This is a genomic window from Arminella tubonensis, assembly GCF_003240585.1.
GTDB lineage: Bacteria > Pseudomonadota > Alphaproteobacteria > Rhizobiales > Rhizobiaceae > Rhizobium > Rhizobium tubonense.
The window spans coordinates 56,863-159,573 of the sequence record NZ_PCDP01000003.1 but is presented as its reverse complement, the minus strand read 5'-3'; the positions used below and the strand labels follow the sequence as shown (position 1 = coordinate 159,573).

General features: G+C 59.2%; 90 protein-coding genes and 2 pseudogenes. 59 read left to right on the top strand and 33 right to left on the bottom strand.

All coding sequences use genetic code 11. The annotated features are described in order from the left end of the window. Nucleotides 1-1,147 (bottom strand): cache domain-containing protein (locus CPY51_RS04820; RefSeq protein ID WP_146260070.1); only part of this gene is annotated, 1,147 nt, incomplete at its 3' end. 362 nt (nucleotides 1,148-1,509) lie between these two features. On the opposite strand from CPY51_RS04820, the gene CPY51_RS04815 reads away from it, so the two are divergent. From CPY51_RS04815 to CPY51_RS04790, 6 genes are all read left to right on the top strand, one after another. After that, entirely contained in the window at nucleotides 1,510-2,388 is an 879-nt protein-coding gene (locus tag CPY51_RS04815; RefSeq protein ID WP_111158903.1) for an AraC family transcriptional regulator, read from the top strand. 184 nt (nucleotides 2,389-2,572) lie between these two features. Further along, nucleotides 2,573-4,786 carry a TonB-dependent siderophore receptor gene (locus CPY51_RS04810; RefSeq protein ID WP_111158902.1) on the top strand — a complete coding sequence of 738 codons (2,214 nt, stop codon included), beginning with the start codon at nucleotides 2,573-2,575 and terminating at the stop codon, nucleotides 4,784-4,786. Between the two features lie 91 nt (nucleotides 4,787-4,877). Beyond that, a complete protein-coding gene (locus CPY51_RS04805; RefSeq protein WP_111158901.1) occupies nucleotides 4,878-5,657 on the top strand; it encodes an ABC transporter ATP-binding protein in 780 nt (259 codons plus the stop codon). Between the two features lie 77 nt (nucleotides 5,658-5,734). Further along, complete coding sequence (locus CPY51_RS04800; RefSeq protein ID WP_244598446.1) at nucleotides 5,735-6,547, top strand: ABC transporter substrate-binding protein; 813 nt, start codon at nucleotides 5,735-5,737, stop codon at nucleotides 6,545-6,547. Beyond that, nucleotides 6,531-8,534: a Fe(3+)-hydroxamate ABC transporter permease FhuB gene (fhuB, locus tag CPY51_RS04795; RefSeq protein WP_111158899.1), complete on the top strand. Its 2,004-nt coding sequence runs from the start codon at nucleotides 6,531-6,533 to the stop codon at nucleotides 8,532-8,534. The genes CPY51_RS04800 and fhuB overlap by 17 nt, the downstream gene beginning before the upstream one ends. Beyond that, nucleotides 8,531-9,583 carry a siderophore-interacting protein gene (locus tag CPY51_RS04790; RefSeq protein ID WP_111158898.1) on the top strand — a complete coding sequence of 351 codons (1,053 nt, stop codon included), beginning with the start codon at nucleotides 8,531-8,533 and terminating at the stop codon, nucleotides 9,581-9,583. The genes fhuB and CPY51_RS04790 overlap by 4 nt, the downstream gene beginning before the upstream one ends. 124 nt (nucleotides 9,584-9,707) lie before the next feature. On the opposite strand, the gene CPY51_RS04785 is transcribed toward CPY51_RS04790, so the two are convergent. From CPY51_RS04785 to CPY51_RS04775, 3 genes are all read right to left on the bottom strand, one after another. Next, the gene (locus CPY51_RS04785; RefSeq protein ID WP_111158897.1) at nucleotides 9,708-10,028 is read right to left on the bottom strand and encodes a cupredoxin domain-containing protein; all 321 of its coding nucleotides are present in this window, start codon (nucleotides 10,026-10,028) and stop codon (nucleotides 9,708-9,710) included. Between the two features lie 10 nt (nucleotides 10,029-10,038). Continuing rightward, nucleotides 10,039-10,560, bottom strand: a complete 522-nt coding sequence (locus tag CPY51_RS04780) for a DUF4142 domain-containing protein (protein ID WP_111158896.1) — start codon at nucleotides 10,558-10,560, stop codon at nucleotides 10,039-10,041. An 89-nt stretch (nucleotides 10,561-10,649) separates the two neighbouring features. After that, nucleotides 10,650-11,348: an RNA polymerase sigma factor gene (locus tag CPY51_RS04775; protein ID WP_111158895.1), complete on the bottom strand. Its 699-nt coding sequence runs from the start codon at nucleotides 11,346-11,348 to the stop codon at nucleotides 10,650-10,652. 214 nt (nucleotides 11,349-11,562) lie between these two features. Between CPY51_RS04775 and CPY51_RS04770 the strand changes: the two genes are divergently transcribed. Together CPY51_RS04770 and CPY51_RS04765 are read left to right on the top strand one after the other, a co-directional pair. Then, a complete protein-coding gene (locus tag CPY51_RS04770; RefSeq protein ID WP_111158894.1) occupies nucleotides 11,563-12,471 on the top strand; it encodes a LysR substrate-binding domain-containing protein in 909 nt (302 codons plus the stop codon). 72 nt (nucleotides 12,472-12,543) lie between these two features. Then, nucleotides 12,544-13,674 (top strand): HPP family protein, encoded by a 1,131-nt coding sequence (locus tag CPY51_RS04765; RefSeq protein ID WP_111158893.1) that lies wholly within the window; start codon nucleotides 12,544-12,546, stop codon nucleotides 13,672-13,674. 15 nt (nucleotides 13,675-13,689) lie between these two features. Here the strand turns inward: CPY51_RS04765 and CPY51_RS04760 are convergent, their stop codons facing one another. Beyond that, a complete protein-coding gene (locus tag CPY51_RS04760) occupies nucleotides 13,690-15,504 on the bottom strand; it encodes a chloride channel protein (protein ID WP_111158892.1) in 1,815 nt (604 codons plus the stop codon). A gap of 267 nt (nucleotides 15,505-15,771) precedes the next feature. Here CPY51_RS04760 and CPY51_RS04755 point away from each other — a divergent pair, with 267 nt between their 5' ends. Continuing rightward, a complete protein-coding gene (locus CPY51_RS04755) occupies nucleotides 15,772-16,083 on the top strand; it encodes a MarR family winged helix-turn-helix transcriptional regulator (RefSeq protein WP_338049400.1) in 312 nt (103 codons plus the stop codon). A gap of 121 nt (nucleotides 16,084-16,204) precedes the next feature. Further along, the gene (locus CPY51_RS04750) at nucleotides 16,205-16,555 is read left to right on the top strand and encodes a MarR family winged helix-turn-helix transcriptional regulator (protein ID WP_420820667.1); all 351 of its coding nucleotides are present in this window, start codon (nucleotides 16,205-16,207) and stop codon (nucleotides 16,553-16,555) included. A 41-nt stretch (nucleotides 16,556-16,596) separates the two neighbouring features. Here CPY51_RS04750 and CPY51_RS33140 read toward each other — a convergent pair whose 3' ends face one another. Next, entirely contained in the window at nucleotides 16,597-17,061 is a 465-nt protein-coding gene (locus CPY51_RS33140; protein WP_244598444.1) for an epoxide hydrolase N-terminal domain-containing protein, read from the bottom strand. Nucleotides 17,062-17,251: 190 nt separating this feature from the next. Between CPY51_RS33140 and CPY51_RS04740 the strand changes: the two genes are divergently transcribed. Further along, nucleotides 17,252-17,944: a VOC family protein gene (locus CPY51_RS04740; protein WP_111158890.1), complete on the top strand. Its 693-nt coding sequence runs from the start codon at nucleotides 17,252-17,254 to the stop codon at nucleotides 17,942-17,944. Between the two features lie 955 nt (nucleotides 17,945-18,899). Here the strand turns inward: CPY51_RS04740 and CPY51_RS04730 are convergent. Further along, nucleotides 18,900-19,031: pseudogene (locus CPY51_RS04730) on the bottom strand (tautomerase family protein); the annotation flags it as partial. A gap of 96 nt (nucleotides 19,032-19,127) precedes the next feature. After that, nucleotides 19,128-20,060, bottom strand: coding sequence for a LysR family transcriptional regulator (locus CPY51_RS04725; protein WP_111158888.1), 933 nt, complete (start codon nucleotides 20,058-20,060; stop codon nucleotides 19,128-19,130). Between the two features lie 426 nt (nucleotides 20,061-20,486). Between CPY51_RS04725 and CPY51_RS04720 the strand changes: the two genes are divergently transcribed. Next, nucleotides 20,487-22,388, top strand: coding sequence for a potassium transporter Kup (locus CPY51_RS04720; protein ID WP_111158887.1), 1,902 nt, complete (start codon nucleotides 20,487-20,489; stop codon nucleotides 22,386-22,388). Between the two features lie 47 nt (nucleotides 22,389-22,435). Here the strand turns inward: CPY51_RS04720 and CPY51_RS04715 are convergent, their stop codons facing one another. From CPY51_RS04715 to CPY51_RS04700, 4 genes are all read right to left on the bottom strand, one after another. Next, nucleotides 22,436-23,050: a J domain-containing protein gene (locus CPY51_RS04715; protein WP_111158886.1), complete on the bottom strand. Its 615-nt coding sequence runs from the start codon at nucleotides 23,048-23,050 to the stop codon at nucleotides 22,436-22,438. A gap of 102 nt (nucleotides 23,051-23,152) precedes the next feature. Further along, nucleotides 23,153-24,550: an LLM class flavin-dependent oxidoreductase gene (locus tag CPY51_RS04710; protein ID WP_111158885.1), complete on the bottom strand. Its 1,398-nt coding sequence runs from the start codon at nucleotides 24,548-24,550 to the stop codon at nucleotides 23,153-23,155. A 50-nt stretch (nucleotides 24,551-24,600) separates the two neighbouring features. Further along, complete coding sequence (locus CPY51_RS04705; protein WP_111158884.1) at nucleotides 24,601-25,668, bottom strand: ABC transporter permease; 1,068 nt, start codon at nucleotides 25,666-25,668, stop codon at nucleotides 24,601-24,603. Further along, nucleotides 25,665-27,146 (bottom strand): sugar ABC transporter ATP-binding protein, encoded by a 1,482-nt coding sequence (locus tag CPY51_RS04700; protein WP_111158883.1) that lies wholly within the window; start codon nucleotides 27,144-27,146, stop codon nucleotides 25,665-25,667. Before CPY51_RS04700 ends, CPY51_RS04705 begins: the two co-directional genes overlap by 4 nt. A gap of 381 nt (nucleotides 27,147-27,527) precedes the next feature. On the opposite strand from CPY51_RS04700, the gene CPY51_RS04695 reads away from it, so the two are divergent. Together CPY51_RS04695 and CPY51_RS04690 are read left to right on the top strand one after the other, a co-directional pair. After that, complete coding sequence (locus tag CPY51_RS04695) at nucleotides 27,528-28,574, top strand: substrate-binding domain-containing protein (RefSeq protein ID WP_111158882.1); 1,047 nt, start codon at nucleotides 27,528-27,530, stop codon at nucleotides 28,572-28,574. Nucleotides 28,575-28,654: 80 nt separating this feature from the next. Beyond that, complete coding sequence (locus CPY51_RS04690) at nucleotides 28,655-29,857, top strand: acyl-CoA dehydrogenase family protein (protein WP_111158920.1); 1,203 nt, start codon at nucleotides 28,655-28,657, stop codon at nucleotides 29,855-29,857. A 71-nt stretch (nucleotides 29,858-29,928) separates the two neighbouring features. Here the strand turns inward: CPY51_RS04690 and CPY51_RS04685 are convergent, their stop codons facing one another. The 9 genes from CPY51_RS04685 to CPY51_RS04645 all read right to left on the bottom strand — a co-directional run bounded on the left by CPY51_RS04685 (nucleotide 29,929) and on the right by CPY51_RS04645 (nucleotide 38,872). Next, entirely contained in the window at nucleotides 29,929-31,143 is a 1,215-nt protein-coding gene (locus CPY51_RS04685) for an SfnB family sulfur acquisition oxidoreductase (protein WP_111158881.1), read from the bottom strand. 44 nt (nucleotides 31,144-31,187) lie between these two features. After that, nucleotides 31,188-32,042, bottom strand: a complete 855-nt coding sequence (locus CPY51_RS04680; protein WP_111158880.1) for an ABC transporter permease subunit — start codon at nucleotides 32,040-32,042, stop codon at nucleotides 31,188-31,190. Further along, nucleotides 32,039-32,830 (bottom strand): taurine ABC transporter ATP-binding protein, encoded by a 792-nt coding sequence (locus CPY51_RS04675; protein WP_111158879.1) that lies wholly within the window; start codon nucleotides 32,828-32,830, stop codon nucleotides 32,039-32,041. Before CPY51_RS04675 ends, CPY51_RS04680 begins: the two co-directional genes overlap by 4 nt. 63 nt (nucleotides 32,831-32,893) lie before the next feature. Beyond that, nucleotides 32,894-33,907: a taurine ABC transporter substrate-binding protein gene (gene tauA / locus CPY51_RS04670; protein ID WP_111158878.1), complete on the bottom strand. Its 1,014-nt coding sequence runs from the start codon at nucleotides 33,905-33,907 to the stop codon at nucleotides 32,894-32,896. Nucleotides 33,908-34,171: 264 nt separating this feature from the next. Then, a complete protein-coding gene (locus CPY51_RS04665; RefSeq protein ID WP_111158877.1) occupies nucleotides 34,172-35,389 on the bottom strand; it encodes a YcaO-like family protein in 1,218 nt (405 codons plus the stop codon). A 4-nt stretch (nucleotides 35,390-35,393) separates the two neighbouring features. Beyond that, the gene (locus tag CPY51_RS04660) at nucleotides 35,394-35,612 is read right to left on the bottom strand and encodes a hypothetical protein (RefSeq protein ID WP_111158876.1); all 219 of its coding nucleotides are present in this window, start codon (nucleotides 35,610-35,612) and stop codon (nucleotides 35,394-35,396) included. A 29-nt stretch (nucleotides 35,613-35,641) separates the two neighbouring features. After that, nucleotides 35,642-37,597 (bottom strand): AfsR/SARP family transcriptional regulator, encoded by a 1,956-nt coding sequence (locus CPY51_RS04655; protein ID WP_111158875.1) that lies wholly within the window; start codon nucleotides 37,595-37,597, stop codon nucleotides 35,642-35,644. A gap of 117 nt (nucleotides 37,598-37,714) precedes the next feature. Beyond that, on the bottom strand, nucleotides 37,715-38,026 hold the full coding sequence (locus CPY51_RS04650) for a helix-turn-helix domain-containing protein (protein ID WP_111158874.1): 312 nt from the start codon (nucleotides 38,024-38,026) through the stop codon (nucleotides 37,715-37,717). Between the two features lie 135 nt (nucleotides 38,027-38,161). Further along, nucleotides 38,162-38,872 carry a TfuA-like protein gene (locus tag CPY51_RS04645; RefSeq protein WP_111158918.1) on the bottom strand — a complete coding sequence of 237 codons (711 nt, stop codon included), beginning with the start codon at nucleotides 38,870-38,872 and terminating at the stop codon, nucleotides 38,162-38,164. A gap of 382 nt (nucleotides 38,873-39,254) precedes the next feature. Between CPY51_RS04645 and CPY51_RS04640 the strand changes: the two genes are divergently transcribed. Together CPY51_RS04640 and CPY51_RS04635 are read left to right on the top strand one after the other, a co-directional pair. Further along, nucleotides 39,255-39,980 (top strand): phytanoyl-CoA dioxygenase family protein, encoded by a 726-nt coding sequence (locus CPY51_RS04640; RefSeq protein ID WP_244598443.1) that lies wholly within the window; start codon nucleotides 39,255-39,257, stop codon nucleotides 39,978-39,980. Between the two features lie 461 nt (nucleotides 39,981-40,441). Further along, nucleotides 40,442-40,648, top strand: a complete 207-nt coding sequence (locus CPY51_RS04635; protein WP_111158873.1) for a cold-shock protein — start codon at nucleotides 40,442-40,444, stop codon at nucleotides 40,646-40,648. 512 nt (nucleotides 40,649-41,160) lie between these two features. On the opposite strand, the gene rpsU is transcribed toward CPY51_RS04635, so the two are convergent. Further along, nucleotides 41,161-41,412 carry a 30S ribosomal protein S21 gene (rpsU, locus tag CPY51_RS04630; RefSeq protein WP_111158916.1) on the bottom strand — a complete coding sequence of 84 codons (252 nt, stop codon included), beginning with the start codon at nucleotides 41,410-41,412 and terminating at the stop codon, nucleotides 41,161-41,163. Nucleotides 41,413-42,029: 617 nt separating this feature from the next. On the opposite strand from rpsU, the gene CPY51_RS04625 reads away from it, so the two are divergent. Further along, nucleotides 42,030-42,707, top strand: coding sequence for a cysteine hydrolase family protein (locus CPY51_RS04625; protein WP_111158872.1), 678 nt, complete (start codon nucleotides 42,030-42,032; stop codon nucleotides 42,705-42,707). Between the two features lie 397 nt (nucleotides 42,708-43,104). Here the strand turns inward: CPY51_RS04625 and CPY51_RS04620 are convergent, their stop codons facing one another. Further along, a complete protein-coding gene (locus tag CPY51_RS04620) occupies nucleotides 43,105-43,620 on the bottom strand; it encodes a DUF992 domain-containing protein (RefSeq protein WP_111158871.1) in 516 nt (171 codons plus the stop codon). 202 nt (nucleotides 43,621-43,822) lie between these two features. Then, entirely contained in the window at nucleotides 43,823-44,077 is a 255-nt protein-coding gene (locus CPY51_RS04615) for an HD-GYP domain-containing protein (RefSeq protein ID WP_420820666.1), read from the bottom strand. A gap of 496 nt (nucleotides 44,078-44,573) precedes the next feature. Between CPY51_RS04615 and CPY51_RS04610 the strand changes: the two genes are divergently transcribed. The 15 genes and pseudogenes from CPY51_RS04610 (at nucleotide 44,574) to CPY51_RS33705 (ending at nucleotide 56,964) form a co-directional block, all read left to right on the top strand. Next, complete coding sequence (locus tag CPY51_RS04610; protein ID WP_111158869.1) at nucleotides 44,574-45,899, top strand: ABC transporter substrate-binding protein; 1,326 nt, start codon at nucleotides 44,574-44,576, stop codon at nucleotides 45,897-45,899. A 132-nt stretch (nucleotides 45,900-46,031) separates the two neighbouring features. Continuing rightward, nucleotides 46,032-47,000, top strand: a complete 969-nt coding sequence (locus CPY51_RS04605) for a carbohydrate ABC transporter permease (protein ID WP_111158914.1) — start codon at nucleotides 46,032-46,034, stop codon at nucleotides 46,998-47,000. Then, nucleotides 46,997-47,947 (top strand): carbohydrate ABC transporter permease, encoded by a 951-nt coding sequence (locus CPY51_RS04600; RefSeq protein ID WP_111158868.1) that lies wholly within the window; start codon nucleotides 46,997-46,999, stop codon nucleotides 47,945-47,947. Before CPY51_RS04605 ends, CPY51_RS04600 begins: the two co-directional genes overlap by 4 nt. Next, complete coding sequence (locus CPY51_RS04595) at nucleotides 47,944-48,150, top strand: hypothetical protein (RefSeq protein ID WP_111158867.1); 207 nt, start codon at nucleotides 47,944-47,946, stop codon at nucleotides 48,148-48,150. The genes CPY51_RS04600 and CPY51_RS04595 overlap by 4 nt, the downstream gene beginning before the upstream one ends. A gap of 3 nt (nucleotides 48,151-48,153) precedes the next feature. After that, a complete protein-coding gene (locus CPY51_RS04590; protein ID WP_111158866.1) occupies nucleotides 48,154-49,251 on the top strand; it encodes an ABC transporter ATP-binding protein in 1,098 nt (365 codons plus the stop codon). Further along, complete coding sequence (locus CPY51_RS04585) at nucleotides 49,244-50,251, top strand: ABC transporter ATP-binding protein (protein ID WP_111158865.1); 1,008 nt, start codon at nucleotides 49,244-49,246, stop codon at nucleotides 50,249-50,251. The genes CPY51_RS04590 and CPY51_RS04585 overlap by 8 nt, the downstream gene beginning before the upstream one ends. A gap of 49 nt (nucleotides 50,252-50,300) precedes the next feature. Further along, nucleotides 50,301-51,938: a dihydroxyacetone kinase subunit DhaK gene (locus tag CPY51_RS04580; protein ID WP_111158864.1), complete on the top strand. Its 1,638-nt coding sequence runs from the start codon at nucleotides 50,301-50,303 to the stop codon at nucleotides 51,936-51,938. A gap of 4 nt (nucleotides 51,939-51,942) precedes the next feature. Continuing rightward, complete coding sequence (gene dhaL, locus CPY51_RS04575) at nucleotides 51,943-52,569, top strand: dihydroxyacetone kinase subunit DhaL (RefSeq protein ID WP_111158863.1); 627 nt, start codon at nucleotides 51,943-51,945, stop codon at nucleotides 52,567-52,569. Further along, nucleotides 52,566-52,964: a dihydroxyacetone kinase phosphoryl donor subunit DhaM gene (gene dhaM / locus CPY51_RS04570; protein ID WP_111158862.1), complete on the top strand. Its 399-nt coding sequence runs from the start codon at nucleotides 52,566-52,568 to the stop codon at nucleotides 52,962-52,964. Before dhaL ends, dhaM begins: the two co-directional genes overlap by 4 nt. Continuing rightward, the gene (locus CPY51_RS04565) at nucleotides 52,964-53,308 is read left to right on the top strand and encodes an HPr family phosphocarrier protein (protein ID WP_111158861.1); all 345 of its coding nucleotides are present in this window, start codon (nucleotides 52,964-52,966) and stop codon (nucleotides 53,306-53,308) included. Before dhaM ends, CPY51_RS04565 begins: the two co-directional genes overlap by 1 nt. Beyond that, nucleotides 53,292-54,905 (top strand): putative PEP-binding protein, encoded by a 1,614-nt coding sequence (locus CPY51_RS04560; protein WP_111158860.1) that lies wholly within the window; start codon nucleotides 53,292-53,294, stop codon nucleotides 54,903-54,905. The genes CPY51_RS04565 and CPY51_RS04560 overlap by 17 nt, the downstream gene beginning before the upstream one ends. A 1-nt stretch (nucleotide 54,906) precedes the next feature. After that, nucleotides 54,907-55,317: a hypothetical protein gene (locus CPY51_RS04555; RefSeq protein WP_111158859.1), complete on the top strand. Its 411-nt coding sequence runs from the start codon at nucleotides 54,907-54,909 to the stop codon at nucleotides 55,315-55,317. A 43-nt stretch (nucleotides 55,318-55,360) separates the two neighbouring features. Further along, entirely contained in the window at nucleotides 55,361-56,365 is a 1,005-nt protein-coding gene (locus tag CPY51_RS04550; protein ID WP_111158858.1) for a dihydroxyacetone kinase subunit DhaK, read from the top strand. 195 nt (nucleotides 56,366-56,560) lie between these two features. Then, nucleotides 56,561-56,659 (top strand): annotated as a pseudogene (locus CPY51_RS33710) (glucose-6-phosphate isomerase family protein); the annotation flags it as partial. Between the two features lie 98 nt (nucleotides 56,660-56,757). Further along, complete coding sequence (locus CPY51_RS33705) at nucleotides 56,758-56,964, top strand: glucose-6-phosphate isomerase family protein (RefSeq protein WP_275540450.1); 207 nt, start codon at nucleotides 56,758-56,760, stop codon at nucleotides 56,962-56,964. A gap of 11 nt (nucleotides 56,965-56,975) precedes the next feature. On the opposite strand, the gene CPY51_RS04540 is transcribed toward CPY51_RS33705, so the two are convergent. Then, nucleotides 56,976-58,034, bottom strand: a complete 1,059-nt coding sequence (locus tag CPY51_RS04540) for a LacI family DNA-binding transcriptional regulator (protein WP_111158857.1) — start codon at nucleotides 58,032-58,034, stop codon at nucleotides 56,976-56,978. Between the two features lie 242 nt (nucleotides 58,035-58,276). Here CPY51_RS04540 and CPY51_RS04535 point away from each other — a divergent pair, with 242 nt between their 5' ends. The 8 genes from CPY51_RS04535 to queE all read left to right on the top strand — a co-directional run bounded on the left by CPY51_RS04535 (nucleotide 58,277) and on the right by queE (nucleotide 65,647). After that, a complete protein-coding gene (locus tag CPY51_RS04535; RefSeq protein ID WP_111158856.1) occupies nucleotides 58,277-59,266 on the top strand; it encodes an autoinducer 2 ABC transporter substrate-binding protein in 990 nt (329 codons plus the stop codon). Nucleotides 59,267-59,347: 81 nt separating this feature from the next. Beyond that, nucleotides 59,348-60,862, top strand: coding sequence for a sugar ABC transporter ATP-binding protein (locus CPY51_RS04530; protein ID WP_111158855.1), 1,515 nt, complete (start codon nucleotides 59,348-59,350; stop codon nucleotides 60,860-60,862). Continuing rightward, on the top strand, nucleotides 60,855-61,853 hold the full coding sequence (locus CPY51_RS04525; protein WP_111158854.1) for an ABC transporter permease: 999 nt from the start codon (nucleotides 60,855-60,857) through the stop codon (nucleotides 61,851-61,853). Before CPY51_RS04530 ends, CPY51_RS04525 begins: the two co-directional genes overlap by 8 nt. Then, on the top strand, nucleotides 61,850-62,845 hold the full coding sequence (locus CPY51_RS04520) for an ABC transporter permease (RefSeq protein WP_111158853.1): 996 nt from the start codon (nucleotides 61,850-61,852) through the stop codon (nucleotides 62,843-62,845). The genes CPY51_RS04525 and CPY51_RS04520 overlap by 4 nt, the downstream gene beginning before the upstream one ends. A 5-nt stretch (nucleotides 62,846-62,850) precedes the next feature. Continuing rightward, entirely contained in the window at nucleotides 62,851-63,699 is an 849-nt protein-coding gene (locus tag CPY51_RS04515; protein ID WP_111158852.1) for a sugar phosphate isomerase/epimerase family protein, read from the top strand. Between the two features lie 147 nt (nucleotides 63,700-63,846). After that, nucleotides 63,847-64,557: a 7-cyano-7-deazaguanine synthase QueC gene (queC, locus tag CPY51_RS04510; RefSeq protein WP_111158851.1), complete on the top strand. Its 711-nt coding sequence runs from the start codon at nucleotides 63,847-63,849 to the stop codon at nucleotides 64,555-64,557. Next, nucleotides 64,557-64,913 (top strand): 6-carboxytetrahydropterin synthase QueD, encoded by a 357-nt coding sequence (gene queD, locus CPY51_RS04505; RefSeq protein WP_111158850.1) that lies wholly within the window; start codon nucleotides 64,557-64,559, stop codon nucleotides 64,911-64,913. Before queC ends, queD begins: the two co-directional genes overlap by 1 nt. Beyond that, nucleotides 64,910-65,647 carry a 7-carboxy-7-deazaguanine synthase QueE gene (queE, locus tag CPY51_RS04500; protein WP_244598440.1) on the top strand — a complete coding sequence of 246 codons (738 nt, stop codon included), beginning with the start codon at nucleotides 64,910-64,912 and terminating at the stop codon, nucleotides 65,645-65,647. Before queD ends, queE begins: the two co-directional genes overlap by 4 nt. Before the next feature lie 235 nt (nucleotides 65,648-65,882). Here the strand turns inward: queE and CPY51_RS04495 are convergent, their stop codons facing one another. Continuing rightward, nucleotides 65,883-66,170, bottom strand: a complete 288-nt coding sequence (locus tag CPY51_RS04495) for a hypothetical protein (RefSeq protein ID WP_111158849.1) — start codon at nucleotides 66,168-66,170, stop codon at nucleotides 65,883-65,885. A 41-nt stretch (nucleotides 66,171-66,211) separates the two neighbouring features. Between CPY51_RS04495 and CPY51_RS04490 the strand changes: the two genes are divergently transcribed. The 8 genes from CPY51_RS04490 (at nucleotide 66,212) to CPY51_RS04455 (ending at nucleotide 76,975) form a co-directional block, all read left to right on the top strand. Further along, nucleotides 66,212-66,799 (top strand): ANTAR domain-containing response regulator, encoded by a 588-nt coding sequence (locus CPY51_RS04490; RefSeq protein ID WP_111158848.1) that lies wholly within the window; start codon nucleotides 66,212-66,214, stop codon nucleotides 66,797-66,799. 52 nt (nucleotides 66,800-66,851) lie between these two features. Then, nucleotides 66,852-68,135, top strand: coding sequence for a CmpA/NrtA family ABC transporter substrate-binding protein (locus CPY51_RS04485; protein ID WP_195909425.1), 1,284 nt, complete (start codon nucleotides 66,852-66,854; stop codon nucleotides 68,133-68,135). Nucleotides 68,136-68,482: 347 nt separating this feature from the next. After that, nucleotides 68,483-69,781: a CmpA/NrtA family ABC transporter substrate-binding protein gene (locus CPY51_RS04480; RefSeq protein ID WP_111158847.1), complete on the top strand. Its 1,299-nt coding sequence runs from the start codon at nucleotides 68,483-68,485 to the stop codon at nucleotides 69,779-69,781. 40 nt (nucleotides 69,782-69,821) lie between these two features. After that, on the top strand, nucleotides 69,822-70,715 hold the full coding sequence (gene ntrB / locus CPY51_RS04475) for a nitrate ABC transporter permease (RefSeq protein ID WP_111158846.1): 894 nt from the start codon (nucleotides 69,822-69,824) through the stop codon (nucleotides 70,713-70,715). An 11-nt stretch (nucleotides 70,716-70,726) separates the two neighbouring features. Further along, nucleotides 70,727-71,524 carry an ABC transporter ATP-binding protein gene (locus CPY51_RS04470; RefSeq protein ID WP_111158845.1) on the top strand — a complete coding sequence of 266 codons (798 nt, stop codon included), beginning with the start codon at nucleotides 70,727-70,729 and terminating at the stop codon, nucleotides 71,522-71,524. A 5-nt stretch (nucleotides 71,525-71,529) separates the two neighbouring features. Next, entirely contained in the window at nucleotides 71,530-73,980 is a 2,451-nt protein-coding gene (gene nirB / locus CPY51_RS04465; protein WP_111158844.1) for a nitrite reductase large subunit NirB, read from the top strand. After that, a complete protein-coding gene (gene nirD, locus CPY51_RS04460) occupies nucleotides 73,980-74,315 on the top strand; it encodes a nitrite reductase small subunit NirD (RefSeq protein WP_111158843.1) in 336 nt (111 codons plus the stop codon). The genes nirB and nirD overlap by 1 nt, the downstream gene beginning before the upstream one ends. A 2-nt stretch (nucleotides 74,316-74,317) precedes the next feature. Beyond that, nucleotides 74,318-76,975, top strand: a complete 2,658-nt coding sequence (locus CPY51_RS04455; protein WP_111158842.1) for a nitrate reductase — start codon at nucleotides 74,318-74,320, stop codon at nucleotides 76,973-76,975. A gap of 412 nt (nucleotides 76,976-77,387) precedes the next feature. Here CPY51_RS04455 and CPY51_RS04450 read toward each other — a convergent pair whose 3' ends face one another. The 4 genes from CPY51_RS04450 to CPY51_RS04435 form a co-directional block, all read right to left on the bottom strand. After that, a complete protein-coding gene (locus CPY51_RS04450; RefSeq protein WP_111158841.1) occupies nucleotides 77,388-78,077 on the bottom strand; it encodes a sugar transferase in 690 nt (229 codons plus the stop codon). A gap of 186 nt (nucleotides 78,078-78,263) precedes the next feature. Further along, on the bottom strand, nucleotides 78,264-79,541 hold the full coding sequence (locus CPY51_RS04445; RefSeq protein ID WP_111158840.1) for a glycosyltransferase family 4 protein: 1,278 nt from the start codon (nucleotides 79,539-79,541) through the stop codon (nucleotides 78,264-78,266). Between the two features lie 4 nt (nucleotides 79,542-79,545). Further along, on the bottom strand, nucleotides 79,546-82,806 hold the full coding sequence (locus CPY51_RS04440; protein WP_195909424.1) for a nucleotide-binding protein: 3,261 nt from the start codon (nucleotides 82,804-82,806) through the stop codon (nucleotides 79,546-79,548). 41 nt (nucleotides 82,807-82,847) lie between these two features. Continuing rightward, nucleotides 82,848-84,203: a polysaccharide biosynthesis/export family protein gene (locus CPY51_RS04435; RefSeq protein WP_111158838.1), complete on the bottom strand. Its 1,356-nt coding sequence runs from the start codon at nucleotides 84,201-84,203 to the stop codon at nucleotides 82,848-82,850. A 320-nt stretch (nucleotides 84,204-84,523) separates the two neighbouring features. On the opposite strand from CPY51_RS04435, the gene CPY51_RS04430 reads away from it, so the two are divergent. Then, on the top strand, nucleotides 84,524-85,753 hold the full coding sequence (locus tag CPY51_RS04430) for a glycosyltransferase (protein ID WP_111158837.1): 1,230 nt from the start codon (nucleotides 84,524-84,526) through the stop codon (nucleotides 85,751-85,753). Between the two features lie 366 nt (nucleotides 85,754-86,119). Here the strand turns inward: CPY51_RS04430 and CPY51_RS04425 are convergent, their stop codons facing one another. Next, a complete protein-coding gene (locus CPY51_RS04425) occupies nucleotides 86,120-86,335 on the bottom strand; it encodes a hypothetical protein (protein WP_111158836.1) in 216 nt (71 codons plus the stop codon). A 223-nt stretch (nucleotides 86,336-86,558) separates the two neighbouring features. Between CPY51_RS04425 and CPY51_RS04420 the strand changes: the two genes are divergently transcribed. Genes CPY51_RS04420 through CPY51_RS04400 form a run of 5 tightly spaced genes read left to right on the top strand, consistent with a single transcriptional unit; the run spans nucleotide 86,559 to nucleotide 91,753 of the window. Beyond that, a complete protein-coding gene (locus CPY51_RS04420) occupies nucleotides 86,559-87,692 on the top strand; it encodes an aminomethyl transferase family protein (protein ID WP_111158835.1) in 1,134 nt (377 codons plus the stop codon). 12 nt (nucleotides 87,693-87,704) lie between these two features. Next, nucleotides 87,705-88,310, top strand: a complete 606-nt coding sequence (locus CPY51_RS04415) for a dimethylamine monooxygenase subunit DmmA family protein (RefSeq protein WP_111158834.1) — start codon at nucleotides 87,705-87,707, stop codon at nucleotides 88,308-88,310. Continuing rightward, complete coding sequence (locus CPY51_RS04410) at nucleotides 88,307-89,272, top strand: PDR/VanB family oxidoreductase (protein WP_111158833.1); 966 nt, start codon at nucleotides 88,307-88,309, stop codon at nucleotides 89,270-89,272. Before CPY51_RS04415 ends, CPY51_RS04410 begins: the two co-directional genes overlap by 4 nt. Before the next feature lie 58 nt (nucleotides 89,273-89,330). Beyond that, nucleotides 89,331-90,371 (top strand): heme-dependent oxidative N-demethylase family protein, encoded by a 1,041-nt coding sequence (locus CPY51_RS04405; RefSeq protein WP_111158909.1) that lies wholly within the window; start codon nucleotides 89,331-89,333, stop codon nucleotides 90,369-90,371. 44 nt (nucleotides 90,372-90,415) lie between these two features. Beyond that, complete coding sequence (locus tag CPY51_RS04400; protein WP_111158832.1) at nucleotides 90,416-91,753, top strand: NAD(P)-binding domain-containing protein; 1,338 nt, start codon at nucleotides 90,416-90,418, stop codon at nucleotides 91,751-91,753. A 131-nt stretch (nucleotides 91,754-91,884) separates the two neighbouring features. On the opposite strand, the gene CPY51_RS04395 is transcribed toward CPY51_RS04400, so the two are convergent. Then, nucleotides 91,885-94,245, bottom strand: a complete 2,361-nt coding sequence (locus CPY51_RS04395) for a trimethylamine N-oxide demethylase (RefSeq protein WP_195909423.1) — start codon at nucleotides 94,243-94,245, stop codon at nucleotides 91,885-91,887. Nucleotides 94,246-94,511: 266 nt separating this feature from the next. Here CPY51_RS04395 and CPY51_RS04390 point away from each other — a divergent pair, with 266 nt between their 5' ends. The 5 genes from CPY51_RS04390 to CPY51_RS04370 all read left to right on the top strand — a co-directional run bounded on the left by CPY51_RS04390 (nucleotide 94,512) and on the right by CPY51_RS04370 (nucleotide 102,129). After that, nucleotides 94,512-96,299, top strand: coding sequence for a trimethylamine N-oxide permease (locus CPY51_RS04390; RefSeq protein WP_111158830.1), 1,788 nt, complete (start codon nucleotides 94,512-94,514; stop codon nucleotides 96,297-96,299). Nucleotides 96,300-96,426: 127 nt separating this feature from the next. Further along, entirely contained in the window at nucleotides 96,427-97,707 is a 1,281-nt protein-coding gene (locus CPY51_RS04385; protein WP_111158829.1) for a DUF763 domain-containing protein, read from the top strand. A gap of 97 nt (nucleotides 97,708-97,804) precedes the next feature. Then, entirely contained in the window at nucleotides 97,805-99,559 is a 1,755-nt protein-coding gene (locus CPY51_RS04380) for a cation:proton antiporter domain-containing protein (RefSeq protein WP_111158828.1), read from the top strand. 102 nt (nucleotides 99,560-99,661) lie between these two features. Next, complete coding sequence (locus CPY51_RS04375; protein ID WP_111158827.1) at nucleotides 99,662-99,961, top strand: DUF6074 family protein; 300 nt, start codon at nucleotides 99,662-99,664, stop codon at nucleotides 99,959-99,961. A gap of 227 nt (nucleotides 99,962-100,188) precedes the next feature. Continuing rightward, on the top strand, nucleotides 100,189-102,129 hold the full coding sequence (locus tag CPY51_RS04370) for a DEAD/DEAH box helicase (protein WP_111158826.1): 1,941 nt from the start codon (nucleotides 100,189-100,191) through the stop codon (nucleotides 102,127-102,129). Nucleotides 102,130-102,243: 114 nt separating this feature from the next. Here CPY51_RS04370 and CPY51_RS04365 read toward each other — a convergent pair whose 3' ends face one another. Further along, entirely contained in the window at nucleotides 102,244-102,453 is a 210-nt protein-coding gene (locus CPY51_RS04365; RefSeq protein WP_111158825.1) for a cold-shock protein, read from the bottom strand. Nucleotides 102,454-102,711 lie beyond the last annotated feature (258 nt).

Genomic DNA, 102,711 nt, shown 5'->3' with positions numbered 1-102,711 from the left:
GGGCGGCCGAGGTTTCCTCCAGGCTGGCGGCCTGGCGCTCGGTGCGCTGCGACAGTTCGCTGGAGGCGCGGCGGATCTCTTCCTTGGAGACGCCGATGTCGTTGCCCTTGGCGTTGACGCGGCCCATGGCGGCTTCGAGATGGGAGAGCGCCTCGTTGAAGTTATTGCGCAGCCCGGCATAGCTGGCGCCGATGTCGGCGCAGCGCACGGTGAGGTCGCCGCCGGCCAGCTGTTCCAGTGCATTGCCGATGGTGGCGACGACGCGGGCCTGGAGCTTGGCCTCGTCCTGCTGCTGCAGGACATTCTGCTGGCGCTCGGCGCTGATTTCCAGCTCCTGGGCTGCCTGGTGGGCGGCCAGTGCATGCCGTTCGCGGATCTTTTCCTGCAGCGACTGGGTGGCCTTGGCCATCATGCCGATCTCGTTGTGCATGCCGGTATGCGGGATGACGATCTTGACATCCTCGTCGGCCACCGCCTTCAGCGCCCCGTGAACGTCGGCAAGCGGCTTGGAGATGTTGCGGATGACGAGCAGCGAGGAGCCGATGGCGACCATGAAGAGAACCAGGGACTGCCAGATCGTGGTCCAGATCTTCGCATTCACCTGTGCCTCGAGATCGTCCATGTAGACACCGGTAATCACAACGATCTTCCAGGGTTCAAAGGCGCGTGCGAAAGCCGTCTTGCGAAACAACTCGTCGGCCGTATGGCCGGGCTTGCTGGCATAGAAATCGGTGAGGCCGCCGCCCTGCTGCCCAAGTTTCACCAGCTCTTCGCGGTAGTAGTGGCCCTTCGGATCCGGCTGTCCCTTGAGGTTCTTGCCGACTTTCGACTTGTCGTAGTGGAAGACCATGTTGACGTCGTAGTCATAGCCGAAGAGGTAGCCATCCGGCGTGTACTGCATGGCGTTGACAGTGGCATAGGCCTCAGCCTTGGCCTGTTCTTCTGTCAGCTTGCCGGCCTGTTCCTGGGCATAATACAATTTGAGGACCGAAATGCCGGACTCGACCTGCGTGCGCAGCATCTCGTAGCGCTCATTGTAGATCGAATCGGCGGCCGAGCGGATTTGCAGGAAAGTGGCGATCGAGAATGCCACCATCAGGCCGGTAACGAGCATTATAAGCTGTGTTGAAATTTTCAGGTTTTTCATGATGCCCCGCAACAGAATAGATCAATGGATCCCGGTGCGGTTTCCTACCGCCTGTGCGATTGCGCCAGTTGAAAAACGGACAAATCTACTGCTGCTGAAATGACATGCGGCTGCCGGTAACCTGATACTGGATGCATTGATCTAATAAAGATTTAACTAAACCAGATTGATGGCGAATTAGATTGGGATATCTGAGGCGCCCCAGGCGGGAAGCACTTTCGCGCGGGCCACGGCCATCAATGTCGTCGCTTACGACTATCAAACCTGTTGCCACCAAACCCGCAGCGCTGTAGTTAAACTTGACAAAAACATGAAGGTTTACTAACCGCCACCTTGGTTTCGGAACGGTCGGAAGATTGAAGATGACATTTCAACCACGCATGCAGAACAAGATCGAGGGCTTTTCCGTGGTTGGCGGCGTCCACCGAAGGGAATGGAACGGGATCGTCGCCGATGTCTGGGATGTCGATTGCTCGGCCTATGCCGGCGGATATTATCTCGCGCGCGATCCCCGGCTGTTCATTCTATTGCACTCGCGCGGACCGGGTCATTGCAACGTCAAGCTTTCTCCGCGAGCGCAAGGCGTGATGGAGGAGCGGCAGCGCATTTCCTATATCCCTGCGGGGCTGGAGGTGTGGGCCGATCTTGTCGACATGGAGTTTGTCCGGCATCTCGACATTCATTTCAATGCCGAGACGGTCGGCCGCAGGTTGATGGAGGATCTCGATCCGGCGCGTCTCGGCAACCCCCGTCTGCTGATCTCTGATCCCAGGCTTATGGCTCTGGCGGAATTGATTGCTGCCGAGTGCAAGAACCCCGAACCGCTGCACGATCTCTATGGCGACGGTCTTGCGCTCTCGCTCCTGATCGACGTGTTGCAATTGAGGCGCTCGGCAACGCGCAGGCGCAGCAAGCTAGCGGCTTGGCAATTGCACCGCGCTGTCGAGTACATTGAGGAAAATTGCCTGCGTAGTATTCGGTTGGAGGAGCTGGCACTGCTGACCAACCTGTCACAATCGCATTTCAGTCACGCCTTCAAGGCCGCGACAGGAATCCCGCCGCATCAGTGGCAGATCAATGCACGGCTGGAGCGCGCCAAGCAATTGCTGATTTCAAGCGACACCCCGCTTGCCGACGTCGCAGCCGAGACCGGGTTTTCCGATCAGGCGCACTTTACGCGGGTTTTCCGGAAGAACCTTGGAACCACACCTTCGAGCTGGAAGAAGAGCCAGCTCGTGTGAGCTTTCAGCCACAGGTGCGCGAACAATTGCCCCGGATACCGAGAATTGCCCAAAAACGTTCTATTTGCCGAAATCGAAACAATCAGCCCGATTAAATATGAGTTAAGTGCTCATATTATCGTCGAAGAATGGACCGCTGTCTCGGGTGAGAGCGGGCGCCGCGAATTGGGGTGACGTCAGGGATATGACTATTTTGAACAAGGGCAATTCTTTCCGGCTGTTTCTACGAGCTGGAGCGGCGATTGCGGCTATTGCAATGGCTTCGTCTGCGCTGGCGCAGGATCAGCCGACTGAGTTGAAGCCATTGGTGGTTCGGGGCGGCCAAGGCGGCCAGGCCGATGCAAACGGCGAAAAGAATGGTACCGCGCCGGTCAATGGCTATGTCGCCAAGCAGACCACGACGGGTTCGAAAACAGACATTCCAGTCAAGGACATTCCGCAGTCTGTTTCGATCATCGGGCGTCAGGAGCTGGACGATCGCGGGGTCACCAACAAGGTCGACGAGGCGTTGCGCTATACGCCGGGTGTCCTGACGCAGCCTTTCGGCAATGATGGCGACACCGACTGGTTCTATATCAGAGGCTTCGATGCAACGCAGAACGGTGTTTATCTCGATGGGTTGACGCTTCACAGCTACGCCTTCGGCGGCTTTCAGATTGATCCCTTCGCGCTTGAACGGGTCGAAGTGCTCAAGGGGCCGTCTTCCGTTCTCTACGGTGGCTCCAATCCCGGCGGCCTTGTGAACATGGTGCGCAAGGAGCCGACCGACCAGCCTTCATACTATACCGAAGTCGGCATCAACAATAACGGCAACGCGTTTAGCGGCCTCGATTTCTCCGACAAGCTGAGCGCCGACGGCGTCTACAGCTATCGCCTCACCGGCAGGGTGGCCGGCGGCGACACTGACAGCGATTTCACCCATGATTTCCGCGGCTTCATCATGCCGCAGCTGACGATATCGCCTGATGATTCAACCAAGCTCACCGTGTATGGCTATATCAGCGGCCTCGACGAAATCCATTCCGGCAACGGCTTCTTTCCCTATGTCGGCACGGTCGTCGATGCGCCCTTCGGCAAGATCGACCGCAAGGCCTTCTACGGCGAACCCGATGACGACAAGCTGAAATACACCCAGCAGTTATACGGCTATTCCTTCGACCACGACTTTGACAATGGCTGGAAGTTTTCGTCGAACACTCGCTATGGTCACCTGAACAAAAAGGAATACGGGCCTTATCTCTTCGGATACCTGAACGGCAATCCGAACGATCCGTCCTACAACGATCCGAACTTTGAGCTCTATCGCATCGGTTTCTACGAGCGTTCGAAGGTCGACACGCTGTCGACGGACAATCGCCTTCAGGGGGACTTCGATACGGGCCCGATCAGCCACAACTTCATGATCGGCTCGGACTATTCGCTCTACAGGCTCGACGAGATCCAGGCTGTTCCCGCATATCCCCTCGCTGCCACGCCGATCAGTGCGATCAATCCCGTCTATGGCCTGCCCCAACCACCGAACGTTCCGTATATCAACCACGTTTTGACCCAGCAGCAGCTTGGCGTTTACGTGCAGGACCAGATGAAATTCGGCGATGGCTGGCTGGTGACGCTCAACGGTCGCTATGATTTCGTCAACACCAAGTCGGATGCCATCGTCGGCTCCAACTATGACTACGACAACCACGCGGCCAGCGGTCGCGCGGGCCTTGCCTATGACTTCGGCAATGGGCTAAGGCCCTACATCAGCGTGGGCACCTTCTTCCTTCCTTCGGTCGGCACCACGGCGAGTGGCGGCGGCCTCATTCCCGAAAAGGGCGAGCAGTACGAAGCTGGCATCAAGTACGAACCGACCTTCGTTGACGGCCTATTCACTGCCTCGATCTTCCAGATAAATCGCTCGAATGTTTCCGTGAACGTTCCCGGCACATTCCTCCAGGAGCAGCTTGGCGAAGTCCGCTCGCGCGGTGTCGAATTCGAAGGCAAGATCAATCTCGACCAGAATTGGAGGCTGCTCGGCTCCTATTCCTACACCGATCTCGATGTCACCAAGGACCTCGATGCCAGTCTGATCGGCAACTCGCCCTACCTGGTGCCGAATTCGACCGCCTCGCTGTGGCTCGATTATGCGATGACGGACGGCAATCTCGAGGGGTTGAGCGTCGGCGGTGGCATGCGTTACCAGGGCCCGTCCTGGGCTGATGCAGCCAACACGCTACGCGTGCCTTCGGCAACCCTTTTCGACGCGGCGATCCGCTACGAGAAGAAGGGCTGGGGCGCTTCGCTCAACGTCTCCAACATCTTCGACAAGGAATATGTGTCGGGTTGCCAGGGAGCGAGCGGCTGCGGCTACGGCGAGGCGCGGAGCTTCACCCTGAAACTCAGCAAAAAGTGGTAGGCAGCTGACCAGGATTTCAGCATAGACAAAGCAAGGGGAGCGGCCTTCCGGGCCGTTCCCGAATGCGGTTTAACGGAAAGCAGACCAGTTGATGGTATCGAATCTTCTTGAACTCTCGGGTGTCGACTATTTCGCGGGATCAAAGCACATCCTCTCGGCTATCGACCTGACGGTCGATGCCGGTATGATCTACGGATTGGTCGGACCGAATGGTTCCGGCAAGAGCACGCTGCTGAAGCTCATTGCCCGGCAAATCGAGCCGATGTCGGGCACAATCAGGCTCGACAGCAAGCCGCTCGATGCCTGGGGCAATCGTGCCTTTGCCCGCAATGTCGCATACATGCCGCAATTCACGCCGGCAACGGACGGGATGAGTGTTCGCGAACTCGTCTCCCTTGGCCGCTTTCCCTGGCACGGCACGCTCGGTCGCTTTGGTGCGGAAGATCGTCGCATGGTCGACGAGGCGATTTCCCGCACCGATCTTGTCCATTTTTCAGATCGCAACGTCTCCAGCATGTCGGGCGGTGAGCGCCAGCGGGCCTGGATCGCGATGATGCTGGCCCAAAACGCCCGCTGCCTCCTGCTCGACGAGCCGACATCGGCGCTTGACCTCGCACACCAGGCCTCCATTCTCTCGCTCGTCCGATCGCTTACACACGAGCGCGGGCTGACGGTCATCGTCGTCCTTCACGACGTCAACCTCGCCGCGCGCTATTGCGACCGGATCATCGCTCTGAGCAAGGGAAGCATCACCGCTCAGGGAACGCCGCATGCGATCATGACCGCGGAAACTCTCCAGACGATCTTCGGCGTCGAAATGGGGGTCTTCTCGCATCCCGCCCGTCGTGAACCAGTCTGCTACCTGCTTTGATGCCGCTGCTTGATCGCCCTCTTTCTCGTCGGCTCCTGTTGGGGCTGGCCTCTTCTGCGATGCTTGGCGTGGTACGCATGGGCAACGCGGCCGAAAGCCCGCGGGTCGCGACGCTCGACTGGGCCATCCTCGAAACCCTGCTTGCCATCGGCGCCAATGTGGTCGCCGCGACGGAGCTTCGACAGTTCCGCGACGTCGCTGTAACGCCTGCGCTGCCGCCATCCGTCATCGACCTCGGTCTGCGTGGCACACCCAACCTCGAACTGCTGCGTGATGCGCGACCGGACTTGATCTTCAACTCGAACTTCTATTCCTGGGCCGACGATCGAATGCGACTGATCGCACCGGTCGAGAGCCATGCCGTATACCAGCAAGGACAAAGCCCCTATGCGCTTTCCGAGACGATGACGCTGGCGATCGGCGATCGGCTTGGACTTGCGTCCGGCAGCGGATTGGTCGAGACCTGCCGGCAGAAACTCGATGCATTTGGCGCTGTTCTAGCCAAGGGCGACCACCGCCCGATCCTTCCGGTCAATCTCGGCGATGCCAGGCATTTCCGCGTCTTCGGTTCAGACAGCATGTTCGGCGAGGTGATTGCCCGTACGGGCCTTGAAAACGCGTGGCGTGACGCGACGAGCTATTCGGCCACGGCACCGGTCGGCATCGAGGCCCTCGCCAATATGCCGGATGCCTGGATCGTGCTGATCCCGCCGCACCCCGCAGATGCCTATGCCGAGTTGCAACGCAGCGCCCTCTGGAACGCTCTTTCCCCGATCCGGGCAGGCCGTGTGCTGCTGCTTGGCTCGATCAATCCGTATGGCGCGCTGCCCGCTGCCATGCGCTTTGCCGATCTTCTGACGGAGGGTCTTTCCCATGCCTGGAACAAGTAGATCTGCGCCGTCGAACAAGACCGTCATATCGCCGGTCTTGGGCGCAGTTCTGCTGTTGCTGCTCTGCGGTCTGCTATTCATGGCCGTCATCGCCTTCCGGCCGCAACTACCCGGGAACGCTGAGGACACTGCGGTGCTCGACGGTATATTGCTGTGGCACAGCATGTTGCCGCGGGCTGCAATTGCGCTGGTAGCCGGTGCGGCGCTGGGGCTTTCCGGGGCGTTGCTGCAAAGGGTGTTGCGCAATCCGATTGCCGATGCTTCTACGCTCGGTATTGCCGCGGGCGCACAATTGGCGATGACGCTGGCAATCGGCTTCTTTCCGCTGCTTCTCGGTCTGTCGCGGGAACTTGTTGCTTTTGCCGGCGGGTTGGCGGCGGTGGCGCTGGTCCTGGCATTGAGCTGGCGGCGCGCCCTTGATCCGGTGACCGTCGCGCTCTGCGGCATGGTCGTGACGCTCATTGCCTCGGCACTTAGCGTTGCTATAGTCCTGGCGCGCGGCGAATATGCCATGTCGATCTATATCTGGGGGGCTGGCGCGCTGAACCAGCAGAGTTGGGACGGTGTTCTGGCGCTGACACCGCGGCTTGCAGTCGGATTTCTGGCCGCAGCCCTGCTGTTGCGACCCCTCGCGGTCATGGGCCTCGACGATGGCAGTGCGAGGAGCCTTGGGCTCTCGCTGCATGCGACCCGCTTTGCGATCCTTGCGCTGGCGGTCTGGCTGTCCGCCTCCGTGACGGCCGAAGTCGGGATCATCGGCTTCCTTGGTTTCGCCGCGCCGACGATTGCACGATTTACAGGCGCCCGTCGAACGGGGCAAGTGCTGCTGGCTGCCCCGTTTGTCGGCGCCGGGCTGCTCTTTCTGACCGATTGCGTCGTACAGCTACTATCGACCGGGTTTTCCGACCTGGCGCCGACAGGCGCTGCGACGGCCTTGCTTGGCGGGCCACTGCTCCTCCTGCTGGTGCCGAAGCTGCACTCCGTCAACGCCGCGCGCCTCCAAGCCATCCCCCGGCCGCGAAAATCTCTGCAGGCGCCTGATCGCGCATTGGCACTGCTTTTGATTGGCGTGACCATCGTGATAATTTTCGTGCTGTCGGTCGGTCGCGTCCATGATGGCTGGCAGTTGGCCGTTGGAGGAACGTTCGCCGATCTAATGCCCTTCCGCGCGCCAAGAACGGCAGTGGCGGCGACATCGGGCGCGATGCTTGCGGCAGCCGGATTCATCATGCAACGGTTGACAGGCAGTCCCCTTGCCAGCCCGGAGGTCCTCGGCATCAGTGCCGGCGGTGGCGCTGGGTTGACTGCGGCGCTCTTCATGTTCGCCTTCCCTTCGCCGGCGGTCATGCTGGCAGCGATTGCGTTTGGCGCCTTGTTGTCCTTGCTGGTCATCCTCTCGATCAGCGCCCGCAGCAACTTCGGTCCCGAGCGGTTGCTGCTTGCAGGTGTCGCCGTTGGCGCCCTGTCGATGGCGATTGTCACCGCCGTGATCGCCCGCGGGGACATGCGCGGCTACCTGCTGCTGAGCTGGCTGTCCGGCTCGACTGACCGCGCCGGCCCGTTCGAAGCCTGGATCGGGGTACTGTCGGCGCTGGTCCTGATTGCGCCGCTGCCGTTTCTCGCCCGTTGGTTCACGATTCTGCCGATGGGTATGGGGACAACCCGAAGTGTCGGGCTCTCGGCACCTGGCAGCCGGCTCGTTCTTGCGGTGCTTGCGGCATTGCTGACGGCCATTCCGTCTTTCCTCGTCGGGCCGCTTAGCCTGACGGGCCTCGTTGCGCCACATCTCGCCCGGCTTATCGGCTTTCACCGCGTCGGGCATCAGCTTGCTGCGACCCTGCTTCTTGGGGCGGGTACGCTCGTTGCTGCGGACTGGCTATCCCGGATGGTGATCTACCCTTATCAGGTTCCTGTCGGCCTCTTTGCCGCGCTCATCGGCGGCCCCTATCTCATCTGGCTTTTGACCCGCAGGGAGGTCCAGCAGTGACTGCTGCCACAACATTCACCGCTTCCGGCATAGCGGTCCACGCCAAGGTCGAAAGAATTCTCGGCCAGCTGTGCGCCCATCTCGGCGAACACCTGACAGTGACGAAGACAGACTGGGGCGCGAGACTGGAGACGGTAATCGGCAGCGTCGATCTCACCGTGTCTTCGCCCCGGCTGAAAATCGAGATAGCCTGTCCGACCGCATCCATGCTGTTCACGATCAGGAGCATGGTGGCGGAACACCTCTTTCTATTCGCGGCCGATGAACCTCTCGATCTTTCCTGGGCTGACGGGCCGCAGCCGTCGAGGATTCCGGATCTTCGCGAGATTTCCGTCGTCGGCGCACGCAATATCACGCCGCATATGCGCCGTGTCACCGTGGCCTCTCATGATGTCGCACATTTTTCCGATGGAGGTCTCCATGTTCGCCTGCTGATCCCACCAAAGGGTCGGATGCCGATCTGGCCGCAGACTGGCATCGATGGACGCATACATTGGCCAAGGGGCGAGGACGCGCTGGTGGTTCGTGCCTATACGATCCGCAATATCGACCTTGCCCTCGGTCAGATGGACATTGATTTCGTCGTCCACGACGGAGAAGACGTTCCGGGCGCCTCCTGGGCACTTGGCGCTCGCCCCGGCGACAGGGCAGGCCTGATTGGCCCGGGCGGTGGCGGCGTCCCGGAATCAAGGAACCTTGTGCTGGCCGGCGACGAAACGGCACTGCCGGCAATCGCAAGAATTGCCGCCGCGATGCCCGCCGACGCAAGATTGCAGATTCTGCTGGAAGTTGAAAACGCAGAAGAGGTGCAGCCGCTTTTCACAGCCGCAAAGCATGAAATCACATGGTTTCACAGAATGGGACGGCCTTCAGGCACCACCGGCACTTTGGAACGCGCCATTCGCGAGATCGTCGCGAGAAGCGATCCGTCAACATATATCTGGGCAGCCTGCGAACAATCCGAGGCGCGTGCGATCCGCAACTTCATGAGAACAGAAATACAATATGATCGGACGCGTTTCAGCGTCGCGGCCTACTGGCAAAGGTGAGCCACGGATTTGGACGAAACGGCAGTCTCTTTCGCGCATCGTCGAGATTTCCGAGCCAGGAGGTCAGATTTCGCGTCGACCGACATGGCCATAGAAGGTGCCCGTCCGTCGATCGCAATAGCCTCTATTTCGCCCGCACGTCGATACGGCCGCGCATATTGGGATGAAAGCGACAGTAGTAGTCGATCATACCTGCCGCTGTCACGATGGTGGAAGCGGCCTGGTGGGGTGGGATGACGACGTCAAATCCGCCGTCAACCGTTGCTGTGTGGATCATGGTGTCATGATTGGTCCATTCGATCTTGTCGCCCACCGTCGCAGAGATTTCAGCGGGCCTCAGGGCGAGCTTTTCGATTGAGACTTCGATGCTGGCAGCCTCGGCGGGTAGCCAGGACAACAACATCACGACCGCAGAGACGGCACCGGAATAGGAACGAATTCGCATCGGCAATTTCCTATTTCAGCATTGCCGCAACATGTTCCGCATGTTGCTCATGCCCCTGGAAAAGCTTGAGCCCCGTCTCCAGAAGATCCTTGAGCTCGGCGTTTTGGGCTGAAGGGATCAAAAGCGTTTCCAAGGCGTCGTTGACCTGCTTGTGGTAAGCGACCTCGTTGTCGACATAGGCCTTGTCGAACGCCGCACCGCTGAGTTTTGCCAGATGCTGGCGCTCCTCGGTTGCGGTTTTCGTCAAAGTACGACTGGTATCGTTGTCCTCAGGCGTCACCTTGAGCTTTTTGACGAGCGCAAGCGCCTCCTTATTGACGGCTTCATGATCGCGGACCATGTCCTTGGCAAATGCGACCAAGTCGCTATTCTTCGACATCCTGATCGCCTGCTTGCCGGCCTCAATATCTATGACGCCTGCAGTATAGGCAATGTGCGCAATCTGGGGATCTGTTGGAGCAGCACCGGCGGCATATGCGGCTGGGCTTAAAAGGCAGATGGCGGCGAAGGCCGCGCTCAATCGAATGAACATTTATGGGCTCCTCTACCCGGCGTCGATGTGGCGCCGGCGTTGTTGTTGACGCCCATTGGATGCTGGTCAGTAGCAAACGTTCCCGATTATTATTCCAGGCCGAGCCGCCAAAGGACACCTGCCGTCAGTCGCTCGCACCGCTGTCCGGCGAAGGGGAAGGCGTCGAGGCAGAGGGGTCCTATGGTGTTGTCTATTTGCTTTCGAAGCAGATATCTTGCCCGATGCAACCTGGACCTGACGGTTTCCGGTTTTATCTTGAGGAGAAGCGCCGTTTCCTCGACACTCATGCCCTCGATCACCCTTGCGAAAAAGACGAGACGGAAGGCGTCGGGTAGCGCATCCGCAGCCTGCTCTACCAGGCGCAATATCTGGCGTTGGGCCATGGTCTTCTCCGGATCGTCAATCGTGGTGCCGTTTGGAAACTGCAATATGTCGGCCCGGTGGCCATCCGGCGGGAGGTGGATTTCCGGCCTTCGAGAGGCTTTGCGAAGGCGATCCAATGCTTCGTTCAAGACAATCCGGTGTAGCCACGTTGCAAGGCAGGAATGGCCTTGAAAGCTTTCCAAATGCTGGAATGCTCTGACATAGGCTTCCTGTACGACATCTTCGGCAACGCTATCATTGCGCACGACGCCGCGGGCGATGCGAAAAAGGCGTTGATTGTAGGTTCGCATGATGGTTCGAAACGCATCAGGATCATTTTGAAGGGCGCGCTGGACGAGATCAGCGTCGACCCCATGGCCAGACGGCCGCTCAGCCTCGGTCGCCTGATGAGCCAATATCTTCATTTCCATCTCCAATCGTCGATTGGACGTCGGCAGCGCAAAAACGTTCCGGGAAAGAACGTCCTATGCAGATTGGCGATTGGCCTAATCGTTCCAAATTCGAGGTGTCGCGAGTTTGCGTTCGACGAAACCGCTCGCGGGAAGACAATCGCATCTTGATTGTCGTTTTTATATGAAGAATAATAGCGCAATGTAATTCTTAAATCGAGATCTTAAATTGGACCTATCATCTCTGGAAATCTTTCTCGCCGTTGCTGGCGAGAACAGCGTTACGCGCGCCGCCAAGCGGGTGGGCCGCGTCCCTTCCAACGTGACCATTCGGATCCAGCAGTTGGAGCAGGACCTGGGCGCGGCGCTGTTCAGCCGCGAAGGCAAGAAAATGACGCTTACCCGCGAAGGCAAGACATTCCTCTCCTATGCCAATCGCTTGACTGCGCTGGCGCTCGAGGCAAGGCATGCGGTCAAACCGTCGGGTCCGTCCGGCAGCCTTCGGGTAGGCACCATGGAGAGTACGGCGGCAAGCCGGCTTCCGGAGGTGCTCAGTCGGTTCAATGCGCTATGGCCCGCCGTCTCATTGCGCCTGACAATGGGCGCCACCCGCGATCTGACGCGTGCTGTCAGGGCTGAGGAGCTCGATTGCGCATTGATCGCTCGGCCGCCGAAGCGCTTGCTCCAGGAGGCGGGGATGTATGATCCGGACCTGGAAGATCTGGAAGCGGAGCAAGTCTATACCGAAGAATTGCTGATTGTCCTCCCCTCCCATCATCCAGCGATTCGCACGGCCGCCGATCTACGGATAGATGCGCTTGCGGCCCTCGAGCCCGGATGTACCTATCGCCGGATCGCAGAATATTGGGGACGTGCCTCAGCTTCCCTGCGAACGCTGGAACTCAGTTCCTATCATGCGATCCTCGCCAGTGTCACGACGGGGAATTCTGTCGGCGTCATGCCGAAATCGGTTCTCGATCTCATGCGATGGCCCACGAAAGTCAAAACGCATCATTTGGGTGCGGTCGACACTTTGCTCGTTTGCCGGAAAGACCAACGCTCGGCGGCATTCGACGCCTTTCGGGACGTTGTCCTCACATCTCGCGCTGCAAACACCGCTGCGCCTCCGGCTGGCTAGTCTTCAGAAGGCCAATTTGTCTCGCCCCTTTTTCGGGGCTGTTCAGCGTCACCAAAATCAGGCTCCTTTTCAATGTTGAATTCCAAGAATCGGCAAACAGGGCTGCGTCGCCACTGGAAATTCCGCCTGTTCGCTCCGATCCTGGCAGGCGCGACCCTTCGGGAGAGGCTGCTTGCCTGCCTCGGCGCGCTGATCGGGATCGCCTTGACCGGTTTGATCTGCGGAGCGATCTTTGGCAACGGTCCGCACCTGCCTTTGATCGTCGCGCCCATGGGGGCCTCGGCTGTGCTGCTGTTTGCTGTTCCGACCAGTCCGCTCGCGCAACCCTGGTCGATCATTGGCGGCAACACGATCTCTGCGCTGATGGGCGTCATTGCGGGATATCTGATTGACGATCCGATCATTGCGACCGGCGTCGGCGTATCGCTTTCGATCGGGGCAATGTCGTTTACGCGCTGTCTGCATCCTCCGGGCGGAGCTGCCGCCTTGACTGCGGTCCTCGGCGGGCCGGCCGTCGCCAGCTGGGGCCTGCTCTTTCCGCTCATCCCCGTGGCCTTGAACTCGTGCATCCTTGTCGGTCTGGGGCTGCTATTCCACAGGCTTTCGAAGAGAAACTATCCGCACATTGCGTCCGTCGCGCCAGCAAACTCCCATCAAACGGCCGATGTGCCGCCGTTGTTAAGAGTGGGTTTTCAAGACGGGGATGTCGAGGCTGCGCTTGTCGCCCTTAATGAGACATTCGACATCGACAGGGGCGACCTCGGCCGCCTGCTCCATCAGGTCGAGCTGCAAGCCACCATTCGTTCTCACGGTTCCATAAGCTGCGCAGATATCATGTCGCGCGACGTCATTTCGGTTGGCAATGGTGCCACGTCAAAAGAGGCGCGCGCCCTTCTCTTGAAGCACAATATCAGAACACTGCCGGTGTCGGACGAAAGCGGCCGGCTGGTTGGAACGATCGGTCTGCGTGAGCTCGCTGACGACGCGGAAGGAATTGCCGGCGCCATATCGCCGGCGGCGACCGCCTCGCTTGCGGCTCCGGCTTTGTCTTTGCTGCCAGTTCTGACGGACGGGCGAACCCATGCTGTGATCATCGTCGATGACGACCGTCGCGTCCTCGGGCTCATCTCACAGACCGACCTCTTGAGCGCCGTCGCCCAATCGTTGCCCAATGCTGCAGGTCGACAGATCGAGGCGGCTTGAACCCTCTCGACCTCGCTATTGCTCGGATGTAGCCCGGTTTCCGAAATAGGCGCTGCGTTGATCCTCAGACGAACGCATCGAACTACGCAGACGCAGGAGATCCTTGCGTGCGATCAATCCGACAATCGCCCCGGTGTCAGGATCGGTAATCGGTATGCGGCCGGTGTCACCGTTCAACATGAGATCAGCAATGAAACCTACAGTATCCTGTGGGTGCCCAACGGCAATAGAAGCGTCCGAAAGCTTGTCATGAAGCGTTTCTCCCTCGGTCTCGGCTTCCGTTTTCCAACGTAAGGTGTCCGCGCGAGAAGCGACCCCAACCAACCGGTGGCCTGGATCGACGACGGGATACATGCGATGCGTTTTCTGCCCCGAGGTGAAGAAATCATAGGCTTCGCTCACCGGCATGGAAGAAGGCAGGGTGTCCACCTTCGCTATCATGATCTCGCCGGCCCTGGTCAGCTCGAATGGGTCAATTCCGTATTCGCGGGTGATGTGCTGGCCGCGCCGCGCTATTTTCTCCGTCAGGATAGAACGTTTCAGAAGAAGTACGGTCACGGCATAAGCGACAACGGTCGCAGCAAGAAGCGGCACCAGCGTGCTGATGTCACCAGTGATTTCCACGGCAAAGAAGGTCCCGGTCAACGGCGCACGCATGGTGCCGCCCATCATCGCGGCCATTCCGAGCAATGCCCAAAAACCGGCGTCACCGCCCGGCATCACCAGACCGACAAGCCATCCAAGCGCGCCGCCGAAAATAAGCAGCGGCGCCAGAACGCCGCCCGATGTCCCGGATGACAAGGCAACGAGCCAGATGCCGGACTTGACCAGAAGGATGGCGAGCACTGCCTCGGCGGCAATATGGTTATGCAGAAGATCGGCGATGATGTCATATCCGACCCCGAGAGCTCGGGGCTCGACCAAGCCGCCAAGGCCGATAACGACGCCACCGATCGCCGGCCACCACATCCAATGGATCGGCAAGCGTTCAAAAATGTCTTCGATCTTGTAGAGCAATGTTGTGAGCAGGCCGGATTGCAGCCCGGAGACAACGCCCATCGCGGCGCAAAGGAAAATGCCCCACCACGGCAAATGAACGTGGAAGCTGGTCGGGAACAGCGGACCCGTTCCAAACAGCAGGGGTCGCCAACAGATTGAGACGCAGGCAGCGACGGCCACCGGAATGAAGCTGCGTGGCTTCCATTCGAACAGCAGAAGCTCGACGGCAAGCATGACCGCAGCGATGGGTGAGCCGAAGATCGCCGTCATGCCGGCTGCGGCGCCGGCCACAAGAAGGGTCTTTCGTTCCGCCGAACTCATGTGGAAGAACTGGGCGAACAGGGAGCCGATCGCCCCTCCGGTCATGATGATCGGACCTTCTGCGCCGAACGGGCCGCCCGTGCCGATGGAGATGGCCGACGACAGAGGCTTGAGAATCGCGACTTTCGGCGACATCCGGCTGCCACCGATCAGAATTGCCTCGATCGCTTCGGGAATGCCATGGCCACGAATTTTCTCCGACCCAAAGCGCGCCATCAGACCGATGATCAATCCGCCGATGACAGGGGCCAAAACCATCCAGAAAGACCGGGGAACGTGACCGAGCGAAGGCGCGACGACAGTGATGTGGCCGAACCATACGACATTGGTGACGAGAGCGATCAGGCTGACCAGAACCCAGGCCGCGAAGGCCCCGCCTGTTCCAACGACGACTGCCATGGCGATCAGGAGGAGTACGCGGCGATCGGTCGTGAAGTCTCCGGCCTCTCGCCGGGAGAGCCCGCCGGTGAAGTTGTGCGGACGTGACTGTGGGAGGGGATGGTCGCTCATGAGGGGCCCTCAGTTGGAACTGCAAAAACCCGCATGTGCGAGCTGCCTTCTAGATATCGGCCCGTTTTATATCGTGATACGATATAAAATCAATGGCGGTTTCGCATGTCCACATGACAAAAAATCTCACAGAAAAACCCGAGGTCGCGCTCTCGAGCGCCGACTACGAAGCGCTCGCGGCTTTGCGCGACAGTATTCGCAAATCACGAAGTTCAGCAGCTGCGCCGCGCTGCAGGCGGGGCTTCGACCTCAACACATCAGGCGTTGTTGGCAATCAAAGGTCAGTCTCAGGGCCAGGCGATGACAGTCGGATCTCTGGCCGATCAGCTGTTGATCGCGCCGCAAACAGCGACGGAACTTGTTGGCAGGCTTTGTGACGGAGGATATGTGGAATGTTGCCCCTGTCCGGACGACCGCAGGCGCCAAGTTGTCGTGCCGACGTTGAAGGCGGAACGGTTTTTGAAGGAGCTCACCGTGGCTCATGTTCACGAAATCAGGGAAATTGCGCCTGTGCTGATCGACGCACTGCGCATTTTGCCGGATCGACAACGGCAGGAGCAAAGCGCATGGATGCAGTGAAATGGTCCAAGGGCAATCGTGCCACGATGACGGATTGAGGCTCGTGCAAAACTCAGACAAGGCGCTCTCGCAAGCCGACTATGAAGCGCTTGCAACATTGCGGTATACGTTGCGACGATTTATGGATTTCAGCACGTCCGCTGCGCAGTCGGCGGGAGTGCCGCCACAGCAGCATCAAGCATTGTTGGCAATCAAGGGACATCCGGGTGGGGCGCCTATGACCATCGGCATGCTCGCGGAGCGGCTGATGATTGTGCCCCATGCAGCAACCGAATTGGTCGGACGACTGGTCGAAGCTGGATATGTCGCCCGTCAGATCGATCCAGGCGACAGGCGACGGCAGGTGTTGCATCTGACCGAAAAGTCCGAGGAGGTTCTCGTTCGCTTGAGTGCAATTCACCTGCGGGAAATCAGGGAATTGGCGCCGGACCTGATCGAGATTCTGGGCCGGCTGCAGAAAGACGTAGGCTGACCGCGATCGTGTTCGGGGTCAGCGGCAAACTCTTGTCCGAGTCACCATTTCTCCAGATGCGCGCCGCCATCAACGTGCAGCGCCTCCCCGGTTACACGGGGAGCATCGCATTTGCGCCAATCGTAATCTTTTGACCAATGGCTGGCGAGTTTCCGAACTGTATTGAACTGCACTCCTTGCGTCGGATCTGCGACCAACTCCTTTTCCGGCCAGCGGGTTGCGGCGATGCGTCGGCGAAGGTCGGTGAGCTCATGCTGCGGGTATTGACCTTGAAGGGGCGGATCTGATCGCCTTGAGCCGTCGCCAAGACATTTCACCGGAGGAAGCTCATGGCCCCACCTGCAACTGCGGCTGCAAGAAGTTCGCGCCGTATGGAGTCTCTGTCTGGCATGACGTCTTCCTGAGTTCACAATTTGATCCACCGTGAATTCACGTAGACGGTGCGCGCGCGCCAAATCTGTTGCACGATGGTATCGGCAATGCCCCCTGGAGCTGGTTTGCCTCATGTGCGGTCGATGCGAACCGATACCAGAGGACAATAGACGGGTGCATCGGCTTGACGCATGCTCTCACATGCGCGCGGAAGCGCGGCCATTTCAAAGCGGAGCAGGGGACGGGGACTGCCGTTCCGCGCGCATTCAAGATAAACGCAGGCTCACCACGTTGCAGCGATAGCCAGAACTCAAGGAGGTCCAGATGACCAGTACTCCGGAGCCCAGCAAAGCAGCGGTCCAGTCCGCGACACCGCGGCCGGCAGACATGAAGCTTGAGATTGTCGTCATCCCTGTTTCGGACGTCGAGCGCGCCAAGCGCTTTTACGGTGGCCTGGGGTGGAGGCTTGACGCCGACTTCGACAACAATAGTGACTTTCGGGTTATCCAATTTACGCCGCCTGGCTCCGGCTGCTCGATCATCTTCGGCAAGAACGTCACTGCGGAAGCGCCGGGCTCGGTCCAGGGACTGTACCTGATCGTCTCCGACATAGAGGCATCCCGCAAGGACTTGCTTGGCCGCGGCGTGAAGGTCAGCGAGCTGTTCCATGACGCCGGCGGTGTGTATGTCGGCCCTGATGAACCCTACCTGTTCGGGCGGCTCCGGGTTGGTGGTCGGGATCCGGAGCGCCGCAGCTACCGCTCCTTCGCCTCGTTCAGCGATCCGGACGGCAACGGCTGGTTTTTTCAGGAACTCACCGAGCGATTGCCCGGACGCGTCGACGCAGACGGTACGACATTCAACTCATCGACCGAGCTTGCCAAAGCGCTCCTACGTGCCGCGACAGCGCATGGCGAGCACGAGAAGCGCAACGGCGGCAAACATGATGAGGGCTGGCCGGACTGGTATGCCGAGTACATCGTAAACGAGCAGGCCGGGAAGCCGCTGCCGCTATGACCAGCTCCGATACGGATTGAGGCGGCGATTGTCGAAGGGACCTTCCAGTATCCAGCCAGGGCCCGGACGCCACTTCGCTTGGGTATTGGCACGGCACGATCCAGGCCTCAGCGCTGGGAACCGATACCAAGGCATAGTATACTTTGGGTTTAGGACGGCTACGGACGTGGATATCGGCCGTCTGTCAGGGGAGGCACTCGGCAAGGCACGCTCGATCTCGCATGCGCCGCCAAAGTGACAAGCCTCGGTGCGCTGACCGCCTTGATCGCGCATCGCGCCAGCCACTGCCGGGAATTGTCACCAACGCCGGCACCTGCCCGCGAGCAATGGTCAGCACGAACGCCTTCTCCGAATATTACAAGCACGAAGGGAGGCTCAGCGGCGTTGGGCGGGATCGGGTCAAAGGATATGGCCAGAATTCAGCGAGGCTCATGAACCTCGAGCAAGCCCTCGTGTCGGTTATCGACGATGACGTAGTCGGTGCGCGAATCTTTGCCGGACGTGCTGAGGGCGTTCGGCCACAACGTCGAAACCTTCGCCCGCGCCGAGAGTTCCTGGCATCAAAAAGCGTCCTCACATCCGAATGCCTGATTCTTGACATCGCTATGCCGGGGATGACCGGACCCGCTATGCAGCGCGAACTCGCGCGTCGCGGTCTACGGACGCTGATCATCTTCATCATGGCCCTAAAAGACGAGACCGTCCGCCTCCACCCCATGGGAACAGGGGGGCGGTCGAGTGCTGTTCAAGCCATTCAGCGGTGCCGCCCTGCAGCAGGCGCTTAATGCGGGGTGCTGCATGCCTCAGGCACCCTGAGGAGAATCGCCGAGATACATACGGATTTGGCGACGAGGCGAGGTCGGCTATGCTGCACGTTGTCCATCCTCGGCAATGTTGGCCGATGCTTACTTAAAAAGAAGTGGGGTGTCGGCGCGCTGGTACAGCGCGCCGATGGCTATTTGTTATGCAATTTGAACTGGCGATAGTCGGCTGTCGGCAATCCGCCCCAACCCCAGTTATCGAAATCGACTTCTTCGATCACGACGTAGGTCGATTCGAGGGGCTTGTGCAATACATCGAGAGCCACCCCACGCGACAGCATTGGCATGACTGACGTAGAGAGTTCAAGCTTTTCGCCTGAATGGCTATCAATCGGCAGACAGCCTCCCGAATCGCGGCATAATCACGGAAGGGTATTTGCACCGGCTGCCATACGGGCAAATTCGGCGCGCAGTCTGGGTGTGGCGAAGTCAACAAAGGCGCGCACCTTCGGAACGGAGATGCGGCCTTGCGGCGTCAAAAGGGAAACGGGAAGGGGAGAAGGCTCGGCATCCGCGAGGACGATTTTCAAACGACCGTCCTTCACATATTGGGCAACATGATAAGAGTACAGTCTCGTCACGCCCAAGCCGGCGAGCGTCGAGGCCACGGCCGCACGCACGCTGTTGACCACCAGCCTGGGTGAAAACTGGACGGTGCGCGGGATATGCGATCGGTTCGCAGGCGTAAAATTCCATGAGTCGAGGCCGAAATTGGTGAACGCCACGATCTTATGCTTTGCCAAGTCCGATGGTTCGGCAATCACGGGATGATCGGCAAGATAGCGTGGAGAGGCGACGACGACGCGCCGCACGTCGCCCCCAATTCGCGTGGATATTAGCGAGGAGTCCGGCAATTCTCCAATTCTGAGAGCTAGATCGACGCCTTCGTCGACCAGGTTGACAGCTCGATCCAGAAGGAGAAGCCGCGCAGACACGGTCGGGTGCAGCTCAAGAAAGTCATCCAAAATCGGGCGAAGGACCTCCTCCCCACTGATTGGAGGAGCCGACAACGTCAATGTTCCGGAAGGCGAAGACAGCTCACCGGCCGCAAGCATGTCTGCCTCGTCCAACTCGGCGAGCACCCGCCGGCAGGCGGTCGCATATCTATCGCCGGCCTCGCTTAGCCGAAGCGAACGGGTGGTGCGGTGGAGCAGTTCCACGCCGACGTGAGATTCCAAAAAGGCAATCGCGCGGCTCACGGCCGTCGGGGATCTTTTGAGCGTCCTGCTGGCGCCCGCCAGACTGCCTTCGTCAAGGGCTGCGATGAATACCTTCATTGCGTCGATACGATCCATTGCTTCACCGATTTTCGGGACAATTGACGGTTAGGTTAGCCTTTCACTACAAGATCAGCAACGATCGCCGGCTGTTTTCGGCTCAGAGGCCAAAGGATGGTCATGACACCATAGAGGAACGCGCCCGCCACGAGCGTCGAAGCTGCGATTTCCAGGGCGATATCAAAACCGCCTGCCAACCGAGATGCCGGGGCTAAACACCTGGACAAAATTTGACCTTCTACAAGCAGGTTACGCCTATCTTCCGGAGACGAAGCGCTGACATTCCTGTCACTTCGGCTCAAGGCGTCGAGGGCAAGCAAATCTTGCGGCTCTCTCGCGCGACGTTTGAGGGGGCGCAACTCTGTTTGTTGGCACCTTTCGTCCCCATATGCGTTGCAAAACCATCGTTGTCGGTGGATAAGGCTCGGACGAGCCGGAGATATCATGACTATTGCAGCCCATCAGACTTTGCAGCCGGCGAAAGGCATGCGGAGCCTTCTCGTACCCATCGTCGGATCGGTCGGCGTCGTCTATGGCGACATCGGGACCAGCCCGCTCTACGCTTTTCGCGAAGCGCTCCGTCCTTTCGCACATGATGGCGTCAGCCGTGGGGAAATCATCGGCCTGATTTCATTGATGCTTTGGACACTCACGATCATCGTGACGTTCAAATACGTGCTCTTTCTGCTCCGCGCCGATAACGACGGAGAGGGCGGAACGCTGGCGCTTTTGGCGTTGCTGATGAAGAAGACCAGCCGCTACACGGCGATCCTGTTCTTTGCCGGGATCATCGGCGCCGCACTCTTCATCGGCGATGCGATGATCACCCCGGCGCTTTCGGTATTGTCTGCGGTCGAGGGCCTCAGGCTGGTGACGCCGACCTTTTCGCCCTACGTCGTTCCAATAGCTGTGGCGATCATGATCCTTCTTTTCATCGTGCAGTCGAGGGGAACGGCGGCCGTTTCGAAGTTCTTCGGCCCGATAACACTTCTTTGGTTCGCCGTCATGGGCGTTGCGGGTGCGATCCACATCGGCGACGCGCCGTCGATTCTCCAGGCACTAAACCCTCTGCACGCCTTCAAGTTCATCATCCATGCGGGGTTTGCCGGCCTTGTCATCCTTGGCGCGGTCTTCCTGACGGTGACGGGAGCCGAGGCGCTTTACGCCGACCTCGGGCATTTCGGCCGGAAGCCCATTCAGGCCGCCTGGTTCTTCGTGGTCTTTCCGGCACTCGCGCTCAACTATCTCGGCCAAGGCGCTTTTGTTCTGCATAACCGGGATGGCGCATCAGATCCGTTCTTCCTGATGTTTCCCGACTGGGCGTTGCTTCCGGTCGTCATCCTTGCGACCGCGGCGACAATCATTGCCAGCCAGGCAGTCATAACGGGCGCCTTTTCGCTGGCGCGCCAGGCCATCCACCTTGGCCTGCTGCCGCGCCTCGAAATATGCTTCACCTCTGAAACCAATACCGGTCAGATCTATCTCCCGAGCGTCAACACCGTACTTTTCATCGGCGTGCTGGCTCTGATCTTCTTCTTCAAGAGCTCGGAGTCGCTTGCAACGGCATATGGTATCTCCGTGACCGGCGCGATGGTCGTCACGACGCTGCTCGCCTTTCAATTCGTCCGGATGGTCTGGCACTGGTCGCTGTTGACTGCGCTCGCCGCTCTGTTGCCGCTACTGCTGCTTGAATGCGTTTTCCTTGGCGCCAACATGCTGAAGATTCACGATGGCGGATATGTGCCTGTCATGATCGCCGGAACCCTGATGGTGCTGATGTGGACGTGGAAGAAGGGGACGCTTCTTTTGAAGCAGAAGGCGGCACGCAACGACATTCCGTTGGCCCAATTCGTCGGTTCGATCGAGCGCGTCAGCAACCATTCGCCGGTGGCTGTGCCCGGAACCGCTGTCTTCCTGACCAGCTTTCCCGATCTGACACCCAGTGTGCTGCTACATAATCTCAAGCACAACCACAATCTGCATGCCCAGAACGTCATCCTGACGATCAAGACCATGCCGCGGCCGACAGTGCCTGAAAGCGAGCGTTACGTCATCCAGTCGATCTCGAAGCGCTTCATCAAGCTGGAGCTGCGGTTCGGGTTCATGGACACTCAGAACGTCTCCAAGGCCCTCAGTCTCTGTCGCCGGGACGGGTTCAAGTTCGATATCATGTCCACGTCCTTCTATATCGGGCGGCGTAAGCTCGTAGCCGATCCGAACTCAGGAATGCCGCACTGGCAGGACAGGCTGTTCATCGGAATGTCAGCCTTCGCCATCGATCCGAGCGACCACTTCCACCTCCCAAGCAACCGGGTCGTGGAAATCGGCGAGCAGGTCGTCATCTAGCTCCCGGATATGATCCTCGACGTCGCGCGCGGACAACCGCGAGCGCGTCAACAGAAGCCGTTCAGCTTCAGCAATTTGTGGGCTTCGATCGCGGCGCGCAGCTGCTCTTCGGAGCCTCGGTCGCCATCGTTTGCATCCGGATGATGCATCTTCACCAGATCCTTGTAGCGGCTTTTGATTTCGTCAGGCGTCGCAGCGGCGGACAAACCCAGGGTTTCGAATGCCTTGGCTTCAAGGGTTTTCAGCTTTCGCGTCTGCGGAGCAAAGCGGGAACCGGCGCTTCGTCTCGCCGGTCGCCTCGGATCCTGTGGCTGCGCATGTGCGCCGGAGCGCACTTGCGACTGGCTCGGGCTATCGCGAGCGGCCTTGTTGACACCCATGCTCCAGGTCGGACGGTTGCCAGTCGCGGCTTCCTTCTGGTAACGCGCGATCTCGCCGTCCGAGAGTCCGGACAGGTAGTTGTAACCCTTGTTGTATTCCTTCACGTGCTCGAGGCAGAAGAGAAAGAACTCTCCTTCCGCATCGCGCCCCACCGGTGCGCGGTGCTGGCCCTTGTTGTCGCAGCCGTCCCATTGGCACCTGGGCCCCGAGTCGTCGGGCTGGTTGGCCGGCTTTTTGCGTTTCGTGCGAATACTGTCGAATATTTTTGAATCAAGTCCCATGCGGCTATTATGCAGGTGCGAAGCGATCACAACAAGAATTGACAAATGGAAAGGTTACAGGCTTTTGGTAGCCCGCTTTTTTGTGCTTCGGATTCTCGCTTCTCAACCGATCACCCGCAGCTTTTCCCATTCGCCGTTGAGATCGCGATAGCCGGCGCCTGGATGCGGCGCGGCAAGGCGCGGTCCTTGGCCGAATAGCTTTTCACGTAACGTTCCCTGCCGATAATCGGTTTTGTAGACGCCCCGCTTCTGCAACTCGGGCACCAAAAGGTCGACGGCGTCCTCGAAGCTGTCAGGCGTCACGGCATAGGCGAGGTTGAAGCCGTCGACGTCGGTATCCTCCACCCATTCCTGGAGAAGATCGGCGACCGTCTGCGGCGAACCGACGAAAACAGGGCCGAAGCCGCCGATACCGACCCAATCCGCCATTTCACGCACGGTCCAGACCTTGTCGGGGTCGATGGTCGTGAAGGTTTCGACGGCCGATTGCACCGCGTTGGTGTAGCGGTGACGGAGTGGCTCGTCGGGGGCGAACTGGCCAAAGTCGATGCCGGTCCAGCCGGAGATCAGCGTCAGGGCGCCTTCATAGGAAACATATTTGCGATATTCGTCGAACTTCTTCTTCGCCTCTGCGTCCGTTTCTCCGAGGATAACGGTCTGCAGGTTGAAGGCGAGGATTTCGCGCGGATTGCGGCCGACGCGCTCTGCAGCCTCGCGGACGTTGGCCACATAGCGCCTGAGAACCGGCTTCGAAGGGGCTGCCACGAAAATACATTCCGCATGGGCTCCGGCAAAGTCCTTGCCGCGGCTTGAGGCGCCTGCCTGATAAAGCACCGGTGTTCTTTGCGGCGACGGTTCGCTGAGATGAATGCCGGGGACGCTGAAATGCTTGCCGGAATGACCGATCGGGTGAACTTTTTCGGGATGCGTGAAGATGCCCGTCTCGCGGTCGCGAACGACGGCGCCGTCTTCCCAGCTTCCCTCCCAGAGCTTGTAGCAGACTTCGAGATATTCCTCGGCAAGATCATAACGATCGTCATGCTTGGACTGCGCCGACTGGCCGATATTGAGAGCGCCGCTGTTGAGGTAGGAGGTGACGATGTTCCAGCCCACGCGTCCCTTGGTCAGGTGATCGAGCGTCGAGATGCGGCGGGCAAAGGTGTAGGGGTGTTCGAAGGACAGGGAGGCGGTCAGCCCGAACCCCAGATGCTCGGTCACATATGACATCGTCGGAATGAGCTGCAGCGGATCGTTGACCGGAACCTGCGCCGAGTGGCGCAGTGCGGCGTCGACATTGCCGTTCAGCACGTCATAGACGCCGAGCACGTCAGCGATGAACAGGCCATCGAACTTGCCGCGCTCGAGCGTCTTTGCCAGATGAACCCAATAGTCGAGATCCTTGTATTTCCACGACTGGTCGCGCGGATGCGTCCATAGTCCGGGCGACTGGTGTCCAACGCAATTCATGTCGAATGCATTCAGCCTGATCTCACGGCTCATTTTTTCTTCCTTTTAATTGTGTTGTCCGGTGGTGCAGGGACAAGCCTTTGTCAGGCGTTACTGCGGCCAAGGCCGTAGGTGAGGGCAAGTGCTCCGACGAGTACGGCGCCCTTGACGAAATCCTGTGTGTAGTAAGGCGCATTCAGCATCGTCAGGCCGTTGAGCAGCACGCCGACGAAGACAGCGCCAACGATCGTGCCGAGCACGTTCGGGCGACGGAGGCCAAGAACCGCGTAGCCGATAAGCGAGGCTGCGACTGCGTCCATCAGCAACGAGCCGCCCGAAGACACATCGCCGCGGCCGACGCGTGCGGCAATGATGATCCCGCCGAGAGAGGCAAGCGTGCCCGAGATGACATAGGCGAGCGTCTTCAGCCTCACGGTCGAGGCGCCGGCCAGCCGTGTCGCAACCTCGTTGCCTCCGGTCGCAAAAAGCAGGCGACCGATGCGGGTCTTCTCGGTGAGAACGAACAGCGCCACGGCGACGAGCAGCATCAGCACCACGGAGACCGGAACGGTGCCGAAGAGACTGTAGCGGCCGATCAGCAGGAAATGCGGATCGTAGGCGCCCGTAGCCTTCGATCCATCCGGCAGGCTCAGGCCTGCCGAAATCGACCGGCCGGCGGTCGGGATCAACTGCAGCCCCGAGAGCAGGAACATCATCGACAGGGTCGCCAGAAGATCCGGCACCCTGAGGCGGACGATCAGGAATGCGTTGAGGAGGCCGACGACCGCGCCAAAAGCGAGGACCAGCGGCACGGTCTCATAGACGTCGAGCTTCCAGACGATCATGCTGTAACTCGCGGCCATGACGCTCGAAGCTGCGACTGCGCCGATCGACAGATCGAAGCCACCGACCGCCAGCGTTACCGTCACCCCGGCGCCGAGGATGGCCACCACCGACACCGCCTGCAGGATGCTCATCAGGTTGTTGAGGTTGATGAAGGCCGGCTGGGCGAGCGCGAAGATAACGGCGAGGACTGCAAGAAGAACGAAGACCGCGCCCGACCGCAGGATTGCCGTAGCACCGCCCAGCCAGCGCGCCGCGCGATCGTCGACGATCAAAATGCCGGGCTGCTTTTTCGCTACCGGGAAGTCTTCGGTGTCTGCGGTGGTCATGCTGTCAATTCCTCGAATACAGATGCGACGGCGCCACTTGCAGCATCCGCAATGCCGTGCCGGTCGATGACAATGATGCGGTCGGCGACTTCGATTGCCTCTTCAGGGTCGGATGTGGCAATCAGCGCGGCGCGGTCGGTGCGGCGACGGATTGCCTGGATGATGTCGTGCCTGGCGCCGACGTCGACGCCCTGGAACGGTTCGTCGAGCAGCAGAAGCCGGCTCGGTTCGGCTTCCCAGCGGGCGAGTACAACCTTCTGCTGGTTGCCGCCCGATAGCGTCCAGATCGATGCGAGCGGTCCAGGCGCCTTGATGTGCAGTCGTTCGATCGCCCTTTCGGCCTCGCGCCTTTCGCGATCACCGAACAGAAAGCCGTGGCGATACCACTTGGCGAGGTGAGGAAGGCTGATCGTCGCCGCCAGCGAGTTTCCGGGCCAGGAAGGCGGCATCAGGGACGAGCGGTGCCGATCTTCGGCGGCCATGGCTACTCCGGCAGCAATGGCATCGGCTGCACTTTTCGGGCGATGCGGTCTGCCGTCGAGAACCATTGTCCCCGCGAGCAGCGGAATAGTGCCGAAAATGGCCGAGAGCAGGCGGCTCTTGCCGGCTCCAAGCACACCGGTGATAGCGACCACCTCGCCTTCATGCACCGAGAGGTCGAAAAGTTCGCTGCTCGGCAGCAGGCGCGCGCCACGCATCTCGAAGATCGGCGCTCCCTGGGCCTGCCTTGCGCCAGGCCGCGCCGATTGCAGCTTGCGGCCGATCATCGTTTCGATCGCCTGGGAAAAATCGATGGGACGTGCAAAGGCACCGACAACCGCGCCGCCGCGCATGACCAGTGCCCGGTCGGCAATGGCTTCCAGATCGGCGGTGCGATGGGAAATATAGAGGATGGCGAGCCCATTCCGGCGCAGCCGCAACAGGACTTCGAACAGCCGACGGCTCTCGTCGGCGGATAGGCTCGCGGTTGGTTCGTCAAGAATGAGCAGGTCTGCCTTGTTGGCAAGCGCGCGGGCGATAGCGACCAGCTGCCTGTCAGCGGCCGGGATATCACCGAAGTCACGATCAAGCGGCAATTCGAAACCGACCGCATCCAGTATCGCCTGGGCTTGACGGCGAATTCCCCTGCGGGAAACGAAGAACGGTTGACCGCGATCGGCGAAGCGATTGAGCAACAGCGCATCGGCAACCGTCAAACCCGGCGCGCCAACCAGATCAGTGGATTGGTGCACGGTGACGACACCCGCCGCCGCCGCCTCGGCCGGGCTACCTGGGGCAAACGGATTGCCTTTCAGAGTGACAGTACCGCCGTCGGCGGAAAGCACGCCGGAGAGGATCTTCACCAATGTCGATTTGCCGGCACCATTTGCACCCATCAACGCCACGATCTCGCCGCGCTCGACCGTCAGCGATGCGGCATCGAGCGCACGGGTCTGCTCGAAGCTGCGGCTGAGATTGTCGACATGGAGCAATGGCATATTGGTAGGCGCCCGTTTAAACATTAATGTCTATATATTTTGTCAGATATGATTGCGGCACGATAGCTGGGGAGGGAGAACGGCTTTGCGAAGTCAGGGACGTGGGGACAATATCGTTGCGGCAGACGGCGCGATTGCAGAATTTCTGCGCCAGAGCCAAGGTGACAATGGGCGCGGATTTGGCCGGATCTGACCGTGTTCGGGCAAAGCTTTGCTGCCCGTTGCCTATCCACAGAATAAAGAATCCCGGCGGACGGCAAAAAACGAACCAAACAATCTACTAATTTGATGGATATTATATCTAATGGAGAAGGCGTCGCGAAGGCGATTATTCGGTCTGTCGGACGACGCGCTCGATAGACTTTAAGAAGGAACATGATCATGAAACATCTCGCCCGGCTTGCAGCGTCAGCAGCCTTCATTCCCTTTCTTTTCTCGCAGGTCGCCTTGGCTGACGGTATTGCTGGAGCTCCTGCACCCTTCGACAAGGGCGGCGTCAAGCTCGCATTGATCAGCTACATCTCGGCCGGCGACTTCTTCCAGGCCTACCAGGCCGGCGCAGAGGCCCAGGCAAAGGCGCTTGGCATTGATCTTCGCGTCTTTCCGGGCCGACAGGATGCCTCGGAGCAGCGTGAACAGATCCTCCAGGCCGTCAATCTCGGCGTCAGTGGCATCGTTATCGACCATGGCCTGCCGGAATCCCTGACCGACGTTGTCCAGCAGGCGCTGGACAAGGGCGTCAAAGTGGTGGCCTTCGACGTCAACCTCAACAATCCCAAGATACCGCAGGTCGAACAGAGCGACCACGAACTGGCGCAGCTCGCGCTCGATCAGGTCGTCAAGGAAAATGGCAAGAGCTTCAGTGCCGGCTATGTGTATGTAGCCGGCTTTGCGCCGTTGGATCGCAGAAACGAAATCTGGGACAAGTTCAAGGCTGACAATTCGGGTGTCGTCGAGAAGGCGCGCTTCGGTAACGTCAGCGACACCACCGCGGCCACGACCGCCGACCAGGCGAAGGCGGCGCTGACCGCCAATCCTGACATCAAGGTCGTCTTTGCGCCCTACGACGAATTCGCGCGCGGCGTGAAGTTGGCCGCCGGCGATCTCGGCATCGCGGACAAGATCAAGATCTATTCCGCCGATGTCTCGACGGCCGACATCCAGGAAATCACCGAGGATGGCAGCCCCTGGGTCGCAACAGTCGCCACCAACCCGGCCGTGGTCGGCGCGGTCTCCATCCGCGCTGCAGCGCTCGAGGTCGCGGGCCAGACGGTGCCGCACCAGATTACGGTGAAGCCGACGCTTCTCACCCAGGAGAGCCTGCGGGCCGCCGGCGTGAAAACGATCGAGGATCTTGCGGCCAAGGTTCCGGCCTTCAACACCAGCGACGCGGCAACCGCAAGCTGGATCCCGCAGAAGCTGTTCTGACGCGTAAGGCGGAGGCGATGGTCGACGCCGTCGCTCCGCCTGCCACTCGATACAATGCGAGAAATACACTGGAGTTTGATATGAGCATCTCGAATGTCATTTTTGCCGCCAGCCATGGCGTCGGGCGGGATGACCTGTTTCTAAGGGCGCACGAGATTTCGGCATCCTTCACGGAGCGCGCCGCCGAACTGGATCGGGACGGGCTGCCGCCCCTACCAGAGATCGTGCGGCTGAAAAATACCGGATTGCTGAACGCGCTGCATTCACCCGAGATCGGTGGCGGCGGGCTGGACTGGGTCGACGCCCTGCGTCTGGTGCGGATCATCGCGCGTGGTGAAAGCTCTCTCGGCCAGCTTCTCGGCTATCACTTCGTCAATAGCCAGTACATCTACTGGGCGCTGAAGGACCAGGCGCGGGCCCATGCGCTGGGTGTGGACACCGTATCGCGAAATCTCTATTGGGGCGCCGCCGTCAACCCGCGTGATCCAGGCTTGGAGCTCACCCCGCGTGGCAATGGCTTTGTATTGAACGGCCGCAAGTCCTTCTCAACAGCCGCGCGCGTATCCGATTACATCAATGCCAATGCATTGCTGGATGGCAAAATTGCCAGCTTCGCCGTGCCCACCGATCGGCCCGGCTACGTTGCCAACAACGACTGGGACAATATCGGCCAGCGGCTGTCCGACAGCGGCAGCGTCGAGTTTCGTGACTTCCCCGTCTATGAGGAGGATTTTTTCGCGGCTCCGGATGAAGCGCCGCCGGTGCTTGCGACATTCAACACGCCGTTGATCCAGCTCGTCTTCGTCAATTTCTATCTCGGCGCTGCTGAAGGTGCCCTTGCCGCGGCCGTCGACTATGTTCGCACCACAACGCGTCCCTGGATAACCTCCGGTGTCGAACGGGCATCCGACGATCCCTATATCCTCGAGCGCGTCGGCGAATTCACCGCGTCGCTGAAGGCATCCGCCGCACTTGCCGACAGCGCGGCTGCAACGGTGCAGGCGGCTCTTTCCCGCGGTCACAATGTTACGGCCCGCGAGCGCGGGGAAGCGGCTGCCGAGGCCTACGCCGCGAAAGTCAATGCCACGCATGTTTCGCTCGACATTACCTCTCGCGTCTTCGAACTGACCGGCGCGCGTTCAACGGCATCAAAGTATGGATTCGATCGCTTCTGGCGGAATGTCAGAACCCACACGCTGCACGACCCGGTCTTCTACAAGGCAAAGGAAGTCGGGGAGTTCGTGCTCAACGGCAAGATCCCCGAGGTCAGCCTCTACAGCTGACAAGCCAGGTAGGAGAAATCAAAACCCCCGTTCCTTGTCGAGGAACGGGGGTCTTCTTTTGGCAACGAAAGTCAGAGCGCGCCGTTTTTTGGCGGCCGGACATCGTTCAGATGATAGTTGCCGACCACATGATACTTCCAGCGAACGGGGTCGTGCAGCGTGTGCGTGCGTGCGTTGCGCCAGTGACGGTCAAGATTGAGCCCGATCCGCGTTGAGGACGTGCCGGCAAGTTCGAACAGCGTGCTTGAGGCCTCAAGAGCAATCTCCGTCGTCAATACCTTGGCCGCGGCGACGGCAAGCGTCGCGTCGACGACCTTGGCCTCCGTCGGATCGATCTGGGCGAGGTCCACTTTCCGTCCGGCGCGTTCGACCATCGCCGAGGCTGCCTCGAGACGGATGGCGATCTGCCCGATCTTGGTGATCGTCAATGGGTCATCCGATGCGCGCTCGACGCCGCTGTCCATCCATGGACGGGCTTGTGTCTTGACGAAGATCAGGGTCTCGCCAAAGGCGGCGCGGGCAATTCCGAGATCGACGCCCGCATGAATGATCTGGCCGACCGAGCCGATCGTTGATGGCCGTTCGAAGCCCTTGTGATGGTGGACGACCGCATCGGCATTGACGTAGACATTGTTGAGAATGGTCGTGCCGCTGCCGGTCGTGCGCTGCCCGAAGCCGTCCCAGTCGTCGACGATCTCGATGCCTTCGGCACCCTTTGCGACGAAGGACATGGTCAGACGGTCCTCTGCGTCGACGGCAAAGACCGTCACCCAGTCCGCAAAGAGCACACCGGTGGAATAGAACTTGCGGCCGTTGATCCGATAGCCGAGCCCCTCACGCGAAATGCGGGTGTTGTATTGGCCGACGGTCTTCGTTCCCTTCTCGGAAAGCGCATTGCCGAACCTGTCGCCCGCTAGCACCCGTTCGAAGAAGTATCGCTTCTGTTCTTCGCTGCCGTCGGTGCGCAGGGCCTCCAGGATATAAAAATGGTTCTGCGGAATCTGGCCGATCGACGCATCGCCTTCGGCAAGGATCGCCGTGATCTCGGCCAGCACCGCGTTGGAGACGTCGAGCCCGCCATATTCGGACGGCACGGTAATTGCCAGAAGGCCGGATTGCGACAGCGCGTCGAGCTCGTCGAAAGGCAGGGTCCGATCCAGATCGCGCGCGCTTGCCGTCTTTGCGAAATCTGCCGAAAGGCGCTTTGCTATATCGAGGGCCTCGTCGTCACTTTGAATGACGTGCACCTCGCGTTTCTCTTGTTTGAGCCTAACTATATTTTCCATGAAAAACTTTCCCGATCTTTTGGACCTATGAGACTACGACGGCGTCAGCTCTTGCCCTTCCACGGCACCAGCCAGGTCTCGAGCGATCGCATCACCAGCGTGAAAGCGAAGGCACAAAGCGCAATGATGCCAATGCCGACGAAAACGACATCGGTCGCCAAAAACTGCGATGCCGACATGATCATGAAACCGATGCCGCGCGTGGCAGCGATCAATTCGGCGGCCACCAGCGTTCCCCAACCGACTCCAAGCGCGATGCGGATTCCGGTGAGGATCTCAGGCAGGGCAGATGGAAGCACAATGTCGAAGAACAGGTTCCAGCGGCTTGCGCCAAGCGACAACGCAGCGTTGACACGCTCGATCGGCAATGCCCGCACACCGGACTGCGCCGAAAGGCAGATCGGCGCGAACATGGCGAGGACCAGAAGCGTAATCTTCGAAGTTTCGCCGATACCGAGCCAGATGATCATCAAGGGAAGGTAGGCAAGCGGCGGCAGCGGCCAGTAGAACTCAATGGGCGTATCGAGCACACCCTTGGCCCAGCGGTTGAGCCCCATGGCAAGGCCGACCGGAATCCCGAGCGAACAGGCAATCAGCGCCGCTGATAGAATCCGGAACAGACTGGCAGAGACATGTTCCCACAGCGAGGCGCCTGCATAGCCGTCATGATAGAAAGCGATTGCCTGGGTCAGCACTTCCTCGGGCGTCGGCAGAAAGAGGTGGGCGACGAAGCCGGATCTCGCCACTGCCCACCATGCCACCAAAAGCACGATGCCGGTGATGATGCTGATCGATGACGTCGATTTCTCGCCGATGCCGAAACCGCGCATCTTCACGAGGCGCTTGGCGACAGGTTGCGATATGCGAACGTCTACGTCGCCTCTTGCAAGATCGGTCATTCGGCCGCACTCCTGAAGTCCTCTGAGCTGTGAACGATGGCGCGGATTTCCTCGCGCAAGTTGGCGAACTCGGGTGACGCCTTGATTTCGCGGGCATCGCGGTTCTTTGCAAATCTCTTGACGAAATCGAGGTCGAAGCGGGCAACGATCCTGCCGGGTCGAGGCGACATGACAATCACCTGCGTGCCGAGAAACAGGGCTTCCTCGATTGAATGGGTGATGAAGAAGATGCGCTTGCCGGTCCTGTCCCAGACGGAAACCAGCAGTTCCTGCATCTGCTCGCGGGTGAGGCTGTCGAGCGCTCCGAACGGCTCGTCCATCAAAAGAATATCGGGATCGGTCGCAAGCGCACGGGCGATGCCGACCCGCTGCCGCATGCCGCCGGACAGCTCGAAAGGCATCGCATTGGAGAAATCTGCAAGGCCCACAAGCTGAAGCAGCGCCTGCGAACGGTCGCGCCGCTCGGACCGGCCGACGCCAGCAAACTTCAATCCAAGCGCCACGTTGTCCAGCACCGATTTCCAAGGGAGCAGCGTATCCTTCTGGAAGACGACGCCGCGGTCGGCACCCGGAGCAACGATCGGCCGACCGTCGAGGGTAATCGAGCCTTCCGAAAGCGGAAGGAAGCCAGCGATCGCGTTCAGAAGGGTAGATTTGCCACAGCCGGATGCGCCGAGGGCAACGACAAAACTTTGGTCGGGAATGTCGAGCGACACTCTATCCAAGGCATGCACCGTTCGTCCGTCGCGCGCGGCGAAATAGACACTTGCACGTTCGACTTTCAACATGTGTGGTCAATCCATAAATCGTCCCGCGCCGCAATTGTATGCGAACGCGGGACTGTTTTATCGTCAGTTGCTCGGCGCGACGACCGCGTCCGGGGTGACGAAGGCGGCATAGCTTGGGAGAACTTCGGAAACCTTGCCCTGCTCCTTTAGGAAGGTTGCCGTGTCCTTGAGGATCTTCGCAGCGCCCGATTTCTCGCCGCCGCCGAGCCAGGCGTCGGAGGCCTGCACCTCAGGCGTCAGGAGCGTGAGGTTCTTAAGGGCGGCGGACTGCTGCTCCGGCGTGCCGCCGAGCGTCTTGGCAAGCAGCTTGGCGTTGTCGCTATCCGGACCCCAGGCTGCCTTGTCGCTGTCGAACGAGGCGTAGTATTTGTTGATGACGCCAGCAAACTTCTTCAGGAACTCCGGATCCTTCGAAGCAAAGCTTGCGGCAGAGACCCAGGCAGAGAATGTCGGAGCACCCTTGTCGGCAACTTCCTTGGAGGTGATCAGTACCTTGCCGTTCTTCTTAAGTTCGGTCAGTGCCGGGTCCCAGACGAACCCGCCATCGATGTCGCCGCGGTTGAAACCGGCAACGATCTGCGGCTGCGGAATGGCGAAAACCTGAACATCCTTTTCTGTCAGGCCCAGGCTCTTGATCAGCGCCAGGAGCTGGTAGTGGTCCGTGGAGACGGGTGCCGCGGCCAGCTTCTTGCCCTTGAGGTCGGCAAGCGTCTCGATGCCGGACCCATTGCGGACCACCAAGGCTTCGTCGATCCCCGAAATCGAGGAGAGATAGAAGGCCTTCACGTCAAGCCCGCGCGACGTCGCCGCAGCGAAGGGGCTGGAGCCGACATATCCGATCTGCACGTCGCCCGAAGCGATTGCCGCGAAGATATCGGCGCCGGAATTGAACTTGCGGAAGTCGATGTCGTAGCCGGTGGCCTTTGCGAAATCGCCGTTGCCGATCGCGACCGAGGAGGGCAGGGCGTCGGTCTGGTACCCGACGACGACCTTCTTATCAGCAGCATCGGCTGTGAAAGCGGCAGCGAATGATAGCGCGCCGAACAGGCCCGCGAGCAGTGTCTTTTGGAGTTTCATGATCCGTCCCTATCGTTGATGCCGAGACTGGCTCTCGAGCCTTGTTCATCGTCCGCTCTGTAAAGCGTCAATGACGGCAACCTAAGGAGCGCAAAACTCTTTTGACAGTTAAAACCATCTATTTTATCGACTACTGGCGGAATTCCGTACTTTTGTGTTTGTGCGGATAAGACGAAACCGGCCGACGTCAGGTTCTCACGAGAATTGTGTTTGCAAAGGCTTTGGCGAACCTGGCCCTATCGATCGGGAAGACCTTTGCGCGATCTACAATAAGTCCAACGTCCGGGAAATTGCCCGCGCCCCAAACCGCCGCTTGCGATGGCCCTCCGGATTTTCAAGCTCCGGCGCTAGAATTTTGACGACGGAGAATGGTGTCGTCTTGTCCGTCAACGCAACAGACAGCACAGAGGCGATGCCGGCATTTCTAAGGTGATCAAGGGTGTGGGCCAGCAATGCCGGTGCGCCGCGAGCGCTGGGTTCTAACCCGGTGAAAGCCTTAGTGGGCGCGGATGAAAGCAGGTGTCTTGTTTCCCCCGATAAGGGGCGTTGAAAGGTGTCGGGATGAATGTCATCCCGAGCCCCGCTGATAAAGGTCAACCTCGCCTGCGCCGCCTCGGTTATGGCACGAATGACTGCCTGAACGGGATCGGGATGCGTTCCGCTGCCGTGCGTCACGTCGAGATAGCGCGGCTGCCTGATTTCCATGATATTGGCCGGCGCCAGCAGCGCCGAATAGCAAGGTATGCCGATGTCGCTGGTGATGTCGAACAACCGGAGGACCAGACCGGCGCGCGCCACACGTTCCGTAAGCTGTGCCACCACATCCTCATCAAGCGACAACGGGTCGATGCCGCAGGCGATGCGGCCGGCGTCCGACATCACCTGCCAAAGTATATAGGCGTCACGCTCGATCCGCTCGAGCACGGCGTGAAGATTGGCTTCGTCGATGGTATTGCCGGATGCCAGCCCGTCCGACGACTGCCAGAAACGCGCCTGAGAAGCGGTCGCATCCAGAACCACTGCATCGAAGGGAACAAGTGTCTCGCGGCCGGTGATGAGATTAAGCCCTGCCACCCATTCCAGCTGATCGTCGGGGCGGATATCGTCCTGCCCGTGAGCGACGAGACAATTCAACGTCTCAACCGTTCGGCCGGCATGCGCCAATTCCCGCCAGCTTGCCCTGTTGGTGGGTACTTCTGGACGCCCGGCAACCGCCCGCTCAAGTGCCTCCATGGCAGCGGACACCTTGGCGTCGATGTCGGTGATACCTTTGCCCTGGTTGATCACGATCGACTTCGCATTGGGCGCAACGGCATTCCATACCGGGATGCCGAGGCTATCCAGCGTCGTCAACCGAGACAGTCTTGTGATCCCGAAATTCTGCAGCAACGGTTCTATCCGCAGCAGAGTCTCCTCTGGCGAGCACGCGCGATCCGAATAGGCTGACGACGCACCTGCTGCGTCGTCAGATTGCATTTCCATCGATTCAACCGACGAACTGACCGGAAGCAACGGCCTCCTTCGAGCTCACAACAATTGCGAGATCGACGCCCTTGGTGATGGTTGCCCCGGCATGGCGCAGCTTGTGTGCCTCAGCGAGCGCGCCGCCTTTTGCGGGTGGTAGCTTTGTAACCGTCCCGGCGCCGAGGTCGGCAAGCCAGAGTTCGGTTTCGCCGGGAATGCCAATTACGACTACCTTTGCCATTACAATGCCCTTTCGTTTCAGATTGCGGTTTAAAATCCTGCCTTCAGCAAGCCTTCACGGTAGTGATCCTTCTGCCACTGCTCCTTGATCGGAACGATGGACAACCATTCGTCGACGTCGAATTCCGGATAGCTCTCACGAACTTTCCGGACGAATGAACGAGCCTTTTTTTGATTGCCCAGCATCGCCCAGCTAGCGGCCGACAGTCTGCCGGCAGGCTCGCCATTCTGCATCCTGGCGACCGAGGCCAGAGCCTGCTCGTAGCGCCCGAGATAGTAGTTCGCGCCCGCTGCGGTCCAGTGATAGAGGTCCGGGCAGAGAGGATTAAGGTCGATTGCCTGCTCGATCTTTTCCAATCCTTGCGCCGGCAGCGAAGCATGAACAAGCGTGTCGGCGTGGTCGGCGATGACGTCGGCATAGTGCGGGCTCAAGGTCTCGGCGAGTTGGAGGGCGGCGGCGCTTTCATCGAAATCGCCAAGAAAGAGCTTGGTAACTCCGAGCTCGCGGTAGCCGGCGGCCAAGTCCTGCCCCGCTGCAATGGCGTGATTGGCGTGGGTCTCCGAAAGCCTCAGATGCTCGATGTCCCCACGGGCCGTCAACAGCCATTCCCTGGAATGAGTTCGCGCCAGACCGCTGAGAGCCGGGGCGAAATACTGGCTCTCCTGCAGGGCTGCGCGAAATTCCCTACGGGCCCGTCGAATGTCTGGAAGCGTCAGGTTCTGCAGATAGTGCTGGCCGAGGAGATAGTGATGATATGCGGCGGGGTTCTGCTCGAAGTATTCCCGCGCCAGTTCGTTGCGTTGAACTTCATTTACGACGCCCGCCGCCACTCGACGGGCGATTTCGCGGCGCTGAATGGGAAGCTCGCTGCTCTTCAGGCTGAAGCGCTCGGCCCAGACAACCTCGTCATTTGCGATATGGATAAGCTGGGCGAACAGCGAGGTCTCATCGCCGCCGCTCAATCGGGTATCCAGGAAATACGAGATCGAATGCTGCTTGATAAGCGCCATCTTATCCGCATGCCGGCTGATCTGCGCGGAGGTGAAGGGCGCCACCACGCGTAGCGTGCGCGCCGCCGAAAGGCCGATCGTGATGTCCTGTATCAAAAGTTCCGCCATCGCCGACGGGCTTGAAATCCGCCCGATATCGGCAGGCGGCAACAGTGCGACACGTGGAATCAGCTGCTTTGCCAGCGGGTCGACCGCAGTGTCTGGGGGAATTGCCAACCGATTTGTCGCCACGCTCGGCCGAGCCTCGGGATATCGCTTCTCGTAAACCCGCCGGGCGACTTCAAGTGCATGAGCATCCGGGGTCAGAGAAAGAGTGCCCCAGATCGCGCTCTTCCTGCGCTCGAATATCTTGCGGAGCGCATCAACTTCACCATCGGCCTCATAGGCATCCACCAATAGCTGGTGGATGTTTTCGCCGTCGGGATTTATTCGCAGCAGGCACAGTACGGCCTCCTTGATCAAGGCCCTGTCGTCAACCGTTGCAGCAGGGGATAGGGACTCCTCCACCGACCGTAGCAGCAGGCCGGTATGCCGGGCCCTTTCCTGTTCTATCCATTCGCTGAAAGCCGCAGTCTGAAATTCAAGGCTCTCGAGGAACACGTGCCGCAGCAGCCGCACCAAGCTGTCGATCCGCTTTATCGGACTATCGGGCTCGATGCGGGCGAGCTCGGCCAGATCGCTATCGAGTGCGCTCCGATCGAGGCTAATGGCGGTTGGTGTGAATTTCAGGAATTCGACCCCAATCTCGGCCTGTCGGATCAACACTCTTGATATCGTCTTGCGCAGATTGACGAGCGAAATGCTGTGATCCTCGCTTTCCCACAGCATGCGCGCGGCGTTGCCTCGGGAGACGTCCTCGCGATTGGTCGCCAGCAGGTAGCAGATCAGAAGCAGACCCTTGACGGGAAAGCCGACCGGTTCCCCCCTAGTGTCAACGAGCCGCAGCTCACCGAATGTTGCCAGCCTGAAAGTCATCTACTCTCCGCCCCGTCTCACAGTCATTCTATGCAGAATATGAATCGAATAATTCAACGTACCGGCGTGTAGAGCTTTCGCCCACACCTGCCGTCGACAGGCGACGTGAAGGAAAAGCTAACGCCGCGTTTCGCGGTCTTTTGTTGCAAACAAAGCTTTGATCATAGGCGACATTATGCCGGTCATCGTTAGCGCTTGCGCCTTGTCCTGTTCGAAAAAGTAGCTCGGGGACACAGAAAGAACCTTTGAGGCGGCAAGCAGTTTACTAGGGCCGATCGGCTCTTCGCCGATTTCATACTTATGAAGCTGGCTGACTGAAGTGCCAATTTGTTCGGCAAACCACTCTGGCGTCAGATCCGCCAGCAATCGCCGCATTCGCACTCGCGACCCGATATGTACGTCGATAGGGCTGGGCGCGCAAATCGTCATGATCCTCTCCCAACTCGAAGCGATGCGATACTCTTAATTATGTAAATGAAATATGCAACCGAAAGCGATCCACCGCGGGGTTGGTGTAATATCCCGGTGCCAAGTCGAGTTCTAGCCGGTGGGGAGAGGGCGGTCTCAGTCGCGGAAATGCGTCGTCCACATCGTCGTCGCCTCGAAGATCCAGCCGGACGGGGGGTCGGCTCGCTTATCCGGCGCCTCGACCACGGCAGCGATGAGTTGCTGGGCATCCGCCAATTTCTGATTGACGCTGTTTGCCTTCAAAAGCGTAAGGAGTTCCGCGGCTCGGCCGGGTTCCATGTCTCCGGCAGCCGATAGAATGCTTTTGTAAGTTCGGTCTTTGAAAAATATTGAGTGGGCAGCGCCCAGCACCTGTCGATATTCTGCTTGCGTGATGCGGTTTGTTTCCAGGTTCAAGTCAAGCGTTGCCCTGACATTTGCCAATGGTTCGCTGAGCGGTAGAAAGCCGAGCCCGGCGGGTGCGTGTGATTGCGCGATTTCGGCGTCGTCTTCTACCACACCGCTGATGAGATCCTCATAGATCTTGCCAAGGCCGACCATACCGAAGGGCGCGCACTCGGCTGCTCTCAGCGCGCCCATGCTCGCCGCGCCGTAGACGTGGACACCTTTCGAAAGCGCGAACAATATTTCCTTGTGCCAGACGGCGGGGACCTGCTCGTAGACACCATCTATCAGCCCGATCACATTCGCGCCTTCCTGCACCGCCTGATAAACGTCCCCCTGCCGCGCCGGCGCGCGCAGGTAGAACACTACCTCCGCTGGTAGGTCGGTACCATGGAGCGTCGGCCCGCCGAAAATCACCTTCATCGCGAATTCAATGTCCTCTGCAAGGTCTACGTGCTCGAACAACTGCCTGCCTTTTCTACCGGGTTTTTATCTCGGAGTGCAAAGGTTGGTACGTGATCAACTTTCCCCGGCGGCCATTTCTGGTTCACCTTCGCAAGGTGGGTTGCCTTCCGTCGCCGCGGAAGTTGACTTTCCATTCTAAATTGCAGAGGCTTTAAGCCGAGGAGTGAGGAGCGCAGCAGAACTGTGCCGGGTACGCCTCGTCGTAGAAGAAGAGGAGAAGATGGTTCGCCGCTCGAAGCTATCCAGGACTACAACTATGACTTGAGTGAAAACCTCCACACTTTGAAAAGTGACGGGATCGTTGGGCTCAAAAAGGCGTTTTCTCGGGCTTGCTGAGCGCATGCGTGAAGACATGATGGCGGCATTCTGGTCTGCGATCCAGCGTCCGGGCGGCGCCGTTGGCCGAGGGCCTCGTCGCTGGTACGTCGAGATCCATCCGCAGGATTTTTCCGGCTTCGTTGAGCTTGTGACCCACCCATGGGTCGTGGCCATGTGTGAAGGCGTGCTGGGCAAGGACTACCAGATCGTCGAGATCGGTTTCGATGTTCCGTTTCAGGGCGCGAAATACCAACCCTGGCATCGCGACTTTCCGTCTCCCACGGATACCTATGTCGAGCGGCGGATAACCTCGCTTGCCTTCAATCTCAGCGGTGTGGACGTCACGGAAAACATCGGGCCGTTCGAGATCGCGCCGGGAACGCAGTGGGAGAACGGTCGCAAATGGAAGCAGGAGATGTTTCCTCCAAAGGAGATATGGCCCCAATTCCAGTCGCTCGCCACGCGCAAGTTCCCGCAGCTCGGGGACATATCCTGCCGCTCGGCCCTGACGATCCATCGCGGCACGGAGCACGGCTCGCCGATCGCCCGTCCGGTTATGGTGTTGGGCGTCGTTTCGCCCGGCGCCGGACATGCCGAACTGCACGATATGATGATCACTCAGGACTATTTCGATGCGCTTCCAGCGGCCGTCAAGGAGCATCTGGTGTGCAGTATTTCCGAGGTGTTGATACCGGTCACGCAGAAGCACGACATCGAAGGTCTGGTGATGGGTGCCGATCCGCAGTGAGCGACGTCGACGATCGTCGGAATGAGCGATGCATGGGGCTCGCCATGCTCTTGCGAACAGGGGGTCAGCGAGCCCCGCGCCATCATCATGATGGATATGCCGTCATGAGCTTCGACGAGACATCGGGAAAGCCTATGTCATGGCTGGCTTATGTCGGCGCCGGTTGGAGCCTGGCGCTCATCCTAGGACATCCGCCAGGCCCCTTTTGCCGTCCGCACGAGGGCACGCATCAGACGGCATGCCTTATTGGCAGTCGCATGAGACGCCGTCTTGGGTGATCGGAAATACAAGCTACAGAAAGTTAATATCCACAACGGCTGATCCGAAACGGTACAAACTGCCCTTAAAAAGGACGGACTTGCCGCCAGCAGAAAGACCGCTATTTACGCGCCTTACCTACAACGGATACAACGTCAGTTCGCCAGAAGGGTCTGGCGATCGAAAAATTTGGAGAAGCCGACATGGCGACTGGTACAGTGAAATGGTTCAACTCGACGAAGGGCTTCGGCTTCATTCAGCCTGACGACGGCAGCACGGACGTTTTCGTCCACGTCTCGGCGGTAGAACGCGCTGGCATGCGCGGCTTGAACGACGGCCAGAAGATCACCTACGAATTGGTGAAGGACCGCAAGTCCGGCAAGATGTCGGCCGACAACCTTCAGGCATAAAACTCAACGGCGGCCTTTCCGGTGAGAAGAGAGGTCGCCGTCGTTTGGCGTCGGGCAGTTTGCCGGCGGTTTTCCGACTTGCGCTCATATTCTAATTGGCGAATGTCAGCCGTATCACGCAACGGCTGTCTTTCCCCGTTGGAAATCAGATGAGGGCGGTTGCAGACGAATAACGTCCGCGCTGATTGATGACGCCTTCAACAAAGCCGCCACCTCCGTCGTCAGCACGCTTGCGGTGGTTGAAAACCGCGCGCCGTAGTCCGCACATCCACGAGCCAGTGCTGGCCAGGCAAAGCTCAGCTGCGACGCCGTCTTCCCGCTCCGGACAGCACCAAGCTACCGCAGCTTCGGCCACCCTTGCGCCCAAGGGTCACACCATCGCCCGACGCCGTCGTCAATGTCTTCGTGATAGATTATCGACCAGCAAACTCAAGACGCACGTATAGGACCGTTGCAGGCCGCAACGATCCTCACATGTACCGCGCTAGTCATTCTGTCCGAGGCTGATCAGCCTATGCGCGGGATTCGCGCGCCGGAAGAACCTTCTTCTTAGGGCCCGGAAGCAGGCCTTCACGCTGAAGCTGCTTGCGAGCGAGCTTGCGATGGCGGGCAATGCCCTCGGCCTTTTCGCGTGCACGCTTTTCCGACGGCTTCTCGTAGGCCATGCGGGCCTTGATTTCCCGGAACAGACCCTCGCGCTGCATGCGCTTCTTGAGGACGCGAAGCGCCTGGTCGATGTTGTTGTCTCGCACTAGAACTTGCAAAGATGTATCCTTTTTTGTCGTGATCCGCGGTCGCGCGGCGACCACCTAGCATTCAAATCGGTGTTAGTTGTCTCGGCAGCTAGACGACTTTAAGCCAGGGCGCGCACCAACTATGGGGAGCTTCCCGGCCAATATTAACGCTGCATATCCGAGCGCAATTGTCTTGCTGGCACGCGTCCTATCACATCGGTACGATTTTCCCATAGAAAAACGCAAAAATCTCGATTTTGTCCGCGGTTGCTTCAAAAATTTGCGACCCGCACTCAAATCGAGGGTCTTTGACCGTGTCAGCCGAGGCTCAAATAGGGCTCTACGCGCCACATTGCTGCCGGTCGCCTCGAGGATCGGGTGCGACCTGGCGTGGATGCGACTGCATTGAGACGTGGCCCGAGTCGGGCTCGACGGCGGTAGCGTTCATTCGTTTGGCCAGAAAGCGCTCGATGCACATTTTATGCACGTCGCGGGCATTGAACGGTTCTGCACACAGACGCGGTCTTATCATGGATCAAATTTTGAGACACGAGCGAACCCGCCGTCCGACTATCACGAAGAGTTTCGTTATCATTATCACTGGTTTGACGTATCAGAGCAGTCGGGCCCGAAGGAGGATTAAGTTTATGAAAGCCATTGGCAAGGGCATGCGGACGGCGACCATAACAGTCGCCGCGTGTTTGGCAGCCTTGTGCGCCACAGGCACATCATCGGTCTCGGCTCAGACAATCATCGAAGACTGGAGCAAGGTAACCCCTCCGGCTCCGCCAGAGCTAAAGCCCGTAGCGGTCGACGCTCCAAGCACCGCCCTCCTGCTTCTTGATTTCAACGGCGCGCAGGATCCAACCAAGGGGCCGTGCAACGCCAAGACCAAACCTCGCTGCCTAGCCTCCGTGCCCAAGGTTCAAAAGCTGCTCGCAGACGCCCGGGCCAAAGGTGTGTTCGTCGTATATAGTCTTGGCGGCGCAGGCACGCCGCAAGACATCGCGACCGATATCGCGCCACTGGCGAACGATCCGGTCGTAAAGTCCGGCCCAAACAAATTCGTCGGCACAAATCTCGATAAACTTCTGGACGACAAGGGAATAAAGACCGTCATTGTCACGGGCACCGGATCGGAAGGTGCCGTTCTTGACACAGCGACCGATGCCGCGCTGAGGAAGGGAATGAATATCATCGTTCCGGTCGACGGGATGTCTTCGACAGAGCTCTATGCCGAGCAATACGTTGCCTGGCATCTGACCCACGCTCCGGGTGTTTCCGCCAAGGTCACGCTGACGAAAATCGAGATGATTAAGTTCTAAACGGGGACCGGGAAACGGCTGGGCCTCTCGGCAGCCGAGCCTTAAGCGAGGTGGAGGCGCACAGCTGCGGGTGTCCATTGGGCGCCCGATCCGTGATAATTGTCACCAAAATTAATATTTTATGCGCAAAATCAACAAATCGTCACCAAAATCGCATTGCTTGCAGCCCATGGCACCGTATGAATGAGGGATATGTATTTCGAAACTACCTGCAGGTGCTTCGTTCATTTGCTCTCACGAGCAAGGAGCGAGTAGTCGATTCGCAAAGGGATGCCGTCTCCTCTATCCCTCTTCCGAGCGATGTCGGTATCACATCGCAGTCGTCGCCAGCGCATGCATAGAGCCGGCAAGCTACCGGCTCCATCAATTTCAGCTCATCGGAGCAATGAGAGGCTGTCTACTTGGCAGCATTCAGTTGAAGGCGGCTCACGCCGGCAGCAACGTTCAGGCCCGTATTTGCTTCGGCGCTGAGGGGCTGCAATCCAAAGTTCTTGGAGGTTCCTCCGACCAGCGCATTTGCACCGAGCCCGACACCCACGGTGCCGGAAGCCGAAACGCCGACATAGGTTCCAGCAAGCGCATGGTCGCCGGATTTGCTGGCGGCCAGCGTGTACACAACCCATCGCAGATAGGATTTGTTGGTTACACCGATATCGATGCCGAGTTTTCCGATGCTACCCGTATATTTCTCAACCGCGCCGGTCCTTTTGACGAGCTGGCAGTTCACGCCTTTGCTCGACCCCAGCAGCAGCCCGACGCCGCCGTTGACCTCGCAGGACAATGTTCCCAGGCGTTCCTTTTCGCCGGTGGCGACTGGCGCAGGATGCTTGGTTTTGTGATGGACGGGGGCGGCGCTGACGGCCGACGCGAAGGCGATCGACGAAATCGCGGCGATTGCAACGAAGGTTTTCATGGGAGTTCCTTGCCTGGTCATAATCCGGCTCAAACATGCCGTCAGGTCTTAAAACGACGGACCCCTGGAAGTTGTTCCCTTGTTACTAAATCGACGGTTGCGGAGCATGCAGCGCAGGGGTCGGTGGTCGGCCCATTGGGTAACGCCAGTGCCCTCCGTCAAAGGCCTTGTTGGCGATAACTTGCGGCCGGCGTGTGCGAATTCAGGCCAACACGCCTGAGAGAACCATCTTTGAAATGAACTTGCTGAGCAAGCCCGGATCGAAGTGTCCCCCTGAGCGCAGCATCATGTCTACGGCTTCTGCTTGCGTCCAACCGTTCTTGTAAGGACGCACGGTCGTCATTGCCTCGTAGACATCGCAGATCTCAGCAAGCCTTGCTTCAAACGGTATCGTATCGCCTGCCAGGCCGAGGGGATAGCCGGAGCCGTCGTATCGTTCGTGATGGTAGCGGCAGATGTGGAACGGCTTCGGTTCTTGCGCTTGATGTCTCTGAAGCTCCCGCAGCCAGTATTCTCAACCGCTACAAATGCCTGTGAAAAGCTTATCGTAATAACAGTATCATCTCAATCGCGATTCTAGCGGAAATCGTCGTAAGTGCGGTATTACATTAATATACGGGGATATATATAAGCAGAAAATAGTATTTCTGCGAGAACTGTCCTCAAAAATACCTGGAACGTCATTTTTTCCGAAAATATGTACTGAAGAAATCTGTTTGTACTGGCAATATCATTGTGACATTTAAAACTCGGCGTGTGTTTCTGCGTGGCTCCCTACAGCTCAATTATTCCACAACGGCGGTGCAGCATCGAATCTCTCTTGAAATGTTTAGTAACTTGGTCAACACTAAACATATTGCTCAACACGATGGGAATGAGGACGTGTTGGGCAAATGGGAATTGGGAAATTCCGAGGGCGGCGTTGCGCCGGCTTCTGTATCTGGGAGGATTACATGCAGAAGATTTTGAAGACATTGCTGGGTCTGGCCTCGGGATTGATGGTCTCGATTTCCGCGCCGACACTTGCCAAGGCGGACCAGTTGACTCTGTGCTGGGCGGCCTGGGATCCGGCCAATGCACTCGTCGAGCTTTCGAAGGACTTCACGGCGAAATCTGGCATCGACATGAAATTCGAGTTCGTCCCGTGGACCAGTTATGCCGATCGCTTTCTCAATGAATTGAATTCGCACGGGAAACTCTGCGACCTGATCATCGGTGACAGCCAGTGGATCGGGGGCGCCGCGGAGAATGGACATTATGTCAAGCTGAACGACTTCTTCGACAAGGAAGGCATCAAGATGGATGACTTCGTGCCGGCGACGGTCGTTGGCTATTCCGAATGGCCGAAGAATTCGCCGAACTATTGGGCGCTCCCCGCCATGGGCGACGTGGTCGGCTGGACATATCGCAAGGACTGGTTCGAAAAGCCTGAATTGCAGAAGGAATTCAAGGCCAAGTTCGGCAAGGATCTCGGCCCCCCGAAGACCTATGATGATCTCAAGGAGATCGCCGAATTCTTTCAGAAACGCGAGGTCGACGGCCATACGGTCTATGGCGCCTCCATCTATACCGAGCGCGGTTCCGAAGGCATCACGATGGGCGTGACCAACGTCCTCTATGACTGGGGCTTCCAGTACGAAAATCCGAAGAAACCCTATGACATGAAGGGCTTCGTCAATTCGCCAGAAGCGGCCAAGGGCCTTGCATTCTACAAGTCCCTCTACGATTGCTGCACGCCTCCGGGAAGCTCGAACATCTATATGACGGAATCCGCCGACGCCTTCAAATCGGGGCAGGTGGCGATGCAGATGAACTTCGCGTTCACGTGGCCCGGTCTCTATAAGGACGAGAAGGTCGGTGGCGACAGGATCGGCTTCTTCCCCAATCCGGCGGAAAAGGAACATTTCGCCCAGCTCGGCGGACAAGGGATTTCGGTGGTGTCCTACTCCGAAAAACGCGATGCCGCGCTTCAATACATCAAATGGTTCGCCCAACCCGACGTGCAGGCCAAGTGGTGGAAACTCGGTGGCTATTCCTGCCTGAAGGCAGTGGTCAACGCGCCCGACTTCGTCTCCAGCCAACCCTATGCCGGCGCCTTCCTCGAATCGATGGCGATCGTCAAGGATTTCTGGGCCGAGCCCAGCTATGCACAGCTGCTGCAGGCCATGCAGAAGCGCACGCATGACTACGTGGTTGCGGGGAAGGGCACTCCTCAGGAAGCACTCGACCTGCTGGTCAAGGACTGGACCGAGATTTTCCAGGATGACGGCAAGCTTTGATGTTTTCGTCCGCTGACATTTCGTCCGCAGAAGGAATAAAATTCACCGAGAACATCGCGAAGCAGCAGTCCGGAACCGCCGATCGGTCCGGATTGCCCGGCCATCGCAGCATTGCCAATCAAGGTGACGACATTGACTGACAGCAAATTATCCTTAGTCGAGCGGGGCGCGGAAGCAGCGGCGAAGGCAACCCCGCAACCGGTCCTACTGCGCATGCGCGGACTGTCCGACCGGGCCATTGCCTGGGCCTTCATCACACCGACGATTGTCCTGCTTCTCGCCATCAACATATTTCCACTGTTTTGGGCGATCTATCTGTCATTCACCAACTTTCGCGCAAACCGCCCGAATGCAGTTGCCGAAAGCGTTGGCCTGAAAAATTACGAACGGGTGCTGACCGACCCTGATATCTGGCAGGCGATGCAGACGACGGCGCATTTCGTCTTCTGGACCATTCTCCTGCAGACGCTGATCGGGTTTTCGCTTGCCTACCTGATCGACCGGAAGTTTCGCGGCCACGCATTCTGGACGACGATCATCCTCATTCCGATGATGTTGTCGCCTGCTGTCGTCGGCAATTTCTGGCGGTTTCTTTACCAGCCGCAGATCGGCCTTTTTGCCTATGTCGTCTCGTTCCTGACAGGAATTCCGACAGCCAATATCGAAATGCTGGGCAATGTCTCGCTGGCGCCATGGGCGATCGTCATCGTCGATACCTGGATGTGGACGCCCTATGTGATGCTGATCTGCCTGGCGGGACTGCGCTCGATCCCAGACTATATTTACGAGGCGGCCGAAGTGGATCGCGCTTCGCCGCTTCGGCAGTTCTGGTCGATCACGCTGCCGATGGTCCTTCCTTTCATCATGCTGGCGGTACTGTTCCGCGGCATTGAAAACTTCAAAATGTTCGACATGGTCAATCTTCTGACCGGCGGCGGGCCTGGCTCCACTACGGAAGTCGCCTCTATCACCTTGAAACGGCAGGCCTTTGAGAGCTGGCGAACCGGTTATAGCTCGGCCTTCGCGATCATCCTCTTCGTCGCCGTTTTCGGCCTCGCCAATATCTATGTCAAGGCACTCAACCGGGTGAAGCAACGATGAGCCGCACCGCCGCCCATTCCGTCGTCGAGCCGACGCGCACGTCCAAGCGCATCGCGGGGACAATCGTTGTCCTCTATGCGCTGATTTCGATCACGCCCTTGCTCTGGATATTTGCCACGAGCTTCAAGACGCCGCCGGATTCGATCTCCTATCCGCCGAAGATCGTCTTTCAGCCAAGCATCGAGGGTTATTGCAACCTGTTTACGACGCGAACACGGCAGACGCCCGAATATATCAACGCCTTGCCGGCGGCGACTTCGTTTTGCGACGATGTTACCCGGAAGCGCAACATGGTGATCGCCGGGCCGTCGAACTTCCTTCCGCGGTTCGTCAACTCGCTAATCATCGCTTTCGGCTCGACCTTCTGCGCGGTCGCATTGGGCACGCTCGCGGCCTATGGCTTCTCGCGCTTCAAGGTACCGCTGGCCGATGATTTGCTGTTCTTCATCCTCTCGACCCGCATGATGCCGCCGATCGCCGTCGCCATACCGATCTATCTGATGTACCGCCAACTTGGTCTTTCAGACACTGCACTCGGCATGATCCTGCTCTATACGGCAGTCAACGTGTCTCTCGCCGTCTGGCTGCTGAAGGGCTTCATCGACGAAATCCCGCGCGAATATGAAGAGGCGGCGATGATCGACGGCTATACGCGGCTCCAGGCCTTCTGGAAGGTCGTCTTGCCGCAGGCAACGACAGGGATTGCTGCTACCGCCATCTTTTGCCTGATCTTCGCCTGGAACGAATATGCCTTTGCAGCCCTGCTCACCTCCGGTACCGCGCAGACGGCGCCCCCCTTCATCCCGACCATCATCGGCGAGGGCGGGCAGGACTGGCCGGCGGTGGCGGCGGGCACCACGATCTTCCTCGTCCCGATCCTGGTGTTCACCATTCTTCTGCGCAAGCAGTTGCTGCGCGGCATCACCTTCGGAGCGGTTCGGAAATGAAGATACCAGTCGACAATCACCAAAAACCGAAGCGATTGTTCCTCCTCAGGCGCGGGCCGATGGAAAATATCGCAATCACATTGATCGGGCTTGGGTTCCTGATGCTTTTCCAACCCTTTGCCTTAATCCTCTACACCTATTCGCTGGTCACGCTTCTCGCCGGCACCGTGATGTTCATCATCGTGTCGAAATTTCCGGAGTGATCGATGGCTGAGATCAGGATAGAAAATCTGCGCAAGCAATTCGAAGACTTCGTTGCCGTCCGCGATTCCAATTTTACCGTCAAGGATGGCGAATTCCTGGCGCTACTCGGACCCTCCGGTTGTGGCAAGACCACGACCCTGCGCATGATTGCCGGCCTCGAGCTCCCCTCGAGCGGCGCCATTCTGCTGGACGGCGAGGACGTGACCTTCAATCGAGCCAGCGCGCGCGACATCGCCTTCGTCTTCCAGCTTTTCGCGCTCTATCCGCATATGTCGGTCCGGGGGAACGTCGGTTTCCCGCTATTGTCGCAGGGTGTGCCGAGAAAGGAGATCCGCAGTCGTGTGGAGGAAACCGCGCGTCTGCTTCAGATCGACCACATACTCGACCACTCCGTCTCCAGATTGGCGGGCGGGGATCGCCAGCGTGTTGCGCTCGGCCGCGCCATCGTCCGTCGACCGAAATGCTTTCTCATGGACGAACCGCTCGGCACGCTCGATGCCGAGTTTCGTGACACCATGGTCCGGGAGTTGCGGGAATTGCACAATCGCATTCATGCAACAACGGTCTACGTCACCCACGACCAGATGGAGGCCATGGCCATGGCCGACAAGATTGCCGTCATGAACCATGGGATCATCGAGCAATTCGGAACGCCGCAGGAAATCTACAATTGCCCGGCAAGCATGTACGTGGCTGATTTCATCGGGTCTCCGCCGATGAACTTCCTGCGGTTCACCTCGTCGCTCCATCGGGGAAAGCGCAGTGTGAGGATTGACGGCGTCGAGGTGGCGCTGCCCGCGGTCCTGGAAGACATGCCGGAAGCGGAACTGGCGCTGGGGATCCGGCCCGAACATATCCGCCTTAGCGACCACGCGCCGCTGCGGGGTTCCGTCTATGGCAGCGAATATCTTGGCACCAATCAGATCGTGACCGTGGAGACCGGATCAGGAATGCTGAAGGCGCGCATTCCAGCCAACCGGAATTTCAAGATCGGCGAGAACGTCGGCATCGAACTCGATCATGACAAGCTTTCGCTTTTCGATTGCAGGTCAGGTCGCGCCATTGGCTCGTCCCTTTATTCGGAGGCCCGCGATGGCTGAAGTCGTCCTTGAAAAGATCAGCAAGAGTTTCGGTGGCACGAGAGCGGTTCAGGATCTGACGCTGACGATTGCCAACGGCGAATTCGTAGTGCTTCTTGGGCCGACCGGCGCTGGAAAGACGACGACGCTCCGGCTCATCGCCGGGCTGGAACGGCCGGATACAGGACAGGTCAGGATTGGTGGCCAGAATGCCGCTGAGCTGCCGCCTGCGGCGCGCAATGTGGCCTTCGTCTTCCAGCAATACTCGCTCTATCCGCATTTGAGCGTCTACGACAACCTTGCCTTTCCTCTTCGTTCGCCGATCCATCGATCGAGCAAGGAGGAAATCGACCGGCGTGTCCGTGAAGTCGCGCAGATGGTGCGTATCGCCCACAAGCTGGAAAATCGGGCAACCAAGCTTTCCGGCGGCGAGATGCAACGCGTGGCGATCGGCCGCGCGCTGATCCGCCGGCCATCGATCTATCTGATGGACGAGCCGCTCTCCTCTCTGGATGCGAAGCTCCGCGCTGAACTGCGCCTGGAGCTCAAGCGCATACAGAAGGAACTGCGCTCGACTTTGCTCTATGTCACGCACGACCAGATCGAGGCGATGACCATGGCCGATCGTATCGGCATCATGGCAGAGGGCGGCCTGGTACAGATCGGTACCCCACGGGAAATCTACGGCAATCCCGCCAATCTCCATGTCGCTGCCCGTCTTGGCCAACCGCACATCAACCTGTTGCCTCCCGGCATGCTGCCGGGGTCCCGCGAGCCATCAGGCACCCGGACAATAGGCGCCAGAACCGAGCATCTGGAAATCGGAGGGGAAGGCAAGGCCAATGCGCGGGTGGACTGGATCGAACATCTGGGCGACCAGAACCATCTGCATCTCGCGGTTGGCGACCGAAAACTGGTGACGCTTGCCGATCCGCACGTGCCGGTTCGACCCGGTGACAGTGTCCGATTGACGCTCAAGGACCCGCTCTATTTCGGAGCGACAGGCGAGCGTTTGAGGTAAGGCGAGATCGAAGTCCGACGGCATACGACGCACGAAGTGGAAACGGCCAATGAAGCATTTTATCAATCGCAGGGAAAATATCGTCACGGAAGCGCTCGACGGTCTGTTGCAGACGTCTCCCGTCGGTAGGCTGGCCCGCCTCGATACCTATCCCGACATCAAGGTGATTTTGCGCGCCGACTGGGACAAGTCGAAGGTTGCTGTCATCTCAGGTGGCGGCGCCGGGCACGAACCCTCCCATGCCGGCTTTGTCGGTAAGTCTATGCTTACCGCTGCAGTCTCCGGCGAGATATTCGCATCTCCAAGCGTCGACGCTGTCCTGACGGCCATTCGTGCTGTCGCGGGAACGGCCGGCTGCCTGTTGATCGTCAAGAACTATACGGGTGACCGCCTAAATTTCGGTCTCGCGGCAGAAAAGGCTCGCGCGGAGGGGTTCCTGGTCGAAATGGTAATTGTCGGTGACGACATCGCCTTGCCGGACCTCGCCCAACCTCGCGGAGTAGCCGGCACGCTGTTCGTTCACAAGATTGCCGGTTATCTGGCGGAGCGTGGAGAGCCGCTGAAAGCTGTGACGTCTGCTGCCGGTGCTGCGGCGAAGGACGTCATTTCCCTCGGCGTTTCGTTGTCGTCTTGCTCCATCCCCGGTCAGGACCGTGAGGACCGTCTTGGTGCCTTAGAGGGTGAACTGGGTCTCGGCATCCATGGAGAACCCGGGGCCGAGCGCATTGCCCTGCAGGACGCGCAAGCCATCGTCGCAATCATGTCCGATCGCCTTGCAACGGCCATGTCTCCCGCCGCTGATCATGCGCTGCTGATCAACAATCTCGGCGCCGTTCCGCCGATTGAGATGAGTCTGATCGCGCATGCTGTTCTCAAATCGCGGATTGCCGACAGGGTGAAATTTGTCATTGGACCCGCGCCGCTGATGACCGCGTTGAATATGAATGGATTTTCGCTGTCTCTGCTGAAGCTCGATGTCGCCAGAGAAGAGGCGCTGCTCGCGGCGGTCGAGCCGCGTGCGTGGGTCGCACCGGTTCGCAGGCATGCAGTTGAAATCGTCAAAGCACCCGCCCTGGCAACCACCGGGGGCGAACACGCACCTAGCCGCAACGCCCGGCACGAGGAATTGCTCAGTGCGATCTGCAATCATTTGATATCGCTAGAGGCGGAACTCAACCGGCTTGATGCCCGCGCCGGCGACGGTGACACCGGCTCGACTGTCGCTTCTGGCGCCCGCAGCCTTTTGGCCGCGCGGCACTCGATGCCGCTCGACGATATATCTGACCTGCTCGCGGCAATTGGCAGCAAGCTTGCCACGAGCATGGGGGGATCCAGCGGGGTATTGCTCTCGATCTTCTTCACCGCGGCATCGAAGAAGATGGAAGATGGCGATGGATTGCCCTCGGCGTTGCTTGCCGGCCTTGACCGAATGTCCTTTTACGGCGGGGCCGCAATGGGTGATCGCACGATGATCGACGCGCTGGAGCCGGCCCTTCACAGTCTTGCCAGTGGCGATCTGGTCAAAGCGGCGCAAGCAGCAAGAATGGGTGCCGAAGGCACCAAGGCGATTACGAAAGCCAAGGCTGGTAGAGCGGCCTATGTCAGCGAGCGGGACCTCGAGGGAAGCGCTGATCCGGGTGCCATTGCGGTTGCCGAAGTGTTCGAGCTCGCAGCAAAGATGGCATAAACGGATGGTTGATGCGTCGTTGCCAAACCCCCTGTTGATCTGCGGCATGATCGACGCCTGCCGCGCGGCTATCGCCGCGAACGCGGACTATCTCAGCGAGCTCGACAGGGAAATCGGCGACGGGGACCACGGAACGAACATGCGTCGTGGATGTGAAGCGGTCCATGCACACCGCGAGGAACTTGCTCTTTTGCCGATGGCAGAGGCATTGGAAAAGACAGGAAGATTGCTGGTGGAAAACATCGGCGGGGCCTCCGGTCCGCTCTATGGAACGTTATTGATCGAGCTTGGAAGGAAATTCATGCATGGCGTGGAAGGCGGCGGTTTTGCCTGGGTCTTCAGACAGGCGGTTGATGCCGTTGCACATCGAGGTCGCTGCGATGTCGGCGACAAGACCCTGCTCGACGTCTTGTATCCAATTGAAGCGGAAATTGCGGGTCGGGCGAGTTTCAGCGGCATTGCACAGGAAGCGCAAAGAGCGGCAGAACGGACCCTCGGCATGAAAGCGATGCGCGGTCGGGCCTCTTATCTGGGAGAGCGCTCGATCGGCCATATCGATCCCGGCGCCTCCAGCTGTGCCTTGCTGACGACTGCGATCTGCGGAGTGTTGATGGAGCAGGAACATTCATGAGCGACAAGGCGAAAAATGTCGGCATCGTCATCGTATCGCACTCGCCCCTTGTCGCCCGCGGGACGGCCGACATGGTGCGGCAGATGGTTGGCGATTGCGTACCGCTTGCCTGGTGCGGCGGCAATTCGGAAGGGGGGCTTGGCACCAACACAGCAGACATTCTCTCTGCCATAGAAGCTGCGTGGTCGGATGCGGGCGTTGCCGTCTTCGTCGATTTGGGCGGCGCCGAAACCAATAGTGAAATGGCAATCGAGATGCTCGGTGAGGCGCGGTCGCCGCGCGCCATTATCTGCAACGCTCCGCTTGTCGAGGGCGCCGTGATTGCTGCGACCGAGGCATCTGGCGGAGCCTCGCTTGCCCGGGTGGTTCTGACGGCGGAGGAATTGTCCCCGTAATGGTAGGCCGGTCAAAAACAGATAGTCCTGACATGACCGACCTTTCCACGCGATGGCAGGCGGAGGTCGAGGTCACGCACCAGGTTGGACTTCATGCGCGGCCCTCGGTGACGTTTACGCGTCTGGCCAAGTCCTTTCCATGCACGATCGAGATCGAGGTCAATGGCAGCGGCGCGTGGCTGAACGGCAAGAGCATCGTCAAAATCATCGGCGCAAAGATACGCAAAGGTTCGATACTCAAGATTCGAGCGGAAGGAAGCAGGGGAGGCGAAGCCGTCGCAGCATTGCGGCATCTGATCGAGCGCAATTTCGATGAGGATATGGGCGATGACGGGACAGCGTAGGTCTTTCGGCATAGGTGCCTCGGCGGGGATTGCGGTCGGCCCCGCGGCCCTCGTGCGGCGTATGGAGCCGGATATTTCGGATCATCCGGCAGGCCTCCTCGGTGTAGAGCCGCTTGCACAGGCGATCAAAACCGCCATCTCAGCCATACAGTCTCTGGCCGATGCAACGCCAACGAATGACGCGGCCATTCTGGATTTTCAGATCGAGATGCTGCGCGATCCGACGCTCTTCGATATGGCGGCCGAGCGCATCGGCAAGGGGGAGGACGCAGCCATCGCCTGGATTGGCACCATGGACAGCTTCATTACCGGTTTCCAGGGGTCGGATGATGAACTGATGGGCGCCCGTGCGGTCGATGTCATCGACATGAAAAATCGCGTCCTCGACATCATGATGGGCAGGCCGACGAGTACGTTTCCCGCAGGGTCGATCTATGTTGGCCGCGATATCGAACCGAGCCTGTTTCTGGCCCACGATTGGAGCGATGGCGGCGGCATCGTGTTGTTCAACGGTAGCACCGCCAGCCATGTCGCAACGCTGGCCCGTGCTCGAAGCGTCCCAATGGTGACGGGGATCGGGCCGATCGAACTTGGCCCCGAAGAGATCCTTCTCGTCGATGGAAGCAGCGGCAGCGTGATAACCGACCCGCAGCCTGCCGACATGACACCCAGTTTATCAAATCGGGGCAGGCCCGGAACTTCACCTGATGCTCACCATCGATCGGATGCCGGCAAGGTGGAAACCGCCGATGGAATTCCAGTCCAGGTATCGGTCAACATCAGTGTACTGTCCGAACTCGACCGCCTTGATCCGACGACCACGGCGGGTGTCGGACTGTTACGGACGGAGTTCCTGCTATCGAGCCCGTCCGACATCTTCAACGAGGAGGAACAGTTTGCTGCCTATCGCCGCATTCTTGAATGGGCGCAGCAAAAACCGGTCGTCATCAGACTGTTCGATCTCGGCGGCGACAAGGCCTTTCCGACGATCGCCGGTGAACACGGCTCTTTCCTCGGCCTGCGCGGCGTCCGCCTTCTGTTGTCCAAGCCGGAGATTTTGCGGGTGCAGGCCCGGGCTCTACTGCGGGCGGCGGCGTTCGGGCAGCTGCGGATCATGTTGCCGATGGTGACAATTCCCGCCGAAGTCGATGCGGCAGCGGCGATCCTCAAGGAGGAGGCCGATCTACTGTCAATAGGTGGCAAGTTCCACCCTGTGCCGCCTCTGGGAATGATGGTCGAGGTACCGGCTGCGGCGCTGATGCTCGAGACATTCTATAAAGCCGATTTCTTCTCCTTCGGCACCAATGATCTCGGTCAATATCTTGTCGCGGCCGCACGCGATAATCCTGCCGTGGCAGGTCTGCATGCAGAAGCGCCGCCTGCGATTTATCGTCTGATCGCTGCGAGCTTGAAGGGCATTGACAGTATGAGCCGGCCGGTCAGCATCTGCGGCGACATGGCGAGCGATCCCGCATGCCTCGGAAGTCTGCTGAAGTGCGGACTGCGCCATTTTTCCGTCACCCCGTCGCGCTTGATGGCGGTGAAATCAGCCATAAGAGCGCTGAATGCAAATGCACCACAGACGGCAGCTGATTGACATGGCGCGAGACCCAACAGAATCGACGATTGTCGACTACAAGATTATCCTGTTGGGCATCATCGACATGCGTCCGTCTGGAACACGGCAGCGGCTTGCCGATGCGCTGGGCAAGCATCGCAGCTTCGTAACGCAGATTACCAGCCCGACCTATTCTACCCCGCTGCCGGCCCGGCATCTGCCGACTATTTTCAAGGTCTGCCACTTCAGCCCCGCGGAGCAGGAGCGCTTCCTGAAGGCCTATCAACTGGCCCACCCTGGAAGGCTTCCGGATCTGGCCACACGGGATGGCGTCCGGCAGATGTCGCTGACGGTGCCTGACTTTGGCAACGAGAAGAAAAATCGAATGTTTGATGAGGCAATAGAGGAGTTTATCCTGAAAATGGCCCGGCTTTCGGAGAGCGGAGAGTAGACCGGAATGAGTTTGCGAGTTTAGGATCGATGTCGGGGGCGTGATGAAAAAATTCATGAACAGGGCCGACACCATGGTGGCAGAGAGCCTGGAAGGGTTCGTCGCTGCTCATGAAGACATTCTGATGTTTTGCCCGCAGCGCAAATGCATTACCCGCCGCTCGCTGAAGCCGGGGAAACCTGCACTGATATCGGGAGGCGGAGCCGGGCACGAGCCCTTGCACGTCGGTTTCGTCGGTCACGGAATGCTCGACGCCGCATGCACGGGCCATATATTCACGTCGCCTACGCCGGACCAGATCCTCGCCGCGATCGAGACGACCGACACGGGTGGCGGGTGCCTGCTGATCGTCAAGAATTATGATGGCGACATCATGAATTTCGAAATGGCAGCCGAAGCCGCGAAAGATCGGCATGATGTGGAAATGTTGTTCGTTGGCGACGACGTTGCAAGCCGTCATTCCAAGAAAACCGGGAAGCGCGGCGTTGCCGGCACCATGGTGACCGAGAAACTCCTGGGCGCAGCGGCCGAGCGCGGCATGTCGCTTCAGGCTTTGCGTTCGTTGGGAACGGAATTGGCAGAGCGCATTTTCACAATGGGCGTCGCTTTGCGCGGCGCCAGCGTCCCGGAGCTTCGCCGGCCGACATTTACCCTCGGTCCGGATGAGATGGAGATCGGCGTTGGCATACACGGAGAAGCAGGTCGTTCACGGCAGGTCTATTCGGGGGCCGAAGCCGCCGCGCGCGCGATGTGCGATGAAATACTGGCGGCTTGCGGTTCCCATTTGACCGGGCGAGCGTTGCTGCTGGTAAATGGCCTCGGCGGCACGCCGCCGGCCGAGCTTTACCTAATGTACGGCCTTGCAAGGCGCATGTTCGAGGCTGCCGGCGTCGAAATTGCACGCTCGCTGGTGGGTACGTTTGTCACGTCGCTCGACATGCAAGGCGTATCCATTACTCTTGCTGTTCTAAACGAGGGACAATTCGCGCTCTGGGACGCGCCGGTTCACACGGCCGCGTTGAGATGGGGCAATGAAGAGAGGTGTTGAAGGCTGTTCGGCAACAGGCGAGGAGGGATAAAGCATGCTTTGGCCGGAGGCTGTCGCCATTGACGGGACAACCGGATCGGTTTCGCCTTTCACTGGACGATATACAAAGCGCCTCAGCCAATTGCGTGGAATATTCCGCGCGGCAGTGCTCTCGAACAGGGCGTATCACGCAATAACGATCCCATCGTCTACGAGGTGGTCGAGTACCGAAAGGAGGGAAGTGATCTCTTCTTCGGCACGACGATCATGAACCCGGGAAAGGTCGGCGACGAGTTCTATATGACGCGCGGCCACTTTCACGCGCGGCGGGATATGGGCAAGGTCTACTACACGCAGAGCGGCGAGGGCATTCTCCACTGGAATCTCGGGATGGCGAAACCGCCACGGTCGAGATGCGCCCGGGGACATGCGCATCCACCCCACCGGATTGGGCCCATCGCTCGGTCAACACCGGACCCGAAAAGCTTATCTTCGTCTGGGTCGGCAACACGCCTTCGGGCCAGGACTATGGCGAGATCCTCAGCAAGGGGATGCGGAAGCGGGTGATCGAGGCCGGTGGTGTGGCGAAGGTTGTTCCCAACCCGGATTATCCGGCGTAGCTGGCGGATCTCTAGCCATCGATGTCCTTGATGTCGTCGAGCGGGCCGGTGAGCGCCATACGCGGCATGATGAGTTCCGGCTGGATCAGATAGATCTGCGGCGCGGGCCGGGTTTCCGCCATAAGCTCGAAAGCCTTTGCCAGCATCCCCTCCGTATTCTGCCTGATCATCAGCACGGGGAAGGGCAGGAACGAAGCAAACGGGTCGTAGTCGTAACAGCCAACGACGATGTCCGCAAAGGTCTCGTGGGGGTGTTGGCCCATGAAGCGCAGCAGGCCTTCGAAATTGATCGAAGAGTTGATGAACAGTCCGCGGGGAAGCTTTCCCTCGCGCTCGTAAAATGCCTCGAATGCCTTTTGCGTCATGTTGGGAGAGTAGCCTGTTGGCTGGATGCAGTCATCCGCATCAGCCCCAAGCATCTCGATCTTGGTGTCGCGGAAGCCCCTGATGCGCTCTCGACTTGCGTGGTCGTTGCGGCCGCCGAAGAGAAACAGCTCCTTGGGCTTCAATGCTTCGGCGGAATGGAAATGCTCGATGATGGCTGAAGTCAGCATTCGCGCTCCTTCGTAATTGTCGCTGATGACTGAGGGCGCCCTTGTTCCCGGCAGGTCGATGTTGATGTGCCGGATGCCCGCTGCCTCGCACAAGGTGTGGATACTGTCGGGATCGGTCGCACCGGCAATGAACAGCTCGTCGATCGAATAGGAGATCAGCGTCTCTACGGTCGCGCGCTCCTCTTCCGGATCACGACAGGCGCTGACGACAATGGGGCATTTTCCGTGGCTGCGGACCTCTGCCTCGAACGTCTGCGCCATGGAGGAGAAATATCGATTGTCGTGCACCGGCAGCAGCAGGCCGACGAGGCCTGAGCGCGAGCTTCGCAGGCCTCTGGCCTGGAGATTGGCGGTGTATTGATGCCGCTCCGCCAGACCCTGAATGAGCTGCGCGGTGCTTTCCTTGATGCGGCGCTTGCGCCAGGAGCCGTTGAGAACGGCGCTGACAGTCGAGGCGGAGCATCCCGACAGAACCGAGAGGTCGTAGATCGTGGCTTTCTTCTTGCCTTGGCGCATGTTGTCTCCTCCCGTTCTGCCTAGTTCCAAAACCCTCTTGACGAAAGCTTAGTTCTAACCAATAGTGATTGCACCATCGATTGTGCAAATTAGAAATATCGATTGTGCGCTATTGATGCATCGTTTGAGGAGGCGATCAACCGGAGGTGGGATTTCCTGCATCGGCTCGACGAGTTTCAAGAACCGTCAGCGATGGCGGCTTGGGTTTTCCCAGCAAGAAACGTTTCGGAGGAGGAATCAACATGAAGAAGTTTATAATCGCGGCGCTCGTCGCGACGTTGTCGCTTGGTGTCTCATTTGCCGCTATTGCCGCTGATACCGGCAAGGTCGGCGTTGTGGTCAAGATCGGCGGTATCCCTTGGTTCAACGCCATGGAGGCAGGCATCAAGGAACGCGGCGCCAAGCTGGGCGTCGATGCCTTCATGATCGGGCCGACGAGCGCAGACCCAGCGCTGCAGGTCCGCGCCATCGAGGATTTGATCGCGCAAGGCGTAAAGGTCATCGGCGTCGTCCCGAACGATGCCAAGGTGCTTGAACCCGTGCTGACCAAGGCCAAAGAGCAGGGCATCATCGTCATCACCCATGAATCGCCGAGCCAGAAGGGTGCCGACTGGGATTTCGAGCTCGCTTCGTCAGTCGGCTTTGGTGAAGCCTACGGCAAGCTGCTGGCCGAGAAGATGGGCGGCAAGGGCGAATATGCCGTCTTTGTCGGTTCGCTGACGGTGCCGCTACATAACGCCTGGGCGGATGCAGCCATCGCCTATCTCAAGAAGAACTATCCTGACATGAAGGCTGTCGGGGATCGCTACGGTGTGGCGGAAGACGTCGATAAGAGCCGCAGCACGGCACTCGATCTTATTTCCGCGCATCCAAACTTGACAGGGTTCCTTGCCTTCGGCAGCCAGGGCCCGATCGGCGCCGGACGAGCGGTCGAAGAGCGCCGCAAGATCGGAAAGATCTTCGTGCTCGGACCCTTTTCGCCAGGACAGGGGCAGAAGCTTTTGATGAGCGACGCGATTTCCGGCGGCTATATGTGGAATCCGAAGCAAGCGGGCGAAGTGTTCGTCACGCTCGCCGACCGGCTGATGAAGGGCGGAGAGTTGAAGGACGGCGAAGAAATCGAAGGCCTTGGCAAGATCAAGCCCGATTTCAAGAACCACAATATCATTGTCGATCAGCTAGTGCCGATCAACAAGGATACGGTCGCCGGCCTTGCCGCCATGGGTCTGTGACCATCCGCAGTTCTCCCGGCTGCTGGGCTGGCTTCGGCTGGCCCGGCGGTGCCCTTTAGACGAGCGATAGGTCCCCGGACAATGACGGTACCGGCAAGCGTGGACGACGGTCAAAAGCCGTTATTGTCGCTGCGCAACATCAACATGACCTTCGGTGGGGTCAAGGCGCTTCGCAATGTCCGCTTCGGGGTGCTCCCCGGCGAGGTGCATTGCCTTGCCGGCGAAAACGGCTCGGGCAAGAGCACGCTGATCAAGATCATTACCGGTGTCTATCGACCGGAACCGGGAGCTGAGATCGAGTTCGAGGGCCAGACCTTTTCGCACATGTCGCCGGTGACGGCACAGGCAGCCGGTATCCAGGTCATCTGGCAGGATCTTGCCCTGTTTCCGGAAATGAGCGTTGCCGAGAATATCGCCTTTCAGACCCTGCTCGGGCGCTGGCCCCGCTTTGTCAACTACAACACAATGAGGGAAACCGCGGTCAAGGCGCTGGCCCGGCTCGGCGTCACGCTCGATGTCGACCTGCCGCTCAAGGAATTTCCGATCGCCCAGCGCCAGATCGTCGCGATCGCCCGAGCACTTGTCGGCGAAGCCAAGCTCGTCTTCATGGATGAGCCGACCGCCTCGCTAACGCAATCGGAAACCGATCATCTCCTCGGTATAGTTCACACGCTCTCGGCCTCCGGCGTCGCGGTCGTGTTCGTGAGCCATCGACTGGCTGAAGTGCTAGCCATTTCGAGCCGGCTGACGGTCCTGAAGGATGGCGCTCTCGTCGGCGTCTACCCGACCACCGGGATGACGCAGTCACGCATCACGGAGCTGATGACCGGCAAAACCTTCGACCAAACGCTTCGCGTGCGGGACATCACAGCCAATCCGGTCATGCTCGATGTCTCAGGGCTCACGCGCAAAGGTCAGTTCGAGGATATTTCTTTCACGGTTCGCCGCGGTGAGACGCTCGGGATCATCGGGCTGCTCGGCGCCGGCCGCACCGAGCTGGCCCTGTCTCTGTTCGGGATGCTGAAGCCGCAATCGGGCACGATCAGCCTCGACGGCAAGCCGGTCCGTTTCTCTTCGAACCGCGACGCCATCGGCGCCGGCATCGCCTATCTCTCGGAGGACCGCTTATCGCTCGGCCTCATCCAGCCGCAATCGATCGCCGACAATCTGGTGATCTCCTCGCTGGATCGGATCACCTCGCATGGTTTGCTGTCGGATGGCAGCAAGCGCGAGCTCGTTGCCCGCTGGATCGCGGACCTCGGCGTCAAGATCGGCCTGCAAAGCGATGCGATCTCGACGCTTTCCGGCGGCAACCAGCAGCGTATCGCCATTGCCAAATGGCTGGCGACGGATCCGAAGCTGCTCATTCTCGATGCGCCGACAGTGGGTGTCGACGTCGGTGCCCGCGCCGGTATCTTCGACATCGTCGCAAAGCTCGCCGACAGCGGCCTTGCTATCATTCTGATCTCCGACGAAGTTCCGGAGGTCTATTTCAATGCGGACCGTGTGCTGCATATGGCGAAAGGCCGGATCGCCAACCGGTTCACGCCGCGCGACTGCACACTTCATGCCATCGAGGCTGCCGTCTATGCGTAAAGTCGTCCAATCTCATGCGACGGAATTTGCGCTGCTCGCAGTCATCGCGATCATCAGCCTGTTCCTCTCACTCGTGACAGACCGCTTCTTCTCGCTTGGAAACGTCTTCGATCTGCTCAACTCAAGCTCGGTCAACATCATCTTCGCAGTCGGATTGCTGGTGGTTCTGATCGCCGGCGGTATCGACATCTCGTTCGCAGTTGCGGCGTCCGTCGTACAGTATGTCACCGCTGTTCTGCTCGGATGGATGGGCGGTGGCGGGTGGATAAGCGGGCTACTGATCGCGGGCTTGATTGGCATCCTGCTGGGCGCGATCAACGCCTTTCTGATCGACCGGTTCCGGATCATCTCGATTGTCGCAACCATCGCCACCTTCAATATCTATTTCGGGCTGTTGATGTTCTTCACGCGTGGCGTGTCGATCTACAATCTGCCGGACTGGCTGACTGCTCACGTCGTGCTCTATGAGCGCGAAATGGCAGATGGCAGCTGGATCGAAATCACCCTGCCGGTTCTAGTGATGATCATTTGCGTCATAGCGACGTGGTTCTTCATCACCCGCACGACGACAGGTCGCCAGCTTTATGCCTTTGGCGACAATCCTGAAGGCGCCCGGCGCTTTGGTATCAATATCACTGCAATGCAGTTCATCGCCTTCGGCTGGCTCGGCCTTATGGCCGGGATCGGCGGCTTGATCCAGGCACATTATGCGCAGGAAGTCGTTCCGAACGCGCTCTATGGCCGCGAGCTGGATGTGCTTGCCGCCGTGGTTCTGGGTGGGGCGCGTCTCGGCGGCGGCAAGGGCTCTGTTCTCGGCTGCGTCCTTGGCGTGCTGCTGATCTCGATCACCCAGAACGGTCTCAACCTTGCCGGTGTCTCGCCCTTCGCTTTCAAGATGATCATCGGTGCGATCATCCTCGTCGCGATCACGCTGTCGAACACCAGCCTCGAGAAGCTGCTGCCGTTCATGCGCGAGGGTGGCCGCAAATGACCGCGCTTGTTAATCGCATCCGCACCTTTGTCGGGCCCGACATGGCAGGGCCGGGCTTCGCGTTCCTCGCCGTCGTCCTATTCTTCAGCCTGGCCTCGCCGCAGTTCCTTAGCCGCGCGACATTCGGGTCGGTTGCGTTCCAGCTTCCGGAACTAGGGCTGCTGACGCTTGCAATGCTGCTGCCCGTGCTGACCGGAGGCCTCAATCTCGCGATAACGTTCACTGCCAATATTGCAGGTCTGACGGCGGCCTGGGTTCTGCATCAGAACGGTGGCGTCGACGCCAGTCCGCCGGTCTTTGTCGTCGCCTGCGTCCTTGCCGTCGCCGTCGGTGCCGCAAGCGGCCTGGTGATGGGCCTCGTCATTGCCTACACCCGCGCGCATCCTATTCTCGTGTCGCTGTCGATGATGATTTTCCTGCGTGGGCTGGGCGAGTTCCTGACGCGTGGCGGCGATGTTTCAGGATTTCCGGCCTTTATACAGCCGTTCGGCCACGGCAGCATTCTCGGTTTTCCAATCCCTCTAATAGTCTTTGTCGGCTGCGTGCTCGGCTGGCACGTGCTGTTGACGCGTACCAAGCTCGGTTTCAATCTCCACATGATCGGCTCGAACATCGAGGCTGCAAGGTATTCCGGCGTCAACACGCGCAAGGTGCTGGTGCTGGTCTACATGTTGTCAGGTGCCATGTGCGCTGTCGCTGGTATCATCATGCTCGCCCGGTTCAATTCGGTGCGTGTCGGCCACGGCGAATCCTATCTGCTGATCACCGTGCTTGCCTGCTTCCTCGGCGGGGTCAATCCGTTTGGGGGCTTCGGGCGCGTCATTCCTGTCTTTGTGGCCCTTGTCGTTCTGCAGCTGTTGTCTTCCGGCCTCAATCTGATGGGCGCCAACCAGCATCTGGCGACCGCGGTCTGGGGCATTCTTCTCGTCACCGTGATGATCCTGCGCTTTGCGGCGGGACATCTCAAATCTCTCACCCGCAATAAAGGATAAGGATCATGGAAGGTTTTGGCGTTCATACCAGCATGTGGACCATGAATTGGGATCGGGCCGGGGCGGAGAAGGCGGTTGCCGCCGCAGTCAAATACAAGATGGATTTCATCGAGATAGCCCTACTGAACGCGCCGGCCGTCGATGCTCCTCATACGCGCGCACTTCTTGAGAAGCACCACCTGCGTGCCGTCAGTTCGCTTGGCCTGCCGGAGCGCGCCTGGGCCTCGGTTCGGCCGGAGGCAGCCATAGAATATCTGACTGTCGCCATCGACAAGACCGCCGAAATGGGCGCCGAGGCGCTGTCCGGCGTGATCTTTGGCGGCATCGGCGAGCGGACGGGCGTGCCACCGACGCAGGGAGAATACGACAACATCACCCGCGCCCTGCAGGCAGCCGCCAGACATGCGAAATCGAAGGGCATCGAGCTCGGGGTCGAGGCGGTAAACCGCTACGAGAACCATCTTATCAACACCGGCCGCCAGGCGGTTGATATGGTCGAGCGCGTCGGCGCCGACAATGTCTTCGTCCATCTCGACACCTACCACATGAACATCGAGGAAAAGGGTGCCGCCAACGGCATCCTCGATGCTCGCGAGCACCTCAAATACATCCACCTGTCCGAAAGCGACCGCGGCACGCCGGGCTATGGCAACGTGCCATGGGACGAAATCTACGCGGCATTGGCAGCGATCGGCTTCAAGGGTGGCCTGGCGATGGAAAGCTTCATCAATATGCCGCCTGAAGTGGCCTACGGACTTGCAGTCTGGCGGCCCGTCGCAAAAGACGAAGCCGAAGTCATGGACAACGGCCTGCCGTTCCTGCGCAACAAGGCAAAGCAATACGGATTGATCTGAGTCCACGAGACCGCTTCCACTAAGGTGGAAGCGGTCTCGATCCAGTCACGACATCGACAGCCCATTCACAACCAGTTCCGTTTGGCCTAAAGAGCGCGCAGGTAAAACTCCGGTCGCAGCCTACCCGGTCAAAACAGGACATCAATCATGAAAATCATCGTCATCTGCTCCGGCGGATTGGATTCGGTTTCGCTTGCGTACAAGGTCGCCGCCGAGCACGAACTCGTAGGGCTTCTCTCGTTCGATTACGGCCAGAGGCATAGGAAGGAACTGGATTTCGCCGCGGCCTGCGCCCTCCGCCTGAAGGTTCCGCATCAGATCATCGATATCCGCGAGATCGGCCGCCACCTCGGCGGCTCGGCATTGACCGACGATATCGAGGTGCCGGATGGACACTATGCCGAAGAGAGCATGAAAATAACGATCGTGCCCAACAGAAACGCGATCATGCTTTCTATCGCCTTTGGCGTTGCCGCGGCTCAGAAGGCAGATGCGGTCGCGACGGCCGTCCATGGCGGCGATCACTTCATCTATCCCGACTGCCGCCCGGCCTTCATCGACGCGTTCCAGCTGATGCAGAACCAGGCGCTGGACGGCTATGCTGACGTCACGCTCTACGCCCCCTATGTGAACATTTCCAAGGCCGATATCGTCTCCGATGGGGCGAAGTACAATACGCCGTTTGCCGAGACCTGGTCCTGCTACAAGGGTGGCGAGCACCAATGCGGTCGCTGCGGAACATGCGTCGAGCGGCGCGAGGCATTCCACCTGGCCGGCATCGACGATCCGACCAACTACGAAGACCCGCACTTCTGGGCGGTGGCCACGGGCAATCTCTGCGCGCAGGAGATCAAGTAATGTACCGGATCACCAAGGAATTCCATTTTTCGGCCTCGCATCAGCTGAGGGCCTTGCCGCTGGAGCATCAATGCGCGCGCCTGCACGGCCACAATTACATCGTTGAAGTCGAGCTTTCGGCGCCTGAACTCAATGAGCACGGCTTCGTGCGCGATTATCAGGAACTCGCGGCACTCAAGCACTACATCGACGACAGCTTCGATCATCGCCACCTCAACGAGGTGCTCGCCCATGATCAGGTGACGGCGGAGTGTCTGGCGAAGCACTTCTACGACTGGTGCAAGGCACGGCTGCCGGAGACCTCAGCCGTGCGGGTGAGCGAGACGACAAAGACCTGGGCGGAGTACCGGCCGTGACCCGCTCAAGGCCTCTTGAAATACGCGTCAGCGAGATATTCGGACCGACGATCCAGGGCGAGGGGGTGCTGATCGGCCTGCCCACCGTCTTCGTCAGAACCGGCGGCTGCGATTTTCGCTGTTCGTGGTGCGACAGTCTCCACGCAGTCGACAGCCGCTATCGTGATGAATGGAGGCCGATGTCGACGGAGGAGGTCTGGAGAGAGGTCAAGAACCTCTCCGGCGACAAGCCCCTAATGGTTTCGCTCTCCGGCGGCAATCCGGCTATCCAGCCATTGGGCGAGTTGATCGCGCGGGGCCACGGCGAGGGGTATCGTTTCGCGCTCGAGACGCAGGGATCGGTCGCCAAGGATTGGTTCGCCGACCTCGATGTGCTAGTGTTCAGCCCGAAGCCACCATCGAGCGGAATGGGAACGGATTGGCGAACCCTTGACGCCTGCCTCGAAATGGCTGCCGGAAAACCGCAGATCGTGCTGAAGATGATTGTCTTCGACAATGCGGATTTCGCCTATGCCAAGGACGTCGCCGCCCGCTACCCGCATCTGCCGGTCTATCTGCAACCGGGCAACCATACGCCGCCATCTCCCGACGTTGAGGACGATTTCGTCGATATCGATGGCCTGATGGAACGCATGCAATGGCTGATCGACAAGGTCGTCGAAGCCAAGTGGTTCGAAGCCCGCGTCCTGCCGCAGCTCCACGTGATGCTCTGGGGCAATCGACGGGGGGTATAGCGCCCCGCCAAGATCAATCCCCTCGGTGATGTTGCAACGACGCCTATTCTAACAAAGGGATGTTCAGGCCCGCTTTTAGCAGGCCATCGCCAGATGCTCCGCTGTCGCTGCGTCTCTCGGCGTTCTGCGTCGTCGTAGACGAAGCGTCCAAAATCGGGGCGTTGGGACAAAGGCGTGCCCAGGGCCACTTTTTCGTCATCCGGCCTTTCAAGCTGGGCGTAAAGGGAAGCCATCATCATAGGCGCCGTATAGGTCGTCGAGCCGGATCGCGTATGGAATACTCAAGAGCCTCGAAGTCGTTGCCCTTATTGTATTCCGCCCATACCAGCCCGATATGTCGGGCAATAAAGCCCTTGATAGTGTAGCAACACCTTTTTTTTACCAAGGCTCCTCTTTCATCGGCTTGGTCGATGAATGCCTGCGGCCTGCCCAGCCGGCGCGCCTCGTTCACTGCGCGAGCGATGCAGGGCTTAGCAAAGGCTATGATTTCAGCAGAAATCGGCACGGCTCTAAATTTGGGCATTTTTCTTGCCAAAATTGCTGCGATGCGGCATCACTTGAGTCATGACGCGTCCGGATCTGACCATTCTTGTAATTGACGAGAACGCCATTCGCTCCTCCATCATCGAGGAAGGGTTGCGTGAAGCCGGACACCTGCGCGTGACCGTGATCCATGAGGTCAACGGCGTGGCGCGGATCATCGAGACACTGAAGCCGGATGTCATCATTATCGATCTCGAAAATCCCAATCGCGATATGATGGAGCATTTGTTCCAGCTCACCCGGACCGTCAGCCGCCCCATCGCCATGTTCGTCGATCGTTCCGATACCGCGTCGATCGAGGCCGCAGTGGAGGCGGGCGTGTCGGCCTATATCGTCGACGGCCTTAAGAAAGAGCGCGTCAAGCCTATCCTGGACATGGCGGTCAGCCGCTTCAATGCGTTCAGCCGCCTGCAGCGGGAGCTGGCGGATGCGAAGTCCGCGCTGGAGGAACGCAAGATCGTTGATCGCGCCAAAGGTATCCTGATGAAAATGCGCGGTTTGTCTGAAGAGGAAGCATTTGCGCTGCTGCGCCAGACCGCAATGAACGAAAAGAAAAAGATGTCGGAGATCGCGCAGAGCGTGGTCACGGCCGCCAACCTGTTGATGTGAGGTCGGATGCCCTCGGTATTCGGACCGCAATGAACATCCGGAGGGAGCCGGAATGAATATGATGACGAAAAGCGGCAATGACGGGAATGGGCTTCCCGCCCCGGCGCGTTCGAGCGGGGAGGGCTCCAGGGTCCTGCGCGCCGGTTTCATACCGCTCGTTGACGCGTCGGTCCTGATTGCTGCCGTGGAATTCGGTTTTGCTCGAAAGGAAGGCCTGGTCCTCGAACTCGTCAAGGACGTTTCATGGGCGAATGTTCGCGATCGGCTGGCTTTCCGCCAATTCGACATCGCGCACATGTTGTCCCCGATGCCGGTCGCTTCGATGCTTGGGCTCGGCTCGAACCCGTCACCGACCATCACACCCTTTTCTCTCGGCAAGGGCGGCAACGCCATCACGCTATCGACAAGGCTTTTCGAGCGGATGAAGGAGGCGGCCGGACTATCAGAGACCGCAAGTGCGCTTGAGAACGCCCGCGCATTGGCGAGCGTGGTTGAAGCGATGAAACGGCGGGGAGAGAACTTGCCGACGCTTGGCATGACCTATCCGTTCTCCTCGCATAATTACGAATTTCGCTACTGGCTTGCCGCAGGTGGCATCGATCCCGACAGGGATGTGAAGCTCGTGGTGGTTCCACCGCCGCTGACCTCCGATGCTCTGGCGGCCGGTGCAATCGATGGGTTCTGTGTCGGGGCGCCGTGGAATATGGTTGCATCAGAGCGGGGCGTCGGGAGGATCGTCGCAGCCAAGCAGGACATTTGGCCCTCGGCACCTGAAAAGGTAATCGGGATGCGGCCGGAATGGGCGGAGGGCCACCCGGAGACCGTCTCCCGCCTGATCGTTGCGCTCGATGCTGCGGCACGCTGGTGCGATCGCTCCCAGAACCACGATGCGTTGGCGGAAACACTGGCAGATGCCAGATACATCGCTGCCCCAGTCGACATCATCCGTCGTGTGCTTGCCGGCCAATTCAACCTCGATGCCAAAGGCAACCGCCGCGACATCGACGATTACTTCATTTTCCAATCGGGGTTTGCAAACTATCCCCGCCCGAGCCAGGCCCTGTGGATCTACAGCCAGATGGTTCGTTGGGGGCAGTGCGATCTCAATGTGGCAGGCACGAAATCAGCCGCATCGGCCTTTCGACCTGATCTCTATCGCACAGCCCTCGGCAACGAAAATGCCCCTTCGGGGTCCGATATCCGCATGGAAGGCGATGAAGACGGCGACAGGTTCATGGACGGGCATGTTTTCGACCCGTCCCATCTGGCGGAATACGTCAGGGGATTTGCCGTTGGCCGTGCCTCCGGCGATGCTACCAACGACGAAGAAATCTGATTTCTTGTTCGCTACTGCACAAATACTTCGCAGCTGGCTTTATGCAATCGCACAAAATAGCTGCGTATTTTGCTTGAGCCTGAAAAGTAGGCAACGGCTCTTCATTGCATATTTCGTTTCTATTACAGCCACTTAGAAACATATTTCGAAACTGGCACACGTCTTGCTTTATTTGAATTGCTCTGGTCAACGGCGATCGGAGCGAAATGAACGCGAGATATGCGTTCGCCAAAGACATCGACGTCGCAAGGTTTTTGCTGTCCGGGATTTGTTTCCTACGGACGCAACTTCCAAGCGGCGTTTTTTTATTCGCAAAATTCCGTCAGCCCAGCAGAGGGAAGCTCCGCATGAAGACCATATGGACGAGTAGCATCAGCCGCCGAGGCATTCTGAAGACGACCGCAACCGCCGCCCTGATCGGCGCAATCAAGGCTGCTTTTCCCTCGGGTGCGTTTGCGGCCATGGCGGTGCCGGAAGTCACCGGAGCCAAGCTCGGCTACATCGCGCTGACGGATGCGGCTCCCCTGATCATTGCCAAGGAAAAGGGCCTTTTCGACAAGCACGGGCTCCCCGATGTTGAGGTCGCGAAGCAGGCTTCCTGGGGCGCCACGCGCGACAATCTCGTACTTGGTGGTGCCGCAAACGGTATCGACGGGGCTCATATCCTCTCGCCCCTGCCTTACCTGATGCAGACCGGCAAGGTGACGCAGAACAACCAACCGGTAGCGATGTCGATCCTTGCTAGGCTCAACTACGACAGCCAGGGCATATCGGTTGCCAAGGAATACGCGGAGACCGGGGTCGAACTTGATGCATCGAGGCTGAAGGCTGTTTTCGCGCAAAAGAAGGCCGAGGGCAAGGAGATCAAGGCGGCGATGACCTTCCCGGGGGGTACGCATGATCTCTGGCTTCGCTACTGGCTCGCTGCCGGCGGTATCGACCCCGACAAGGACGTTTCGACGATCGTCGTTCCGCCGCCGCAGATGGTGGCCAACATGAAGGTCGGCAATATGGATGTGTTCTGCGTCGGCGAACCGTGGAACGAGCAGCTCGTCAATCAGGGAATCGGATTTACCGCCTGCACCACCGGCGAAATCTGGAAGGGCCACCCCGAAAAAGCACTGGCGATGCGCACGGAGTGGATCGAGAAGAACCCGAATGCGGCCAAGGCCCTGCTGATGGCGGTGATGGAAGCCCAGCAATGGTGCGACAGCATGGACAACAAGGACGAAATGGCCGCCATCCTCGGCAAGCGTCAGTGGTTCAACGTGCCGCCTAAGGACGTCCTCGGTCGCCTCAAGGGCGACATCAACTACGGCAACGGCCGCACCGAAAAGGGCACGGATCTTTACATGAAGTTCTGGGCCGGTGGGGTGTCCTATCCCTTCCAGAGCCATGACACCTGGTTCATCACCGAGAACATCCGCTGGGGCAAATTCGCGCCCAATACCGATATCAAGGCACTCGTCGGCAAGGTCAACCGCGAGGACATCTGGCGTGCGGCCGCAAGGGATCTCGGCCTGGCCGCGGCCGATATTCCGGCCACGACATCACGCGGCAAGGAAACGTTTTTCGACGGTAAGGTGTTCGATCCGGAAAACCCGTCTGCCTATCTCGACAGCCTTTCGATCAAGGCGGCGTCCTGAACCGATGCCGGCTCCTTCAATCGTGCGTGAGGAAAATCCCATGGTCGCAACAGCGCGCAAACAAGATCCGACCGCATCGCCCCCCTCGACGGCATCCGAGAAGGTCGTCGTCCTTTCTCTCAAGCGCTCATCGATGCCGCGCTTGCGGCGGATCGCAAACGCGGCGGCCGTCAATATCCTGCCGCCGATTTGTGTCCTGGTCATTGTCCTCCTCGTCTGGCAGGTGCTCTGTTCGGGAGCGGGTGCAACGCTGCCGCCGCCCAGCCGTGTATGGGAAGACAGCTACGACCTCATCGTCTCTCCATTCTTCAACAATGGTTCGCAGGATATCGGCCTCGGCTGGCGGGTACTGATTTCGCTGCAGCGCGTGGCTTACGGCTTCGGATTTGCCGCAGTCATCGGCGTCCTGATCGGCGCCGTCATCGGCCAATCGGTCTGGGTGATGCGCGGGTTCGATCCGATCTTTCAGATTCTGCGTACGGTGCCGCCACTTGCCTGGTTGCCGCTTTCGCTCGCCGCCTTTCAGAATTCCAACCCATCGGCGATCTTCGTGATCTTCATCACGTCGATCTGGCCAGTGATCATCAATACCGCAGTCGGTGTCCGCAATATTCCGCAGGACTATCGCAATGTCGCCAAGGTGCTGAGGCTGAACCAGCTCGAATTCTTCTGGAAGATCATGCTTCCGTCGGCCGCGCCTTACATATTCACCGGCCTTCGCATCGGCGTCGGCCTTTCCTGGCTGGCGATCGTTGCCGCAGAGATGCTGACTGGTGGCGTCGGTATCGGCTTCTTCATCTGGGATGCGTGGAATTCGTCGCATCTGTCCGACATCATCGTGGCACTGGCCTATATCGGCGTCGTCGGCTTCGCCCTCGACAAGCTGGTTGCCGCCGTCGGCAGTGCCGTCACTCGCGGAAGCGCTACAGGCTGAGGGAAGCAATCATGAACGCCTATCTGAAGCTCGATCATATCGACAAGCATTTCGATCGGGGCGACCAGCGCGCCGAGGTCCTGAAGGACATCAATCTTACCATCGGCAAGGGCGAATTCGTCTCAATCATCGGCCATTCCGGCTGCGGCAAATCCACCTTGCTCAATCTCATCGCCGGGCTGACGGCCGTCTCCGCGGGCGCGGTGCTGCTCGAGAACCGCGAGGTGAACGCGCCCGGGCCTGAACGCGCAGTCGTCTTCCAGAATCATAGCCTGCTGCCCTGGTTGAGTGTCTACGAGAACGTCAATCTCGCCGTTTCCAAGGTGTTCAGTGGGCGCAAGACGAGAGCCGAGCGCCATGACTGGGTGATGCGCAACCTGGATCTCGTACAGATGGCGCACGCGCGGGACAAGCGGCCAGCCGAGATATCAGGCGGCATGAAGCAGCGCGTCGGCATTGCTCGGGCGCTTGCCATGGAGCCGAAGATCCTGCTGCTCGACGAACCCTTCGGCGCGCTGGACGCCCTGACCCGCGCCCACCTTCAGGATGCGGTGATGGAGATCCATGCGCGGCTGGGCAACACGATGATCATGATCACTCATGATGTCGACGAGGCCGTGCTGCTGTCCGATCGCATCGTGATGATGACCAATGGCCCGGCCGCCCATATCGGCGAGGTGCTGGAAGTGCCGATCCCACGACCCCGTCATCGCATTGAGCTCGCATCCGATCGGATCTACCTGAAATCACGCGAGGCCGTGCTCAAGTTCCTTTACGAGCGCCATCGCTTCGTAGAAGCCGCGGAGTAAGACATATGACCCAGAAACTTGTCATCATCGGCAACGGAATGGCACCCGGGCGCATGCTCGAGCATCTCTTTGAGGCGGCACCCGGGCTCTACCAGGTCACCATCTTCAACGCCGAACCGCGGGTCAACTACGACCGCATCATGCTTTCACCCGTGTTGTCGGGCGAAAAGAGCTACGAGGAAATCGTCATTCACGGCGATGGCTGGTACATCGAAAACGGCATCACGCTTTACAAAGGGCACAGGATCGTTGCCATCGATCGGGCAGCAAAGACGGTCACGTCGGACCACGGCATTACCGAAAGCTACGACAAGCTGGTGATCGCCACCGGTTCGGTGCCCTTCATCATTCCCGTGCCGGGCAGGGATTTGGCTGGTGTGCTGACCTATCGCGATCTTGACGATGTGAATGCTATGTTACTTGCGGCCCAGTCGCGAGCAAAGGCCGTGGTCATCGGCGGCGGTCTGCTGGGGCTCGAGGCGGCGGCCGGGCTGAACCTTCGCGGCATGGACGTGACCGTATTGCACGTCAATCCAACCCTCATGGAACGTCAACTCGATCCGGCGGCCGGCTACCTGCTTCAAAAGGCAGTCGAGGAACGCGGTATCAAAGTGATCACCAAGGCCAACACCAAGGCGATTGTCGGCGACGCCAAGGTTGAGGGCGTGGAACTTGCCGACGGCACGATCATCCCGGCGACCCTGGTCGTCATGGCGGTCGGCATCCGGCCGAGCGCAGCACTTGCAAAGGACGCCGGCCTGGCGCTCAATCGCGGCATCGTCGTTGACGCGGGGATGGGGACATCGGACGGCGACATTCTTGCGATTGGCGAATGTGCCGAGGTGGATGGGAATGTCTACGGTCTCGTGGCTCCTCTCTACGAGATGGCACGTGTTGCAGCCGCCCAACTCGCCGGCGATATGACGGCCTCATTCGTTCATTCCGATACGCCGACAAAGCTCAAGGTGACCGGAATCAACCTGTTCTCCCTCGGTGACTTTGCCGATGGCGATGATCGTGAGGAGATCGTGCTCCGGGATGCAGCAGCGGGGGTCTACAAGCGCGTTGTCCTGAAGGACAATCGGATCATCGGCACCGTTCTATACGGCGAGACGTCCGACGGTGCCTGGTTCAACGACCTGAAGAAAAAGGCGACCGACATCTCGCAGATGCGCGAGACCCTGATCTTTGGTCAAGCCTATCAGGGAGGGTCTCCGCTGGACCCTATGGCGGCCGTTGCAGCCTTGCCGGATGATGCGGAAATCTGCGGCTGCAACGGCGTCTGCAAGGGCAAGATCGTCTCGACGATCACAGCAAAGGGGCTAACGGCGCTCGATGAGGTTCGGGCCCATACGAAGGCCTCGGCCTCCTGCGGCTCCTGCACCGGCCTTGTCGAGCAATTGATGTCACTGACGCTCGGCGAAGGCTACAATCCGAAGGCCGTGCAGCCGATGTGCACCTGCACCGAGCTTGGTCATGATGACGTCCGCCGTCTCATCAAAGCCAAAGGCCTGAAGACAATCCCAGCCGTCATGCAGGAACTGCAGTGGAAGACATCCTGCGGCTGCGCCAAATGTCGACCGGCACTGAATTACTATCTCGTCTGCGATTGGCCGGATGAATATGCCGACGACTATCAGTCGCGCTTCATTAACGAGCGCGTCCATGCCAACATCCAGAAGGATGGCACCTATTCCGTTGTTCCGCGCATGTGGGGCGGGGTGACAAGTGCTCTGGAATTGCGGGCCATCGCTGATGTCGTCGACAAGTTCGAAATCCCGATGGTCAAGGTAACCGGCGGCCAGCGCATCGATCTCCTCGGCATCGAGAAAGAGGATCTGCCCGCAGTGTGGGCTGATCTCGGGAAGGCCGGTTTCGTCTCAGGCCAGGCCTATGCCAAGGGCCTTCGAACAGTGAAGACCTGCGTCGGCTCCGACTGGTGTCGCTTCGGCACGCAGGATTCGACCGGACTTGGCATCCGTATCGAGAAATTCATGTGGGGTTCGTGGACGCCGGCCAAGCTGAAACTGGCGGTTTCGGGATGTCCGCGCAATTGCGCCGAGGCGACCTGCAAGGACATCGGAGTGATTTGCGTGGATTCCGGCTTCGAGATCCATTTCGCTGGTGCGGCCGGCCTCGATATCAAGGGCACGGAAGTTCTTGGCCTGGTCAAAACGGAGGATGAAGCGCTGGAGCATATCGTGGCACTGGCGCAGATGTACCGGGAACAGGGCCGCTATCTCGAGCGCGTGTATAAATGGGCAAAGCGTGTCGGCCTGGACGAAATCCGTCGCCAGATCATCGGGGACGCGGATAAGCGCAAGGGCTATTTCGATCGCTTCGTCTTCAGCCAGACATTTGCGCAGGTCGACCCCTGGTCGGAGCGCGTGTCGGGTAAGGACAAGCACGAATTCCGTCCGATGGCGACGCTCGACATCAACCAGGCTGCGGAGTGATGGATATGAACTGGATCGCGATCGGCGATATTTCCGATATACCGCTGCGGGGCGCGCGCTGCGTAAAGACGCCCGGCGGCAAGATCGCCGTGTTCCGTACAACTGACAACGAGGTCTTCGCTATCGAAGACCATTGCCCGCACAAGGGCGGCCCTTTGAGCCAGGGCATCGTTCACGGCAGCTCCGTAACATGCCCGCTGCACAATTGGGTGATCTCGCTCGAGACCGGAAAGGCGCTCGGCGCGGACGAGGGCACCGTGCGAACCATTCCGGTACGCAACGACGGTGGCACGCTATTTATAGCGATGCCCAGCATGCTGATGGCGGCGGAGTAGGCATGGCGGTGGAGGTCAAGTCGACCTGTCCTTATTGCGGCGTCGGTTGTGGTGTCTTGGCAAAGGTCGCCGATGATGGGGCGGTCACAGTTAAAGGCGATCCTGACCACCCGGCCAATTTCGGCCGTCTTTGCTCCAAGGGCTCGGCGCTTGCCGAGACGATCGATCTTCATGGGCGGGTCCTGCACCCGGAAGTCAACGGCAAGCGCGAAAGCTGGGAAAAGGCGCTCGATCTTGTGGCGGCGAGGTTCAGCGAAACGATCGCCGGACACGGGTCGGGCTCGGTTGCCTTCTACGTCTCGGGCCAATTGCTGACGGAGGACTATTATGTTGCCAACAAACTGATGAAGGGCTTCATCGGCTCGGGCAATATCGATACGAATTCGAGGCTTTGCATGTCGTCGTCGGTCGCCGGCCATCGCCGCGCCTTCGGGTCGGACACCGTGCCCGGCATCTATGAAGATATCGAGCTTGCCGACCTGGTGATCCTGACCGGGTCCAATCTTGCCTGGTGTCATCCGGTGATCTATCAGCGCCTAGCGGCCGCCAAGGCGAAGCGCCCCGCAATGAAAGTCGTCGTCATCGATCCGCGCAGGACGATGACGGCCGATATCGCCGATCTCCACCTAGCAATTCGCCCAGACGGCGATGTGGCGTTGTTCATGGGGCTTCTCGCCCATCTCGCGACCACGTCGGCGGTCGACCAGAACTATATTGCGGCGCATACATCCGGTTTCGGCGAAGCTTTTGCCATCGCATCGCAGCTCACCTTCAGCGATCTCCTCGATCAGACCGGCCTGCCGGCCACGCAGTTGCGCCAGTTCTTCCGCCTGTTCGAAACAAGCGAGAAAACGGTCACCTGCTACAGTCAGGGCGTCAATCAGTCCTCGTCAGGCACCGACAAGGTCAATGCCATCATCAATTGTCATTTGGCGACAGGGCGCATTGGGCGGCCGGGCATGGGGCCATTCTCGCTGACGGGTCAGCCGAATGCCATGGGTGGCCGTGAGGTCGGCGGCCTTGCCAACATGCTTGCAGCTCACATGCAGATCGAAAGCGCAGACGACCGGGACAGGGTCCAGCGTTTCTGGAACACGCCATCGGTGGCCGACAAGCCAGGGCTGAAGGCAGTCGACATGTTCCGGGCTGTCGGCGACGGACGCATCAAAGCTATTTGGATCATGGCAACAAATCCCGTTGTTTCCATGCCGGATGCCAGTGCGGTCGAGGCGGCGATAAAAGCCTGTCCGTTCGTCGTGGTCTCCGATGTCCTGAAAGTGACCGATACCTCCCGTCATGCCGATGTTCTCCTCCCCTCGCTTGGTTGGGGCGAGAAAGAGGGCACGGTTACCAACTCGGAGCGGAGGGTTTCCCGCCAGCGTGCCTTCCTGAGCGGGCCAGGCGAAGCGCGCGCGGATTGGTGGCAGATGGCCGAGGTTGGCAAGCGCATGGGCTTCGGCCACAGCTTCGCCTACGCAGCGGCCGCAGATATCTTTGCCGAACATGCCGCACTTTCGGCCTTCGAAAACGACGGCGATCGCGATTTCGACATCGGTGCCTATGCGGAAATCGATGCCACCGCCTATGATGTCCTCGATCCCTTCCAATGGCCCCAACCTCGGGGCAAGCAGCGGCAAACAACGCGTTATTTCGCCGACGGCGGCTTCTATCATCCCGACGGCAAAGCTCGGTTCGTACCTGTGACCGCTCCGCAACCAGCCGAGGCGAACGCCTTGTATCCATTCACGCTGAACACCGGCCGCATCCGCGACCAGTGGCATACGATGACGCGAACCGGAAAGAGTGCCCGGCTTTCTGCTCACATTGCCGAGCCCTTCGCGGAAATCCACCCACATGATGCCGCAAAAATCGGTGTGCGCAGCGCCGAACTCGTCCGAATTGAAACTTCCTACGGACAGGCGATCGTCCGGGTGCTCGTCACGGAACGCCAGGCCCGGGGTAGCCTGTTTGTACCGATGCATTGGAACGATCAATTTGCCTCCAGGGCGCGCATCGACAGTGTGGTCGCTGCGAAAACTGATCCTGTGTCCGGCCAGCCAGCCTCCAAGAACGTCGCCGTCGCGGCACATGCGGTCACGACCAACTGCTACGGCTTTGCGGTTTCCTCGACAAAACCTCAAAATCTCGACGCAGCCTATTGGGCGCTCGCAAGGGCAGATGGCGGTTGGCGCCTGGAACTGGCCTTCGATGGCGCAATCGAGGATTGGGCGACATGGTGCCGTCAGACATTCGATATCCCAGCCGATATCGAACCGCTCCGCTATACCGACCGCCAATCCGGTGATCTCAGATTTGCCTTTTTTGACGGCGATCGATTGCTGGCCGCGCTGTTCCTGGCCCGCCAACCCGTGGCGGTCGCGCGCAATTGGGCTATTGCGCAATTGACCACGTCCCATGCAGATATCAGGACACGCTTTGCAATCATCGCAGGTCGTCCCGGGGCCGGAAAGTCTGATCCCGGTGCAACAGTCTGCTCCTGTTTCGGCGTCGGTCTCAATCAGATAACGGCGGCGGTGCATGGGGGCTGCCGTAGCGTCGACGCGATCGGCAAGGAGTTGAATGCCGGAACCAATTGCGGTTCCTGCCGCGCTGAGATCAAGGGAATCATCGACAGTTGCTATGCTGCCGCTGCGGAATAGCCGTCGGCACCTAAAACTGTGTGGTGGGCGCCAGAAATATCAGAAAACACATCGCACAAGTATCTGCTGCCAAAAATCCGCAATTTGGCAATATTGATTTGCGATAGCTGTATGAAGCGATGGTATCCGCATCGGGTGGCTAGTTGTTCGTGAATCATATACAGGTACGACGAGCGTATCGGCTACGACATTGAGCGTGGTTTTTGCAACTCGATTTTGGGAGCCAGTCTCAGGCAAGCCTGAGACGTTTTGTTACCGGCTATGAAGCAAGTCTCACAACGCATAATCAAGCTCGCGCAACAAGACAAGGTCGCACCCGCAGAGGCTGGACAGCCTCATACGAAATATGCTCTCCGGTGGTTGTTGATCGCGGTTTGCGTCGTATTTTGGCTTGCGGTGGCTGCACTCTTTTTCATTTGGTGAGGTGCTTCTCGTTCCGGGCGAGCAGCACGACACCGACCGTCTTCCACAGGATGTGCATGTCGGTCGAAAACGAGCGGGTGTGGTAGTAGTCGACATCGAACTGGACCCGCTGCTCGTAGGACGTGTTGCACCGCCGCTCGACCTGCCACAGGCCCGTCACCCCAGGCGTCATCGACAAATAATAGTGAACGTGGGGACCGTAGCGTTCCAGCTCCTCGTGTACGATCGGCCTCGGTCCAACAATGCTCATCTCGCCACGCAAGACGTTGATAAGCTGCGGCAGCTCATCGGCACTGGTCATGCGCAGAAATTTGCCCAAGGTGTGGACCCGCGGGTCATTGTTCAATTTCCGAACCGCCAGCCATTCCTGCTCGCGTTCGGGTTCGCGGGCAAATAGCTCGGCCAGCCTTTTGTCCCCGTCCTTTCGCATCGACCGGAACTTGAGGCATCTGAATTGGCGCCCGCCATGACCGATGCGGGTATGCCGATAGATCAACGGCCGGCCATCGACAATCAAAAGTGCTAGCGCGATCAATAGAAGGGCCGGCGAAAGGAATAACAGCGCCGCGCCTGCAAAAACGATGTCGAATAGCCGCTTGGACCGATTGTGCCTTACCGATACTAGCGGTTCGGCAGCGTCTTGTTCTTCTTGCGCTATTCCCCGGAAGGCCGATAGCATCTACTACACCCCTTGATACTTCCAAACCTAAACTAAGTTGTCAGCCCACCACCGGTTTCGCAATTCAACTTGCCGGTCATTCTTTAGTCACATAGACGTAGCTTCGGACGATAAAGGCTGATGGCGTTTATTTGATCGACTAGCCTGTCGGCCAATTTGTCGGTCGAGCGTTCATTCCGCCATTGGTCACGCTGTGACTTCCGCGTTTAACGGGCGTATCGTTTTCACTGCATGGTTGTCGGCTCTTGCGAGCACGCGGCCGTAAACTTCGAGAAGCGCTCGACCCCAAGCCTCGGGCGTGTTGGCGAGGCCCCCGGCCGATCGCAAGCAATTGGCGCTCATTTGGCGTATGAGCGTGTCGTCGTCGACAAGCCGGCCGATCGCGGCGGCCAAGGACTCTGGGCTGCCCGTTCGGAAGGTCACACCGCAACCGCGCTGCATCACGTCAGTCGAAAGCAGTGCTGCGTCCGGCATGATCACCGGGATACCGCTGGCAATTGCTTCGACTGCCGCAAGAGCGAAGGGCTCGGGAACGCGGGATGAAATGATCACCGCACGGGCCTCGCCGATCAATTCGTGGATTTCGTCCTTTGTCTTCCAGCCGTGGATCATGCATTCGGGGAATTTCTCTTCCAGTAGAGCGCGCCCGGCACCATCGCCGATGATGCGAAGCCTGACCCCAGCCAAACGCGCAGCTCTGGCCGCGTCCTCAAATCCCTTTTCGGGTTCCAATCTGCCGATGAAGAAGAAATCACGATTGTTCCAGGGCGAGGCCGGTGTGGAAAGAAGCGCCTCGACTGGATTGGCAATTGTCTCGATATCTCTTGTGTGGACGCCGGCCCGAACGAAATATTCGCGCATGCGCTGATGAACGATCACGATGTTGGCCGGCATCTGCCGGATCGGGAACAGTTGCTCGCGCAACATATGGCGTGCCGAGCGCCAGACCTTCTCGTGGTAACCGCGCTTGTCGCATTGTGTCGTCAGGCAGGCCGCAGACATCGGGCTGAGTTTACAAACCTCATGCGTGCGGTAGTTGGCAAAACCTCCGTTCGGGCAGGACAAAAAGTAATCATGCGCATGGAGGACGACACGCTCTCTCACCCCCTGCAGCGCCCGGAAGATCGAGGGAGACAGGATCTTCGACCATCCGTGAACATGATAGATCGTCGAGCTCGTATCGTTCCGCTCGATCAGCTCGCTGAGAGCGCTGAAAGCCCTCCTGTTGTAGAGGCCACCCGCGAGCGCTGCGAGCCTGCTCTGCTGGAGCAGCGTGGCGCCATCGAGGTTGATGGTATCGCCAGCCGGCTGTTCGTCGCCGGCGGCGTCGCCGGCGAAATAGGTCACCGGGATACCCGCACGGGCAAGCAGATCGGCTGAAAGGATCGCCAGGTTCGACGCGCCCCCGACCTTCGTGGAGCGGTCGTTAATAATGACGACGCGGTCGGGTCGGCGGTCGGTCATTGTCTTAATCCAATGCCTCCACATTTGCCGGTGCCAGCCTGCCCGTGAGCAGATCCAGGCAAGCAAGCGCATTGCCCCTGAGGCGACCTTTGCGATCCACCCAGGGTTCCGGCTTCCAGACCTTGACGAGATTGGCCGCCAGGTTGCGCACGATCTGAACGCCTGCATATCGGATGCTCATGGTTCGCTTTCGCATGAGGTAGATCGGATTGGCGATCTGCGAATAGCCGAAGCGCACGCCCGGTGTCCGGCCCATCTTGGCGCCGAGATGGACGCCCTCCATCTGCTTGCCGCAGACCACTTCACCGTAACGCGCAAGGATGCGGCTGAAGTCGACGTCTTCCAACCAGCCATATGCCGGCAGGTTTTCGTCGAAGCGAACGTTTCCGGCGATAATCGCCGAAAGACGGATCGCCATGTTGCAGCCATATGCGTTGTAGATCGGCTTGAACATCGCGGCGAGTTCGGATTTCCGACGCCCCTTGGCCTCGACCAGCTTCATGCCGTCCTGGACGGAGATGCCGGGTCCGGTGATGCCGTCCGCAAGCACGGTTCCGGTGGCCATAATGATATCGCGATGACCGCGGAACAGGCTTTCGGTTTCCTCGATATAGGTCGGAGCCATCAGGAAATCGTCGTCGAGGAAGAGCACGACATCTGCGCCCTCGATATCGTCGAGGATATGGTTCCTCTGGCTGCAGGATCCCCGCTTCGATGTCAGCACCCTGATTGGGAAGTCCAGCCCGGATAGGCAACGTGGATCGATGTCTTCAGGCGAGGCGACGCAGACGATCACCTCGTCCGGCAATCGCGTTTGTTTGGAGATATGCGGCAGCACGGCGCTCAAGATCTCGCGACGACCGGTGCTGGCGATCCCGACCACGAGCCTCAGCGGAGGTGCGCCTGGCTTGTCGTCAATCCTGTTGGTCAATGAGGACCAAGGCGACGAAGTCGGCGGAGTCCGTCTTGCGCCTTTACCTTGAGCCTTGCGGTCTCCCTCGTCGCTGCAATTGTTGACGACACCGAGGAGCCTTATCTTCCCACTGCCGAAGCTTGCCAGCGCGTTCGAAAGCCGGTCAATGGTCATCTTTCTCGACCGGCCGACAACGACGACCACCCCATCAAGGTAGCTGCAGATGGCGCGCGTATCCGCTGAGTCTTCGAAAGCTGACATATCGACCATGACGACATCGTAGGATTTGCGCAGCAGTTCGATTTCGGACCTGAGTGCAGGCAGATGCCCGTATCGCTGCGTCGGCAGGACAAGCTTCTCCGTTTCGGTGATGGTCAACACGGGGACTGCACCGCTTGACGGCATTTCACCGCCGAAATGGCCGGCACGGTGCTCGACGACCGTGCCGAAGCCTTCTGAAGAACCCATATATTTCAACGATGCCGCGTGAAGCTGCAGCGGTTCCATCCCGAAATCCTCCCCGGAATCGGTTGCGACACGGCTAAGCTGGGCACTGAGGAAATCCGCATCGACAAGCACCACCGAAGTGCCTTCGTTGCGATAGAGCTGAGCCAGATTGGTTGCGATGGTCGTCTTGCCTTCGCCGGCGCCGACGGATGTGATGCCGACGACAATCGACGACCGCGGCGGAAAGGATGAGTCGACCGAGCTTTTTACGCTTCGCAGCGCTTCTGAAAACCGCGAGTATGGCATGTCCAATACGAAACGGAGTGGAAGCAGCGCGCTGGAGGCGGCAAGGCTGGACCTGCCGGCATAGGCAGACATAAACGAACGGTTTCCGCAGACCGGGACGTCGCCGAGTGATGCGATCCCGAGTTCGCGCCGCAGTCGTCCCTTGGAGTTGACGCGCCTGTCCATCCCGTCACGCATCAAGGCGATAAAGAGAGCCGCCGCGATACCGAGCAGAGCGGCAAACGGGATGACGATCGAGGTCTTCGGCCATGTCTTTGCGAGGGGCGGGGTTGCCGCCGTGACGACGCGGGCATTTCCGAGCGGAAAGGACTGTTTCTGCAGGGTGCCGATCAGCTGCTGCAGAATGCTTTCATACATGCGGCGGTACGTCGTCGCGCGGCTTTCCAACTCGGTCAGATCAACGCGAGCAAGGTTCTTGTCCGTGCCGGTGGAGGTCAGTGCCGCCAATTGTTCGCTGAGGAGCTTTTCCCTTGTTTGTGCGACCTCGAGATTTGAACGGTAGACGCCCTGGATGCGGGCGAACTCGTTTCTCATTTCGCCTTTCAGGCGTGCGATGTCGTTCTGGGCGTTTGTAATGGCCGGATTGCCTGTTTCGTACCGGCTGGTCAGGTCGTTCAGCTTGACGGTCGCGACGCCGATGTCCTCCTGAAGTTTCTGGATACGGGCGTTGTTGATCGTCTCTGCGACATTGCCGTCGGTCGTTTGGCCCGACATGAGGCGATTGAGGGTGTCCAGCTTGGCGGATTCGGCTGCAGTCTCGGCGCGGGCCGCCAAGGCTTGGCTGCTGATTTCCGACAGCTCCTGCTGGTCCAGCGAGGATTGCTTGCCAATGTCCATGATGCCGTTCTTGGCGCGAAACTCTTCAACGGCCATAGCAGCGTCCTGAGCTTGTCCGCCGACTTCGATCAGGCGAGTCTCCAGCCATTTTGCGCCGCTTTCGGCCGCTGCCGCGCGTTCACTGAGCCCGGTGCGCACATAGGCATCCGCAATCGCGTTGGCCACGCGTGCCGCCTTTTCGGCATCGGTAGAGCTGTAGCCTATCTCGAGAATGTAGGACTGTCCGACACGGATCACCGAAACCCGCGACAGGAAGGCCGCCATGGTGCGCCGGGTTGCATCTTCATGCGACGACGCTGCCACGGTCTCGCTCTTGGGTGCCGGCGCGAACCAGGATGCGAACATCCGGAACTGGTCGCGGATGACTGACTGCCATGAGCTGCCGCTTGTCAGTTCGGGATCCTTGTCGAGGTTGAGCGTCTTGATGACGGAGCGGGCGATCGCTTCTGATTTGACGATTTCGACCTGGCTGGCGATTTCGGCGGCCTCGATGATGATCGTCCCGCTGAACGAATCCTGTGATTCGATGCGTCCCTGCTCGGGATCCATGACCAGGCGCGTGGTGGAGGAATAGACCGGAGTTTTGGTAGTCGAGTATATGGCACCTAGGCCAACGCTCACCGCGGTGCAGATGACAAAGACCTGGAGGTGACGGTGCAGGAATGCTCCGATATCACGGAATGAGACATATTCCTTGATCGACGATGATTTGAGGTCGATGGGTTCCCGCGGGCCGAGATTACCGATGTCGTGAGCTGCCATGTTTGTATCCGATTTTGCGTTGGATTTCATGTTGGGCGCGCTTATTGTGATTGATCTGCTGCGCGCGGCAGCTGGTCCGTGGCGATCGAGGAGACCATCGCACCGTCGATGCTGCTGGAGACGTTGTAGCGAACCTCCAGAACGTCGGCGGGCTGCAGGGTCGCTCCCTCCGGCACTTTCTGCGCGTCGCCGCCGTCGCTGCCATGCGTTACCCAATATTCCAACGGCTGCAGGTCGACGGATTTCAGACTTTGCTCCTTGGAAATCGAGGCGCCGGCAATCTGAAGCAATTGCAGCGTCGTCATTCTCTTGAGCTTGGTGTCTTCGATCTCGATGTTGGTCGCTTGCAGTTCCTGGCCGACGTCGGTCTTGCGCTGTCCCTTGAGGTTGAGGGCATCGCGCTGGGTCTCGCTCACCTTCTGTTTTGCCTGCATCGAAGCAACGACCATATCGAGCTTGCCGCTCTGCATATCGGCGACGATGCGTTCAAGGGAAGTCTTTCGCGAGGTGGTCAATATCTTGGTATCGACCAGTTTCGAAATGTCGTCCAACTCGTCCTGGGCGATCTTGACCTGCCGGTCTTGCGAAACCATTTTTTCGTCGAGAACGCTGATTTCGTTCGTGAGGAGCGTTTCGAGGTCGGTGGCGGACTCCAGTTGATGGCGCAAGGCATCGGCGCGAGCCGTGAATAGTGTATTCTCACTGTTGACGATCTGCCGGATCGGCGACCCTTCCGGCGCGGCCACGAGTTCCGGCGGAAAATCAATCGCCGGCTTGTCGTTGAGCTCAGCCAGCAGACGCGCCTTGCGCGCGCTCAGCTGCTTCAGCTGGAGCTCCATTCGATTGAGCTCGCCGGCATAGGTGATTTGCTGGGTGTCGGAATATTCGCCCATCGGGTTGGACCGCCGTTGGCGACCCCCGGCCATCGCGATCGCCTGCTTGACGGTGAGGCCAGGTCGATATTCGAGTTCGCTCGGTTTTTCGACTGTGCCGGTCACATATATCATAGGATATTTTATGACCTGGACGGAGGCGACCGGCGGTTGGGCAAGGCCAGTCAGCTGTTTCAGCGTATCGCCGATATCGGTTGCCAATTCGCTGGTCGTTTTATCGTCGACCTTCATTTCGCCGATCATCGGAATAGAGATCGTGCCTTCCGGCGAGACGACATATTCGCCGTTGAGCGCCGTCCATTCCTTGTATTCACCGGTCGACGCAAGCCACTCGACGACGCCCACCTTCACATGGGTCTCGGGCTTCAATCGATAGAGGTCCGAACCGGCATCTGCCCGCCCGGCAAGGACGGGGCCGCTGATGGCAGAGACGATAACGATACCAAGGATTATGCCCGGCAACTTTCGGCGGGTGGAGATGGAGGGTAGAAATGCCTTCGACATCGACGCGATCTCATATTCATCGGGCGCGCTACTTCCAGGCACACGTTACTTTAGGGCCATAGCGCTGGATGAAGATAATCGTCTGAACAGATGCGGAGTAAATCCCCTGCGATATAAACGAATATAATCCCTTATGAGGATGCGACGGCCGCAGCGGTTGCGGATGTACGAGGGGATATCGGCGTTTCAGATAATAGTGATACCGATTTAAGTCATTTGGTCATAATCACTACCTTTATGGATGCGGCCGGAGACCAATGGTCGTTCTGTCCAAGCTGTCTTTTCTCTGCCGATGATATCTGATCAAACGGAGAGATCAGATGCGCGTTGCCATCGTTCACTATTGGCTGGTCTCGATGCGGGGCGGCGAAAAGGTTGTTGAAGCGCTTTGCGATCTCTATCCCGAAGCGGACATTTTCACGCTCGTCTATGATGAAAGTCGTGTTTCCGAGAAGATCAAGAAGCACAAGGTGACGTCCTCGTTCCTGCAACGGGTTCCGGGCGCCGTGCGTCACTATCAGTCCTTGCTGCCCCTGATGCCGTTTGCGCTCGAAGGCCTCGACCTCAGTGGTTACGATCTGATCATTTCAAGCGAGTCCGGCCCTGCCAAGGGTATCATTCCACCGCCGAACGCGGTGCATATCTGTTACTGCCATTCGCCTATGCGGTACTTGTGGGATCACTATCACTTCTACCGATCGACCGCCGGCTTCGCCTCGCGACTGCTCATGCCGATCCTCGCGCCTCTCCTGCGCTCCTGGGACGTCAATACAAGCCTTCGCGTCGACCGCTTTATCGCCAATTCGCACCACGTCAGTGGCCGCATTGGCAAATACTATCGGCGGCCGGCCACGGTGATCTATCCGCCCGTGTCAGTCGAGGATTTTGCGATCTCGGCCGAAACGGACGATTTCTACCTCTGCGCCGGCCAATTGATACCCTACAAGCGGATCGATCTCGCCGTCCGGGCCTTCACGAAAATGGGCCGCAATTTGGTGGTAATCGGTGAGGGCAAGGAACTGGCGCAACTGAAGCGCATCGCCGGACCAACCATCACCTTCCTTGGTCGGGCTCCGTTCTCGGTTCTGAAGGAAAAAATGGCCCGGTGCCGCGCCCTGATTTTCCCTGGTGAAGAAGACTTCGGCATCGTGCCGGTCGAAGTAATGGCGAGCGGCCGACCGATCATCGCATTCGGCAGCGGCGGTGCATTGGAAACGGTGGTCCACGGCCAAACCGGCATATTGTTTGACGAACAGTCCGAACAGGCGCTGATCGAGGCGGTTGAGGCCTTCGAGGCGGATGAAAGTGCATTTCGCCCCGAGGCGATCCGAGCGCACGCCGCCCAGTTCAGCACGAAGAGCTTCCTGACGAGCATGCGGTCGATTATTGCCGAGGAATTGCTGGCTCGAAAGGCCTCCGCATACAAGACGGTCGCCACCGTGGCGCCTCGGCCCCGCATTGTCGAGGAAACAATGCCGGTTCCAACGCTGGATATGCCGGCTCATCCCGGCCTCGGTGAGCAGGCGATCGTCCATGCTCCCCAGTTCTGAGAAACGGCGGTCGCGATTGCGGGGACCGTCGGACGGCGTCACGAGTTTATTGCACTGCAACATAACGTGACTTGCGGCACCGGCATCGCAGCACTATCTTATGGTTATCGAAGCGTTTCAACTCCTCCCGAGGCGCTTCGTCCCGACTGACAACACTCCTCCTCCCAGGTTGTCGGTCATTATCAAGAGCCCGGTGCACCTCCTCCCGCACCGGGCTTTTTTTGTTCCGATACCTGCGAAGGGTCGCCGGCTCACCGGCCGAGATCGCGCCGCCATTTCTGGCGACACGATGTCTCATCCCATCATTTGAAGGCTTGGTCCTAGGCGACATCCAACTGGGTTGCGTGTGCCATTTTGAGACATATGCTAGTTGTATGTTTCGGCCTGTTTGCGTCGTTTTGCGACGTCCATGACATGGGCGTCAGCGATGTCGGCAAGGACGAGGGCCACTTCGGCCTCCTGCCATCCCGCAGCCGCAGCGCGCTCAAGCAGTTCCTTGAAGGCAATATCGAGAGCTTCTTCGCATTCGCGGGCGCGTTCGATGTTGCCGGGACTGGATTTGGGTGAATGTATCTGTTTCATGAGGCTAAATTGACGAGTTTGCATTTGCAGACAAGCGAATCTTTTATGATTGATGAACCGTTAACGTTACTATCAAAAAGCTGGTTTTCCGCACCAAATCAGTCGCCATCGAAAACAGCGACAACAATGTTCAAAAAGCAGTCTGCGGGCTTGCTGTTCGAGAAAACACTCATATACTCAGGAATAATTATTTCCACATAGTGAAATATCCAAGGGGAATGACATGGCTTTGAGTTGGCGATTTTCCGCCCTTGCAGACAGGCATCGGGCACTCGGTTCGAACCTCGAGGACTGGAGCGGCATGGGAACCGCCTGGACCTATGACAAGGATATCTACGAAGAGCACATAGCAGTCCGCACGAAAGCGGGGCTGATGGATGTGTCCGGCCTGAAGAAAGTCCACCTCGTCGGCCCGCATGCAATTGCCATACTCGAATACATCACGACCCGCGATATGACGAAGGTCTATCCCGGCAAGTCGGTCTATGCCTGCATGCTGAACGACCGCGGTCACTTTACCGATGACTGCATTGTGTATCGTACCGGACCGAATTCCTGGATGCTGGTTCATGGCTCCGGAACCGGTCACGAGGAAATCACCAAGCAGGCGCAGGGGCGCAATTGCGCCGTGCTGTTTGATGACGATCTTCACGATCTGTCGCTCCAGGGACCGCTCGCCGTCGAATTCCTGGCGAAATACGTGCCTGGAATTCGCGAGCTCAAATATTTCCATCACATGCAGACGACCCTGTTCGGCGTCCCCGTGATGATCTCGCGGACCGGCTATACCGGCGAGCGCGGCTACGAGCTTTTCGTGCGCGGCCAGGATGCCGGGATGGTCTGGGATCGCATCCTCCACGAGGGCAAGGAAATGGGGATCATCCCCTGCTGCTTCAGCGTTCTCGACATGCTCCGGGTCGAAAGCTACCTGTTGTTTTATCCCTACGACAATTCGCAGATGTATCCCTTCGCCAACGAGCAGCCGGGCGACAGCCTTTGGGAACTCGGCCTTGATTTCACCGTCAGTCCGGGAAAGACTGGCTTCCGCGGCGCCGAAGAACATGCCCGCCTCAAAGGCAAGGAACGCTTCAAGATCTTCGGGCTGCTGGTCGACGCGGACGGCCCGACCGATCTTGGAGACGAGGTCTGGGCCGACGGCCGCAAGGTCGGTGTGATCACGTGCCCGTCTTACTCGAAACTCACCAATCGTTCGATGGCGATCATGCGAGTTGACGTCGAACACGCGGTTCAAGGTGCCAAGCTCGAGGTCAAGGGCAAGACTGTGAACGCCTCGGCAATCGCCCACACCATTACCTTCGACGATCCGCAAAAGAAGAAGCGAACGGCGCAGGGTTGAGGGGCAGGCTGAATGTTGGTGGCAGGAATCAAGAGCAGACCGGAATACAAGGGTATCGACATCGACCCGCACGCCAAACGGCACCTGTTCGTCCTGGAAGGCGAGGGGGCGCTGGCGCTGATGGAGCGGGCAGGTTCAGACGACGGCGACTTCCTGAAGAAGACAGAAATTCTCTATCTTCCGTCAGGTTCGGTCGCTCGGAATCACGATCAGGCACTTGGCGCTCTGGAGGCCGACGTCTTCTGGAAGGCTCCAACGCTGCAGCCGTTGATATTTCGCCTTCGCGCCTGTCTCGAGGGCGCAAACATGGGCACTCGGATCTACATCTCCGGAACCGAAGGCTTCATCGGGCAGATCGTCCAGGTGGCGCTGAATTTCGGTGTCGATTTCAATTCGTTGAAGACAGAGCACCGCGGCTCGCTGGCGCGCCGCGTCCAGTGCGTCCACTGCAAGGGCATCACCGACAACGTCACGACCAGCCCCGTCATTTGCACGCATTGCGGCCTGCCGCTGCTGGTTCGCGACCACTACTCCCGCCGTCTTGGCGCGTTCCAGGGCGTCAACATAGATGCCGAGGAACCGGGCACCGCGCCTGAGCCTGAGGAGATATTCCCTTGAGCCTGAACACGGAAATGGCGGTACGCGTAGCGTCGGTGACGCAAGTAGCCGCAGCGGTGAAGACATTCCGTCTTGAGCGGGCCGACGGGGGGCCGATGCCGGTGTTTTCGGGCGGCTCGCATGTGGTCGTTTCGATGAACGACAGCGGCTTGCTTCGTCGCAACCCTTACTCGTTGATGTCGGCGCCGGACGATACCTCTGCCTATGAAATCAGCGTGCTGCGCGTCGCCAACTCCCGCGGCGGCTCGCACTTCCTCCATGACGCGGTACGGGCGGGCGACCTGCTGACGATCAGCCAGCCGGTCAACCTGTTTCCGGTCGATCACCGCGGCCGCAAGCATATTCTCATTGCCGGCGGCATAGGCATTACGCCGTTTCTGGCGATGATGGAGCAGTTCAGCCGGGACAACATGGCTTTCGAACTGCACTACGCCATCCGCTCGCGTGACCATGGTGCATTCTGGAAAGATCTTCTGGATCGCTACGGCCCCCGGCGGATCAAGATCTATTGCGACGAGGAAAAGAGCCTCATTCCCGTGGCGCGCATCGTCGAGAACCAACCGCTCGGTACGCATCTCTACGTCTGTGGTCCGTCGGGGATGATCGACGGCGTGCTGCTGACGGCGCTTGAGGCCGGCTGGCCGAAACAGAACCTGCACGCCGAACGGTTTCTGGCGCCTCCTGCAGGCTTGCCGTTCAAGATCATGCTCGAGCGCTCGGGAATGTCGATCACGGTCGGCGAGCATCAGAGCATCCTGGAAGCTGTCGAGGCTGCAGGCTGCGATGCGCCCTACATGTGCCGTGGTGGCGCCTGCGGCCAATGCGAAACGGCGGTACTTTCCTGCGATGGCGATATCGAACACAATGACATCTACCTCTCCGACGAGGAAAAGGCCGCGGGCGGCAAGATCATGATCTGCGTTTCGCGCTTCAAGGGGCAGCAACTCGTACTGCAACTTTGATGTGGAAGACGTTGAGCGCGAAGACATTAGCCCGAAGGCATTGGCAAGGACCGAAGAGATGACCATCAAATTCAGGCAAGAGACGTTTCGGGACGATTTCACCTTCCGCAATAGCCCGGAAAACATTCGGCGTTTTCCATTTCCATTCGACCAGGACAAGTACATGTACGCGGTCAACATGGAGCCACATGTCAAAGGTGCGAAAGCAAGCGTCTTCGAAAACCTGATCGACGTCGACGAACACTATGTCGCCGAGATGCATGACCGCGCGCTCGTACTGAAGGAAGATCCGCTGCGCTGCCAGGCGCTGCCGCACATGATGACGGCGCAATGGGATACGCTGGAGCTTCTGATGGAGCATCAGGCGCAGGACTATCCGGAGCATTTCTCGCTGACGAAAAACGGCGACCAATGGCGCTGGATCAACCGGCCACTTGGCATCGACGACGCGTTCACATTCGGCGATCCATCGACCTTGCCCTATCCGCCAATGGAATACATCACCCGCCAGGCACAGGGCGATTTCTGCATCGTAGACCAGCGCGACGGCAACCTCTGGATGGATGCTGGCATGGTGACCACCCAGGCTGACTGGTCGCTCGATTTCGATATCGGCATGAACTTCATGGAATGGCACGGCCCGGTGCCGCTTGCCCATCAGATCGGCGTGTTTGACCGGGCGCTGAAGTTTCTTCTCAACCTGCAGCAGGGCAAGCCGACGCGCCGGTTGAACTGGACGATGACCATCAATCCAAGGCTCGACACCAGCCCTGAGAATTATCACAAGTGGGGACCGGATCGCCTGACGGTGACGCCGGAGAATATCGGCGACAAGCTGCACCTCCGCGTCGAGCTCCAGAGCCTCTGGCGCCTGCCTCGCTCGAACGGCATCCTGTTCGTCATCCGATGCTACCTGATCAGCCTCAACGAACTGGTGACCGTTGCGAAGTGGGGGCGGCGGCTGCCGCGCGTGCTTGCCACGCTGCCGGACGAGATTGCCGATTACAAGGGCATGACGCGATATCGTCAGATGGCGATCGACTGGCTCAAGAAATATGATGACGGCCTGCCGACGAGCCCGGGGATTTTTCCGGACTGATCTGCCGCGTCGAGGAATCCAAATCAAAATAAGAGGGAACTGGAATGACAAGAGTTGCCGTGATCGGCGCAGGGCCGTCTGGCCTTGCTCAATTGAGAGCGTTTCAATCGGCTGCGCAAAAGGGCGCCGACATTCCCGAGGTCGTCTGCTTCGAGAAGCAGGCCGACTGGGGGGGGCTCTGGAATTACACCTGGCGCACAGGCCTCGACGAATATGGCGAGCCGGTGCACGGCAGCATGTATCGATATCTCTGGTCCAACGGTCCGAAGGAATGCCTGGAATTCGCCGACTATTCGTTCGAGGAGCATTTCGGCAAGCCGATCGCCTCCTATCCTCCGCGCGCCGTTCTTTGGGATTACATCAAGGGCCGGGTGGAAAAAGCCAATGTCCGCGACTGGGTGCGCTTCAGCACGCCGGTCCGCATGGTGACCTTCGACGACGCCACAAAGAAATTCACAGTCACTGCGCATGATCGGGTCAACGACCGGATGTATGACGAGCTTTTCGACTATGTCGTCGTTGCAAGCGGTCACTTCTCCACCCCGAATGTGCCGTACTTCGAAGGCGTATCGACCTTCGGCGGCCGTGTGCTCCATTCGCACGACTTCCGCGATGCGCTTGAATTCAAGGACAAGGACATCCTGATCGTCGGCCGCAGCTATTCGGCCGAGGACATCGGCTCGCAGTGCTGGAAATACGGCGCCAAGTCGGTCACCGTCAGCTATCGCAGCAAGCCGATCGGCTTTACCTGGCCGGAGCGCTTCGAGGAGCGGCCCTTGCTGCAGAAACTCGACAACAAGATTGCGCATTTCAAGGACGGCACGACGAAGGAGGTCGACGCGCTGATCCTTTGTACCGGCTATCTGCACCATTTCCCGTTCCTGCCGGACAGCCTCCGCCTCAAGACGGCCAATCGCCTGTGGGCCGACGACCTTTACAAGGGCGTGGTCTACGAGAAGAATCCGCAGCTTTTCTATATCGGCATGCAGGATCAGTTCTATACGTTCAACATGTTCGACGCCCAGGCCTGGTATGCCCGAGACGTCATTCTTGGCCGCATCAAATTGCCCGATGCCGCCGCGATGAAGGCCCATTTCGACGCCTGGCGGACCCGCGAGGATGGATTGGAAGATGCAGAACAGATGATCTGGTTCCAAGGCGACTATGTGAAGGAACTGCTCGAGGAAACGGATTACCCCAACTTCGACATCGAAGGCATCAACCGCACCTTTATGGAGTGGGAGCATCACAAGGTCGAAAGCATCATGGGCTTTCGCGATAACGGCTATCGCTCCCTGATGACCGGTAACATGGCGCCAAAGCACCACACGCCATGGCTGGAAGCGATGGACGACACCAAGGAAGCTTATTTGAAGAACTGAGGTTCACCCTCCCCTAGATGGGGAGGGTCGGAAGCACCTTGGTGGGTGATCTCTTGTGCCAACCAAGGGTCACCCGCAACTCCGCTGCGACCTCCCCCATCAAAGGGGAGGTAAAGGTAGGGCTTGCGTGCTCAAGACCGAGGTTTCAGCTTCTGCGGATCATAGTGCGCGAACGGCACAACCCTTGCCGGCAGGCGTTTCTGCTGGCCGTCGAGCTTGCCGATTTCGACTTCGGTGCCGACATCCGAATGCAACACGTCCAGCCTTGCCAATGCGATCGTCTTCTTCAATAGGGGCGAGCGGGTGGCGCTTGTGACGACGCCGATCTGCGCCCTGCCGATGTGGACGGTATCGCCGTGGCCAACCGCTTCGTTGGCATCGATATCGAGGCCGACGAGCTTGTAACGTGGGTTCTCCTTGCGCTTGATCAGGGCGTCGCGGCCGATGAAATCCTCGGTCTTCGACTTGAGCGGCACGGTGAAGCCGATGCCTGCTTCGAACGGATCGGTCTGGTCGGAAAATTCGTAATGAGCGAAGATGAGGCCGGCCTCGATGCGCACCATGTCGAGCGCTTCGAGCCCCATGGGCTTGATCCCGTGTTTCTGTCCGGCTTCCCAGACGGCGTCGAAAACGGTCAACGCGTCCTTCGGATGGCAGAAGATCTCGTAGCCGAGTTCACCGGTATAGCCGGTACGGGAAACGACCACCGGTGCGCCCTCGAAATGACCGATCCGGCCGACGGCGAAACGGAACCATTCGAGCTCGCCGATCGCCGGCTGGGCCGGTGATGTCCATATGATTTCCTTGATGATCTCGCGGCTTTTCGGGCCCTGCACCGCAATATTGTGCATCTGGTCCGTCGATGAGCGGACCCAGGCCTTGTAACCCATCTTCTCGGCCTGCTGGCGCAGCCAGACGCCGGAAAAATCGTCGCCCCCAATCCATCGGAAATTGTTTTGAGCCAGACGGAAGACTGTACCGTCGTCGATCATGCCGCCGTTTTCGTAGCACATCGCGGTGTAGACGACCTGGCCTGGCGACAGTTTGCAAATATCGCGGGTCAGGCAATATTGCAGCAGCGCTTCTGCATCCGGCCCCGTCACCTCGAATTTTCTAAGCGGCGATAGATCAATGACGACCGCACGCTCGCGGCAGGCCCAATATTCCTCGATCGTGCCATCATTGTTGAACCGGTTCGGTAGCCAGTAGCCCCGGTATTCGGCGTAGTTTCGCGTCATGGCCGAAAGACGCGGATGAAAGGCGGTTTCCTGGGTCATTTCGGGTTCTGCATCCGGGGTCATTCTGGTTGCCACTGCTCGTGAGAATTTCTGCTCTGCGGAATAGGTGCGGATATGGATATCTGTCGGATCCCAACCGTTGGCGGCGTCGATATCGTCCGGGCAGGAGGAGGACACGCAGACGAGGTCGGTCAATGCCCGCATCAGCACAAAGTCGCCGGGACGCGACCACGGCTCGTCGAGATAAAGCTGGTTCTGGTGGTCGATATTGGTGTTGTAGAAATAGTTGATCGCTTCCCAGCCCTTGCGCGGCGCAATGCCGTAAGGGGAAAGCGCTTCGTTGAAATTGTCGGTGCAATTGACATGGCCCGGATAACCCATGTCATCGTAGTACCGGGAATTGCAGGCGGTTGCGAAGGCATCGTGCCGGCCGACCGTGTCCTGAACGATCTCGACCAGCGGCTCGAAGTCTCGGTCGAAACCCTTGGACGGCAGGCCCGGTGTTGGATAGCTGCGGCCAAGCAGGGTGCGCGTGACGGTCGCGTCAAGTGCCCGGTCGAGGCCCTTGTCGACCTTGCGGGCCGCAAAGGCCTGGAAGTCGGTACATTGCCGGCCGGCAACGTCGATGATCTGGACGAATTCTCCTGCCCGGACGAAATAGGCTGACGCGGTTGCAGCCTTGACCCGCAAGTCCTGCAGCGGATCGCTCATAGGCTCGGGAAGCTGCTCTTCGTAGGTGCGGATCCGACGCGCGCGCGCGACCCTGAACTCGATTGCCGTCGCCGTGTTCTGAAGGCCGGCATCCATTGGTGCGCCGGGGGCAGACACGATCAGCAACCCGTCCAGTGCAATCGTCGTCTCTGCGGAAGAGCCGGGCGAGGAAGTCTCCCCGAAAAGCGTGAGTGCGGTTGCTGTCGCAAGATCGACGCCGCGGCGCTTCAGCGCCGAAAGCGTCCGTTGCGCGCTTTCAACGTCGGTCGATAGAATGTCCTGAAGTGCGAATGCGGGACGCGAAAGCGAAACACCCAGACCAGCCGAATTGAACCTGCCATTGCCATCGACGAAGCTCACCTCGCAGAGCTGGCAACCCTCGACGTCCTTGATGGTGACAACGTCACCCACACCGACCTTGACGACCACCGAGCCACGGCCCTTGACGCGGTAACGCTCGACGCCAGACCCGAGCGCTGCCAGACCGGGCCGATATATCTTGCTCGCGGCCGGCGGCTGCAGAACGATTGTGGAATCGGGCATCTTATCCTCCAGCGAACGGCGTGTTGCCTGATTTTCCTGCTCTTATATCACTCGAAATGCAGATGAGAAACAAAGACGGACTTGACCCTTAAGAAAAAAAATTCACTATGAGAATAAGCGACGGTTAAAAAGAGCCTAAAAAGGGGAACCGGGCGAGAGGCAGTTTGATGACGCTTCCCACCCAGGAAAAGCACCGAAGCGATCAACAAAAACATAAGGGAACGCGCATACCGCGCGATACGGCAAACTGGTCGAGGAGACTGCTAATGGTAGCTATCGTTGAGTCGGAAGGGTCCGAAGCCGCGTCAAGCGGCGGGTTGATCCGCTCGTTGGATTGGAAGGGCGCCTTCTGGGTGGCCGCCGGCGTTCCGCCGCTTGTCCTGTTCTCGATCGGCGGTATCGCCGGGACGACGGGCAAGCTTGCTTTCGTGGTCTGGATCATCTCCATGGTCATGGGGTTCCTGCAATCCTTTACCTATGCCGAGATTGCCGGCATGTTCGCCAACAAGTCCGGCGGCGCCTCCGTCTACGGCGCCACCGCCTGGTTGCGCTATTCGAAGTTCATCGCGCCACTCTCGGTCTGGTGCAATTGGTTTGCCTGGTCGCCGGTTCTGTCCCTCGGCTGCGCCATCGCCGCGGGCTACATTCTCAACTCGCTCTTTCCCATTCCGGCCGCCGACAGTCAGATGGTCATCGATTGGATCAGTGCCCATGCGGCAAGCGTCACCGCCGACAGTCCGCGTGTCGCGGAATGGCTTGCGGCAAACGCCGGCAAGACCCCGCAGGACGCGGTTACCGCGCTGCTTTCGGCAGATGGCGTTGCAGCCTTTACGCCGGCGATCCGCAACTGGTCGCTGATCACCTTCGACATTCCGTTCCTTGCAAAAGCCAGCCTCAACGCCACCTTTGTCATCGGCGGCATCCTGATGCTGATTATTTTCGCGATCCAGCATCGTGGCATTCTCGGTACCGCAAGCGTGCAGAAGTGGCTGGCGATCATCGTTCTCGTACCGCTGCTTATCATTGGCCTCTTCCCGATCTTCAGCGGCCAGATCGACATGGCCAACGTCACCAACCTCCTGCCGCCGACGGCCGCCTATGCCGGCACGGATGGTACCTGGAGCAATGGTGGCTGGACGCTGTTCCTGGGCGGTCTCTATATTGCCGCATGGTCCACATACGGCTTCGAAACGGCTGTCTGCTATACGCGTGAGCTGAAGAACCCGAAGACCGACACATTCAAAGCGATCTTCTATTCGGGCCTTCTCTGCTGCCTGTTCTTCTTCCTGATCCCCTTCACCTTCCAGGGAGTGCTCGGCCACGCCGGCATGCTCGCCCCCGGCATCGTCGATGGATCGGGTGTTGCCGAAGCGCTGGCCGGGCTTGTCCACGGCGGCAAGATTGTGACCCAGCTTCTGGTCGTCCTGATGATCATGGCGCTGATCCTTGCGATCATGACGGCAATGGCTGGCTCCTCGCGCACCCTTTACCAGGGGTCCAAGGACGGTTGGCTGCCGAGATATCTCGATCACGTCAACGAACACGGGGCCCCGACCCGCGCCATGTGGACGGATTTCGCCTTCAACCTCATCTTGCTTGCGATCGCGTCCGACGTTGCCGGATATTTCTTCGTGCTTGCCGTTTCCAACGTCGGCTACATCATCTTCAACTTTCTCAATCTCAACGCCGGCTGGATCCACCGCATGGACAGCGGTCATGTCGAGCGGCCGTGGAAGGCGCCGACCTGGCTGATCGGCCTCAACACGGTTCTGGCCTTCGTCAACGCGTTGTTCCTCGGCGCTGGTGCCAAGGTCTGGGGCTATTCCAACGCCTTGTGGGTCGGCTTCATTTTCGCCGCGCTCATCCTGCCCGTCTTCGCCTATCGCCATTTCGTTCGTGACGGTGGCAAATTCCCGGAAGGAGCGATGGACGATCTCGGCCTGGTAGGCCAGGATCTCGGCGTCAAGAAAGCCGGCATTCTGCCCTACGTCGCGCTTGCAGGCGGTCTTGCGGTCGTGCTCGCCGCAAACGTGATCTTCCAGTTGCCGGCCTGAAGTCGATATGGTCGGGCCGGTGGAGAGATTCGCCGGCCCTGCTTGGCCCGCACGAGGTTCCCGCCGCCCTGCGAAGGCGCTATAAGTGAGCGATGATTTGCAAGCTGACTGAAGGGAACCGCAACCGATGAGCCTGAGATCTGGCAGCGCCGATTTACCGCTGCATGGCGGTCGGGTGCCGAAGTGGCTCGGCGACCGGATGACCCGGCTCGGCTCCGTCATCACCGAAGCGATCGTTCATCACTATGGCCGCGACGAATTCCTCCGTCGTTTGGCCCATCCTTTTTGGTTCCAGTCCTTTGGCGCCGTCATGGGCATGGATTGGCACTCCTCCGGCATCACGACAAGCGTGCTGGGCGCCCTCAAGCGGGGGCTAACGCCTCTCTCCGGCGAGCTGGGTATTCACGTTTGCGGCGGGCGCGGCGCCCAGTCCCGAAAGACGCCGGGCGAGCTGATGGCAATCGGAGATCGCGTCGGCATTGACGGCAAGGCTATGGCGACTGCCAGCCGGCTTGTTGCCAAGGTCGACAGCGCGGCGGTTCAGGACGGCTTCGATCTCTATCTGCATGGCTTCATTGTGACGGATGACGGCCGGTGGGTGGTGGTGCAGCAGGGCATGAACGGCGACCGCCGGCAGGCGCGGCGCTATCACTGGATATCGGAAGGACTGAAGAGCTTTGTCGACCAGCCTCACGCTGCCATCGAAGGGCGAGGGCAGGGGCAGATCATCAATCTTGCCGACCGCCGGGCAGACGTCTCCCGGAAAGGCCAGTTGGACCTGCTTGCGACGCTCGGTCCCGACAGGATTGCACGCGAGGCTGCGGCGCTGGAGGTTTTGCATTCGCAACCGGTCGCCACCAAGCCGTCGGATCAACCGATGCTTCCCTATCTGGTCATGCCGGCACATCACGATGTCAGGGAAACCGATGTGATCATGCGGCGGCTGCACGGCAATCTGGCGGCGGCGGCCGATCGCGGACCGGAGGATTTCGAACAGCTGCTGCTTGTCCCCGGCGTCGGAGCGCGCACCATCAAAGCATTGGCGATGGTTGCGGAGGTTGTCCATGGCGCGCCTTGCCGTTTTTCCGACCCCGCGCGCTTCTCGCTTGCCCACGGCGGCAAGGACCGCCATCCTTTTCCGGTCCCGCTGAAAGTCTATGACGAAACCATCCGGGTCATGAAGTCGGCGGTGCAAAGGGGCAGGCTCGGGCAGACGGAGGAGTTGGAGGCGCTGAGGCGGCTTGACGACCAGTCGCGTCACCTGGAGCGATATGTGACGGGTCCGGACCTAAACGAAATCGTGGCAGGCGAATTCGAGAATTCGGCGTCATTCGGCGGCCGCAGCGTATTCGGCTGGGAAACGCCGACGGACGCTCCCCTCGCAGAAAAGCGGCCGCGCAAGGAGTAGCCCGATTAGATCGCCTCCTCACCGGTAGACTTCGCCAGCTGCACGATGCTAGCCTTGGGCCCTCATTCAGCAGGGGCGAAGAAATGGAACGGCAGTCGTGAACCACGAAGTCGGATTGATAGCGACCGTTGCCATCAGCTTTGTATTCTCAGCGGTATTCGGCTATCTGGCGGATCGAATCCGCCTACCGCCGCTCGTCGGCTACCTTGTCGCAGGCATCGTGATCGGCCACTTCACACCAGGCTTCGTTGCCGATAGCGATCTCGCGGGCCAGCTGGCTGAAATGGGCGTCATCCTGCTGATGTTCGGCGTGGGTCTGCATTTTTCGACATCCGACCTTCTTGCGGTTCGCGGCATCGCTGTTCCCGGCGCCATCATTCAGATAATCCTTGCAACACTTCTCGGCGCCGGCCTCTGCTGGATGTGGGGATGGTCGCTCGGGGCGGGCGTCGTGTTCGGCCTCAGCCTGTCCGTTGCCAGCACAGTCGTTCTCCTAAAAACGCTGGAGGAGCACAATCTTGTCGATGCCGTCGAGGGGCGGGTTGCGGTTGGCTGGCTCATCGTCGAGGATCTGGCGACGGTTCTCGCCCTGGTTCTCCTGCCGGCGCTAGCGGAAGCCCTTGGAGGACACGCGGAAGGCGCGGTTGGTCCGGTTGCCAACGTGGATGGCATGCAGATCGGGCTGACGGTCGGCCTGACGTTGATCAAGGTCATCGCTTTCGCGATTATAGCCATCGTACTTGGGCCAAGGGTCGTTCCGTGGCTGCTCACTGTGATTGCCCGCACTGGCTCGCGGGAGCTCTTCACACTGTCGGTGCTTGCCATCGCGCTCGGCATTGCATTCGGCGCGACCGCAATCTTCGGCGTTTCCTTTGCGCTCGGTGCCTTTTTCGCCGGCGTGGTTATGAGTGAATCCAATCTAAGTCACAGGGCCGCAGCGGACTCTCTTCCCTTGCAGAATGCATTTTCGGTGCTGTTCTTCGTCTCGGTCGGGATGCTGTTCGATCCGACAATTCTCGTCCGCAATCCTGTCGCGGTCATCGGCGCACTGGCGCTGATCATCGTCGGCAAATCCATTATTTCCTTTTGTATCGTTTTCCTGTTGCGCTATCCGATCGGATTGAGCTTCACCGTGGCCGGCGGGCTTGCCCAGATCGGTGAATTTTCATTCATTCTCGCCAGCCTCGGCGTTTCGCTCGGCCTGCTGCCGCGCGAGGGTCAGGATGTCATTCTTGCCGCAGCCATTCTGTCGATCACCGTCAATCCCCCGTTTTTCATGGCAATGGAGGCAATGCGGAAGCGCTTCTGTGCCAAATGGCCGGCGTTGTCGGAGAGCCACGGCCGCCGAAGGCAGGAAGCGCTCGTCCTGGAACTGGAGAACAACCGGATCGCCAGCGAAGAGAGGGACCGCCAGCATCAGCTCGAAATCCAGCAGCTGACGGAGACCTTCCCGATGTTCGCCGAGGTTGACGAGCATTCGCAGGAAGAACTGCTTTTACTGTTCCGTCCAAAATCGGCGTCCCCCGGCGAGCGCGTGGTCCGTGTCGGCGACCGGGGTGACGGGATGTATTTCATCGCCTCGGGCGCGGTCGAGGTTCAATTGGAGAACGGGGCCGTTCGTCTGTCGGCCGGCTCGTTCTTCGGCGAGATGGCGCTGCTGACCGGCGGGCGGCGCACGGCCGATGTCGTCGCCGTTGACTTCTGCCAATTCCTGGTCCTCGAACGTCGTGACTTCAACATCTTCATGGCGCGGCATCCGGCGTTGCGTGCCGCCGTCAGTGACCTTGCCAGGGAAAGATCCGAAATGAACGTTGCACGTCAGATGAACACAGGGACGACGGGGCAGGGCTGATTGACCACATTTCATGCTCCGCCGCTGCAATCCCCGCGGCTTGGATACGAAGCATTAATCACAATCTCTGTAGAGAAGGATGACGCTTAGGAGAACGAATCGATGACTGCCGCATTTCAAGACCTTCCTTCCGCGGCTACGCATGGCCGGGTCGTCGCGTTTCCCCTGGCGGGTCGCACGAGGCTGATCGAGCGTTGCGCCAAGGAGCTTGACGGCAAGCAGGGCGAAGCTGCCCTTCTCTATTGGCGGGCCCAGTGCCGGACGCTAGCCGACGAATTGCTGGCGCTCGGCTTTCCCGATGCTGAAATGCGTGAGCAGATCATGGAATTTCAGGACCACGTCCAGGGTGCAATGATGCGTCTCCACCAGTCCGAACGGCCTGCAGAAACGATGCAGCGATAGAGATCGCAAACGCCAAACTTAGCCGGTTCGCACTCGCTCGGCGCAATCCGCCTGATTTCATCACCAAACTCCGCCGCCAATGGCACGCTGCTCTGTACTTTTCCGAGTGAAGCGAGTATGTAGCGCGGCCATGAACAGGCCCGCGACGTGTTGGCCGCGGTGATCTGTGCCTGCCCGATTTTTAACAGTAGTCCGGCGCGCGAAAACCGAATTCCGAAAGACAAGACATGACTGAGTTCGAAGGGATCGTTCCGGCGATTGCCGAGGCGTTGAAAAAACGCGGTTACGAAGCGCTGACGCCGGTGCAAAAGCAGATGCTCGACCCGAAGCTGGACGGCGCCGATGCGCTTGTTTCGGCGCAGACAGGCTCCGGCAAGACCGTTGCATTCGGCCTGGCGCTGGCTCCGACGTTGCTTGGCGGCAAGGATCGCTTCGCTGCCGCGGGTGCGCCCATGGCCCTCGTCATCGCGCCGACCCGCGAGCTGGCGCTTCAGGTCAAGCGTGAGCTGGAATGGCTGTTTGAGTTGACGGGCGCGATCATCGCTTCTTGCGTCGGCGGCATGGACATGCGCAGTGAGCGACGTGTGCTGGATCGCGGTGCCCACATCGTCGTCGGAACGCCCGGACGGCTTTGCGACCACATTCGACGCCGCTCGCTCGACATTTCGGCGCTCAAGGCGGTCGTTCTCGACGAGGCGGACGAGATGCTCGACCTCGGCTTCCGCGAGGATCTCGAATTCATTCTCGAGGCGTCGCCTGCCGAGCGCCGCACACTGATGTTTTCGGCAACCGTGCCGCGGTCGATCGCGACGCTTGCCAAAAGTTACCAGCGTGACGCCGTGCGCATCAGCACGACGTCTGAAGAAAAGCAGCATGTCGACATCGAGTACCGAGCCCTGACCGTGGCCGGAACGGATCGCGAAAACGCGATCATCAACGTCTTGCGCTATTACGAGGCGCAAAATGCTATCGTCTTCTGCTCGACACGCGCAGCCGTCAATCATCTGACGTCCCGCTTCAACAATCGCGGTTTCTCCGTCGTGGCGCTTTCCGGCGAACTCAGCCAGAACGAGCGTACGCATGCGCTTCAGGCCATGCGCGACGGTCGCGCCCGCGTCTGCATCGCGACCGATGTTGCTGCTCGCGGCATCGACCTGCCAGGCCTCGACCTGGTGATCCACGCCGACCTGCCGACCAATCCCGATACGCTTCTGCATCGCAGCGGCCGCACGGGCCGCGCCGGTCGCAAGGGCGTCAGCGCCTTGATCGTCCCGACCAGCGGTCGTCGTCGTGCAGAACGGCTGCTTGAAAGCGCGCGTATCAGCGCGACATGGGCAAAGCCCCCTTCCGCTGACGATGTCAATGCTCGAGACGACGAGCGACTGCTCGCCGATCCCGTCCTGACCGAGGTTATTGGCGAGGAGGAGCAGGATTTCATCCGTCAGCTTCTGGAGCGTCACCCCCCGCAGCAGGTCGCAGCAGCATTCCTTCGCCAGTACCGAGCCGGTCATTCCGCTCCGGAAGATCTGCTTGATGTGGCAGTTCCCGATGCGGGCAAACGCGTGCGTCGCGACGAATTTGCAGCGCCCCGCGAGGATGGCCCGGCGGCCCGCGCGGATTTCACGGACGGCGTCTGGGTGTCGCTCTCGGTCGGCCGCAAGCAAAGTGCCGAGCCCCGCTGGCTGATCCCGATGATCTGCCGCTACGGCGATTTGACGAAGCGTGATATCGGCGCGATCAAGATGCAGCCTGACGAGACCTATGTCGAGTTTTCAGCCGACGGTGCGGCACGCTTCCTCGCGGCAATCGGGCCGAACAAGACGCTGGAAAAGGGCATCCGCGTCAAACCTCTCGAGGGCACTCCGGATCTTTCGCGCGGAAATGTAGATGGCGGAGCGCCGAAGAGATCGTTTGCTGACAAGCCGCGCCCCCCTCGCGACGATGCCAGGCCACCACGGAACGACGAAAAATCGCCACAGAAATTCGAGCGGAAAGCCGAGCGCGGCCTGACGCTTGCAGAAAAGATGGCAGAGCCCGGGGATAAGAAGCCGTGGACGGATACAAAGCCCTGGGCAAAGAAGGCGGGCAAGCCCGACTTCAAGAAGGACAGCAACTACGCCGGTGCCGGCAAGCCCAAGGGCAACAGCTTTAAGAAGCGCCCGCAATAGGCTCGGCGACCGCCGTTCAGGCCAAGTATAGTTCGATGAAAAAGAGGCCGGGCGACCCCCGGCCTCTTTCATTCAGATCGGCGACGCGGATGAACCGGTCGGCGAAGCGATCGACTAGAGCGCGCGCAGCTGATCAGCCGACGACTTGCCGGAACGCTTGTCCTGCACGACTTCGAAGCTGACCTTCTGGCCATCCTTCAAGGAGCCGAGGCCCGAACGCTCGACAGCGCTGATGTGGACGAAAATATCAGGTCCGCCACCATCCTGCTCGATAAAGCCGAAACCCTTGGTGCTGTTGAACCACTTAACTGTGCCTGAGGGCATGAGCGCTCTCCCTTTAATTTTGGCGTCGAATGAAAGCCGCTTTCAGACGGCTCGATTGATCGATATTGCGAGGAGGTTGGTCACAGGCACGCTTTGGAGCTTTGCATCGAACACAATTCATCAAAATCGACGCTCATGAAAATAGGGATTTAACCGGCGAGAGCAAGATGGTTTCCGCATTGCTGCAATCCTGCAAAGGGATGCGCTGCCTCCAAGGCCTCGAACATAGGCCCCACGTTATAAGAATGTGAGCCTTTT

Excerpts from the sequence above, each read along its gene's own strand:
- CPY51_RS33705 (WP_275540450.1), top strand. The coding sequence starts at position 56,758 with ATGCGCCCGGGGACATGCGCATCCACCCCACCGGATTGGGCCCATCGC.
- CPY51_RS04490 (WP_111158848.1), top strand. The coding sequence starts at position 66,212 with ATGACGCGTCCGGATCTGACCATTCTTGTAATTGACGAGAACGCCATT.
- CPY51_RS04420 (WP_111158835.1), top strand. The coding sequence starts at position 86,559 with ATGGCTTTGAGTTGGCGATTTTCCGCCCTTGCAGACAGGCATCGGGCA.
- CPY51_RS04810 (WP_111158902.1), top strand. The coding sequence starts at position 2,573 with ATGACTATTTTGAACAAGGGCAATTCTTTCCGGCTGTTTCTACGAGCT.
- CPY51_RS04595 (WP_111158867.1), top strand. The coding sequence starts at position 47,944 with ATGAAGATACCAGTCGACAATCACCAAAAACCGAAGCGATTGTTCCTC.
- CPY51_RS04525 (WP_111158854.1), top strand. The coding sequence starts at position 60,855 with ATGCGTAAAGTCGTCCAATCTCATGCGACGGAATTTGCGCTGCTCGCA.
- CPY51_RS04470 (WP_111158845.1), top strand. The coding sequence starts at position 70,727 with ATGAACGCCTATCTGAAGCTCGATCATATCGACAAGCATTTCGATCGG.
- CPY51_RS04400 (WP_111158832.1), top strand. The coding sequence starts at position 90,416 with ATGACAAGAGTTGCCGTGATCGGCGCAGGGCCGTCTGGCCTTGCTCAA.
- CPY51_RS04535 (WP_111158856.1), top strand. The coding sequence starts at position 58,277 with ATGAAGAAGTTTATAATCGCGGCGCTCGTCGCGACGTTGTCGCTTGGT.
- CPY51_RS04515 (WP_111158852.1), top strand. The coding sequence starts at position 62,851 with ATGGAAGGTTTTGGCGTTCATACCAGCATGTGGACCATGAATTGGGAT.
- CPY51_RS04395 (WP_195909423.1), bottom strand. The coding sequence starts at position 94,245 with ATGCCCGATTCCACAATCGTTCTGCAGCCGCCGGCCGCGAGCAAGATA.
- CPY51_RS04775 (WP_111158895.1), bottom strand. The coding sequence starts at position 11,348 with ATGAAGATATTGGCTCATCAGGCGACCGAGGCTGAGCGGCCGTCTGGC.
- CPY51_RS04455 (WP_111158842.1), top strand. The coding sequence starts at position 74,318 with ATGGCGGTGGAGGTCAAGTCGACCTGTCCTTATTGCGGCGTCGGTTGT.
- CPY51_RS04440 (WP_195909424.1), bottom strand. The coding sequence starts at position 82,806 with ATGGCAGCTCACGACATCGGTAATCTCGGCCCGCGGGAACCCATCGAC.
- CPY51_RS04495 (WP_111158849.1), bottom strand. The coding sequence starts at position 66,170 with ATGCCCAAATTTAGAGCCGTGCCGATTTCTGCTGAAATCATAGCCTTT.
- CPY51_RS04700 (WP_111158883.1), bottom strand. The coding sequence starts at position 27,146 with ATGCCATTGCTCCATGTCGACAATCTCAGCCGCAGCTTCGAGCAGACC.
- CPY51_RS04555 (WP_111158859.1), top strand. The coding sequence starts at position 54,907 with ATGGCGCGAGACCCAACAGAATCGACGATTGTCGACTACAAGATTATC.
- CPY51_RS04425 (WP_111158836.1), bottom strand. The coding sequence starts at position 86,335 with ATGAAACAGATACATTCACCCAAATCCAGTCCCGGCAACATCGAACGC.
- CPY51_RS04675 (WP_111158879.1), bottom strand. The coding sequence starts at position 32,830 with ATGTTGAAAGTCGAACGTGCAAGTGTCTATTTCGCCGCGCGCGACGGA.
- CPY51_RS04625 (WP_111158872.1), top strand. The coding sequence starts at position 42,030 with ATGAAAGCCATTGGCAAGGGCATGCGGACGGCGACCATAACAGTCGCC.
- CPY51_RS04815 (WP_111158903.1), top strand. The coding sequence starts at position 1,510 with ATGACATTTCAACCACGCATGCAGAACAAGATCGAGGGCTTTTCCGTG.
- nirD (WP_111158843.1), top strand. The coding sequence starts at position 73,980 with ATGGATATGAACTGGATCGCGATCGGCGATATTTCCGATATACCGCTG.
- CPY51_RS04710 (WP_111158885.1), bottom strand. The coding sequence starts at position 24,550 with ATGAGCCGTGAGATCAGGCTGAATGCATTCGACATGAATTGCGTTGGA.
- CPY51_RS04375 (WP_111158827.1), top strand. The coding sequence starts at position 99,662 with ATGACTGCCGCATTTCAAGACCTTCCTTCCGCGGCTACGCATGGCCGG.
- CPY51_RS04645 (WP_111158918.1), bottom strand. The coding sequence starts at position 38,872 with ATGAAGGTGATTTTCGGCGGGCCGACGCTCCATGGTACCGACCTACCA.
- CPY51_RS04660 (WP_111158876.1), bottom strand. The coding sequence starts at position 35,612 with ATGGCAAAGGTAGTCGTAATTGGCATTCCCGGCGAAACCGAACTCTGG.
- CPY51_RS04785 (WP_111158897.1), bottom strand. The coding sequence starts at position 10,028 with ATGCGAATTCGTTCCTATTCCGGTGCCGTCTCTGCGGTCGTGATGTTG.
- CPY51_RS33140 (WP_244598444.1), bottom strand. The coding sequence starts at position 17,061 with ATGAGGCAAACCAGCTCCAGGGGGCATTGCCGATACCATCGTGCAACA.
- CPY51_RS04390 (WP_111158830.1), top strand. The coding sequence starts at position 94,512 with ATGGTAGCTATCGTTGAGTCGGAAGGGTCCGAAGCCGCGTCAAGCGGC.
- CPY51_RS04540 (WP_111158857.1), bottom strand. The coding sequence starts at position 58,034 with ATGCGCCAAGGCAAGAAGAAAGCCACGATCTACGACCTCTCGGTTCTG.
- CPY51_RS04760 (WP_111158892.1), bottom strand. The coding sequence starts at position 15,504 with ATGAGCGACCATCCCCTCCCACAGTCACGTCCGCACAACTTCACCGGC.
- CPY51_RS04715 (WP_111158886.1), bottom strand. The coding sequence starts at position 23,050 with ATGGGACTTGATTCAAAAATATTCGACAGTATTCGCACGAAACGCAAA.
- CPY51_RS04550 (WP_111158858.1), top strand. The coding sequence starts at position 55,361 with ATGAAAAAATTCATGAACAGGGCCGACACCATGGTGGCAGAGAGCCTG.
- CPY51_RS04800 (WP_244598446.1), top strand. The coding sequence starts at position 5,735 with ATGGGCAACGCGGCCGAAAGCCCGCGGGTCGCGACGCTCGACTGGGCC.
- dhaM (WP_111158862.1), top strand. The coding sequence starts at position 52,566 with ATGAGCGACAAGGCGAAAAATGTCGGCATCGTCATCGTATCGCACTCG.
- CPY51_RS04590 (WP_111158866.1), top strand. The coding sequence starts at position 48,154 with ATGGCTGAGATCAGGATAGAAAATCTGCGCAAGCAATTCGAAGACTTC.
- CPY51_RS04705 (WP_111158884.1), bottom strand. The coding sequence starts at position 25,668 with ATGACCACCGCAGACACCGAAGACTTCCCGGTAGCGAAAAAGCAGCCC.
- queC (WP_111158851.1), top strand. The coding sequence starts at position 63,847 with ATGAAAATCATCGTCATCTGCTCCGGCGGATTGGATTCGGTTTCGCTT.
- CPY51_RS04600 (WP_111158868.1), top strand. The coding sequence starts at position 46,997 with ATGAGCCGCACCGCCGCCCATTCCGTCGTCGAGCCGACGCGCACGTCC.
- CPY51_RS04750 (WP_420820667.1), top strand. The coding sequence starts at position 16,205 with ATGGATTTCAGCACGTCCGCTGCGCAGTCGGCGGGAGTGCCGCCACAG.
- CPY51_RS04620 (WP_111158871.1), bottom strand. The coding sequence starts at position 43,620 with ATGAAAACCTTCGTTGCAATCGCCGCGATTTCGTCGATCGCCTTCGCG.
- queD (WP_111158850.1), top strand. The coding sequence starts at position 64,557 with ATGTACCGGATCACCAAGGAATTCCATTTTTCGGCCTCGCATCAGCTG.
- CPY51_RS04690 (WP_111158920.1), top strand. The coding sequence starts at position 28,655 with ATGAGCATCTCGAATGTCATTTTTGCCGCCAGCCATGGCGTCGGGCGG.
- dhaL (WP_111158863.1), top strand. The coding sequence starts at position 51,943 with ATGGTTGATGCGTCGTTGCCAAACCCCCTGTTGATCTGCGGCATGATC.
- CPY51_RS04680 (WP_111158880.1), bottom strand. The coding sequence starts at position 32,042 with ATGACCGATCTTGCAAGAGGCGACGTAGACGTTCGCATATCGCAACCT.
- CPY51_RS04565 (WP_111158861.1), top strand. The coding sequence starts at position 52,964 with ATGGTAGGCCGGTCAAAAACAGATAGTCCTGACATGACCGACCTTTCC.
- CPY51_RS04610 (WP_111158869.1), top strand. The coding sequence starts at position 44,574 with ATGCAGAAGATTTTGAAGACATTGCTGGGTCTGGCCTCGGGATTGATG.
- ntrB (WP_111158846.1), top strand. The coding sequence starts at position 69,822 with ATGGTCGCAACAGCGCGCAAACAAGATCCGACCGCATCGCCCCCCTCG.
- CPY51_RS04365 (WP_111158825.1), bottom strand. The coding sequence starts at position 102,453 with ATGCCCTCAGGCACAGTTAAGTGGTTCAACAGCACCAAGGGTTTCGGC.
- nirB (WP_111158844.1), top strand. The coding sequence starts at position 71,530 with ATGACCCAGAAACTTGTCATCATCGGCAACGGAATGGCACCCGGGCGC.
- CPY51_RS04405 (WP_111158909.1), top strand. The coding sequence starts at position 89,331 with ATGACCATCAAATTCAGGCAAGAGACGTTTCGGGACGATTTCACCTTC.
- CPY51_RS04635 (WP_111158873.1), top strand. The coding sequence starts at position 40,442 with ATGGCGACTGGTACAGTGAAATGGTTCAACTCGACGAAGGGCTTCGGC.
- fhuB (WP_111158899.1), top strand. The coding sequence starts at position 6,531 with ATGCCTGGAACAAGTAGATCTGCGCCGTCGAACAAGACCGTCATATCG.
- CPY51_RS04430 (WP_111158837.1), top strand. The coding sequence starts at position 84,524 with ATGCGCGTTGCCATCGTTCACTATTGGCTGGTCTCGATGCGGGGCGGC.
- CPY51_RS04485 (WP_195909425.1), top strand. The coding sequence starts at position 66,852 with ATGAATATGATGACGAAAAGCGGCAATGACGGGAATGGGCTTCCCGCC.
- CPY51_RS04725 (WP_111158888.1), bottom strand. The coding sequence starts at position 20,060 with ATGGATCGTATCGACGCAATGAAGGTATTCATCGCAGCCCTTGACGAA.
- CPY51_RS04445 (WP_111158840.1), bottom strand. The coding sequence starts at position 79,541 with ATGACCGACCGCCGACCCGACCGCGTCGTCATTATTAACGACCGCTCC.
- CPY51_RS04580 (WP_111158864.1), top strand. The coding sequence starts at position 50,301 with ATGAAGCATTTTATCAATCGCAGGGAAAATATCGTCACGGAAGCGCTC.
- CPY51_RS04765 (WP_111158893.1), top strand. The coding sequence starts at position 12,544 with ATGTTGAATTCCAAGAATCGGCAAACAGGGCTGCGTCGCCACTGGAAA.
- CPY51_RS04655 (WP_111158875.1), bottom strand. The coding sequence starts at position 37,597 with ATGACTTTCAGGCTGGCAACATTCGGTGAGCTGCGGCTCGTTGACACT.
- CPY51_RS04685 (WP_111158881.1), bottom strand. The coding sequence starts at position 31,143 with ATGGAAAATATAGTTAGGCTCAAACAAGAGAAACGCGAGGTGCACGTC.
- CPY51_RS04650 (WP_111158874.1), bottom strand. The coding sequence starts at position 38,026 with ATGACGATTTGCGCGCCCAGCCCTATCGACGTACATATCGGGTCGCGA.
- CPY51_RS04695 (WP_111158882.1), top strand. The coding sequence starts at position 27,528 with ATGAAACATCTCGCCCGGCTTGCAGCGTCAGCAGCCTTCATTCCCTTT.
- CPY51_RS04665 (WP_111158877.1), bottom strand. The coding sequence starts at position 35,389 with ATGGAAATGCAATCTGACGACGCAGCAGGTGCGTCGTCAGCCTATTCG.
- CPY51_RS04640 (WP_244598443.1), top strand. The coding sequence starts at position 39,255 with ATGCGTGAAGACATGATGGCGGCATTCTGGTCTGCGATCCAGCGTCCG.
- CPY51_RS04780 (WP_111158896.1), bottom strand. The coding sequence starts at position 10,560 with ATGTTCATTCGATTGAGCGCGGCCTTCGCCGCCATCTGCCTTTTAAGC.
- CPY51_RS04450 (WP_111158841.1), bottom strand. The coding sequence starts at position 78,077 with ATGCTATCGGCCTTCCGGGGAATAGCGCAAGAAGAACAAGACGCTGCC.
- CPY51_RS04480 (WP_111158847.1), top strand. The coding sequence starts at position 68,483 with ATGAAGACCATATGGACGAGTAGCATCAGCCGCCGAGGCATTCTGAAG.
- CPY51_RS04385 (WP_111158829.1), top strand. The coding sequence starts at position 96,427 with ATGAGCCTGAGATCTGGCAGCGCCGATTTACCGCTGCATGGCGGTCGG.
- CPY51_RS04530 (WP_111158855.1), top strand. The coding sequence starts at position 59,348 with ATGACGGTACCGGCAAGCGTGGACGACGGTCAAAAGCCGTTATTGTCG.
- CPY51_RS04585 (WP_111158865.1), top strand. The coding sequence starts at position 49,244 with ATGGCTGAAGTCGTCCTTGAAAAGATCAGCAAGAGTTTCGGTGGCACG.
- CPY51_RS04415 (WP_111158834.1), top strand. The coding sequence starts at position 87,705 with ATGTTGGTGGCAGGAATCAAGAGCAGACCGGAATACAAGGGTATCGAC.
- tauA (WP_111158878.1), bottom strand. The coding sequence starts at position 33,907 with ATGAAACTCCAAAAGACACTGCTCGCGGGCCTGTTCGGCGCGCTATCA.
- CPY51_RS04370 (WP_111158826.1), top strand. The coding sequence starts at position 100,189 with ATGACTGAGTTCGAAGGGATCGTTCCGGCGATTGCCGAGGCGTTGAAA.
- CPY51_RS04805 (WP_111158901.1), top strand. The coding sequence starts at position 4,878 with ATGGTATCGAATCTTCTTGAACTCTCGGGTGTCGACTATTTCGCGGGA.
- CPY51_RS04560 (WP_111158860.1), top strand. The coding sequence starts at position 53,292 with ATGACGGGACAGCGTAGGTCTTTCGGCATAGGTGCCTCGGCGGGGATT.
- CPY51_RS04720 (WP_111158887.1), top strand. The coding sequence starts at position 20,487 with ATGACTATTGCAGCCCATCAGACTTTGCAGCCGGCGAAAGGCATGCGG.
- CPY51_RS04435 (WP_111158838.1), bottom strand. The coding sequence starts at position 84,203 with ATGTCGAAGGCATTTCTACCCTCCATCTCCACCCGCCGAAAGTTGCCG.
- CPY51_RS04520 (WP_111158853.1), top strand. The coding sequence starts at position 61,850 with ATGACCGCGCTTGTTAATCGCATCCGCACCTTTGTCGGGCCCGACATG.
- CPY51_RS04740 (WP_111158890.1), top strand. The coding sequence starts at position 17,252 with ATGACCAGTACTCCGGAGCCCAGCAAAGCAGCGGTCCAGTCCGCGACA.